The sequence below is a fragment of the Exiguobacterium sp. s16 genome, assembly GCF_018618115.1.
GTDB lineage: Bacteria > Bacillota > Bacilli > Exiguobacteriales > Exiguobacteriaceae > Exiguobacterium > Exiguobacterium mexicanum_A.
On sequence record NZ_JACSLM010000001.1, the window covers coordinates 403,012 to 518,354 of the forward strand.

The 115,343-nt window shown below is 53.8% G+C and carries 120 protein-coding genes, 1 pseudogene and 1 riboswitch (2 of these 122 only partly in view); of the genes and pseudogenes, 118 read left to right on the forward strand and 3 right to left on the reverse strand.

What is annotated here, in order from left to right:
- From murG to KNP86_RS02225, 25 genes are all read left to right on the forward strand, one after another.
- Positions 1-104 carry the end of an undecaprenyldiphospho-muramoylpentapeptide beta-N-acetylglucosaminyltransferase gene (gene murG, locus KNP86_RS02105; protein ID WP_214752658.1) on the forward strand. It extends 973 nt beyond the left edge of the window, so only the last 104 of its 1,077 coding nucleotides appear in the window; the start codon falls outside the window, past its left edge; it ends in the stop codon at positions 102-104.
- Between the two features lie 12 nt (positions 105-116).
- Complete coding sequence (locus KNP86_RS02110; protein WP_214752659.1) at positions 117-887, forward strand: cell division protein FtsQ/DivIB; 771 nt, start codon at positions 117-119, stop codon at positions 885-887.
- 227 nt (positions 888-1,114) lie between these two features.
- A complete protein-coding gene (ftsA, locus tag KNP86_RS02115; protein ID WP_214752661.1) occupies positions 1,115-2,410 on the forward strand; it encodes a cell division protein FtsA in 1,296 nt (431 codons plus the stop codon).
- A gap of 48 nt (positions 2,411-2,458) precedes the next feature.
- Positions 2,459-3,604 (forward strand): cell division protein FtsZ, encoded by a 1,146-nt coding sequence (gene ftsZ / locus KNP86_RS02120; protein ID WP_034777081.1) that lies wholly within the window; start codon positions 2,459-2,461, stop codon positions 3,602-3,604.
- A gap of 55 nt (positions 3,605-3,659) precedes the next feature.
- On the forward strand, positions 3,660-4,421 hold the full coding sequence (pgeF, locus tag KNP86_RS02125) for a peptidoglycan editing factor PgeF (protein ID WP_214752663.1): 762 nt from the start codon (positions 3,660-3,662) through the stop codon (positions 4,419-4,421).
- Positions 4,418-5,071: a YggS family pyridoxal phosphate-dependent enzyme gene (locus KNP86_RS02130; RefSeq protein WP_034777085.1), complete on the forward strand. Its 654-nt coding sequence runs from the start codon at positions 4,418-4,420 to the stop codon at positions 5,069-5,071. Before pgeF ends, KNP86_RS02130 begins: the two co-directional genes overlap by 4 nt.
- A gap of 23 nt (positions 5,072-5,094) precedes the next feature.
- Positions 5,095-5,562 carry a cell division protein SepF gene (locus KNP86_RS02135; protein ID WP_029595732.1) on the forward strand — a complete coding sequence of 156 codons (468 nt, stop codon included), beginning with the start codon at positions 5,095-5,097 and terminating at the stop codon, positions 5,560-5,562.
- Positions 5,563-5,566: 4 nt separating this feature from the next.
- On the forward strand, positions 5,567-5,839 hold the full coding sequence (locus tag KNP86_RS02140) for a YggT family protein (protein WP_021067051.1): 273 nt from the start codon (positions 5,567-5,569) through the stop codon (positions 5,837-5,839).
- A complete protein-coding gene (locus KNP86_RS02145) occupies positions 5,840-6,610 on the forward strand; it encodes a YlmH family RNA-binding protein (RefSeq protein ID WP_034777088.1) in 771 nt (256 codons plus the stop codon).
- An 18-nt stretch (positions 6,611-6,628) separates the two neighbouring features.
- On the forward strand, positions 6,629-7,174 hold the full coding sequence (locus KNP86_RS02150; protein WP_021067053.1) for a DivIVA domain-containing protein: 546 nt from the start codon (positions 6,629-6,631) through the stop codon (positions 7,172-7,174).
- A gap of 270 nt (positions 7,175-7,444) precedes the next feature.
- A complete protein-coding gene (gene ileS, locus KNP86_RS02155; RefSeq protein WP_214752665.1) occupies positions 7,445-10,171 on the forward strand; it encodes an isoleucine--tRNA ligase in 2,727 nt (908 codons plus the stop codon).
- A gap of 58 nt (positions 10,172-10,229) precedes the next feature.
- Positions 10,230-10,703: a signal peptidase II gene (gene lspA, locus KNP86_RS02160; RefSeq protein ID WP_034777092.1), complete on the forward strand. Its 474-nt coding sequence runs from the start codon at positions 10,230-10,232 to the stop codon at positions 10,701-10,703.
- Positions 10,703-11,614, forward strand: a complete 912-nt coding sequence (locus KNP86_RS02165) for an RluA family pseudouridine synthase (RefSeq protein ID WP_034777094.1) — start codon at positions 10,703-10,705, stop codon at positions 11,612-11,614. Before lspA ends, KNP86_RS02165 begins: the two co-directional genes overlap by 1 nt.
- A gap of 200 nt (positions 11,615-11,814) precedes the next feature.
- Entirely contained in the window at positions 11,815-12,348 is a 534-nt protein-coding gene (gene pyrR / locus KNP86_RS02170; protein ID WP_034777096.1) for a bifunctional pyr operon transcriptional regulator/uracil phosphoribosyltransferase PyrR, read from the forward strand.
- 48 nt (positions 12,349-12,396) lie between these two features.
- Positions 12,397-13,698: a uracil-xanthine permease family protein gene (locus tag KNP86_RS02175; protein ID WP_214752666.1), complete on the forward strand. Its 1,302-nt coding sequence runs from the start codon at positions 12,397-12,399 to the stop codon at positions 13,696-13,698.
- A gap of 130 nt (positions 13,699-13,828) precedes the next feature.
- Positions 13,829-14,734, forward strand: coding sequence for an aspartate carbamoyltransferase catalytic subunit (locus KNP86_RS02180; protein ID WP_214710570.1), 906 nt, complete (start codon positions 13,829-13,831; stop codon positions 14,732-14,734).
- Positions 14,731-16,011 carry a dihydroorotase gene (locus KNP86_RS02185; RefSeq protein WP_034777102.1) on the forward strand — a complete coding sequence of 427 codons (1,281 nt, stop codon included), beginning with the start codon at positions 14,731-14,733 and terminating at the stop codon, positions 16,009-16,011. Before KNP86_RS02180 ends, KNP86_RS02185 begins: the two co-directional genes overlap by 4 nt.
- On the forward strand, positions 15,989-17,071 hold the full coding sequence (locus KNP86_RS02190; RefSeq protein WP_214752668.1) for a carbamoyl phosphate synthase small subunit: 1,083 nt from the start codon (positions 15,989-15,991) through the stop codon (positions 17,069-17,071). The genes KNP86_RS02185 and KNP86_RS02190 overlap by 23 nt, the downstream gene beginning before the upstream one ends.
- 1 nt (position 17,072) lies before the next feature.
- Positions 17,073-20,276, forward strand: coding sequence for a carbamoyl-phosphate synthase large subunit (gene carB, locus KNP86_RS02195; protein ID WP_214752670.1), 3,204 nt, complete (start codon positions 17,073-17,075; stop codon positions 20,274-20,276).
- Entirely contained in the window at positions 20,273-20,992 is a 720-nt protein-coding gene (locus KNP86_RS02200) for a dihydroorotate dehydrogenase electron transfer subunit (RefSeq protein WP_034777108.1), read from the forward strand. Before carB ends, KNP86_RS02200 begins: the two co-directional genes overlap by 4 nt.
- A complete protein-coding gene (locus tag KNP86_RS02205; RefSeq protein ID WP_214752672.1) occupies positions 20,989-21,915 on the forward strand; it encodes a dihydroorotate dehydrogenase in 927 nt (308 codons plus the stop codon). Before KNP86_RS02200 ends, KNP86_RS02205 begins: the two co-directional genes overlap by 4 nt.
- Positions 21,890-22,594 carry an orotidine-5'-phosphate decarboxylase gene (gene pyrF / locus KNP86_RS02210; protein ID WP_214752674.1) on the forward strand — a complete coding sequence of 235 codons (705 nt, stop codon included), beginning with the start codon at positions 21,890-21,892 and terminating at the stop codon, positions 22,592-22,594. Before KNP86_RS02205 ends, pyrF begins: the two co-directional genes overlap by 26 nt.
- A complete protein-coding gene (pyrE, locus tag KNP86_RS02215; protein WP_034777114.1) occupies positions 22,578-23,204 on the forward strand; it encodes an orotate phosphoribosyltransferase in 627 nt (208 codons plus the stop codon). The genes pyrF and pyrE overlap by 17 nt, the downstream gene beginning before the upstream one ends.
- A 134-nt stretch (positions 23,205-23,338) precedes the next feature.
- Positions 23,339-24,139 carry a hypothetical protein gene (locus KNP86_RS02220; RefSeq protein ID WP_251128221.1) on the forward strand — a complete coding sequence of 267 codons (801 nt, stop codon included), beginning with the start codon at positions 23,339-23,341 and terminating at the stop codon, positions 24,137-24,139.
- A complete protein-coding gene (locus KNP86_RS02225) occupies positions 24,136-25,071 on the forward strand; it encodes an FUSC family protein (protein WP_034777117.1) in 936 nt (311 codons plus the stop codon). Before KNP86_RS02220 ends, KNP86_RS02225 begins: the two co-directional genes overlap by 4 nt.
- A gap of 397 nt (positions 25,072-25,468) precedes the next feature.
- Here the strand turns inward: KNP86_RS02225 and KNP86_RS02230 are convergent, their stop codons facing one another.
- A complete protein-coding gene (locus tag KNP86_RS02230; protein WP_138859638.1) occupies positions 25,469-27,157 on the reverse strand; it encodes an Rqc2 family fibronectin-binding protein in 1,689 nt (562 codons plus the stop codon).
- A 131-nt stretch (positions 27,158-27,288) separates the two neighbouring features.
- On the opposite strand from KNP86_RS02230, the gene gmk reads away from it, so the two are divergent.
- From gmk to KNP86_RS02295, 14 genes and pseudogenes are all read left to right on the forward strand, one after another.
- Positions 27,289-27,936, forward strand: coding sequence for a guanylate kinase (gene gmk / locus KNP86_RS02235; RefSeq protein ID WP_052090097.1), 648 nt, complete (start codon positions 27,289-27,291; stop codon positions 27,934-27,936).
- Positions 27,936-28,145 carry a DNA-directed RNA polymerase subunit omega gene (gene rpoZ / locus KNP86_RS02240; protein WP_034777123.1) on the forward strand — a complete coding sequence of 70 codons (210 nt, stop codon included), beginning with the start codon at positions 27,936-27,938 and terminating at the stop codon, positions 28,143-28,145. Before gmk ends, rpoZ begins: the two co-directional genes overlap by 1 nt.
- 59 nt (positions 28,146-28,204) lie before the next feature.
- A complete protein-coding gene (gene coaBC, locus KNP86_RS02245) occupies positions 28,205-29,395 on the forward strand; it encodes a bifunctional phosphopantothenoylcysteine decarboxylase/phosphopantothenate--cysteine ligase CoaBC (protein ID WP_214752678.1) in 1,191 nt (396 codons plus the stop codon).
- A complete protein-coding gene (priA, locus tag KNP86_RS02250; protein WP_214752680.1) occupies positions 29,392-31,716 on the forward strand; it encodes a primosomal protein N' in 2,325 nt (774 codons plus the stop codon). Before coaBC ends, priA begins: the two co-directional genes overlap by 4 nt.
- Positions 31,717-31,727: 11 nt before the next feature.
- Positions 31,728-32,159, forward strand: a pseudogene (def, locus tag KNP86_RS15750) (peptide deformylase); the annotation flags it as partial.
- Between the two features lie 39 nt (positions 32,160-32,198).
- Positions 32,199-33,113, forward strand: a complete 915-nt coding sequence (gene fmt, locus KNP86_RS02255) for a methionyl-tRNA formyltransferase (RefSeq protein ID WP_308162237.1) — start codon at positions 32,199-32,201, stop codon at positions 33,111-33,113.
- A gap of 1 nt (position 33,114) precedes the next feature.
- Entirely contained in the window at positions 33,115-34,443 is a 1,329-nt protein-coding gene (gene rsmB / locus KNP86_RS02260) for a 16S rRNA (cytosine(967)-C(5))-methyltransferase RsmB (RefSeq protein WP_034777128.1), read from the forward strand.
- 2 nt (positions 34,444-34,445) lie between these two features.
- Positions 34,446-35,531 (forward strand): dual-specificity RNA methyltransferase RlmN, encoded by a 1,086-nt coding sequence (gene rlmN, locus KNP86_RS02265; RefSeq protein ID WP_034777130.1) that lies wholly within the window; start codon positions 34,446-34,448, stop codon positions 35,529-35,531.
- A gap of 8 nt (positions 35,532-35,539) precedes the next feature.
- The gene (locus KNP86_RS02270) at positions 35,540-36,274 is read left to right on the forward strand and encodes a Stp1/IreP family PP2C-type Ser/Thr phosphatase (RefSeq protein ID WP_034777132.1); all 735 of its coding nucleotides are present in this window, start codon (positions 35,540-35,542) and stop codon (positions 36,272-36,274) included.
- Between the two features lie 5 nt (positions 36,275-36,279).
- On the forward strand, positions 36,280-38,217 hold the full coding sequence (pknB, locus tag KNP86_RS02275; RefSeq protein WP_214752682.1) for a Stk1 family PASTA domain-containing Ser/Thr kinase: 1,938 nt from the start codon (positions 36,280-36,282) through the stop codon (positions 38,215-38,217).
- A 44-nt stretch (positions 38,218-38,261) separates the two neighbouring features.
- Complete coding sequence (gene rsgA / locus KNP86_RS02280; RefSeq protein ID WP_214752684.1) at positions 38,262-39,146, forward strand: ribosome small subunit-dependent GTPase A; 885 nt, start codon at positions 38,262-38,264, stop codon at positions 39,144-39,146.
- A 1-nt stretch (position 39,147) separates the two neighbouring features.
- Positions 39,148-39,804 (forward strand): ribulose-phosphate 3-epimerase, encoded by a 657-nt coding sequence (gene rpe, locus KNP86_RS02285; protein WP_214752686.1) that lies wholly within the window; start codon positions 39,148-39,150, stop codon positions 39,802-39,804.
- Between the two features lie 19 nt (positions 39,805-39,823).
- Positions 39,824-39,924, forward strand: a riboswitch (TPP riboswitch).
- A 76-nt stretch (positions 39,925-40,000) separates the two neighbouring features.
- Positions 40,001-40,573: an energy-coupled thiamine transporter ThiT gene (gene thiT / locus KNP86_RS02290; RefSeq protein ID WP_034777141.1), complete on the forward strand. Its 573-nt coding sequence runs from the start codon at positions 40,001-40,003 to the stop codon at positions 40,571-40,573.
- On the forward strand, positions 40,573-41,160 hold the full coding sequence (locus KNP86_RS02295; protein WP_214752688.1) for a thiamine diphosphokinase: 588 nt from the start codon (positions 40,573-40,575) through the stop codon (positions 41,158-41,160). Before thiT ends, KNP86_RS02295 begins: the two co-directional genes overlap by 1 nt.
- 58 nt (positions 41,161-41,218) lie before the next feature.
- Here KNP86_RS02295 and rpmB read toward each other — a convergent pair whose 3' ends face one another.
- Positions 41,219-41,407: a 50S ribosomal protein L28 gene (gene rpmB / locus KNP86_RS02300; protein WP_015881349.1), complete on the reverse strand. Its 189-nt coding sequence runs from the start codon at positions 41,405-41,407 to the stop codon at positions 41,219-41,221.
- Between the two features lie 253 nt (positions 41,408-41,660).
- On the opposite strand from rpmB, the gene KNP86_RS02305 reads away from it, so the two are divergent.
- The 11 genes from KNP86_RS02305 to rnc all read left to right on the forward strand — a co-directional run bounded on the left by KNP86_RS02305 (position 41,661) and on the right by rnc (position 51,828).
- Positions 41,661-42,023: an Asp23/Gls24 family envelope stress response protein gene (locus KNP86_RS02305; RefSeq protein WP_016509701.1), complete on the forward strand. Its 363-nt coding sequence runs from the start codon at positions 41,661-41,663 to the stop codon at positions 42,021-42,023.
- 22 nt (positions 42,024-42,045) lie between these two features.
- Positions 42,046-43,728 (forward strand): DAK2 domain-containing protein, encoded by a 1,683-nt coding sequence (locus KNP86_RS02310; protein WP_034777143.1) that lies wholly within the window; start codon positions 42,046-42,048, stop codon positions 43,726-43,728.
- 63 nt (positions 43,729-43,791) lie between these two features.
- A complete protein-coding gene (sdaAB, locus tag KNP86_RS02315; protein WP_034777144.1) occupies positions 43,792-44,454 on the forward strand; it encodes an L-serine ammonia-lyase, iron-sulfur-dependent subunit beta in 663 nt (220 codons plus the stop codon).
- Positions 44,455-44,466: 12 nt separating this feature from the next.
- Positions 44,467-45,354 (forward strand): L-serine ammonia-lyase, iron-sulfur-dependent, subunit alpha, encoded by an 888-nt coding sequence (gene sdaAA, locus KNP86_RS02320; RefSeq protein WP_214752690.1) that lies wholly within the window; start codon positions 44,467-44,469, stop codon positions 45,352-45,354.
- The gene (gene recG, locus KNP86_RS02325) at positions 45,341-47,371 is read left to right on the forward strand and encodes an ATP-dependent DNA helicase RecG (RefSeq protein ID WP_214752692.1); all 2,031 of its coding nucleotides are present in this window, start codon (positions 45,341-45,343) and stop codon (positions 47,369-47,371) included. Before sdaAA ends, recG begins: the two co-directional genes overlap by 14 nt.
- A gap of 92 nt (positions 47,372-47,463) precedes the next feature.
- Positions 47,464-48,033, forward strand: a complete 570-nt coding sequence (gene fapR, locus KNP86_RS02330; protein ID WP_021067087.1) for a transcription factor FapR — start codon at positions 47,464-47,466, stop codon at positions 48,031-48,033.
- On the forward strand, positions 48,030-49,019 hold the full coding sequence (plsX, locus tag KNP86_RS02335; RefSeq protein WP_034777147.1) for a phosphate acyltransferase PlsX: 990 nt from the start codon (positions 48,030-48,032) through the stop codon (positions 49,017-49,019). The genes fapR and plsX overlap by 4 nt, the downstream gene beginning before the upstream one ends.
- An 18-nt stretch (positions 49,020-49,037) precedes the next feature.
- Positions 49,038-49,958, forward strand: a complete 921-nt coding sequence (fabD, locus tag KNP86_RS02340) for an ACP S-malonyltransferase (RefSeq protein ID WP_214752694.1) — start codon at positions 49,038-49,040, stop codon at positions 49,956-49,958.
- Positions 49,951-50,691 carry a 3-oxoacyl-[acyl-carrier-protein] reductase gene (gene fabG, locus KNP86_RS02345; RefSeq protein ID WP_214752696.1) on the forward strand — a complete coding sequence of 247 codons (741 nt, stop codon included), beginning with the start codon at positions 49,951-49,953 and terminating at the stop codon, positions 50,689-50,691. The genes fabD and fabG overlap by 8 nt, the downstream gene beginning before the upstream one ends.
- A 59-nt stretch (positions 50,692-50,750) precedes the next feature.
- Positions 50,751-50,990, forward strand: coding sequence for an acyl carrier protein (gene acpP, locus KNP86_RS02350; protein ID WP_021067091.1), 240 nt, complete (start codon positions 50,751-50,753; stop codon positions 50,988-50,990).
- A 58-nt stretch (positions 50,991-51,048) separates the two neighbouring features.
- Positions 51,049-51,828 carry a ribonuclease III gene (rnc, locus tag KNP86_RS02355; protein WP_214752698.1) on the forward strand — a complete coding sequence of 260 codons (780 nt, stop codon included), beginning with the start codon at positions 51,049-51,051 and terminating at the stop codon, positions 51,826-51,828.
- Between the two features lie 46 nt (positions 51,829-51,874).
- Here rnc and KNP86_RS02360 read toward each other — a convergent pair whose 3' ends face one another.
- Positions 51,875-52,069, reverse strand: coding sequence for a DUF1128 family protein (locus KNP86_RS02360; RefSeq protein ID WP_021067093.1), 195 nt, complete (start codon positions 52,067-52,069; stop codon positions 51,875-51,877).
- A gap of 115 nt (positions 52,070-52,184) precedes the next feature.
- Between KNP86_RS02360 and smc the strand changes: the two genes are divergently transcribed.
- From smc to infB, 68 genes are all read left to right on the forward strand, one after another.
- The gene (smc, locus tag KNP86_RS02365) at positions 52,185-55,742 is read left to right on the forward strand and encodes a chromosome segregation protein SMC (RefSeq protein ID WP_214752699.1); all 3,558 of its coding nucleotides are present in this window, start codon (positions 52,185-52,187) and stop codon (positions 55,740-55,742) included.
- A complete protein-coding gene (gene ftsY / locus KNP86_RS02370; RefSeq protein ID WP_034777152.1) occupies positions 55,739-56,740 on the forward strand; it encodes a signal recognition particle-docking protein FtsY in 1,002 nt (333 codons plus the stop codon). The genes smc and ftsY overlap by 4 nt, the downstream gene beginning before the upstream one ends.
- 96 nt (positions 56,741-56,836) lie before the next feature.
- The gene (locus KNP86_RS02375) at positions 56,837-57,160 is read left to right on the forward strand and encodes a putative DNA-binding protein (protein WP_034777154.1); all 324 of its coding nucleotides are present in this window, start codon (positions 56,837-56,839) and stop codon (positions 57,158-57,160) included.
- A gap of 11 nt (positions 57,161-57,171) precedes the next feature.
- Positions 57,172-58,512 carry a signal recognition particle protein gene (gene ffh / locus KNP86_RS02380; protein WP_034777156.1) on the forward strand — a complete coding sequence of 447 codons (1,341 nt, stop codon included), beginning with the start codon at positions 57,172-57,174 and terminating at the stop codon, positions 58,510-58,512.
- Between the two features lie 81 nt (positions 58,513-58,593).
- Entirely contained in the window at positions 58,594-58,869 is a 276-nt protein-coding gene (gene rpsP, locus KNP86_RS02385) for a 30S ribosomal protein S16 (protein ID WP_021067098.1), read from the forward strand.
- A gap of 53 nt (positions 58,870-58,922) precedes the next feature.
- Positions 58,923-59,438: a ribosome maturation factor RimM gene (rimM, locus tag KNP86_RS02390; RefSeq protein WP_214752701.1), complete on the forward strand. Its 516-nt coding sequence runs from the start codon at positions 58,923-58,925 to the stop codon at positions 59,436-59,438.
- On the forward strand, positions 59,428-60,144 hold the full coding sequence (trmD, locus tag KNP86_RS02395) for a tRNA (guanosine(37)-N1)-methyltransferase TrmD (RefSeq protein WP_214707443.1): 717 nt from the start codon (positions 59,428-59,430) through the stop codon (positions 60,142-60,144). Before rimM ends, trmD begins: the two co-directional genes overlap by 11 nt.
- A gap of 114 nt (positions 60,145-60,258) precedes the next feature.
- Positions 60,259-60,612, forward strand: coding sequence for a 50S ribosomal protein L19 (gene rplS / locus KNP86_RS02400; protein ID WP_015881369.1), 354 nt, complete (start codon positions 60,259-60,261; stop codon positions 60,610-60,612).
- Positions 60,613-60,694: 82 nt separating this feature from the next.
- Positions 60,695-61,237, forward strand: coding sequence for a signal peptidase I (gene lepB / locus KNP86_RS02405; RefSeq protein ID WP_034777162.1), 543 nt, complete (start codon positions 60,695-60,697; stop codon positions 61,235-61,237).
- 12 nt (positions 61,238-61,249) lie between these two features.
- Entirely contained in the window at positions 61,250-62,110 is an 861-nt protein-coding gene (ylqF, locus tag KNP86_RS02410) for a ribosome biogenesis GTPase YlqF (RefSeq protein ID WP_138859614.1), read from the forward strand.
- 41 nt (positions 62,111-62,151) lie between these two features.
- Entirely contained in the window at positions 62,152-62,904 is a 753-nt protein-coding gene (locus KNP86_RS02415) for a ribonuclease HII (RefSeq protein ID WP_214752702.1), read from the forward strand.
- A gap of 11 nt (positions 62,905-62,915) precedes the next feature.
- Entirely contained in the window at positions 62,916-63,764 is an 849-nt protein-coding gene (locus KNP86_RS02420) for a hypothetical protein (protein WP_214752704.1), read from the forward strand.
- Entirely contained in the window at positions 63,761-64,030 is a 270-nt protein-coding gene (locus KNP86_RS02425; RefSeq protein WP_034777170.1) for an EscU/YscU/HrcU family type III secretion system export apparatus switch protein, read from the forward strand. Before KNP86_RS02420 ends, KNP86_RS02425 begins: the two co-directional genes overlap by 4 nt.
- A gap of 111 nt (positions 64,031-64,141) precedes the next feature.
- Positions 64,142-65,302: an ADP-forming succinate--CoA ligase subunit beta gene (gene sucC, locus KNP86_RS02430; RefSeq protein ID WP_034777171.1), complete on the forward strand. Its 1,161-nt coding sequence runs from the start codon at positions 64,142-64,144 to the stop codon at positions 65,300-65,302.
- 12 nt (positions 65,303-65,314) lie between these two features.
- Entirely contained in the window at positions 65,315-66,232 is a 918-nt protein-coding gene (sucD, locus tag KNP86_RS02435; protein ID WP_034777173.1) for a succinate--CoA ligase subunit alpha, read from the forward strand.
- 55 nt (positions 66,233-66,287) lie between these two features.
- Positions 66,288-67,079: a DNA-processing protein DprA gene (gene dprA / locus KNP86_RS02440; protein ID WP_214707451.1), complete on the forward strand. Its 792-nt coding sequence runs from the start codon at positions 66,288-66,290 to the stop codon at positions 67,077-67,079.
- A gap of 66 nt (positions 67,080-67,145) precedes the next feature.
- Positions 67,146-69,242: a type I DNA topoisomerase gene (gene topA, locus KNP86_RS02445; RefSeq protein WP_214752706.1), complete on the forward strand. Its 2,097-nt coding sequence runs from the start codon at positions 67,146-67,148 to the stop codon at positions 69,240-69,242.
- Positions 69,194-70,552: an FADH(2)-oxidizing methylenetetrahydrofolate--tRNA-(uracil(54)-C(5))-methyltransferase TrmFO gene (trmFO, locus tag KNP86_RS02450; protein ID WP_214752708.1), complete on the forward strand. Its 1,359-nt coding sequence runs from the start codon at positions 69,194-69,196 to the stop codon at positions 70,550-70,552. The genes topA and trmFO overlap by 49 nt, the downstream gene beginning before the upstream one ends.
- A 186-nt stretch (positions 70,553-70,738) precedes the next feature.
- Positions 70,739-71,620, forward strand: coding sequence for a tyrosine-type recombinase/integrase (locus tag KNP86_RS02455; RefSeq protein ID WP_214752710.1), 882 nt, complete (start codon positions 70,739-70,741; stop codon positions 71,618-71,620).
- Positions 71,621-71,631: 11 nt separating this feature from the next.
- Positions 71,632-72,180: an ATP-dependent protease subunit HslV gene (hslV, locus tag KNP86_RS02460; RefSeq protein ID WP_214752711.1), complete on the forward strand. Its 549-nt coding sequence runs from the start codon at positions 71,632-71,634 to the stop codon at positions 72,178-72,180.
- Complete coding sequence (hslU, locus tag KNP86_RS02465; protein ID WP_214752713.1) at positions 72,177-73,547, forward strand: ATP-dependent protease ATPase subunit HslU; 1,371 nt, start codon at positions 72,177-72,179, stop codon at positions 73,545-73,547. Before hslV ends, hslU begins: the two co-directional genes overlap by 4 nt.
- A gap of 37 nt (positions 73,548-73,584) precedes the next feature.
- Entirely contained in the window at positions 73,585-74,364 is a 780-nt protein-coding gene (codY, locus tag KNP86_RS02470) for a GTP-sensing pleiotropic transcriptional regulator CodY (protein WP_016508279.1), read from the forward strand.
- 274 nt (positions 74,365-74,638) lie between these two features.
- Positions 74,639-75,007 carry a flagellar basal body rod protein FlgB gene (gene flgB, locus KNP86_RS02475; protein ID WP_034777185.1) on the forward strand — a complete coding sequence of 123 codons (369 nt, stop codon included), beginning with the start codon at positions 74,639-74,641 and terminating at the stop codon, positions 75,005-75,007.
- A 2-nt stretch (positions 75,008-75,009) separates the two neighbouring features.
- Positions 75,010-75,438, forward strand: coding sequence for a flagellar basal body rod protein FlgC (gene flgC, locus KNP86_RS02480; RefSeq protein ID WP_034777187.1), 429 nt, complete (start codon positions 75,010-75,012; stop codon positions 75,436-75,438).
- Positions 75,439-75,451: 13 nt separating this feature from the next.
- Positions 75,452-75,736, forward strand: a complete 285-nt coding sequence (gene fliE / locus KNP86_RS02485) for a flagellar hook-basal body complex protein FliE (protein ID WP_034777189.1) — start codon at positions 75,452-75,454, stop codon at positions 75,734-75,736.
- 21 nt (positions 75,737-75,757) lie between these two features.
- A complete protein-coding gene (gene fliF, locus KNP86_RS02490) occupies positions 75,758-77,326 on the forward strand; it encodes a flagellar basal-body MS-ring/collar protein FliF (protein WP_214752715.1) in 1,569 nt (522 codons plus the stop codon).
- Positions 77,327-77,331: 5 nt separating this feature from the next.
- A complete protein-coding gene (gene fliG / locus KNP86_RS02495; RefSeq protein ID WP_034777193.1) occupies positions 77,332-78,339 on the forward strand; it encodes a flagellar motor switch protein FliG in 1,008 nt (335 codons plus the stop codon).
- Positions 78,323-79,045 carry a FliH/SctL family protein gene (locus tag KNP86_RS02500; protein WP_214752717.1) on the forward strand — a complete coding sequence of 241 codons (723 nt, stop codon included), beginning with the start codon at positions 78,323-78,325 and terminating at the stop codon, positions 79,043-79,045. Before fliG ends, KNP86_RS02500 begins: the two co-directional genes overlap by 17 nt.
- Positions 79,032-80,351, forward strand: a complete 1,320-nt coding sequence (fliI, locus tag KNP86_RS02505) for a flagellar protein export ATPase FliI (protein ID WP_214752718.1) — start codon at positions 79,032-79,034, stop codon at positions 80,349-80,351. The genes KNP86_RS02500 and fliI overlap by 14 nt, the downstream gene beginning before the upstream one ends.
- On the forward strand, positions 80,348-80,782 hold the full coding sequence (locus KNP86_RS02510) for a flagellar FliJ family protein (RefSeq protein ID WP_034777199.1): 435 nt from the start codon (positions 80,348-80,350) through the stop codon (positions 80,780-80,782). Before fliI ends, KNP86_RS02510 begins: the two co-directional genes overlap by 4 nt.
- Before the next feature lie 4 nt (positions 80,783-80,786).
- Entirely contained in the window at positions 80,787-81,347 is a 561-nt protein-coding gene (locus KNP86_RS02515; protein ID WP_138859603.1) for a MotE family protein, read from the forward strand.
- A 20-nt stretch (positions 81,348-81,367) separates the two neighbouring features.
- On the forward strand, positions 81,368-82,420 hold the full coding sequence (locus KNP86_RS02520) for a flagellar hook-length control protein FliK (RefSeq protein WP_251130399.1): 1,053 nt from the start codon (positions 81,368-81,370) through the stop codon (positions 82,418-82,420).
- Positions 82,392-82,823 carry a flagellar hook capping FlgD N-terminal domain-containing protein gene (locus tag KNP86_RS02525; protein WP_034777205.1) on the forward strand — a complete coding sequence of 144 codons (432 nt, stop codon included), beginning with the start codon at positions 82,392-82,394 and terminating at the stop codon, positions 82,821-82,823. The genes KNP86_RS02520 and KNP86_RS02525 overlap by 29 nt, the downstream gene beginning before the upstream one ends.
- Positions 82,824-82,834: 11 nt before the next feature.
- Positions 82,835-83,626 (forward strand): flagellar basal body rod protein FlgG, encoded by a 792-nt coding sequence (gene flgG, locus KNP86_RS02530; protein WP_138859600.1) that lies wholly within the window; start codon positions 82,835-82,837, stop codon positions 83,624-83,626.
- Positions 83,626-83,844: a flagellar FlbD family protein gene (locus KNP86_RS02535; RefSeq protein ID WP_034777209.1), complete on the forward strand. Its 219-nt coding sequence runs from the start codon at positions 83,626-83,628 to the stop codon at positions 83,842-83,844. Before flgG ends, KNP86_RS02535 begins: the two co-directional genes overlap by 1 nt.
- Positions 83,837-84,286 carry a flagellar basal body-associated FliL family protein gene (locus KNP86_RS02540; protein WP_034777211.1) on the forward strand — a complete coding sequence of 150 codons (450 nt, stop codon included), beginning with the start codon at positions 83,837-83,839 and terminating at the stop codon, positions 84,284-84,286. Before KNP86_RS02535 ends, KNP86_RS02540 begins: the two co-directional genes overlap by 8 nt.
- A 9-nt stretch (positions 84,287-84,295) precedes the next feature.
- Positions 84,296-85,285 (forward strand): flagellar motor switch protein FliM, encoded by a 990-nt coding sequence (gene fliM / locus KNP86_RS02545; protein WP_034777213.1) that lies wholly within the window; start codon positions 84,296-84,298, stop codon positions 85,283-85,285.
- Positions 85,282-86,388, forward strand: a complete 1,107-nt coding sequence (gene fliY / locus KNP86_RS02550; RefSeq protein WP_214752722.1) for a flagellar motor switch phosphatase FliY — start codon at positions 85,282-85,284, stop codon at positions 86,386-86,388. Before fliM ends, fliY begins: the two co-directional genes overlap by 4 nt.
- 12 nt (positions 86,389-86,400) lie before the next feature.
- A complete protein-coding gene (locus tag KNP86_RS02555) occupies positions 86,401-86,766 on the forward strand; it encodes a response regulator (protein ID WP_021067131.1) in 366 nt (121 codons plus the stop codon).
- A complete protein-coding gene (locus KNP86_RS02560) occupies positions 86,763-87,257 on the forward strand; it encodes a flagellar biosynthetic protein FliO (protein ID WP_214752723.1) in 495 nt (164 codons plus the stop codon). Before KNP86_RS02555 ends, KNP86_RS02560 begins: the two co-directional genes overlap by 4 nt.
- Positions 87,254-87,919: a flagellar type III secretion system pore protein FliP gene (fliP, locus tag KNP86_RS02565; protein ID WP_034777218.1), complete on the forward strand. Its 666-nt coding sequence runs from the start codon at positions 87,254-87,256 to the stop codon at positions 87,917-87,919. Before KNP86_RS02560 ends, fliP begins: the two co-directional genes overlap by 4 nt.
- A gap of 11 nt (positions 87,920-87,930) precedes the next feature.
- On the forward strand, positions 87,931-88,203 hold the full coding sequence (fliQ, locus tag KNP86_RS02570; protein WP_034777219.1) for a flagellar biosynthesis protein FliQ: 273 nt from the start codon (positions 87,931-87,933) through the stop codon (positions 88,201-88,203).
- On the forward strand, positions 88,200-88,970 hold the full coding sequence (gene fliR / locus KNP86_RS02575; protein WP_214752725.1) for a flagellar biosynthetic protein FliR: 771 nt from the start codon (positions 88,200-88,202) through the stop codon (positions 88,968-88,970). The genes fliQ and fliR overlap by 4 nt, the downstream gene beginning before the upstream one ends.
- A complete protein-coding gene (flhB, locus tag KNP86_RS02580) occupies positions 88,967-90,058 on the forward strand; it encodes a flagellar biosynthesis protein FlhB (protein ID WP_034777221.1) in 1,092 nt (363 codons plus the stop codon). Before fliR ends, flhB begins: the two co-directional genes overlap by 4 nt.
- A 58-nt stretch (positions 90,059-90,116) precedes the next feature.
- Complete coding sequence (flhA, locus tag KNP86_RS02585) at positions 90,117-92,090, forward strand: flagellar biosynthesis protein FlhA (RefSeq protein WP_251126271.1); 1,974 nt, start codon at positions 90,117-90,119, stop codon at positions 92,088-92,090.
- Positions 92,091-93,170, forward strand: coding sequence for a flagellar biosynthesis protein FlhF (locus tag KNP86_RS02590; protein ID WP_034777225.1), 1,080 nt, complete (start codon positions 92,091-92,093; stop codon positions 93,168-93,170).
- Positions 93,149-93,988, forward strand: a complete 840-nt coding sequence (locus KNP86_RS02595) for a MinD/ParA family protein (protein ID WP_034777227.1) — start codon at positions 93,149-93,151, stop codon at positions 93,986-93,988. Before KNP86_RS02590 ends, KNP86_RS02595 begins: the two co-directional genes overlap by 22 nt.
- Positions 93,989-94,007: 19 nt before the next feature.
- The gene (locus tag KNP86_RS02600; RefSeq protein WP_214752726.1) at positions 94,008-95,981 is read left to right on the forward strand and encodes a chemotaxis protein CheA; all 1,974 of its coding nucleotides are present in this window, start codon (positions 94,008-94,010) and stop codon (positions 95,979-95,981) included.
- Positions 95,982-95,993: 12 nt separating this feature from the next.
- On the forward strand, positions 95,994-96,425 hold the full coding sequence (locus KNP86_RS02605; RefSeq protein ID WP_034777232.1) for a chemotaxis protein CheW: 432 nt from the start codon (positions 95,994-95,996) through the stop codon (positions 96,423-96,425).
- On the forward strand, positions 96,415-97,014 hold the full coding sequence (locus KNP86_RS02610) for a chemotaxis protein CheC (protein ID WP_138859595.1): 600 nt from the start codon (positions 96,415-96,417) through the stop codon (positions 97,012-97,014). Before KNP86_RS02605 ends, KNP86_RS02610 begins: the two co-directional genes overlap by 11 nt.
- Entirely contained in the window at positions 97,007-97,492 is a 486-nt protein-coding gene (locus KNP86_RS02615; RefSeq protein ID WP_034777237.1) for a chemotaxis protein CheD, read from the forward strand. The genes KNP86_RS02610 and KNP86_RS02615 overlap by 8 nt, the downstream gene beginning before the upstream one ends.
- 11 nt (positions 97,493-97,503) lie before the next feature.
- Positions 97,504-98,274 carry a FliA/WhiG family RNA polymerase sigma factor gene (locus KNP86_RS02620; RefSeq protein WP_034777239.1) on the forward strand — a complete coding sequence of 257 codons (771 nt, stop codon included), beginning with the start codon at positions 97,504-97,506 and terminating at the stop codon, positions 98,272-98,274.
- Between the two features lie 13 nt (positions 98,275-98,287).
- Positions 98,288-98,656, forward strand: a complete 369-nt coding sequence (locus KNP86_RS02625) for a hypothetical protein (protein ID WP_034777242.1) — start codon at positions 98,288-98,290, stop codon at positions 98,654-98,656.
- Positions 98,657-98,808: 152 nt separating this feature from the next.
- Positions 98,809-99,549 carry a 30S ribosomal protein S2 gene (rpsB, locus tag KNP86_RS02630; RefSeq protein ID WP_021067146.1) on the forward strand — a complete coding sequence of 247 codons (741 nt, stop codon included), beginning with the start codon at positions 98,809-98,811 and terminating at the stop codon, positions 99,547-99,549.
- Between the two features lie 117 nt (positions 99,550-99,666).
- The gene (gene tsf, locus KNP86_RS02635; protein WP_034777244.1) at positions 99,667-100,548 is read left to right on the forward strand and encodes a translation elongation factor Ts; all 882 of its coding nucleotides are present in this window, start codon (positions 99,667-99,669) and stop codon (positions 100,546-100,548) included.
- Between the two features lie 108 nt (positions 100,549-100,656).
- Positions 100,657-101,382 (forward strand): UMP kinase, encoded by a 726-nt coding sequence (gene pyrH, locus KNP86_RS02640; RefSeq protein ID WP_034777246.1) that lies wholly within the window; start codon positions 100,657-100,659, stop codon positions 101,380-101,382.
- Complete coding sequence (gene frr / locus KNP86_RS02645; protein WP_034777248.1) at positions 101,379-101,939, forward strand: ribosome recycling factor; 561 nt, start codon at positions 101,379-101,381, stop codon at positions 101,937-101,939. Before pyrH ends, frr begins: the two co-directional genes overlap by 4 nt.
- Positions 101,940-102,022: 83 nt before the next feature.
- Positions 102,023-102,760 carry an undecaprenyl pyrophosphate synthase gene (locus KNP86_RS02650; RefSeq protein WP_034777251.1) on the forward strand — a complete coding sequence of 246 codons (738 nt, stop codon included), beginning with the start codon at positions 102,023-102,025 and terminating at the stop codon, positions 102,758-102,760.
- A 1-nt stretch (position 102,761) separates the two neighbouring features.
- Entirely contained in the window at positions 102,762-103,559 is a 798-nt protein-coding gene (locus KNP86_RS02655) for a phosphatidate cytidylyltransferase (protein ID WP_034777254.1), read from the forward strand.
- A gap of 12 nt (positions 103,560-103,571) precedes the next feature.
- Complete coding sequence (dxr, locus tag KNP86_RS02660; RefSeq protein ID WP_214752728.1) at positions 103,572-104,717, forward strand: 1-deoxy-D-xylulose-5-phosphate reductoisomerase; 1,146 nt, start codon at positions 103,572-103,574, stop codon at positions 104,715-104,717.
- Between the two features lie 16 nt (positions 104,718-104,733).
- Positions 104,734-105,984: an RIP metalloprotease RseP gene (gene rseP / locus KNP86_RS02665; RefSeq protein WP_214752730.1), complete on the forward strand. Its 1,251-nt coding sequence runs from the start codon at positions 104,734-104,736 to the stop codon at positions 105,982-105,984.
- A 46-nt stretch (positions 105,985-106,030) separates the two neighbouring features.
- Positions 106,031-107,731: a proline--tRNA ligase gene (locus KNP86_RS02670; RefSeq protein WP_214752732.1), complete on the forward strand. Its 1,701-nt coding sequence runs from the start codon at positions 106,031-106,033 to the stop codon at positions 107,729-107,731.
- Between the two features lie 75 nt (positions 107,732-107,806).
- Positions 107,807-112,099: a PolC-type DNA polymerase III gene (locus KNP86_RS02675; RefSeq protein ID WP_214707473.1), complete on the forward strand. Its 4,293-nt coding sequence runs from the start codon at positions 107,807-107,809 to the stop codon at positions 112,097-112,099.
- Positions 112,100-112,218: 119 nt separating this feature from the next.
- Entirely contained in the window at positions 112,219-112,689 is a 471-nt protein-coding gene (rimP, locus tag KNP86_RS02680; protein ID WP_034777274.1) for a ribosome maturation factor RimP, read from the forward strand.
- Positions 112,690-112,701: 12 nt separating this feature from the next.
- Positions 112,702-113,868: a transcription termination factor NusA gene (gene nusA, locus KNP86_RS02685; RefSeq protein ID WP_034777276.1), complete on the forward strand. Its 1,167-nt coding sequence runs from the start codon at positions 112,702-112,704 to the stop codon at positions 113,866-113,868.
- A complete protein-coding gene (gene rnpM / locus KNP86_RS02690; protein ID WP_214752734.1) occupies positions 113,865-114,143 on the forward strand; it encodes an RNase P modulator RnpM in 279 nt (92 codons plus the stop codon). The genes nusA and rnpM overlap by 4 nt, the downstream gene beginning before the upstream one ends.
- Positions 114,140-114,436: a YlxQ family RNA-binding protein gene (locus tag KNP86_RS02695; RefSeq protein ID WP_021067159.1), complete on the forward strand. Its 297-nt coding sequence runs from the start codon at positions 114,140-114,142 to the stop codon at positions 114,434-114,436. Before rnpM ends, KNP86_RS02695 begins: the two co-directional genes overlap by 4 nt.
- A 21-nt stretch (positions 114,437-114,457) precedes the next feature.
- On the forward strand, positions 114,458-115,343 hold the beginning of the coding sequence (gene infB / locus KNP86_RS02700) for a translation initiation factor IF-2 (RefSeq protein ID WP_214710613.1). The gene runs 1,349 nt beyond the window's last position; 886 of the gene's 2,235 nt are visible here — the first part of the coding sequence; its start codon is at positions 114,458-114,460; its stop codon lies beyond the right edge, outside the window.

Below are 115,343 nucleotides of genomic sequence, written 5' to 3' on the forward strand. Positions count from 1 at the left end.
ACGTATTGGCACATCATACTGAGATGGCAGAAGCATCGAAACGGCTAGGATTCCCGCAAGCTGCGGAATCACTCGCCGACCTCGTCGAAGAAGTCCGCCGATAAAGGAGAATAGACATGGAGACACGTCAGAACACCGTTCGTAGTTTAGAAGACCGTATCCCGTATATGAAAGATCAGCGTCGTAAAAAAGCGAACCGACGCTTGTCGACCATCTTGATCTTATTCGCGGTGCTGATCGCACTCGTCGTATATATGCAGACGTCGGTCTCTGACGTGAAGGCGGTGAACGTGAACGGTCTGTCCTGGCTGACAGAAGAGTACGTGCTCGCCGGGACGGACATCGATACGTCCACAAAAATCGTTCAAGTGTCACCGAAGGAGATTGAACGAGAACTCCGCGCCGTGCCTGGCGTGAAAGATGTCGACGTCGACCGCTCATGGTATAACATCGTGACAATCGATGTCGAAGAAGAAAAGATGATCGCGTACTCGCGGACGGATCAAGAAGAAGTCGCGGTACTTGCCGATGGCTCGCTTCATCCGACTGGCGGCATCACCGACCCTGAGAAGTTAAAGGACGGTCCACTCTTGCGTGAATTCACGGACAAAACGGAACTCGAGAAAATCGCGACTGAGCTTGAACAAGTTGATGACGCGATGCGGGCCCGGATGTCGGAAATCGTGTTCTCGAAACAAGACGGGGAATCGACCCGATATGAGATTTATATGAACGACGGCAACACGATTCAAACGCCGACGTTCAAGCTCAGTCAAACCGTGTCCAAATACGGTGAAATCTATGAAAACATTCCAAAAGGACAACGAGGAACTGTCGTCATGGATGGCGGATATTATTTCGTCCCGTATGAAAAACCGAAAGAATAATCTGATATTTTACAGTCCTTAGACACATAAGGGCTGTTTTTTTATCGATTGTAATCGAATTGACACCCCAAAACCGCTTAATTTGTAGGATTCTACCTTTTCTCACTATCTTATTTGTTGTAAACTTAGACGTGAGATATCTTGCCGGACCTAACAATATTTTTGGATATCTGTAACAATGTAACGGAATTCAAGTATAGAAATTAAAGCGCGGAGGTGTTTCCCTTTTGGAAGCGAATGGTTATGTGGCCGCATTGGATATAGGAACGTCAGAAATTAAGCTCGTCGTGGGTGAATTACTCGGGGGAACGCTTAACATTTTGGCGGAGGGGTGTGCCCCGTCTGCAGGAGTAAAACGTGGCGCCGTCGTCGACATCGATAAGACGGTTCAAGCCATCAAACAAGCCGTCGAACATGCCGAAGCGGCACTCGGTGATCAAATTCGGTCGGTATATGTTGCCATCGAAGGGGAACATATCCAAATCGCCCCATGTCACGGAATCGCGTCGGTCAAACGAGAAGACCAAGAAATCACGGATACAGATGTCATCGAAGTCATCAACTCGGCGCAAGTCATGCGCTTGCCGGACGAGATGAGCGTCATCGATGTGATCCCGTCGTCATTCACGGTCGATCAACAGACAGGTGTCGTCGATCCTCGGGGAATGCTCGGCTATCGTTTAGAGATGCACGGGAAGATGGTAACTGGTTCGAAGACGATTTTACATAGCATTCGTCGCTCCATCGAACGAGCGGGTCTGAAACTCGAAGGATTCGTCCTCGGCAACTTGGCACTCGGTATGAGCGCGGCATCTGTCGACGAAATCGATCTTGGTATCGGATTGATCGATATCGGACATGAAAAGACAACCGTCTCTGTCTTCTATCGGGGCGACCTTGTCTACTCATATATCCTTCCTGTCGGAGGCGATCATATGACACGCGACTTGGTTTACAAGCTCAACTGTAAATACCAGGACGCCAAAGTGGCGAAAGAAGAATACGGACTCGCCCTTGAAGAAATGGCCGACGCATCCGAGGGCTTCTCGTTCACGAACATTAACGGAGAAGTCACGTTCGAACCGCAAGCAGAAATTAGTTATGTTTTAGAGGCAAGAATAGAGGAAATGTTTACGCTTGTGTTGAATAGAGTGCAAAAGGTAGGCGTCCCGACGCTCAGTGGAGGATATCTCCTCTGCGGTGGGGCCGCTGCTTTACCTGGCATCCAAGAATTGGCGACTCGTGTTATGGGTCAAACGACGAGACTGTATCAGCCTTCGTCGATTGGCGTCAGACACCCGAAATACGCGACCGCGGTCGGCGTCCTCAAGTACGTGCTTATGAGCGATCATCACGTCTCGAAGTCACGACTTGAAAAGCCGGAAGAGCGCGTGACCGTCACGAAACCGGACGGCACGATGCCAAACGACCACGACCACGACCACGACGTGGATGTGGAGCGGGACGATCGCGAAACGAAAAATGGATTCGGCCGCTTAATGGAAAAACTATTTGGCGTGTAAACTTGACGTTGTGTTAACAATTGGAAATTACGTAGGGGGATACCTGAAATGATGTACTTTGATGAGGCGATTGACGCCGTAGCAAAAATTAAAGTAATTGGAGTCGGTGGTGGCGGTTCAAACGCCGTCAACCGCATGATCGAGCACGGAGTGCAAGGTGTCGAGTTCATCGCCGTCAACACAGACGCGCAAGCACTCAACATGTCAAAAGCAGACGTGAAGCTTCAACTTGGCGCGAAATTGACGCGTGGCCTCGGTGCCGGCGCAAATCCTGATATCGGGAAAAAAGCGGCAGAAGAGAGCCGTGAACAGTTGATTGAAGCGCTTGATGGCGCCGACATGGTCTTCGTCACAGCAGGTATGGGCGGAGGAACCGGGACTGGGGCTGCACCTGTCATCGCTGAGATTTCGAAAGAAATCGGAGCGCTCACGGTCGGTGTCGTCACGAAACCGTTCATGTTCGAAGGACGCAAACGGATGCAACACGCCCAACACGGGATTCAAGCGTTCAAAGAAAAAGTCGATACACTCATCGTTATTCCGAACGATAAGTTGCTTGAAATCGTCGAGCGCAATACGCCGATGATTGAAGCGTTCCGTGAAGCGGATAATGTCCTTCGTCAAGGTGTCCAAGGGATCACAGACTTGATTGCCATCCCTGGACTCATCAACCTCGACTTCGCTGACGTGAAGACGATCATGACAGAAAAAGGCTCAGCCCTCATGGGTGTCGGTGTCGCGACAGGCGAGAACCGTGCCGTCGAGGCAGCGAAGAAAGCCATCTCATCTCCACTTCTCGAGTCTTCAATCGAAGGCGCGAAAGGTGTCTTGATGAACATCACAGGCGGACTTAGCCTCAGCTTGTTCGAAGTCACGGAAGCTGCTCAAATCGTACAAAGTGCCGCTGATGAAGAAGTGAACTTGATTTTCGGTTCGGTCATCAACGAAAACTTGAACGACGAGATCATCGTAACCGTGATCGCAACTGAATTCGCAGAAGAAGCGCAAGGGACGAACCCGTTCCTCCAGCAACCGAAGAAAAAACCGGAAGCTGAAGTGAACCGTGAGGCTCAACCGAAAACGCAAGAAGCTGCGCCACAAGATGAAGGGAACTTCCATAGACCGGTCTATGGCGGGGACGTCCCAGACGAGACGATCAACATCCCAGCGTTCGTAAGACAACGCCGTAACTAAACAACAGGGGGGTGCCGGTTCTCGGCATCCCCTTTTTCTAAAAAAGGAGAATCATATGCGACTGTTACATACATGGGAAACCGAGACTTATCGCTTCCGCGCTTATGTGACGACCCGGACCGATGGGCATAACGAAGGCAACGTCGGACTCCACGTCGGAGATGACCCGGATCGAGTCGTCGCCAATCGGAAGCAATTTTTCGAAGCGGCCGGTCTCGACCTCGCTGATTCGGTATGGGCCGACCAAGTGCATCAAACAAACGTCGAAGTCGTCGGAGACGCTGACCGCGGCAGAGGAGCGTACCGTTACGATGAGACGATTCCGGCGACGGACGGTCTCGTCACGACGGTTGACTCGTTACCGCTCGCCCTCGTGTTCGCTGATTGTGTCCCCCTGTTCTTTTGCGCCAAAGACCATGGCGTCATTGGTGTCGCACACGCAGGCTGGAAAGGGACGGTCGGTAACATCGTGGCCTCGATGACCGATGCATTTGCAACATTGGGCGTACCGGAACAAGATATTGATATGTTTGTCGGACCAGCCATCACGACCGACCATTACGAGGTCGACCGCCGTGTCCTTGATGCGGTCGAAGCTGTCTCGCCGGCAGCTTATGAAGCATCAGTCTCGGACGAACAGGCAGGCCATGCCCATCTATCCCTGCAACGAGTGAACGAGACGCTCGCCGCTGAACGAAATATCGAGGTGACCCAATCGAACTTGTCGACCGTAGCCGATCGAAGCTTTTTCTCGTATCGGAACGGAGATGCCAAACGTCGATTTGCGGCTGTCCTCGTCAAGGAGAAGAAATCGTGAGTATAGCGAATAATGTGAATCAAGTCAGACAGACGATCGACGCGCATCGGACCGATCAAGCGGTGACGCTCATCGCGGTCACGAAATCGGTCGGTCCCGACGTGGCGAACGCCCTCTATGCGGAAGGCATCCGTGACTTCGGCGAAAATCGTCCCGAAGGATTGCTTGAAAAAGTCGAGCAGTTGCCGCCTGATGCCAAGTTTCATTTCATCGGCAGTCTGCAGACACGTAAAGTGAGACAAATTATTGACCATGTGGCAGCAATCCATTCGCTCGACCGCCTCTCGCTCGCCGAAGAAATCAATAAGCGCGCCCAAGGCGTGATCGATTGTTTCGTGCAAGTGAACATATCGGGCGAAGCATCAAAACATGGTCTCGAAAAAGAGGAAGTCATCCCGTTCATCGAGAACTGTAAACAGTATCCTCACGTGCGGATCATCGGATTGATGACGATGGCACCGTTCACAGAGGACGAGACGGTGATTCGGGAGACGTTCCGAAACTTGAGACAATTGCGCGATGACGTCGCAGGTCTTGCCTATCCGCATGCACCGTGTACCGAACTGTCAATGGGGATGTCGAACGACTACACGTTGGCGATCGAAGAAGGCGCATCGTTTGTTCGTATTGGAACCGTACTTGTGCAATAATATATTTTAAGGAGGAATCCGTTATGTCAATCAAAAACAAAATGAAGGACTTCTTTGGACTCGAGGAAGATCCGAACAACCAGTTCGAAGGAGACGAGTATGCTGTCGCCGAAACGAAGACACAACCGATGACGGAGGCAATCGTCAAAACTGAGGACCGTCCGAAAACATCGAACAATATCGTCGCGTTGAACACGAAGAAGAAAGAACGTTCAAAAGTCGTCTTGGCCGAACCGCGTGTATTCGCCGAAGCCCAAGACATCAGCGACCAATTGAAAGAAAACCGGGCCGTCATCGTCAACCTCCAACGGATGTCGAAAGAGCAGTCTCGTCAAGTCGTCAACTTCTTGTCAGGTGTCGTCTATGCGTTAGAAGGGACGATGACGTCGATTGGACATAACACGATTCTATGTACTCCAAACAACATCGAGTTGACGGGATCGATCTCGAATTTGATTTCGGAGGACGAACTCAACAGTAAAGGGTGGTAACTGAATGGAAAATGCTATACCTGCGTTAGGCAACACGATCGTTACATTACTTGGGTATTATAGTTGGGTCTTGATTGCCTATATTTTATTATCGTGGTTCCCAAATGCGCGCGAATCTAAATTTGGTCAAATTTTATCGTATCTATGCGAGCCGTTTTTAAACCCGTTTCGTCGAATCATCCCACCAATCGGCGGGATGCTCGATATCTCCCCAATCGTCGCTTTATTTGTGCTACGGATGGCACAATTTGGAGTGCGAGCGATTTTCGGTATTTAAATGAGCGTCTTCGATCATTATCGTCCGAATGAGCGCCCGTTTGTCGAGCAAGTGCTCGATTGGGTTCAACAAGTCGAGGACAACTATGTGTTTAAAGTGACGGACTTTTTAGATCCACGCGAGCAACAAATCGTCCGGCAACTCGTCGGGAAGCAGCTCGCGATTTATGAGGACGGCGGATTTGAAGGCGCGGAACGGCGTCGACTCATCCTCGCTCCGGACTATTACGAGCTCGACCCGAACGATTTTGATATCGCGATTCGTCAAATCGACTATCCAACCAAATTTGTCGAATTGACGCATCGTCAAGTGACGGGTACGCTCTTGAACGCTGGTTTGAAGCGTCAAAAATTCGGAGATGTCGTCCTTGACGACGGCGTCGCCCAATTCGCGACGACGCGTGAGGCGGTCGGGTTCATCGAGATGAACGTCGACCGGGTCGGCAAGGCCCGGATTCGCATCTCAGAGGTACCGCCCGAGTCCGTGCTCGTCGTGCCCGAAGTCAAATGGAGCGACGAGTTCGGAATCGTCTCATCGCTCCGGTTTGACACGGTCGTCAGCGAAGTGCTCGGATTATCAAGGCAAAAAGCGCAGGCGCTCGTCAAACATGGAGACTGCAAAGTGAATCATAAACCGATTGACGATGCGAGCTTCATCCTTGAACCAGACGATTTGGTCTCGATCCGAGGGTATGGCCGTGTCAAATTGACGGCGATTCTCGGCTCGACGAAACGTGAGAAAATAAAAATCCAGTATGGCATCATACGTTGAACTTAGGAGGAAAGTCGAATGGCGTTGACACCGATTGATATTCATAATAAAGAGTTCTCGACTCGTTTTCGCGGGTACGATATCGATGAGGTCAATGAATTTCTAGATCAAATCATCAAAGAGTTTGAGCTATTGATTCGTGAGAATAGAAGGTACGAAGAACTCGTCAACGATATGCAAGCCCGTATCGACTACTTCTCCTCGATGGAAGACACGTTGAACAAATCGATTATCGTCGCCCAAGAGGCAGCTGAAGAAGTGAAGACGAACGCGGCGAAAGAAGCGAGTCTCATTTTGAAGCAGGCTGAACGCGAGGCGCTCGCCCGTGAGGAAGAAGCGTCACGTAAAGAACAGCTCGCTGAGCGCGAAGTCATTCAAATGCTCAAAAAAGTCGAGTTGTACCGGACCCGCTTCCGCGTCCTCGTCGATGCTCAGATGGAGCTGTTGAACAGCACGGAATGGGACACGATTGTCGGGGAGCCGCCGGTCCAGACGGTTCTTGACGATACGACCGAACTTGCGTATAATGACGACGAAGTCATACCAACCAAACATCACGGATAATACACAATACGTCGATTAGGACACGTCGATAAAGTCATACCTACGAAGCGACTTAGGGAAGGTGCAAGCCTAAGAGAAAGACTTTATCGGTATCCCCTATGAGTGTCGGGCTGAAGTTAGTAAGCGCGACCGCCTGACCTCGTTATCGGTTACCAAGAGCGGTCTCGGGGCTTTTCCTGAGATTAGTAGGGTGGTACCGCGAGTCGACTAACTCGTCCCTATTAGGGGCGGGTTTTTTTGTTGTCAAAAAAAGATGCAGGAGGAGTTTCAATGAACTACAAAGACACACTATTGATGCCTGAGACAGAATTCGCGATGCGCGGAAACTTGCCGAAACGCGAGCCAGCGATGCACGAGGCTTGGGAACAGATGGACCTATATAACCGCGTCCAAGAAAAAAATGCCGGAAAGCCACAATACATCCTGCACGACGGACCTCCGTATGCGAACGGCGACATCCATATGGGCCATGCGCTCAACAAAGTATTGAAAGACATCATCGTCCGTTTCAAATCATTGAACGGCTACCAGTCGCCGATGATCCCGGGCTGGGACACACACGGTCTCCCGATCGAGAACGCGCTTCAAAAAGCAGGCGTCAATCGTAAAGAGATGACCGTCGCCGAATTCCGCGAGAAGTGTGCGGCGTACGCGATGGAACAAGTGAACTCGCAACGCGAGCAGTTCAAGCGTCTCGGACTGATGGCTGATTTTGACAACCCGTATATCACGCTATTGCCGGAATATGAGGCGGCTCAAATCCGCTTGTTCGGGACGATGGCCGAGAAGGGTTACATCTATAAAGGGAAGAAACCGGTCTACTGGTCACCGTCTTCTGAATCGGCCCTCGCCGAGGCAGAAATCGAATACTATGACAAGAAGTCACCGGCGATCTACGTGGCGTTCCAAGTCGTCGACGGCAAAGACGTGTTAGCGACAACGGACCACTTCGTCATCTGGACGACGACACCATGGACGATCCCGGCCAACCTTGGGGTCGCGGTCAGCGACGAGTTGACGTACACGCGCATCGAGCACGACGGCAAAGGGTACATCGTTGCCGAAGCGCTCGTCGAAGACGTGACGACGGCACTCGGCTGGACGGATTACACGGTGAGCGGTTCTTGGAACGGGCGCGAGTTCGAACACATGACGGCTCAGCATCCGCTTTATGACCGGACATCGCTCGTCATGATCGGCGATCACGTCACGGCTGACGCGACAGGTCTCGTCCATACAGCACCAGGTCACGGGGAAGACGATTACCGTGTCGGACAAGCTTACGGACTCGACGTCCTCTGCCCGGTCGACGACCGTGGTTATATGACAGAGGAGGCGCCAGGTTTCGAAGGTTTGTTCTATGAAGACGCGAACAAACAAATCGGCATGAAGCTTGAAGAGAACGGCTACCTCCTCAACTTGAAATTCATCAAGCACTCGTACCCGCACGACTGGCGTACGAAAAAACCGGTCATCTTCCGCGCCACACCGCAATGGTTCGCGTCAATCAAAGATTTCCGTGCCGACATGCTTCGTGAAATCGAAGAAGTGAACTGGGTACCGGAGTGGGGCATGACGCGCCTTTACAACATGGTCCGTGACCGTGGGGACTGGGTCATCAGCCGTCAACGGGCATGGGGCGTCCCGATTCCGATCTTCTACGCCGAGGACGGCACGGAGATCATCACGAACGAGACAATCGACCACATCGCCAACTTGTTCCATGAGCACGGCTCGAACGTCTGGTATGAGCGTGAAGCGAAAGACTTGTTGCCAGAAGGCTTCACACACCCGAACAGCCCGAACGGCGAGTTCCGGAAAGAACTCGACATCATGGACGTCTGGTTTGACTCAGGTTCGTCTCATGCGGGCGTACTCGAACAGCGCGATAACTTGCGCCGTCCGGCCGACTTGTACCTTGAAGGCTCGGACCAATACCGCGGCTGGTTCAACTCGTCACTCTCGACGGCAGTCGCGACGACGGGTAAAGCGCCGTATCGCAACGTGCTCAGCCACGGCTTCGTCCTCGACGGCGACGGCCGCAAGATGTCGAAGTCACTCGGCAACACGATCGCACCGAACGATCTCGTCAAACAATACGGAGCGGAAATCGTCCGTCTTTGGGTATCGTCGGTCGACTATCAGTCGGATGTCCGCGCATCGCACGACAACTTCAAACAAGTGTCGGAAGTCTACCGGAAGATCCGCAACACGTTGCGCTTCTTGCTCGGTAACTTGAACGGGTTCGACCCATCGATGCGTGTCGCCTTCGAAGACATGCCGGAAGCGGACTGCTTCATGGCGACAAAACTCAAGCAACTTCAGACGAAAGTCGTCAAAGCGTACGACACGTTCGATTTCATGGCTGTCTATCACTTGAGCCATAACTTCTGTGTCAACGAATTGTCGTCGTTCTATCTCGACTTCACGAAAGATATTCTGTATATCGAACGTGAAGACGACGCACGTCGTCGTGCCGTTCAAACGGTCATGTATGACACGGTCGTCACGCTCACGAAATTGCTCGCACCAATCCTCCCGCACACAGCGGACGAAGTGTGGCAAGAAGTGCCGGCGAAGACAGCTGATAGCGTCTTCTTGACAGACCTTGAGGCAGTGGCACCGCTCACAGAAGATGAGACGGCATTGCTTGCTAAATGGTCGAAGTTCCTCACGTTCCGTGACGACGTCTTGAAAGCAATCGAGATCGCCCGTGGCGAGAAGTTGATCGGTAAACCGCTCGAAGCGAAACTACAAGTCGCGCCAAAAGGTGAGACGAAACAATTGCTCGAGACGATCGATAACGTTCGTCAGTTGCTTCAAGTGTCGCAACTCGATTACGTCGAATCGGCCGATGTCGATTATGCGACGGCCGAAATCAGCGTCATGAAGGCTGACGGTGCCGCTTGTGCCCGTTGCTGGACATACTCGACCGAGCTCGGTCAAAATGCTGAACATCCAGAGCTTTGCCCGCGTTGTACTGAAGTCATCGCATAAGCCGGACCGGAGTGGCGATCGTCCACTCCGGTTTCTTATGACTTGAAAGGAGAATCTGATGAAACGTTATTACGGATTAGCACTTTTCCTCATCTTGCTCGACCAAGTAACGAAATGGATTGTCGTCCAGACGATGACGATCGGGCAGTCAATCGAGCTCATCCCAGAATTGCTCTACTTGACGTCTTACCGCAATAAAGGCGCGGCCTGGGGCATGCTCGAAGGGCAGATGGTGTTCTTCTTCATCGTCACCGCGGTCGTCGTCGTCGGATTGATTTATTTCTTGCATAAAGAAGTGAACGGGTTCGATCTGCTCGGTTATAGCGTCGGGTTATTGCTCGCCGGTGCGATCGGGAACTTCATCGACCGTCTGTTTCGTGGTGAAGTCGTCGATTTCGTCGACACGTATCCGTTCGGCTACAACTTCCCAATCTTTAACGTCGCCGATATGGCGCTCACGTTCGGGGTCATCTTCATGATCATCGGCGTCTTGTTCGAAGAAAAATTAAACAAAGAAAGGGGACAATCGTAATGGAAACTTACACATTTGTCGCCGAAGAAAAGGCACGTATCGACAAATGGATGAGCGAACAAAGTGACTGGTCACGTTCGCAAATCCAAGACTGGATCAAGGCGGGGGACCTCCTCGTCAACGGCCAGGTCGTCAAGCCGAACTATAAACTGCAAGAAGGTGACGAAATCGTCGTGACGGTCCCGGAGGCCGTTGAACTCGAAGTGTTGCCAGAGAATATCAAGCTCGACGTCGTTTATGAGGACGAGGATGTCATCGTCGTCAACAAGGCACGCGGCATGGTCGTCCATCCGGCGGCCGGTCATACGTCAGGCACGCTCGTCAACGCACTCCTCTATCACTGTGACGATTTGTCAGGTATTAACGGTGTCAAACGACCAGGCATCGTCCACCGCATCGATAAAGACACGACCGGTCTCCTCATGGTCGCGAAAAACGATGTGGCCCACGAATCGCTTGCGAGCCAGTTGAAGGATCGTAAAATCAAGCGTGAATATATCGCTCTCGTCCACGGCGAAGTTGCCCATGAGCTCGGGACGATCGAGGCGCCAATCGGGCGTGACACGAACGACCGTCAGCGGATGACAGTGACGGACAAGAACGCGAAAGAAGCGATCACGCACTTCCGTCTGCTCGAGCGGTATAAAGACTTCACACTCGTCGAGTGTAAGCTCGAGACGGGACGGACGCACCAAATCCGTGTTCATATGCGTTATATCGGCCATCCGCTCGCTGGTGACCCGAAATATGGTCCGCGCCGCACGATTCAATTGAACGGACAAGCGCTCCATGCGGCGACGCTCGGTTTCTTCCATCCACGAACGGACGAATGGCTCGAATTCGAGGCGCCGCTCCCGGCCGACTTCGAAGCGGAACTTGCAAAATTGGACAAAATCGAGAAAACGCGTTGACTTTCAACCGATTCCGATTTATAGTCTAGGAAGCATAACACCTTTAAACCCAGTCCAGAGAGGCTGTGAAAGGATTGTGGCCGCGGCCACGACACGTCGATTATTTGAGGCAGAGGTCTGCCCTCACATATGAAGACTTCCTTTTCCAGCCGGATGAGGAAGTCTTCTTTTTTGTATAATTTGAGAGAGGGGGGGAACGTTTGAAACGTTCTACCATATTGGATGAAGCGGCCATCCGCCGTGCACTTACCCGAATCGCTCACGAGATCATCGAGCGCAACAAAGGAACGGACAACGTCGTGCTCGTCGGGATTAAAACCCGAGGCGAGACGCTCGCCGACCGACTCGCCCGCCGCATCGAAGAAATCGAAGGCAAACCGATCGCGCTCGGTAACTTAGACATCACGCTGTACCGGGATGACCTGTCTAAGAAGTCACTCGACCCGGAAGTAAAAGCGACTGAACTGCCACACGACATCAACGGCAAGACGGTCGTCTTGATTGATGATGTCCTCTACACGGGCCGGACGGTGCGAGCCGCCATGGACGCACTCGTCGACCACGGTCGCCCGGATTACATCCAGCTCGCTGTCTTGATCGACCGGGGACACCGCGAGCTACCGATTCGCCCAGACTTCGTCGGCAAGAACGTCCCGACCTCGAAGTCAGAACAAGTCGTCGTCCGACTCAGTGAAGTCGACACGACCGACGAAGTGTTTATCAAACAGCAATAATCCAAAACCTTTAAGGTGGTCCAGAGAGGCCAGGAAGGAGAACCACATATGAAACCCATCCTCAACATCCACGAGCGTCCCGCTCACTTACCGCAATGGCTGCTCTTCAGCCTGCAGCACGTCTTCGCCATGTTCGGAGCGACGATTTTAGTCCCGATTTTGACGGGCCTAAGCACGTCCGTCGCCCTCGTTGCTTCCGGTGTGGCCACGCTCTCATTCCTAGCGATTACCCGCTTCAAAGTCCCGACCTATCTCGGGTCAAGTTTCGCCTACATCGCCCCGATCATCGCCGTCAGCCAGCAATGGGGTGTCGAAGCCGCCTTGTTCGGTGGCATCATCGCCGGATCGGTTTACGGTGTCGTCTCGCTCATCATCTATAAGACAGGTGTGAACTGGTTGCTGCGCCTCTTGCCGCCAGTCGTCGTCGGTCCGGTCATCATGGTCATCGGCTTATCGCTCGCGCCGGTCGCCATTGACATGTCGATGAACAAAGACGGTGCCTACAATGGAACGTTCATCACCGTCGCGCTTCTCACGCTCGGCATCACGATGTTCGCTATGACGACGCTCAAAGGAGTATGGGGCGCCGTACCGATCTTGTTCGGTATCATCGGTGGTTACATCATCGCTGCCCTGTTCGGCATCATCGACTACTCGGCGCTCGGTCAAGCGAGCTTGTTCCAACTGCCTGACTTCACGATGGTGTTCGTCGACTACATGCCGATGTGGCAAGTCGGAGCACTGCTCGCCATCGTCCCGGTCGCGCTCGTCACGATGACGGAACATATCGGCGACCAAATGGTCACGTCAAAAATCATCGGACGCGAAACGATGAAAGATCCAGGTCTCCATCGGACACTCCTCGGCGACGGGGTCGGGAAAGCGGTCGCCTCGGCGCTCGGTGGTCCACCATGTACGACTTACGGTGAGAACAACGGGGTCATGGCCATCACGAAAGTGTACAGTGTCTACGTCATCGCCGGAGCAGCGCTCATGGCTATCAGCTTTGGTTTCCTTGGTCACGTCGAAGCGTTCATCTCGACGATCCCGAACCCGGTCAAAGGCGGCATCTCGATCCTCTTGTTCGGAGTCATCGCTTCGAACGGTCTGCGGACGATGGTCGAAAGCAACGTCGACCTCGCTGAGAAACGCAATCTCATCATCGCCTCAGTCATCCTCGTCATCGGACTTGGTGGGGCCATGGTCCAACTTGGAAGCTTCCCGGTTCAAGGGATGGCACTCGCCACAGTCGTCGGGATCCTCTTGAACGCCTTCTTGCCAAAAGAAGAAGCGGTCGACGAAGCTGCTGCCGAAACAACTGAAGATACACGACAAGCAAGTAACTTTTAATTCGATCCCGTGAGGTCGGCAAAGTGAAGGCTCGTTTATTTGGGTGTAGTCTACCCAAATGAAGGCGTCCCTTCACGTAGGTGAAGAGACGCCTTTTCTCTTTGCCTTCACACAAAAGGAGGAGACGAACATGAACTTAATCAAACAACAACCGAAGCATTTTGTCAGTCTGGATACGCTCTCGCTCGACGAAATCATGGGATTGATCGAGGAGTCGCTACGCTACAAACAAGGGGACATGCCACCCTTGTTCGACGGCAAGACGGTCGCGAACTTGTTCTTTGAAAACTCGACGCGAACGAAAAATTCGTTTCAAATGGCCGAACGGCACTTGAAAGTACAAGAGATTCCGTTCGACGTGGCGACGTCATCGGTGACGAAAGGCGAGACGCTGTACGACACGTGCAAGACGCTCGAGGCAATCGGGGTCGATGCCCTCGTCATCCGCCATCCGGAGTCGGGTTATTACCATGAACTCGTTGAAAAGTTGAACATCCCGGTGTTGAACGGCGGTGACGGGAGCGGGGAGCACCCCTCGCAGTCACTGTTAGACCTCGTCACGATCTTTGAAGAGTTCAAGACGTTCGAAGGGTTGAACATCGCCATCTGCGGCGACCTCGTCCATAGCCGCGTCGCACGTTCGAACGCAAGCGTATTGAAACGCCTGGGAGCGAACGTCGTCGGCTGCAGCCCCGCCTCTTGGTGGGACGAGTCGATGGGGCTCGAGCATCGGGACCTCGACGATGTGTTAGCGGACTGTGACGTCGTCATGCTGCTCCGCGTCCAGCACGAACGCCACATCATGGGCGACATCTTCTCGAAGGAAGATTATCATGCGCGCTACGGGTTGACCCCCGAACGCGTCGACCGAATGAAAGGACGAGCGATCATCATGCATCCGGCACCGGTCAACCGTGACGTCGAGATCGCCGGCAGTTTGATTGAACATCCGAAGTCGAGGATTTTTCCACAGATGACGAACGGCGTTTACGCCCGGATGGCCATTTTAAATCGAGCATTAGGGGGACAATTATGATACTTCAACACGCAACTTGGTATGACGGGAACACGAAACGGACGACGAATCTATTGATCGAGGACGGCGAAATCCGCTCAATCGACTATGACGGCACGACCGAAGGACATGAAGTGATCGATGCGACAGGGAAGCTCCTCATTCCGGGGCTCGTCGATGTCCACGTTCATTTGCGCGAGCCGGGCGGGGAGAAGAAAGAGACGATCAAAACGGGGACCGAGGCGGCTGCGGCCGGCGGGTTCACCACAATCTGCGCCATGCCGAACACACGTCCCGTACCGGACGACCGGGCGACGATGGACCAGCTCCTGGCTAAAATCGAGCAAGACGCAAGCGTACGCGTCCTTCCATACGCCGCCATCACGAAACGACAGCTCGGCACCGAACAAGTCGACATGGCTTCGCTCGCAGATGCGTTCGCGTTCACCGACGACGGAGTTGGCGTCCAATCGGCGGCGATGATGCGTGAGGCGATGCGGGAAGCGAAACGTCTCGATAAGGCGGTCGTCGCCCACTGCGAGGACAATACGCTCAAGGCCGGTTCGGTCCATGAAGGCCGGTTCAGTGAAGAACACGGCATCCAAGGCATCCCGAGCCTCGCCGAAAGCATCCATATCGCCCGTGACGTCTTGATCGCCGAAGAGACGGGCTGTCACTATCACGTCTGCCACGTCTCGTCACGACAGTCGGTACGTGTCATCCGCGACGCCAAACGAGCCGGCATCCGGGTGACGGCCGAAGTGACACCGCATCACCTCGTCCTCTGTGAAGACGATATCCCGGGCCTCGACCCGAACTTTAAAATGAATCCGCCGCTCCGGAGCCGTGACGACCGTGAGGCGCTCCTTGAAGGCTTGTTCGACGGGACGATCGATATGATCGCGACGGACCACGCCCCGCACACGGCCGAAGAAAAAGCGGCCGGCATGGAACGGGCCCCGTTCGGCATCACCGGATTCGAGACAGCGTTCCCGCTCTTGTACACGACGTTCGTCAAGACGGGTCAGATGGAAGAAGCGGCGCTCATCGACTGGATGACGAAACGTCCGAGCGACGTGTTCGGGTTACCGTACGGTGTGATTGAAGTCGGACGGGCGGCAGACTTTGCCCTCATCGATACGGAGACGGAGCAAGTGGTCGATCCGACGACATTCCGCTCGAAAGGAAAAAACACACCGTTCGCGGGGATGAAACTGGTAGGCTGGCCGGTGATGACGATCGCGGCTGGAAAAATCGTATATAAGGGGAGATTCGATGAAACGAACATTATGGCTTGAGGACGGCACTTCATTTGTAGGAACAGCATTCGGCGCAGACGTCGAGACGATCGGGGAAGTCGTCTTTCAGACCGGGATGACCGGGTATCAGGAGATGTTGTCGGACCCATCGTACTGCGACCAGCTCATCGTGCTGACGAACCCGTTGATCGGCAACTACGGCGTCAACCGGGAAGATTTTGAGACGACCGTACCGATGGCGAAAGGACTCATCGTGAAAGAAGTGTGCGATTTGCCTTCGAACTTCCGCTCGACCGCAACGCTCAGTGATACGCTTCTCCGCTTCAATATCCCAGGTCTAGCAGGGGTCGACACGCGGATGTTGACGCGTCATCTCCGCTCACGTGGCGTTATGCGCGGCGTCATGGTCGATGGGGAATCGACGTGGGCATCGGTCCAGGATCGCTTTGACGTCCTTCTTCCGACCGATCAAGTCGAGCGCGTCTCGACAAAGCGGGCGTATGTCAGCACGGGCCGCGGGCCGCGTATCGCCCTCATCGACTTCGGTGCGAAACTCGGCATCATGCGTGAACTCGTGAAGCGCGACTGTGAAGTCGTCGTCTTGCCGCACGACGTGACGGCCGACGAAGTGATGCGCTATGAACCGGACGGCGTCATGCTGTCGAACGGACCGGGGGACCCGAAAGACGTCCCGACGGCGTTGCCGCTCATCGAGCGCCTCATGCCGGTGTTGCCGATTTTCGGAATTTGTCTCGGCCATCAGTTGATCGCACTCGCGAGCGGGGCCAATACGTTCAAACTCCCGTTCGGCCATCGCGGCGCCAACCATCCGGTGCTCGAACTTGAGACCGGCGCGGTGACAATCACATCCCAAAACCATGGCTACGCGGTCGATGAGGCATCACTCGCGACGACCGGACTCATCGTCACGCATCGCGCCGTCAACGATGGCACGGTCGAAGGGGTGAAGCACTTGCATCATCCGACGTTCTCGGTCCAATACCATCCGGAAGCGGCACCGGGTCCATATGACGCCAACGACTTATTTGACCGCTTCATGCAGATCGTCCAAGAAAACAAACAGAAAGTAGGAATGTGACATGCCAAAACGACCAGATATTCAGAAAATCCTTGTAATCGGATCCGGCCCGATCGTCATCGGACAGGCGGCAGAATTTGACTATGCTGGTACCCAGGCGTGTCTTGCCTTGAAAGAAGAAGGATACGAGGTCATCCTCGTCAACTCGAACCCGGCCACGATCATGACCGACCCGACGACGGCGGACCGCGTCTACATCGAACCGCTCGAACCGGAGTTCGTCGAGCGGATCATCCGTCAAGAACGTCCGGACGCGCTCCTCGCCACACTCGGCGGCCAGACCGGCCTGAACTTGGCGATGGAACTCGATCGCCGCGGCGTGCTTGAAGATTGCGGCGTCGAATTGCTCGGGACGAAATTATCGGCCATCGAACAGGCTGAGGACCGGGAACAGTTCCGCGACCTCATGTATAAACTCGGGCACGGGGTCCCGGAAAGCGAGATCGTGCAGTCACTCGAGTCGGCTTGGGGCTTTGCGGACCGGATCGGCTACCCGATCATCATCCGTCCGGCGTACACACTCGGAGGAACCGGTGGCGGGATCGCCCATGACCGGAATGAATTTGAGCAGTTCGTCGAATCGGGACTGAAAGCGAGCCCGGTGACACAAGTGTTGCTCGAAAAATCGATCGCTGGCATGAAAGAAGTCGAGTATGAAGTGATGCGCGATTCGAGCGACCAGGCAATCATCGTATGTGCGATGGAAAACTTTGATCCGGTCGGGGTCCATACGGGCGACTCGATCGTCTTCGCACCGACACAAACACTGTCTGACCGCGACTATCAGATGCTTCGCAGCGTCTCACTCGACATCATCCGCGCCCTCGGCATCGAAGGCGGATGCAACATCCAATTCGCCCTCGACCCGGACAGCTTCACGTATTACGTCATCGAGGTCAATCCGCGTGTCTCGCGCAGTTCGGCGCTCGCCTCGAAAGCGACGGGGTACCCGATCGCCAAGCTGGCTGCGAAAGTGGCGGTCGGATACAAGTTGTCAGAGCTGAAGAACCCGGTGACGGAGACGAGTTACGCCTCGTTCGAACCGGCTCTCGACTATGTCGTCGCTAAAATCCCGCGCTTCGCCTTCGATAAGTTCGAGACGGCTGATCGTCGCCTCGGCACGCAGATGAAAGCGACCGGGGAAGTGATGGCGATTGGCCGTAATTTGGAAGAAGCACTCTTGAAGGCCGTCCGTTCGCTCGAACTCGGGACAGAAGACTTGGCCGTGCCACGCCTCGCGCAACTAAGCACCGCGGAGCTCGACCGCGAACTGACTACACCGACGGATGAGCGGCTGTGGATGCTCTATGAGGCGCTCCGCCGCGGCTACTCGACAGAACAGTTGCATGAGCTGACAAAAATCGATCGTTTCTTCTTATCGAAACTCGCTCGGATTTGGCAACAAGAAGAGACGCTTCAGCATGAGCCGCTTTCGAAAGAACGCCTCATCGAGACGAAACGTCTCGGCTTCAGCGATAAGATGATCGCCCGAATCACGAATGAGACTGTGGAGACGGTGACATCGCTTCGGAACGACTGGGGCATCCGCCCGGTGTATAAGATGGTCGACACGTGTGCGGCCGAGTTCGCTTCGGAGACACCATACTTTTACGGGACGTACGAAGTCGAGAACGAGGCCGTGAAGACGGACAAACCATCGATTCTCGTCCTCGGTTCGGGACCGATCCGGATCGGGCAAGGTGTCGAATTCGACTACGCGACCGTCCACTCGATTCAGACGATCCGTGACGCAGGCTACGAAGCGATCATCATCAACAATAACCCGGAGACGGTGTCGACCGACTTCTCGATCTCGGACCGGCTCTACTTCGAACCGCTCACGACCGAAGACGTGCTCGAGGTCATCCGCAACGAACAGCCGCTCGGCGTCATCGTCCAGTTCGGCGGCCAGACGGCGATCAACTTGGCGGCCTCGCTCGAAGCGGAAGGGGTCCAAATTTTAGGGACGTCGCTGGAAGATATCGACCGCGCCGAAGACCGGAAAGCGTTCGAAGCGACGCTCTCGGCCGAACGACTCGCCCAACCGCCGGGCAAGACGGCGGTCACGGTCGAAGAGGCCGTCGCTTGCGCCGATATGCTCGGTTATCCGGTACTCGTCCGTCCGTCATATGTGCTCGGAGGCCGGGCAATGGAAATCGTCTATGAGCGCTCGGAGCTCGAACGGTATATGCGCCACGCCGTCGTCGCCTCGAAAGACCGTCCCGTCCTCATCGACCGCTACTTGACGGGCATCGAGATTGAAGTCGATGCCATCTGTGACGGGACCGACGTCTATATCCCGGGCATCATGGAACATATCGAACGGGCCGGGGTCCACTCGGGTGACTCGATCGCCGTGTATCCGCCGCAACGATTGAGTGAGGCATTGAAAGAAAAAGTCGTCGATTACACGATCAAACTCGCCAAGGCGTTCCGAATCAAAGGGTTGCTCAATATCCAGTTCGTCTACGCGGACGACTTATACGTCATCGAGGTCAACCCGCGGGCGAGCCGGACCGTCCCATTCATCTCGAAAGTGACGGGCCTGCCGATCGCGCGCATCGCCACGCAGACGATTCTCGGGACGAGTCTGAAAGATTTAGGGTTAGGGACCGGCCTGCATCCAGAAGCGGACGCGATTTCGGTCAAAGTGCCAGTGTTCAGTTTCGCGAAATTAAAAGAAGTCGATCCGTCGCTCGGGCCGGAAATGAAATCGACCGGTGAAGTCATGGCGACAGACCGTACGCTCGAAAAAGCACTGTATAAAGGGCTCGTCGCCGCCGGCATGACGATCGCCTTGAAAGGGAACGTCCTATTGACGGTCGCCGACCAAGACAAGGAAGAGGCGCTCGACATCGCCCGCCGTTTCAATCGACTCGGATTCCGCCTGATGGCCACGTCCGGTACGGCGCAGGCGCTCTCAGCAGACGGCCTACCGGTCCATCCGGTCGGGAAAATCAATGAGTCTGGTGAGACGATGCTGAGCGTCATCGAACGAGGAGAAGTCGACATCGTCTTGAACACGACGACGCGTGACGCCCTCGCGACGAAAGACGGGTTCATCATCCGTCGGGCCGCGGCCGAGCAAGGCGTGCTCTGCCTGACGTCGCTCGATACGGTCAAGGCGCTGCTCCAAGTCATCGAAAGCCTGTCGTTCCAAACAACGAGTTTGCCGGCGTTCACGACATTCGGGGTGACCGTATGAGACAACTCGCGACCATTTTATCGAACCGATTGATCGCGACAGCGACGATGGAGATGAAAGTCGAAATCGCACCGCAAGAAGTCGCGCCGGGCACGTTCTTCCACGTGAAGACGTCAGAGCTGTTGCGCCGGCCGCTCTCGGTCGCGAACGTCGAAGGCAACGTCGTCACGTTCCTGTATAAAGTGATCGGCAGCGGGACGGCAGATTTGGCCGCTCGTCGGACGGGAGACGTCTTGGACGTCCTCGGACCGCTCGGCAACGGTTTCCCGCTCGAGCAAACAGGCAAGCGTGTCGTCCTCGTCGGTGGGGGCATCGGGGTGCCGCCGCTCTACTACACGCGGCGTCTGCTCGCCGCACGCGGGATTGAGACGGTGGCGATTCTCGGGTTTGATACGAAAACGAGCATTTTTTATGAAGACGCGTTCCGTGAACTGGGGGAGACGATCATCACGACGGTCGACGGAACGTATGGGGAAATGGGATTTGTGACCGGCCCGCTCGCGCGGGTCGAGGCCGATGTGTTGTTCAGCTGTGGACCGGAACCGATGTTGAAGGCAGTCGCCGCGTCACATATCGAAGAGCGATATATCTCGATCGAGAATCGGATGGGGTGTGGCATTGGAGCTTGTTTCGCTTGCGTGTGCGAAGCGCCAGGCGGTTACGTCAAAGTGTGCAGTGACGGACCGGTATTTCGTGCGGAAGAGGTGACGCTATGAGATTACACGTCGACTTGCCAGGCTTACAGTTGAAAAACCCGATCATGCCGGCGTCAGGCTGTTTCGGATTCGGTGAAGAGTTCGCCAAACTCTATGACTTATCGATATTAGGCGGTATTATGATTAAGGCGGCGACAGGCGAGTCGCGATTCGGCAACGGCACGCCCCGTGTCGCTGAGACGGCGCAAGGGATGCTGAACGCCATCGGCCTTCAAAACCCAGGTGTCGACGCCATCATCGAAAACAAGCTTCCGTTCCTGTCGGGATTTGATACCGAGATCATCGCCAACGTGGCCGGATCGACGCCAGAAGAGTATATTCACGTCGCCCGCCAGATGAGTGCCGACCCGACCATTAAAGCGCTCGAGCTGAACATTTCATGTCCGAACGTGAAGTGCGGCGGGATGCAGTTCGGGACCGATCCCGAGATGGCGGCCGAATTGACCCGGCTTGTCAAAGCGGCGTCAACGAAACCGGTTTACGTCAAACTGTCACCGAACGTCACATCGATCACGGCGATGGCCAAGGCGGTCGAAGCGGCCGGTGCCGACGGGATCACGATGATCAACACGCTCGTCGGGATGCGCATCGACGTCACGACCGGGCAACCGATTCTCGCCAATCGAATCGGGGGCTTGTCCGGCCCTGCCGTCAAACCGGTCGCCATTCGGATGGTGTATGAAGTCGCTCAGGCCGTCGATATCCCGATTATCGGGATGGGCGGCGTGCGGACGGTGGACGACGTATTAGAGTTTATCTACGCAGGTGCCTCAGCGGTCGCGGTCGGAACGGCCAATTTTGAGAACCCGTACGTCTGTCAAGAAATCATCGAAGCGTTGCCGGGACGACTTGACGAACTTGGCATCGATCACATTTTAGACATCAGGGGGAAAGCTTATGAACAGACTGTATCTCGCGCTTGATGTCGAGACGGGCGCCGACGCGTTCCGTCTATTGGAACGAATTAATCAGAAACCAGCCGTTAAAGTCGGGATGGAGCTGTTCTATCGGGAAGGAGGGCGTTTTGTCGAGCAACTCGTCGACAATGGATACCCCGTCTTTTTAGACATCAAAGTCCACGACATCCCGGAGACGGCACGGCGGACGCTCCGTCAAATCGGCCGCCTCGGCGTCGAATTGACGAACGTCCATACACTCGGCGGCGAAACGATGATGCGCTACGCCTTGGACGGCTTACGTGATGTGACCGATACGACGAAATTGATTGGGGTCACCCAGTTGACGTCGACCGATGAACGGATGCTTTCTGAAGAATTAAACATCAAAGGCGGTCTGGAGCAGGCTGTCCTTCGCCAGGCAACCATGGCCGGTCGGGCCGGACTCGACGGGGTCGTCGCGTCCGTGCATGAGGCCCGCGCGATTCACCAAGCACTCGGCTCTTCATTTTTGACCGTGACGCCGGGTATCCGAATGAACGAGACAGTAGACGATCAAGTCCGGACCGCCACACCAAAAGCGGCGCGTGAGGCCGGCGTGTCGGCCATCGTCGTCGGCCGGCCGATCACCCGGGCCGAAGACCCGAACGCCGCATATGAATACTACTTACAGGAATGGAGTCGAACTTATGAGACAAATCGCTGAAGCTTTATTACAGATCGAGGCCGTGACCCTTTCTCCCGAGAACCCGTATACATGGTCGAGCGGGATGAAGAGTCCGATTTATTGTGACAACCGTTTGACGCTCAGCTATCCTGACGTCCGCAATCTCATCATCGATGCGCTCGTCGAAGCGATCCGTCCGCTCAACGCCGATGTCATCGCCGGGACAGCGACAGCGGGAATTCCTCATGCGACGCTTGTCGCCGACCGGCTCGGCTTGCCGCTCGTCTACGTCCGTTCGAGTGCGAAAGGACATGGGAAAGGGAATCAAATCGAAGGTCGGTTCGAGCCTGGCGCTCGTGTCGTCGTGATTGAAGATTTGTTGTCGACCGGATCATCGAGCATCGAGGCCGCCAAAGCGATCCAGAAAGCCGGCGGGGAAGTGATCAAGATTCAAGCGATCTTTTCCTACAGTCTGAGCCGTCTTCACATCAATTTGTTGGACTCCGGCTTCACAGCGCACGCGCTGATTACACTGTTGGATGTGCTCGACGTCGCCGTCAAGAAGCGCATCATCAGTAAAGAAGAGGCTGCTACTTTACGTGACTGGCGGAATGATCCGACAGGTTGGAGCGCTCGTGTCACATCGTAATCTACCTTTCTAAGAATCCACCTCCGGGCGGATTCTTTTTCAATTGGTAACATGGCATACTGAACGTGTTAGAATAGGGAAAGCAGTTAATAAAGGAGATGTGTATGGCGTATTCTAGAATGAAGGGAAAGTCCTTGAAAGCTCGCTTTCAAGCGATCCCGAAACATCGTAAAATCGCGTTCGGACTCGTCCTCACCGTCTTGCCCCTCATTTTTTTCTTGAATTTATTCATATTCAGCCATGTGTTGGCACTCGGGGACACGTACGAGGACCGATACCAGATGAAGAGGCTTCGGCTCGAGACGGCGCATGGCAACGTCGAATTTGTTCGGAGCACGAATGAGAAGGTTCAGATTGACGTGTTGCAGACGAACTCGAAAGAGCGTCGCATCAAAGTCAAGTCGGTCGGCGACACAATCTCGGTCGTCGAGCGGTATGGCCAACTGAGTCAATTCGGCAGCCGGGCGAGCGATGAGCCGTCCCGCTATAAAATTCGCGTCGCCTTGCCGAGCTCGATGACGTCAATCGATGTCGAGGCCGAGCAAGTGACGGGACAAGGATTGATTGCCAAGACGATTGTCTTGGAGGCGAACGCAGTCAATGTAAAGAAACTCGAAAGTGATCGACTTCGTGTCGAGACGCGGAGTGATGCGACACTAGAGACCGTCCGGGTCGTCACGGGAAATATCCGCTCCTATCGGAATGCGGCCGTGGGTGACATCGTCGTCAATCAAAGCTTGACGGTTCAGACCGAGGCTGGGACGCTCGCCTACGAGCCGCGCAATGCGACCGGACAAGTGAACGTCACCACGTCCGGCAACGTGACAGCATCCGAGCGGTTCAAGGAAATCGGGGGCGGCGTGTATCATCTGTCGAACTCGAACCGACCGAATATCGAACTCATTTCCGAGACAGGAAAGGTCGAACTTAAATGATCAACAAACGTTACATCCCTAAAGTCGGACTCCGGACATTAAAGACGGGGATTGCCGTCGCCATCACGATCGCCTTGTCGTGGTACGTGTTTGGCATCTATTCAGGCATGGGGGCCATCGCGGCCGTCGTCGCGATGCAACCGACCGTGAAACGGTCATCAAATATCGTCTTCAGTCGAATCTTCGGGACGATTGTCGGGCTCATGTGCGGTCTCTTGATCGTCTACGCGTTCGGAGTCAACCCGATCTCGATCGGGCTCGCCGTCATCGTGGCGCTCACGCTCAACACGACGTTCGATAAGACACACATGTCGACGTACGCGGCGTTCGCAATCGTGCTCATGCTCGAGAACCCGACGACCGACTTCTTCCATTATGCGTGGACCCGTTCGCTTTTGACGGCCGTCGGTGTTTTCGTCTCGCTCGGAGTGAACTATGCGTTCCTGCCGCCTCGTTATGAAGATCGGTTGCTCAGTGAGATTCGAAAGACATCGGCCTACATGTTCCACCATTGGCGCGAACTTGTCGGATCCCCATCAGAATTGCTCGAGACGCGGGCCCGCATCCTCGGGCATCAGGAGCTGCACATGATGCTCCAAGAAGACATGAAAGTGACGAACGTGACATTGAAGCATTTGACGATCAAACAGTATCGTCTATTGATTCACCTTGAGGATAAGCTCGTCTTGCTGCTCGAGAGTCTCGCCGAACACCGCGAGGCACTATTATTGATGGGTGAGGAAGAACGCCGGGCGTTCGAATCCGAGTTTTTATATCTCCTTGCGCATCATCACGACATCCTCTACACGTGTGACAAACCGTATTCGCTGTTCACGTTGCCGCACGAGGATCTATCCGTTTCTGAAATTTTACATGGGCACTTGCTCGACTATCATGAACAGCTCGAAGCGTTCAAACATAATCCGAAATGAAGCAAGGCCCCGTTTTAGCGACGGGGCCTTGCTTTATGATTGATTGAGAGCTCGTCCTTTAGGCGCCTTCGCTTTCCACAGGCAATCCCGGAGCCGCATCGCGACTAGCGTCGCTGCTGGGTCTCCGTCGGATTGCTATCCTGTAGGAGTCTCCGGCGCCACGGACAAGCAATCTTTCATCTTTACGTATTAGAGGAAAACCAAAAAGAAGCAGGACCAACCGATGCCCGGGCCGGCACCCGAACTCCTAGGGGAGAGCGATGCAAGGATGACCCCGTAAAGTGCGGTACGCACTGCGGAGGCATCCGCATCGCCCCAGGAACGGAGGGTGCCGGCGGTAAGCATCGATTTCTATGCAAGTCACAAACAAGACCACGTCATGTGACGTGGCCTGAACTCATTGCTGGAGTGATTTGACGAGTCGCTCATCCGGCGTAACGTACACCGTCTGCTGATCCGTATAGATGACGAATCCAGGTTTGGCGCCGCTCGGCTTTTTCACGTAGCGCGCTTTCGTGTAATCGACCGGCACACCGCTCGAGGCACGGGCCTTCGAGAAGTAGGCGGCGACTGTCGCGGCTTCGAGCAGCGTCGTCTCGTCAGGCTCGCTCGAACGGATGATGACATGGGATCCAGGAATGTCTTTCACGTGGAGCCAAATCTCATCGCGGCGGGCGAATTTAAACGTCAAATGATCGTTTTGCGTATTGTTCTTCCCGACGAAGAACTCTGTCCCCGTCGACGACGTATACGCTTCGAGCGTGACTTTTTTCGTCTGCTTTTTCTTTTGGCTTCGTTGTTTCATATAGCCGCCTTCGGCCAACTCTTCCCGAATCTCGACGATATCGGCCGGCGAGGCGACATCGAGTTGGGCGACGAGCGTCTCTAAATAGTGAATCTCGGCGTCGTTCAATTCGATTTGCTTTTGCACTTCGATTTTGGCGACTTTCAACTTGTTGTATTTCTTATAGTAGGCTTGTGCGTTTTCGTTTGGCGTCTTGAGCGGATTGAGCGGAATGTCGATCATACCGCCTTCTTCGTCGTAGTAGTCGACGACGTGAGCGACGGTCATGCCTTTCTCAAGTTGGAACAAGTACGTCGTCAACAGTTCACCGTATTTTTGGAGCTCATCGGACCGTTCCGTCGCCTTCAAGTCGTCGAGCAGACGCTTCCGCTTCAAGATGTTCTTCTCGAGCTCGGACTTGAGCAAACGTTCGACATCATGCGCCTGTTGTTTGACGCGGTCCCGGTTCGCTTTTTCATAGAAGAAGCGGTCGAGGACGTCTTTGCTCGTCTCGTAGCGTTCTTCGGCGGTAATCTCTCCTGACGTGAGCACGATCGGACTGAAACGTTCTTTTCCGGAAGCGAGCTGTTGGAAAACGAACGGTCCTTCGAGGTCGGCCATCACACCGATGAACGCCTCTTCGATGCTTGCCCGGTTCGGGAGTTTGGCCCGATGGACGATTTCTTGTGCAATCTGCGGGCTCAGACCTGCGAAACTGGCGACAAGTTGTTTATCAAGTTTTCCGGCATTCCAATCGATTCGCTTCAAGCCGGCCTCACGTTCTGTCAACGGGTCGCACTTGTCTTGGGCCGGCGGCAATAAGTAATCGCTGCCCGGCATGATCGTCCGGTACGTGTTCTGTGACGGTGGCAAGTGCTTGATCGCGTCCAAAATTTTGCCGTCCTCGTTCGTCAACACGACGTTCGAGTGCCGTCCCATCAATTCGATATACACTTTCTTGTTCTCTTCGTCGCCGAGCTCGTTTCGTGAACGAATCGACAAGACGATGACACGGTCACGTCCGATTTGTTCGACCGCCGTGATGAAGCCACCTTCGATATGTTTGCGGAGCATCATGCAAAACATCGGGGGTTCTTGCGGGTTCTTGGTCGGATTATCCGTTAATTGGAGCCGCGCGTACATCGCGTTCGCCGAAACGAGCAATTGGACGCTTTGGCGGTTCGATCGGACTTGAATCATCAAGTCGAGGGAATACGGTTGGTGCACGCGATTGATTCGCCCTCCGACAAGAGCTTGTAATTCTGTTACAACACGATATGTCATTAATCCATCATATGCCACTAGTCTCATCACCTTTGTTCTTTTTCTGTCTCTACGTTATCAGATTCATGGAAAATATGGTACGATGAAGTAGGAAATCCGAACTTCTTCTTGCCGGAACAATTGATTGACTGCTATTATAATTAAATGTGATGTTAGAAGATGGAGGTCTTGCAGTGAATTTTAAAGAACGAGGATTATTAATCGTCTTGTCTGGCCCGAGTGGCGTCGGTAAAGGGACAGTGTGCCGCGTGCTCCGTGAGGAAGAGGACAACAACCTTCAATATTCGGTCTCGGCGACGACCCGGAAACCGCGTGAAGGGGAAGTGGAAGGCGTGCATTACTTCTTTAAGACGAGAGAACAATTTGAAGACATGATCGAGCACGATCAATTGCTCGAACACGCTGAATTTGTCGGCAACTATTATGGGACACCGGTCGAATGGGTTCGTGAGACACTCGAGAGCGGAAGAGACGTCATCCTTGAGATTGAAGTCCAAGGTGCTTTCCAAGTGAAAGAGCGTTTCCCGGAAGCGGTCTTTTTATTCTTGGCTCCGCCAAGCTTGCAAGAACTACGCAACCGCTTAGTCGGTCGAGGTACGGAATCGGAAGATGTGATCAAGCAACGCTTGCTCGTCGCCCGGGAAGAAATTGAATTGATGGATGCATACGATTACGTCGTTACGAATGATGAAGTGGACAAAGCGATTGATCGTATCAAAGCGATCGTGACGGCCGAACATTGTAAACGTGAACGTGTCGCATCTCTCTATAAAAAAGCCATGATGGAGGTCATTTAATGTTATACCCTTCGATTGATGCCTTACAACGTATCATCCCGTCGAAATACACGATCGTGACGGTGGCCGCGAAGCGGGCCCGCCAAATCCAGGACGGAAAAGCAGCGAAAATCGCCGTGCCAAAATCGTATAAGCCGGTCGGTCAAGCGCTAGAAGAAATATTCTCGGGTGACACGACAATCATCACGAACGAAAAAAACAACGGATGAATTGTGACCCAAGTCGGATGCGACTTGGGTCTCATTGTCTATAAGGGGGAGAAATGTGAATGTTGAACGATCGGAATATCTTGCTTTGTGTGAGCGGCGGGATCGCGGCGTATAAGGCGTGCGCGCTCACTTCGAAACTCGTCCAGGCCGGTGCGAACGTGCGCGTGGCGATGACCGCCTCAGCCGAGGAGTTCGTCGGGAAAGCGACGTTTCAGGCGCTCAGCCGCAATCCGGTATACACCGACGTGTTCGAGGAACACGACCCGACCAAAATCGCCCACATCGACGTCGTCGACACGAGTGATTTGATCGTCGTCGCACCTGCCACGGCGAACATGATCGCGAAACTCGCGGCCGGTATTGCCGATGACTTCATCACGACCTCGATTTTAGCGGCCAAATGCCCGATCATCGTCTCACCGGCGATGAACGTCAATATGCTCGAACACCCGGCCACACGCCGCAATATCGAAACGCTCAAAACGTTCGGTTATCAAATCATCGAGCCCGGTGTCGGCAACCTTGCCTGCGGCTGGGTCGGCGGGGGACGTCTGCCGGAACCGGAAGACCTCATCCGGATTATCGAGAGCCAGTTCGTCCCGAAACATCTGCTCGGGAAGCAAGTATTGATCACGGCGGGGCCGACGGTCGAACGCATCGACCCGGTCCGTTTCTTATCGAACGACTCGTCAGGCAAGATGGGCGTCGCGCTCGCCGAGGCGGCCCGCGATATGGGTGCCTTCGTCACGCTCGTCCATGGTCCGCTGCAAGTACCGATTCCGGACGGTGTGACCGCCATCGCCGTCGAATCGGGGAAAGATATGCTCGAGACGGTGCTCGCACGTTTCGATGACCAAGATCTCGTCATCAAATCGGCAGCCGTCGCCGACTATCGTCCGAAGACGGTCCACACCGAGAAACACAAAAAAGTACACGGGCCGTTGACGATCGAGCTTGAAGAGACGACCGATATCTTGAAGACACTCGGTGAGAAGAAGACGCATCAGCTCCTCGTCGGTTTTGCGGCCGAGACGGAGAACCTCGAGCAACATGCACGCGATAAAATCGCCCGTAAGCGGGTCGACTACCTCGTCGCGAATGATGTGTCGCAGCCGGATATCGGTTTCCGCTCTGACGACAACGAGGTCATGTTGTTCCGGGCGGATGGGGCGCATGTCCGCTTGCCTCGTCAAAGCAAACGCGAGCTCGCCGTCGAGTTGCTCACCCACTTTAAGGAAGATTTACGATGATCGCCCACGTCCATGTCGACGCCCCGGTCATCACGATCGATCGTCCGTTCGATTATGAGGTCCCATCCCAGTTCGAGACATTGATCGAGCCGGGCATGCGCGTCTCGGTCCCGTTCGGCTCACGACGCCTGCTCGGGATCGTGACGGGTGTCTCGGAAGGGACACGTGAAGGCTTGAAGCCACTTGAAGCCCTATTAGATGAAGAATCTTCTCTGACGGACGAGTTGCTCGACTTATCGACACACGTGAAAGAGACGACGCTCTGCTTCCGGTCGTCGGCGCTTCTCGCGATGCTGCCGGCGGCGCTGAAAGTGAGCTACGACAAAGAGATTAAAGGCGAGACGCTACCGGACGGCGTCCGGGCCGGTACCCATCTTTCGGAGTACCCGAAAGAGACGCAGTCCATCATCTTGGCGCTCGCCAAAAAAGGGGACATCTTGCTTGCGCCGGTGTTAAAAGAGAAACGGACGGTCAAGACGGACCTCGTCATCGAACTGATTGATGCAACTCTCATCCCGGCCCGTGCGAAGAAACAACAAGAAGCGATTGAGTTGCTAAAGGACGTACCGCGCATGTATTGGTCGTCGTTACGTCAAATCGGGCTATCGCGCGCCCAACTGCAAAAAATGGAGTCGCTCGGTGCCGTCAAAGTGACCGAGGTCGAACTGAATCGCGACCCGTATGCCACGATCGAACAGGTCGTTGAGACGGTCCAATTGAACGAGAGTCAAGCGACGGCCGTTCATGCCATCCGTGACGCGGAAGCCGGGGAGACGTTGCTCCTGCATGGGGTCACCGGCAGTGGGAAGACAGAAGTCTACCTCGAAGCGATCGGTCAAGTCGTTGATGAAGGCAAACAGGCGATTTTGCTCGTGCCGGAGATTTCGCTCACGCCGATGATGGTGAAACGGTTCAAGCGCCGTTTCGGCGACCGGGTCGCTGTGCTTCATAGCGCTTTGTCGCAAGGGGAAAAATATGATGAATGGCGGAAGATCAAGCGGCGTGAAGTCGATGTCGTCGTCGGGGCACGCTCGGCCATCTTCGCCCCGCTCGAGAACATCGGCCTGCTCATCTTAGATGAAGAGCATGAGACGACGTACAAGCAAGAAGAGAACCCGCGCTATCATGCGCGTGACGTTGCGATTTGGCGGGCCCGTTACCATGGTTGCCCGGTCGTCCTGGGTAGTGCGACCCCGTCACTCGAGTCTTACGCCCGCGCTCAAAAAGGCGTCTATCGCTATCTGCAATTGAGTGAGCGGTACGGGGGCGAGATGCCGCCGGTCCATATTATCGATATGCGACGTGAACTCGCCAAAGGCAACACGACGATGTTCTCAGAAGATTTATTTGTCGCCATTAACGACCGCATCGCCAAAAAAGAACAGTGTGTCATCTTGCTCAACCGTCGTGGCTTCACGACGTTCGTCATGTGCCGCGACTGCGGGGAAGGACTCACTTGTCCGCACTGCGCCGTCAACTTGACGTATCACCAACACGGTGACCGGCTCAAATGCCACTACTGCGGCTATGAGATTGGGATGCCATCAAAATGTCCGACATGTGACAGCAAGAAAATCAAACAGTTCGGCACCGGCACGCAAAAGATCGAGACCGAGCTGTTGAACCGCATTCCCGAGGCGCGGATCATCCGGATGGACCAAGACACGACGTCCCGAAAAGGGTCGCACGAGCAACTGTTGAAACGCTTTGAGGATGGAGAAGCCGACATTTTGCTCGGCACCCAAATGATCGCCAAAGGACTCGACTTCCCGAACGTCACGCTCGTCGGGGTGCTCGCGGCGGATGCGACACTCGGCATGCCCGATTTCCGGGCGACCGAGCGCACGTTCCAGCTCGTCACCCAAGTCGCGGGCCGGGCCGGTCGAGGAAGTCTACCAGGTGAGGCATACGTGCAGACATACAATCCCGACCATTACGTCATCGAGACGGCGAGCGAGCACGACTATGAATCCTTTTTCGCTCGTGAGATGCAGTTGCGCCAAGTCGGCAACCATCCACCGTATTGGTACGTCACGCTCGTCACGTTCGCGGCCGAAAGTCCGCTCGTCGCCCAAGCCGAGGCCGAGCTGTTCGCCTCTGATTTCGTCGAGGCGCATGTGGCCCAGTCACGGCTGAACGGACCGATGCCGGCACCGTTGTCTAAACTAAAGAACTTGTTCCGCTATCAGTTGTTCATCAAAACGAAACATCCTGAGGCGCTATATCCGGTCCTCGCCGCGTTGCAACAGGCACGCGCGAAGGCGATCAGTAAAAAAGAGTATCAATTGAGTATCGACGTAAACCCATACGTATTCATGTGAGGTGGAACCAGATGTATAAAGTAGTAGAAATTCCAAATGAAATTTTACGGGTCACGTGTGATCCGGTGACGAAATTTGATAAAAAGTTGCGTCAGACGGTCGACCGACTGTTCGACACGATGTACGAATATGACGGCGTCGGCGTGGCCGCCCCGCAGGTCAACTTGAATCAACGGCTCGCCGTCGTCCATACGGATGATGAGACGGGACCGCTCGTGTTGATCAATCCAGAGATCATCGAGACGTCGGGAAGCGAGGTCGGCCTTGAAGGGTGCTTGAGCATCCCGGGAGAGTTCGGATTCGTCGAACGGCATGAGACGATCGTCGTCAAGACGCAGGATTTGAAGGGCCGCACCCAACAAGTGAAGGCGAGCGGCTTCTTCGCCCGGGCGATTCAACATGAGATCGATCATCTCGACGGGGTGTTGTTCACGGACAAACTCGCCGTGCCGGAAAAAGGGACGGATCAACGCATCGTCTTCATGGGCACTCCGACGTTTGCCGTATCCGTACTTGAGCGCTTGCTCGAAGAAGGATACAATGTCGTAGGTGTCGTCTCGCAACCGGACAAGCCGGTCGGACGAAAACGCGAACTGAAACCGACGCCGGTGAAAGAGTGTGCCCTGCGCCACAACATCCCGGTGTTACAGCCTGAAAAGGTGCGCACCGATTATGCGGACATCTTGGCACTTGAACCGGATTTGATCGTGACGGCGGCGTACGGTCAAATTGTTCCGACCGAACTGTTAGAAGCGCCGAAACATGGAGCCATCAACGTCCATGCCTCGCTCTTGCCGAAACATCGGGGTGGTGCTCCAATCCATCAAGCCATCCTCGACGGAGACAAAGAGACGGGCGTCACGATCATGTACATGGTCGATAAGCTCGATGCCGGCGATATGATTGCCAACACGGTCGTACCAATCGAAGAATTGGACACGGTCGGTACGTTGTTCGACAAGCTCGCGGTCGCAGGGTCTGACTTGTTAATCAAGACGCTTCCTGCTTTCCTTGCTGGTTGGATTGAAGCCGTGCCGCAGGACGAGCGTGACGTCACGTTCGCACCGAACATCAGCCGGGAGCGGGAACAGATTGACTGGACCCGTTCCGGCACAGACATTTATAACCATATCAGAGGGATGAATCCGTTCCCGACGGCGTATACGACGATTGCGGGTGAACGGGTCAAACTGTTCTTCGGGTCGAAGACGTCAGGGACGGGTGAACCGGGAACGATTGTACGGCTTGAAGAGGATGGGTTTGTCGTCGCGACAGGCGACGCGGTCGCTATCAAAGTGATCGATTTGCAACCATCTGGTAAAAAACGAATGGACGGGGCCACATTTATGCGTGGGGCCGGCCAAAAGTTACAAGTCGGCGATCGACTAGGAGGATAATATGAACGTACGAGTTGCAGCGCTTGATACGCTAATCAAAATCGAACAAGGCGGCGCCTATTCGACGATTGCGGTCAACGACCTATTGAAACAAAAAAAATTAGCGACGAAAGACGTCGGCCTCTACACGGAGCTCGTCTACGGGACGCTCGGTCGGAAACGGACGCTCGATTATATTTTAGAGAAGCGGGTCCAAAACCCGAAAAAATTGGACAAATTTGTCTTGCCGCTCTTGCGGATGAGCGTCTATCAACTGTTTTATCTCGACAAGATCCCGGATCGGGCCGTGTTGCATGAAGCGGTTGAAATCGCGAAAAAACGGGGTCATTCGGGAACCGGCAAGTTCGTCAATGGCGTCTTGCGCAACGTCGTCCGGGATGGGTTCCCGGATTTGAGCACGCTGCCAGACGCTGAACGGATTGCCATCGAACATAGCCATCCTGATTGGCTCGTCGCCGAATGGGTGGAGACGTATGGTGTCGAAGCGACCGAGGCGATGTGTAAATTGAACAACGAACCGGCGCCGGTCACAGTCCGGGTCAACCGCCAACGTGTCACCGTTGACGAGATGATTGAACGGCTCGCTGAAGTCGATGTCGTCGCCACGCGGTCGGAACTGTCAGCGGACGGGCTCGTCATCGAGTCCGGAAACGTTCACGCGACGGCGTTCATCGACATGGGCTTGTTGTCGATTCAAGATGAGAGCTCGATGATCGTCGCCGATGCGCTTCAAGCCGCGAAGACAGAACGCGTGCTCGACGCTTGTGCCGCCCCGGGCGGGAAAGCGATGCATACGGCCGAACGCATGGACGGCGGAACGCTCGTCGCGCTCGACTTGCATCCGCATAAAGCGAAGTTGATTGAACGACAAGCGAAGCGTCTGCATATCGATGGAGTGACCGCACTTGCCCTCGATGCCCGTCAGGCCGGTGACAAGTTTGAACCGGAGAGCTTCGATCGGATTTTGCTTGATGTCCCATGTTCAGGACTCGGCGTCATCCGCCGCAAGCCCGATATCAAATGGACAAAAGACAAATCTGCTCTCGCCGGACTGCCGAAAGTCCAGCGTGAAATCATCGACGCCGTCTTGCCACTCCTCAAACGAGGTGGTACGCTAGTGTACTCGACATGTACGATCGACCCGTCTGAGAATGAGCAGCAGGCCGATTACATTTTGTCGAACGGATTGACGTGGGATGAGACACTCCAAGACCGTCTTCCCCAAGTATTGCGCCCGATGGTGTCATCGGACCGCGCTGAACTCAAATTACTCCCGACGACGTTCGGGACGGACGGTTTCTATATCGCCGCATTCAAGAAAGAGGTATAAACATGAATCCAAAAGCAGTTGAAAAAAATCCATTGGTCGGTGCCAAGCCGTCACTCTATTCCCTCACGTATTCAGAACTCGAACAGTGGCTCATCGAAGCAGGAGAAAAATCGTTCCGCGCGAAACAGTTATATGACTGGATGTACGTCAAACGTGTGACATCGTTCGACGATATGACGAACGTCTCTAAACCGCTCCGCGAGAAATTAGACGCGGCGTTCCAATTGACGACGTTGAAAGAACTCGTCCGTCAAGAATCACAGGACGGCACAATCAAGTTCTTGTTCGAGCTTCAAGACGGTTATTCGATCGAGACGGTGCTCATGCGTCACGAGTACGGCAACTCGGTCTGTGTCACGACACAAGTCGGCTGCCGGATTGGTTGCACATTCTGTGCCTCGACACTCGGCGGTTTAAAACGTAACTTAGAAGCCGGTGAAATCACGGCGCAAGTCCTCGACGTCCAACGCGCGCTCGACGCGAGCGGAGAGCGAGTCGACTCGATCGTCGTCATGGGTATCGGCGAACCGTTCGATAACTACGACGAATTGATGCGCTTCTTGCGCACGGTCAACCACGATGACGGCTTGAACATCGGTTCACGCCATATTACGGTGTCGACGAGTGGAATCGTACCGAAGATTTACAAGTTCGCCGATGAAGGGATGCGCATCAACTTCGCCATTTCGCTTCACGCGCCGACGACAGAGATTCGGACTCGTCTCATGCCGATCAACCGTGCCTACAACTTGGATAAGTTGATGGAAGCCGTCAACTACTATACAGAGAAGAGTGGTCGCCGCATCACGTTCGAATACGGTTTATTCGGTGGTGTCAACGACACGGAAGAACACGCCCATCAGTTGGCGGACTTGTTGAAAGGCGTCAAATGTCACGTCAACTTGATTCCAGTCAACCACGTGCTCGAGCGCGACTACGTCCGCACACCACGTAAACAAATTTTTGCCTTTGAAAAAGTGCTCAAAGACCGAAAAGTGAACGTGACGATTCGTCGCGAACAAGGTTCGGATATCGATGCGGCTTGTGGGCAGCTTCGAGCGAAGGAGCGCGAACAAGAAACGAGGTAATCAGGAAGATGGAATTAGCATACCGAACCGACCGGGGGCAAGTGAGAGCGCAAAACGAGGATGCCGTCTTGATTTTAGGGGACGAGCACGCCGGGATCGCACTCGTGGCCGACGGTATGGGAGGGCATGAAGCCGGGGAGGTCGCGAGTCAGCTCGTCATCGAGCAGTTTCGTCGTGCCTTCCCGACGCTTCCGGCCTCACCGATGGAGATGGAGAATTGGTTTCGCCACAATGTGGAACTGGCCAATGAGCAAGTGCTCGATTTCTCGAAACAAGCGAACCTGCTCATGATGGGGACGACGATCGCCGGTGTCTGCTGGCACGACGAGACGATCGTCATCGTCCACGTCGGGGATAGTCGTGTGTATGCCTTGCGTGACGATAAACTTCAGCAGTTGACAGAAGACCATTCCTACGTGAACGTGTTGAAGCAGCTCGGGGAGTTGACCGAGGAAGAGATGCGCGTCCACCCGAAACGTAATATCATCACCCGTGCGATCGGCTCGAAAGAGCATGTCGAACCTGATCTGCAAGTGTTTGCCGAACCCGAGTTTGACACGATTTTAATCTGTACGGACGGCTTGACGACGCATTTGACCGATGACGAGATCAAGCAAGTCTTGGAACGCCCCGTCTCGGCGGACGTCAAGGCGGATCAATTGATCGATCGAGCCAACCGTTTGGGTGGGAGTGACAACATCACTGTTGCCCTCGTCCAGTTCACAGATAGAAAGAGAGGATGAATCCGATGCGAAGTGGAGAACGAATCAACGATCGTTATCGGATCGAACAGCAAATCGGCAGCGGCGGCATGGCAAATGTCTACCGGGCTCACGATGAGATTTTAAACCGAACCGTCGCCATCAAGGTGTTGCGATCTGAATTCTCGCATAATGAACAATTTATACGCCGGTTTGAACGAGAAGCCCATGCGGCGACGAGTCTGAACCATCCGAATATCGTCGCCATTTACGACGTCGGAGACGAACGCGACATCTATTACATCGTCATGGAACATGTCGACGGGATGACGCTGAAACAATATTTGCAAGAAGAGTACATATCTGTCGACGAGGCGCTTCGCATCATGGGACAGATTTGTGATGCGATCGACCATGCCCATGCGAATCGAATCATTCATCGGGACATCAAACCGCAAAACATGATGATTGATCAGAGCGGCAACGTCAAAGTGACGGACTTTGGGATTGCGGTGGCCATGTCGAACGCGACGCTGACCCATACGATGTCGGTCCTCGGGTCGGTCCACTACTTTTCCCCGGAGCAAGCGCGCGGAAAGTTCGCCGATGAGAAGTCAGATATTTATTCGCTCGGCGCCGTGCTCTATGAACTCGTGACCGGCCGGGTGCCGTTCATCGGCGAGACGCCGGTCGCCGTCGCGTTGCAGCATCTGCAAGACGACCCGATTCGACCGATGGATTTGAACCCGAACATCCCGCAAGCGCTCGAGAACTGTATTATGCAGGCGCTCGCGAAGTCACCGGGCGCACGTCATGCCTCGGTCGCCGCGTTTAAAAAGGATTGCATGACGTCACTTGATTCGGAACGTGCGAATGAACCGAAGCGGTCGAATGCTGAGCAAGATGCGTTTGATCAGACGCTCGTCATGGCGCCGGTCGTACCGGATGAGCCAAACGTCAAAGAGGCGCCGGAGCAACCGGTCGCAGCAAGTGAACCCGTGAAAGACAAACCGAAACGGAAGAAGAAGTGGTGGCTTTGGCTCTTGCTTGCGCTCCTGTTGATCGGTGGCGGGATTGGGGCTTACGTCATCGCTGACGAGATGTCCCGTGCCGTCGTGCCGGACGTCGTCGGCATGACGAGCGACGAGGCGACGACCGAGCTCGAAACGGCCGGTTTTGTCGTCGAGGCAACTGAACGGGCAAGTGACAACATCGCCGCTGGCGACGTCATCTCGCAGACACCGCAAGCCGGACGGAAGCCGAAACGTGGGACGACCGTGACGATTGTCGTCTCGGCCGGAAAAGAGACGGTCGAGATGCCGGATGTTGAAGGACTGTCCCAGTCGTCGGCCGAGCGGACGCTCAAAGATCTTGAGTTCACGGACATCGAGATTCAGTCGGAGGCATCCGAGACGGTCGATAGCGGGGATGTCATCTCCCAATCGATCGCCCCAGGCAACGAGGTCGTCCCATCTGAAGAGACGGTGACGCTCGTCGTCTCGACCGGCAGCAATAAAATCGAACTCGCCAACTTGGCGGGCTATACGTTCGAGGAAGCGACAACGTATGCCGAACAGAATAGCTTGAAAATCGTCAAACGTGATGAGTATTCAACGAGCGTTCCTGCGAATCAAATCATCCGTCAACTCCCGACGGCCGGTACGGCAGTCGACCCGGGGACGGAACTGACCGTCATCGTGTCACAAGGGGTAGAACCGACGGACGTCTCGATTGAACGGGAAGTCAACGTCGAAATCGAGCCGCCCGCTGAAGGCGAAGAAGCCGAGGCACTCGAAGTCGTCATTCGGACGGTCGACGCCCGTGGCGAAGTCGAGGTGTTGCGTGATAAGATAACGGAGACAACGACTTACTCGTATACGCTCGTCATCGCACCGGACGAAGTCGGAACCGCGACGATTGAAGTCGACGGCGAAGTCGTTCGCACGGATACGGTGACTTACGCACAAGCAAAAGATTCACAATGAAGAGGTGGCGTGCGCGTCGCCTCTTTTTCTAAGGAGGGAATGGAATGAAAGGTACGATTATTCGATTACAAGGCGGATTTTATGACGTCATGACGGAAGAAAAACAAGAGATCCGTTGTCGCGCCCGCGGCAATTTCCGCAACCGGAACATCTCGCCGGTCGTCGGTGACGATGTCGACATCCAAGACCAAGGGGATGGTACCGGTTATATATTGGCTGTTGACGAGCGGTCGAACCATCTCGTCCGCCCGCCGATTGCCAACATCGATCAAGCGTTCTTGTTATTCTCGGTAAAAGAGCCGGCGTTCTCGTTCCATCTGCTCGACCGTTTCCTCGTCTTGATCGAGTCGAAGCAAGTCCATCCGATTATCGTTTTGACGAAAATGGATTTGTTGACGGAGGCGGAACGGGAGAAGATTCACGAAGCAGCGGCTTTATATCGTTCCATCGGCTATGAGGTCATCGAGACGTCGACCGAGGACGGGTCGGGGATCGAAAAAATCCGCGGGTCGTTTAAGGAGAAGACGAGTGTGTTCGCCGGACAGACCGGGGTCGGTAAGAGTTCGCTCTTGAACGCGGTCGCACCTGAGCTTGAACTTGCAACCGGGAAGATCTCGAAATCACTTGGGCGCGGTAAGCACACGACGCGTCACGTCACGCTGATCACGCTCGCTGACGGGCTCGTGGCCGATACGCCTGGTTTCTCGAGCCTCGAGTTCCCAGAAGAACTCGAAGTCGAAGAGATGCGCTGGTGTTTCCCTGAGTTCGTCGAGCGGCATGATGACTGTAAATTCCGCGGTTGTGCCCATTTGAACGAACCAGGTTGTGCCGTCAAAGCGGCCGTCGAGGCGGGAGAAATCGCTTCCACCCGCTATGAGAATTATGTTACGTTTATGGCAGAGTTAAACGATAGACAACGGAGGTACTAACATGATTAAAATTGCACCATCGATTTTAGCGGCGGACTTCGCCAATTTAGAGGCAGAAGTGAAGGCGGTCCAAGAGGCCGGAGCGGATTACATCCATTTTGACGTCATGGACGGTCAATTCGTCCCGAACATCTCAATCGGCCTACCGGTGTTAGCGAGCTTACGGAAGAAGTCGGACATGGTACTCGACGTCCATTTGATGATCGACCAGCCCGAACGGTTCGTCGAAGATTTCATCAAGGCCGGGGCGGATATCGTCACGGTTCACGTTGAAGCGACGAATCATTTGCATCGCGTGTTGCAACAAATCAAAGCGGCCGGCGCCAAGTGTGGTGTCGTCTTGAATCCGCATACGCCGCTGTCATCGATTGAACACGTGCTCGGTGACGTCGACATGGTGCTCCTCATGACGGTGAACCCTGGCTTTGGGGGCCAGGCATTCATCGAATCGGTCGTCCCGAAAATCTCGGCGCTGAGCGAGATGCGCCAAGCGCGTCGTCTCGACTTTGAAATCGAGATTGACGGCGGTGTCAACGCAGAGACGGCGAAATTATGCATCGACGCTGGCGCTGATGTGCTCGTGGCTGGTTCAGCCATCTATAACGAGCCGAGCTATAAAGACGCAATCGATAGCATTCGTCACGCTTCTCGTGTATAATCGTCGATAGAACAACAAATATTGTCGCAAGGGGTGTCACATTCTGTGGCTGAGAGGCATTTGCTAACCCTTTGAACCTGTTCCGTTCACACGGACGTAGGGATGTGGCGAAAATGCACGTTGCTACTCGATAGCAGCATGGCGTTTACGTCATGCTGCTTTTTGTCGTTCGCTCATATAATAAGGAGGGAATAAGATGAAACAACGTTTAAAACTACAGGCGCTCATTGAAATCTCATTGTTCGCCGCACTCGGCTTGATCTTTGATTTGCTCATCCCGTTCCGGATGCCGCAGGGCGGATCGATCAGCCTGGCGATGTTGCCGATCTTTGTGATGGCGTACCGCCATGGATTAAAAGGCGGACTGGCGACAGGAGCGCTCGTCGGAACGCTGCAACTGCTGTTCGGGGCTTACATCTTCACACCGGTCCAGTTCCTGCTCGACTACACGTTCGCTTACGGTGTCGTCGGGATGGCCGGACTGTTCGCTGGTCAAGTGAAACGGGCCGCCAAGGACGAGGCGAAAAAGACGCTCGTCGTCTACTTGGTGCTCGGGGCGCTCCTCGGTTCTTTGCTTCGCTACGGCGCCCACGTCTTATCAGGGATCGTCTTCTTCGCCGAGTACGCGGAAGGGCCGGTCGTCGCCTATTCGTTCGCTTATAACATGACGTATATGTTGCCGTCCTTCCTCGTGTCGGCCGTCGTCCTCGTTCTCTTGTTCGTCTCGGCACCACGTTTCGCCACGCTCGCGACCCGGGGTCTCCGCTAATGCGGGTGTTGATTGTGGCGGCCAGCCCGGAACCAATCTCGGGACTCCCGCGTGACGTCGATTACATCATCGGCGTCGACGGGGGATACGAGACACTGTTGAACCACGGGCTGAACCCGGATCTCGTCGTCGGCGATTTCGATTCCTTCACGGGCGAAGTGCCGATTGACGCCGTCCGTTACCCATCTGAAAAAGACGTGACCGACCTCGAGATTGCGCTCGAGGCGGCCCGTGGACACGGGGCGACGGAGATGCTCGTGTACGGCGCTCTCGGTGGACGCCTCGACATGACGCTCGGCAATATCGGACTGCTCGAGGCATATCCAGAGATGCGTTTGTTCACGGCCGGGCAAACCATTCGTCTTGTTGGAGCTGGGCGTCACGAGCTCCCACGTCAAGCTGATCATTATTTGTCGCTCATCCCGTGGAAGCGGGCGAACGTGTCAATCCGCGGCGTCAAATATCCGCTCGACCGTCACGATGTCGTCAGCCATGAGGCGCTCACGATCTCGAACGAGTGGGCCGGCGAATCAGCGGATTTGATCGTGCACGAAGGTATGGTCCTCGTGCTGTATATCAAAAAATGAACACAAAAAAATCCCATCGGCGAATGCCGCTGGGATTTATTTCGTTCGTGTATAAAAATTATACGCGTTCAACGAGACCTGATTTAAGAGCGCGAGCTGAAACCCAAACTCGTTTAGGTTTACCGTCAACGAGAATACGAACTTTTTGTACGTTTACACCCCAAGTGCGTTTTGTCTTGTTGAGTGCGTGCGAACGGTTGTTACCTGATTTAGGTGATTTACCTGTTACGTAGCATTTACGTGCCATGCGTTTCCCCTCCTTTTTTATGTGGGTTCGTCCTAATAGACACTCGTTTATATTAGCACGGGTTTTTTCACGATGCAACTAGAAAATCATAGGATGACAAGAAAAAAACTTGACATTACTGGAAAGGATTTTAATAATGAATGAGGGTTACGGCTACAATTGACCGAGTTTATGGAGCAGGTTCTTTTAATAACTAGGTACTTATTGTAGAATGTAGTGAAGGAATCATTCCGAATGAAGGAGGCTACTCCATATGGCAATTGAAATGAAGACAACATATGGCAATATTGACATCACGAACGACGTGGTCGCAACACTCGCAGGCGGTGCGGCGATGGAATGTTTCGGCGTTGTGGGAATGGCGTCTCAAGCTCAATTGAAAGACGGGATTGCAGAACTATTGAAGCGTGAAAACTACGCCCGAGGCGTGGTCGTACGTCAAGATGGAGAAGACGTACATATCGACATGCACATCATTGTGAGTTACGGGACGAAAGTGTCGGAAGTCGCATATAACGTGCAAAGCCGTGTAAAATACACGCTCGGTGAAACTTTAGGATTAAACGTTTCGTCGGTAAACATATTCGTACAAGGCGTTCGTCTGACGAATGACTGACGAGAACGAAGGAGGATTTGGTGTGGGTTTAAAACGTTTAGATGGATTGGTGTTCGCGAACATGGTCGCGAACGGTGCAGCCAACTTGAGCCAGAATGCGGATTATGTAGATTCGCTTAACGTCTTCCCGGTGCCGGATGGCGACACGGGGACGAACATGAATTTGACGATGACATCGGGTGCGAAGGAAGTGGCCGCACTCAACACGGCAAATATCGCTGACGTCTCATCGAAGTTTGCACGTGGTCTCTTGATGGGGGCACGCGGGAACTCCGGTGTTATTTTAAGCCAATTGTTCCGTGGCTTCGGTAAAGCGATCGAAGGAAAGACCGAAGTGTCGACAGTCGATTTCGCTGAGGCATTGAAACGTGGTGTCGACACGGCATACAAGGCGGTTATGAAACCGGTTGAAGGAACGATTTTGACGGTTGCTCGTGAAGCGGCCGACGAAGCGCTCCGTGCTTCAGAGTCGACGAGCGACTTCAACGAGTTCATGGAACGTGTGATCGTGGAAGCGAAAGCTTCACTCGAGCGGACGCCGGACTTATTGCCGGTCTTAAAAGAAGTCGGCGTCGTCGATTCGGGCGGCCAAGGCTTGCTCGTTATTTATGAAGGGTTCCTTGCGAGCCTCGAAGGAAAAGAGCTCGAGAAGCCACATGCACCGGTCATGGATGCGCTCATCGAAGCCGAACATCATGCCCACGCCGCGCAAGGATTCATGTCGACCGAAGACATCGAGTTCGGTTATTGCACGGAAATCATGGTTCGTTTCCAAGATGCGAAGTTGAAGGATGCCCCGTTCAACGAGGACGCGTTCCGCAACGAACTGTCTGAACTCGGGGACTCACTCCTCGTCGTCGCAGATGAAGAGTTGCTTAAAGTTCACGTTCACGTCGAGACGCCAGGCGACGTCATCACGAAAGGACAGCGTTACGGTGAACTCGTCGCTGTCAAAATCGAGAATATGCGTCAACAGCACTCGACCATCTTAGAAGAAGAGCACGGCGCGAACCAACATGGCGTCCAACCGACGGCTCCGAAGGCGAAAGCACCGTATGCGATCGTCACGGTCGCCATGGGTGAAGGCGTCAGCGACTTGTTCCGTTCACTCGGTGCGGCTCACGTCATCGAAGGCGGTCAGACGATGAACCCGTCGACGGAAGATATCGTCAAGGCGATCGAAGCGGCCAACGCGGACCATGTCTTCATCTTCCCGAACAACTCGAACATCATCATGGCTGCCGAACAAGCGGCATCGGTCGCACCTTGCGGCGTCTCGGTCATTCCGACGAAGACGGTGCCACAAGGACTTGCGGCAGCGATCGCGTTCAACCCGGAAGCCGATGTGGAGACGAACGAAAGCGTCATGAAGACGGCGGCTAGTACCGTCAAGTCTGGTCAAGTGACGTATGCGGTTCGTGATACGAGCATCGACGGTGTCGAGATTCGTAAAGACGACCACATGGCGATCGCCGAGAAGAAAATCGTCGCCTCATCGGCCTCGAGCCTCGAAGCGGCGAAGAAATTAGTCGACGCCCTCGTCGATGCCGACGATGAGATCATCACGATCCTGACGGGCGAAGGTTCGTCAGCAGAAGACGTGGAGGCACTCTCGGCGTACATCGAGTCGAAGAACGACGAGATCGAAATCGAGGTTCATGACGGGAAGCAACCGCTCTACTCCTACATTTTTAGTGTGGAATAAGCTGTAACTCAGCCCTACCTTCTGTATAATGAAGGTAGGGTTTTTTTGAAAGGGGGAAATGCGATGAAATATCGCAGTGTGTTTGATATCATCGGACCGGTCATGGTCGGTCCATCGAGTTCGCATACGGCGGGCGCCGCCCGCATCGGTCTCATGGCCGGAAAACTGTTCGGGCGGACGCCACGGCTCGCGCACATCACGTTTTATGGGTCGTTCGCCGATACGTATCGGGGACACGGGACCGATGTGGCCATCGTCGGTGGCATCATGGGCTTCGATACGTTCGACTTACGGATCCCGCAAGCGCTCGATCTCGCGAAAGAACGTGGCATCGAGGTCGTCTTTGAGACGAGCGATGCGCTGACGGATCATCCGAACACGGCCCGCGTCCGCCTAGAAGACGAGGACGGCACGTTTGAGATCGTCGGGATTTCAATCGGCGGCGGGACGATCGAGATCACCGAGTTGAACGGATTCCCGCTCAAATTGTCGGGCGGCGGGCCGGCACTCGTCGTCTTGCACCACGATCGCTTCGGGGCGATCGCGGCCGTGACGGGGATTTTGGCCAGACACGAGCTGAACATCGGCCATATGGAAGTGAGCCGTCATGAGAAAGGCAAGCAAGCGCTCATGGCGATCGAGATTGATGATCATTTGTCAAAAGACGTGTTAGCGGAAATCGAGCGGTTACCTCAAATCGAGCGGGTAGCCATCTTTGGGGAATAAGGAGACACCAATATGTTTAAATCAGTAGAAGAATTAGTCAGAACGGCAACAGAGCGGGGCATCCCGATCTCAGAAGTGATGATTGAGCAAGAAGTACACGTCAGACGCTCGACGCGTGAAGACGTCGTCGGCATGATGGAACGCAACCTCGAGGTGATGGAAGAGGCGGTTGCGCGGGCACTCGAAGGCGTGACGTCCGTGACGGGGTTGACGGGGAATGACGCCGTGCTCATGACCGACTATATCCGCTCGGGCAAGTCGCTCGCTGGGAATTTGATTTTAGACGCGGTCGCCAAAGCGATCGGGACGAATGAAGTCAACGCGGCGATGGGACGCATCTGTGCAACCCCGACGGCCGGTAGCGCCGGTGTCGTACCGGGTACGTTGTTTGCGGTCAAAGAACGTCTGGAGATGGACCGCGAGGCAATGGTCCGGTACTTGTTCACGTCTGGTGCGTTCGGGTTCGTCGTGGCCAACAACGCCTCGATTTCAGGGGCGGCCGGTGGTTGTCAGGCGGAAGTCGGTTCGGCGACCGGAATGGCCGCGGCGGCCATCGTCGAAGCAGCCGGTGGGACGCCGGAACAATCGGCGACGGCGTTTGCGATCGCCTTGAAAAACATGCTTGGTCTCGTCTGTGACCCGGTGGCGGGTCTCGTCGAAGTGCCGTGTGTCAAACGGAACGCCATGGGTGGAGCGAACGCGATTGTCGCGGCCGATATGGCCCTCGCTGGTATCACGTCTCGCATCCCTTGTGACGAGGTCATCTCGGCGATGCATGAGATCGGCCAGATGATGCCGACCGCGTTGAAAGAGACAGCCCGCGGCGGACTTGCCAATACGCCGACGGCCCGCCGTCTCGAACGAAACATCTTTGGAGAGAAAGAAAATGTCGAGAAGTGAGGCGCTGACGACGCTCAAAGGGGTCGGGCCAGAGATGGCCAAAAAATTAGAGACGATGGGTCTCGAACGAATCGAGGACGTGCTGGAGCACGTCCCGTTTCGTTATGAAAATTATAATAGCGGCACGGTGACGACGGCCATCCACGGCGATCTCGTCAAATGGAGCGGAACCGTCCAAGCGGAACCGCTCGTCCGTTATTACAGTAAAGGCAAGAACCGGCTCCAATTTCGGCTATTGCTCGAGGAACGCTACGTCGTCCACGTGACGATGTTCAACCGGGCGTTCTATAAAGACAAGCTCACGCTCGGCGCCACCGTGACGGTCAAAGGGAAATGGGACATGAACCGGATGACAATCAGCGCGACCGACCTCGAGTTCGGTGAACTGTCGGACGGGCTGCAACCGATTTATTCGCTTCGGGCCGGGTTGACCCAGAAGAACTTCAGCCGGATCGTCAAGCTTGCGTTTGAACAGACGACCTCGTTCGAGGACCGCCTGCCGGAATTGATTCGGCAACGCTATCGTCTCGAGGACCGGGAGACGATGTTAAAAGGGATGCATTTCCCTGATTCGGTCGAGACGTACAAACAGGCACGCCGCAGTTACGTCTATGAAGAATGTCTGCTCTATCAATTGAAGCTTCAGGCGTTCCGGAAGATGGAACGGTCGGGTAAAGGCCGTGCCCTCACGCTCGATAAGCCTCAATTGAACGAATTCGTCAAACAACTTGCGTTTCCGTTGACCGGGGCGCAGACGCGTGTCATCCGGGAAATCGTCGGGGATTTAGAAGTGCCAGAACGAATGAATCGGTTGCTACAAGGGGATGTCGGGAGCGGAAAGACAGTCGTTGCCGCGATCGCCTTGTATGCGACGGTGAGCGCCGGCTATCAAGGGGCGCTCATGGTCCCGACCGAAATTTTGGCTGAACAGCATCTCGCCTCGCTTCAAGCGCTGTTTGAGCCGTACGGGATTCGAGTCGGTTTATTGACGAGTTCGGTCAAAGGCAAGGCCCGTACTGAGTTGCTTCAGGCCATCAAAGCGGGGGACGTCGATATCATCGTCGGGACGCACGCCTTGATCCAAGGGCCGGTCGAGTTCTCGCGCCTACATTTAGCCATCACCGACGAGCAACACCGGTTCGGAGTCGAACAGCGCAAGATGCTCCGTGACAAGGCGGAGCTCGCCGACGTGCTCTATATGACGGCGACACCGATTCCACGGACGCTCGCTATCAGTGCTTTCGGCGAGATGGACGTTTCGACGATCGATGAGATGCCGGCCGGCCGGAAACCGATCGAGACGTATTGGGCCAAGACCGACCAAATCGATCGGGTCCACGCGATGGTCGACCGTGAACTGACGCTTGGACGCCAAGCTTACGTGATTGCCCCGCTCATCGAGGAATCGGACACGCTCGAGGTCGAGAGTGCGACTGCGCTCTACGAAGTGTTGCGGGAACGTTTCCCAAACTACGCGGTCGGTCTCATGCACGGAAAACTGTCGAGCACCGAGAAAGATGACGTGATGAAGGCGTTCGCCAGCAATGCCCTCCAAATCCTCGTCTCGACGACGGTTGTCGAGGTCGGCGTGAACGTCCCGAACGCCTCGCTGATCATCATCCATGATGCGGAGCGGTTCGGCTTGGCGCAACTACACCAGTTGCGCGGACGCGTCGGTCGAGGCGCCGACCAATCTTATTGTATATTGGTAGGGGACCCGAAGTCCGATGTCGGCAAACTTCGTTTGAAGACGATGACGGAGACGAACGATGGATTCGTCTTGGCCGAGAAAGACTTGGAATTGCGCGGGGCCGGTGATTTCTTTGGGACGGCCCAAAGCGGTCTTCCGAGCTTCCGCGTCGCCGATCCCGTACTTGATTTAAAAGTGATGGAGGTAGCGATGCAAGACGCGGTTCGTCTGCTCGGCAGCGAGGCGTTTTGGAATGAAGCGACGTATGCGCCGCTCCGTCAATACTTGAAGCGACTCGACTTACTCGTCGGGAGCCGCTTGGAATGAGAAACAACACTTGAAAATACAATCTAAAGAATATATACTGCTATTAGTACCAGGTATTAAGTTCTTTAGCATAGAGTTTAGGAGGGAACTGAATGCGGGTACCTAAGAAAGAGCGGCAACGCTTATTGCAAGAAACGATTGATCGTAACCCGTTCATCAAAGACGAAGAGCTGTCGAAGCAGTTCGCCGTCAGTATTCAAACGATTCGTCTCGATCGGATGGAGTTGAAAATTCCGGAAGTGAGAGAACGGATTAAGCATGTAGCCTCTGAACACCTCGATGAAGTGAAGTCGCTCGCCATGAGCGAGGTCATCGGTGATATGATTGACTTGAAGCTCGATGAATCGGCCATCTCGGTTCTCGACATTGAGAGAGAACACGTCTTTAGCCGCAACGAGATCGCCCGGGGACATGTATTGTTCGCCCAGGCCAACTCGTTAGCGGTGGCGCTCATCAATGATGAATTGGCGTTGACCACTAAAGCGGACATCCGCTTCAGTCGCCAAGTCCATCTTGGAGAGCGAGTCGTTGCCAAGGCTCGTGTGATCAAACTGCGTCGGGACGGAAGAACGGACGTCACAGTGGATAGTTATGTCGGCGAAGAGTGTGTCTTTAGCGGAGACTTCACGATTTATCGTCGCGGTGAGGAGGAACAGGCATGAAATTAGCAATTGATGCAATGGGCGGGGATCACGCCCCGAAAGCGATCGTGGAAGGCGTCAAGCAGTTTGCCGACGCATTCCCGAACGAATCGATGGAACTGTTTTTAGTCGGAGATGAGGTCAAACTCGCTTCGTACGGGTTGACCGACCCGCGAATCAAAATCGTTCCAGCGAGCGAAGTCATCACCGGGGACGACGAACCGGTCCGAGCCGTCCGTCGCAAAAAGGACAGCTCACTCGTCGTGGCGGCCAAACTCGTCAAAGACGGAGAGGCCGACGCACTCGTCTCGGCTGGGAATACCGGTGCTCTCATGGCGGCGTCACTGTTCGTCATCGGACGGATCCCAGGAATCGAGCGCCCCGCGTTGTCACCTACGTTCCCTACATATACGGGTAGCGGTGTCGTCATTTTAGACGTCGGGGCCAACCCGGACGCGAAGGCCGAGCACTTGGTCGACTATGCGATCATGGGCTCGCTCTATGCCGAGCACGTTCGCGGCGTCAAACGTCCGCGGGTCGCGCTACTGAACATCGGGACCGAGGCTGGGAAAGGAAACGCCCTCACGAAAGAGGCGTACCCCCTCCTTGAACAAGCCCCGGTCCACTTTGTCGGCAACGTGGAAGCGCGCGAGGCGATGTCCGGTGATGTCGATGTCATCGTCACGGAAGGGTTCGCCGGAAACATCTTGCTCAAAGGTGTCGAAGGTTCGTCGTCGATGCTCATGAAGATGATGAAAGAGCAGTTCACGAGCGATCTCGTCTCGAAGCTCGCCGCTCTCGTCTTAAAACCGAAGTTGAAGCGATTGAAACAAACATTAGATTATCGGGAACACGGTGGGGCCGGCTTGTTCGGAATCAACGCCCCGGTCATTAAAGCACACGGTTCGAGCGACGCGCTCGCCATCATGAGCGCGCTTAAACAGGCGAAAATCATGGTCGATCACGACGTCGTCGCGAAAATCAAACAAGCAAAAGCCACAAACTAATTCAAAGAAGGTGAGTACATGGGGAAAACAGCATGGGTATTTCCGGGACAAGGGTCACAAGCCGTCGGCATGGGCCAAACGTTCCTCGACAATCCTGAACAACTGCAAGCGATCAACCGTCGCCTCGGATTTGATTTACTCGACGCCATGGCGGCAGGATCAAAAGAAGAGCTTCAACGGACAGAAGTGGCCCAACCGGCCATCGTGGCGCATGCGGCATCACTCGCACAAGCTCACGCCAAAACGGGGGCCACTCCAGACTTGGTGATCGGTCACAGCGTCGGAGAATATGCGGCACTCGTCGTCGCCGGCGTCATCGACTTGGAAGAAGCGAGCGTGCTCGTCCACGAACGCGGCAAGCTCATGTCAGAAGTGAAGGATGGGACGATGGCAGCCGTCATCGGTATGACCGATGTCGACGAAGCGTTCCATGTGACGGAGAAAATCAGTGCTAGCGGGAACCTTGTACAAATCGCCAACTACAACTGTCCGGGTCAGTTCGTCATCTCGGGGCATGTCGATGCGGTCAAACAGGCCGAAACAGACTTGAAAGAAGCAGGCGCGAAACGCGTCTTGCCGCTGAACGTCTCAGGGGCGTTCCACAGCTCCTACATGATGCCGGCCGCGACGCGGTTCAAAGATGTGCTCGCTTCTTCGCCGTTCAAACCGGCGGCGATTGGGATCATTTCCAACGTCGATGCGGATATCCATACCGACCCGGAAAAATTGAAAGCACTTCTCACCGAGCAATTGTACGCCTCGGTCCGATTCGAAGCGTGTGTTCGCAAAGCGATCGACGCTGGCGTCGACACGTTCATCGAATTCGGTCCGACGTCACCACTGTCAGGTCTTATCAAACGGATCGATTCGAAAGTGACGATCAAACAGGCGACGACGCTCGAAGAGGTGGCCGCGTTAGGAGGAGAAGTACGTGCATGACCAAGTAGCAATCGTGACAGGCGCATCTCGAGGAATCGGGGCCGCCATCGCGAAGCGTTTAGGGGAGGACGGCTTTCGGGTCGTCGTGAATTACTCGGGTAGTGTTGAGAAAGCGAACGCTGTCGTCAGCGAGATCGAAGCGAACGGTGGCGAGGCCATCGCCGTCAAAGCCGACGTCTCGAACAGTGATGATGTGAAAGCACTCATCAAGACGGCGGTCGACACGTACGGCCGCATCGATTGTCTCGTCAACAATGCAGGCATCACGCGGGATGGTCTGCTTATGCGCATGAAAGAAGCTGACTTTGACGATGTCCTGTCGACAAACTTGAAAGGTGCGTTCTTGACGTCGCAAGCCGCGACGCGGACGCTCTTGAAATCGAAGACGGGACGCATCATCAATATCGCTTCGGTCGTCGGGATCACGGGGAATGCCGGTCAGGCGAACTACGCGGCGGCGAAAGCGGGGCTCATCGGGCTGACGAAGTCGGTCGCGCGTGAACTCGCCGGACGTCACGTGACGGTGAACGCCGTCTGCCCTGGTTTCATCCAGACGGACATGACCGACGCGTTGACAGATGCGCAACGCGAGGCGACGCTCGGTCAAATCCCGTTCAATCGCTTCGGTCAGGTCGAAGATGTGGCGAACCTCGTCTCATTCCTCGCCTCTCACCAAGCGGCTTACGTGACGGGTCAGACGATTGCCGTTGACGGCGGCATGACGATGGCTTAAAATCAGAACTTTACCAATCGAAACACATTTTATATACTTTAATTTGGAGGGATTTTATCATGACAACAGAACAAATCTTAGTAGACGTACAAGCAGCAGTGGCAGAGAAACTCGGGAAAGATGTATCTGAGATCACAGCCGACAAATCATTCAAGGATGACCTCGGTGCGGATTCGCTCGAAGTAATGGAAATGGTCATGGACCTTGAAGACAAGTTCGATATCACAATCGAAGACGAAGATGCTGAGAAGCTCGCGACTGTTGGCGACGTCGTCGCTTACATCGAAACTAAATTGTAATCAAGCCTCCCACCGCTCGTCATGAGCGGTGGGCTTGTGCTTATACACGGAGGGAATTATGACAAAGGACAAGCGACGGTTTGACCGTCAAGGGTCGGCGCAACGGCGTCGGCGAAATGAGCTCGAGCGGTCACGGATTCTCGAGCAGTTTAAAGTACTTGAAGAACGGCTGTCGGTTCGATTCGCGAACCAAGACCTATTGATGCAAGCGTTCACCCACTCCTCATACGTCAACGAACAACGCGGTCTGAAAAAAGACAATGAGCGCTTAGAGTTTTTAGGCGACGCGGTGCTCGAGTTGACGGTGTCTCGATTTTTGTATGAGACGTATCCGGAGCGCTCCGAGGGGGAATTAACGAAGTTGCGGGCGGCCATCGTCTGTGAGCCGTCACTCGTCAACTTTGCGGAAGCCTATGCTTTCTCTGATTTTATCTTGCTTGGGAAAGGCGAAGAGTTGACCGGCGGACGCAAGCGTCCGGCGCTACTCGCGGATGTGTTCGAGTCATACATCGGCGCGCTCTATCTGGACCAAGGGATTGAACCAGTCGAACAGTTCCTCGCCGAAGCGGTTTTTCCGAAAGTCTTGGCCGGTGTGTTTGAAGAACAGACCGATTATAAGAGTCAGCTCCAAGAAAGCGTCCAGCGAGAAGGTCTCGGGCCTGTCTCGTACACGATTATCGAAGAGCGTGGTCCGGCCCATAGCCGGGAGTTCGTCGCCCATGCCCGTCTGTCAGACGATATCGTCGGCGAAGGCATCGGCCGATCGAAGAAAGAAGCCGAGCAACTCGCGGCGAAAGAAGCGTTGATCGAATTCAACCGGCAGTACGCCGGCCTATAAGAAAAGGAGTGGACCTCAATGGGTCCACTCCTTTTCTGTCATCTCATCACGTCAATTGTCCGAGTTCTTCGACAATCCCATCCACTTCAGAGATCGACAGCGATGAGCGGTTCATCACGTAGTCGTAAATCTCTTTGACGGCCGAGGCGTCGGCACGGTTATATTCTTCCGCTTTGATGGCGCCGCGGTTGATGATGTTCATTTTGTCGAGAATTTCCTCAATCATTTGTTCGTTAGTCATCGGTCGTACCCCTTTCTACAGTTCTTTTTAGAATAGCATGATTCTAGCATTTTGACGAACTGGCAACTGTGGTAAAATAAACAAATGAATGCTTACTGAGGATAGGATGGTCACGATGCACTTAAAACGAATCGAACTCGCTGGCTTTAAATCGTTTGCCAAGCGGATTGAACTGGATTTTCGTCCCGGCGTCACAGCCGTGGTTGGGCCGAACGGGAGCGGAAAATCAAATATATCGGACGCTGTTCGCTGGGTACTCGGTGAGCAGTCGGCCAAATCGCTCCGCGGAGCGAAAATGGAAGACGTCATCTTTGCCGGCAGTGAAGGTGAGAACCATCGCAACGTCGCCGAAGTGACGCTCGTCCTAGACAACACGGACGCCCATTTGCGGTTGCCATATGAAGAAGTCAGTGTGACGCGCCGCGTCACGCGGAGCGGCGACAGCGACTACTTCATGAACAAGAAGCCGTGCCGGCTTAAAGATGTGATCGACCTGTTCATGGATACGGGCCTATCACGCGATGCGTTCGCCATCATCGGGCAAGGACGGGTCGAGCAAGTCATCTCCGGGAAACCGGAAGATCGTCGGGCTGTCATCGAAGAAGCGGCCGGGGTGTTGAAGTACCGGCAGCGTAAAAAACAAGCCGAACGGAAGCTCCAAGACACCGAGTTGAACTTGTCTCGGGTCGATGACATTTTGTATGAACTCGCCGATCGGGTCGAACCGCTCCGAGAGCAGGCCGCGCTCGCACGCGAGTATCAAGTCGCCAAAGCGCGCCACGATGAGCTCGAGACGGGTATTCTCGGCGCCGAGATCACAGAACTTGGTACGGGCATCGCTCGTGTGTCCGAGCAACTGCGGACGGCCGAGACGAATCTCGCCGAGCAAGACGGCGCGTTGACCGCGATTTCAGAAGAGCGGACGACGCTTGAGGCGGCACTCGCCAAAGATCGAGAAACGCTCGACACGCTCCATCAAGAAGAACGGTCTCAAGCGACCGAGCTGGAACGGTTGACAGGTGAGATCAAGCTCGCGAAAGCCCGTGAAGAGCACGGGGCGGAGACGAAAGAACGCCTCGAGCGCCAACGTGTCGAATTGGCCGAAGAGACCGAACAGTTGACGCAGAAGTTGAACGTGGCAAACGCGGATATGGCGTCAAAAGCTGAGGCGTTACATACCGTGGAAGCGGCACGGGCCGAACTTGACGCGCAATTGACGGCGGCGACGCGTGACTTTAACGCAGAAATCGAACAGCTTCAAGGCGAAGCGTTCGAGTTGGCGACGACACGGGCCACGCTGAGCAACCAACAGAAGCGAGAACGGCGCGATATCGAACAAGCGGAAGAAGCGAAAGCTCGTCTGCTTCGTGAAAACAAGGATCGCCTTGACGTGCGGACCGAACAGACGGCATCACTCGAGGCCGAACAAGCTCGTCTCGACGAGGCTCGGGACACGTGGGAGACGCTCATGGCGGAAGAAGCTGATTTGACCGAACGGGAAGCGACGCTTCGAGACAAATTGTCGCGGGCCGAGCAGTCGTACCACGACCTTGACCGCCGGCGTCAGAAGACCGAGGACCGGATCGACTTGCTCGAACGGATGAAGCAGTCGTACGAAGGCTATTTCCATGCGGTCAAATTTGTCTTGAAAGAACGGGGACCGGGCGTGCTCGGTGCCGTCGCAGAATTGATTCGCGTTCTCCCGTCCTATGAGGCCGCCATCGAGACGGCGCTCGGTCAGACGCAACAACATATCGTCGTCGAGACGGAAGAGGTCGGACGCCGAGAGATTGAACGATTACGGAAAGCAAGTGCCGGACGAGCCACGTTCGTACCGATGACGAGCGTAAAGGAACGTTACGTCCCGAGTGAAGTCGCACACCGTCTCGAATCAGTCGACGGATTCGTCGGCATCGCCGCCGACCTCGTCGAGACGGACCCGGCCTACGAGAAATTGAAACGGTCGCTCCTCGGCGCCGTGATTGTGGCCAATTCCCTCGAGGTGGCCAACCGGATCGCCAAGACGACGGGGTATCGCTATCGCATCGTCACGCTCGAAGGGGATATCGTCAACGTTGGCGGTTCGATGACCGGGGGTAGCCGGAAGCAAGGTGTCGCCTTGTTCACCCAGTCCCGTGAACTCGATGATTTGAAGCAAGGATTGACGCAAGGGTTGGCCATGCTTCACGAGCAACAGTTGCGGGTGTCGACGTACACCGATGAGATGTCCCGACTGCGTGCGTCGCTCCAGACGCTCAGGCTCAAGAAGCGCGAGGCCGAAGAGACGCTCCGTTCGACGGAACAGGCGTTTAGAAACTTGGAACGGGTGTCGCAAGACGCCAAAGCGCAACTCGAACTGTTCGACCATGAGATGGCGCGTTACGCCCAAACAATCGCATCCGCCACAAATGAGTTGACAAGGCTCGCCGAAGAACTCGAGGCGACTGATGCATTGCAAGCCTCGATTCGGACCGAACTCGAGGCGCTCCGCGGCGAGCAAGCCAAAGGCGCCGAGACGACGGGGCAACTTCAGACAGCCATTCGTCAAAATGAACTCGATCGTCAACGCAATATGCTCGACCTCGACCGCGTCCGCGCAGAAGTCGAGCGGCTCGAGGCCGAGGTCGCTAAACAGACGTCCCGTCTCGGACAGATCGAGCGTGAGCTCGAACATGTGGCAAGCGGCCGGGTCGTCTCGTCTGCCGAGCTCGAGCTCGAGCACGTCGAGGCGGTCAAACAGATGGACGGATTGAAAGAGCGGATGGCGTTGCATACGAAACAGCTCCACGCCGAAGAAGAGTCGTATCGCATCCTCAGACAGCGTGAACAACAGGCGTCGGACGTGCGTCGTCGGGTCGAGGCGGATGTCCGCAAGCTCGAGACCGAGGCGAACGAGCTCGAGTTGAAGCGGAAGTGGAAACTCGACGCGCTCGAGGAACGAGGGCTCGTCCTCGATTTGCTTCCGACCCTCACGATACCGCTCGATGAGGCGAAAGAAGAGTTCAAACTGCTCGTTCGTCAAATCGAAGAAATCGGACCGGTCAACTTGAACGCGATCGAGGAGTTCGACCTCGTCAATGAACGCTTCATGTTCTTGTCCGAGCAACGGGACGACCTCGTCAGCGCCAAAGAGGATTTATACGACATCATCACCGAGATGGACCGTGAAGTGACGCGCTTGTTCAAAGAGACGTACACGCTCGTTCGTGGTCACTTTAAACAGACGTTCAACGAGCTGTTCGGCGGGGGGGAGGCAGATTTGAAACTAGTCGACGAGTCCGACCTGCTCAACACGGGCATCGAGATCGTCGCCAAACCGCCCGGGAAGAAGTTGCAGACGCTCAGTCTGTTATCCGGCGGAGAGCGGGCCTTGACGGCGATCGCGCTTCTGTTCGCCATCCTGAAAACGAGACCCGTCCCGTTCTGTGTGCTCGATGAAGTCGAGGCGGCTCTCGACGAGGCGAACGTCCATCGGTTCGGGGAATATATCCGGACGCTCTCAATCGATACACAATTCGTCATCATCACCCACCGTAAAGGGACGATGGAGGCGGCGGACACGCTCTACGGCGTGACGATGCAACAAAACGGTGTCTCCGAGGTGCTTTCGGTCGAACTATCCGAAGCGAAGCGCGTCGTCGAGACGGAACAAGAGATGGAGGAATTAAGTTGAGTTTTTTTAAGAAGTTAAAAGATAAATTGACGACCTCGACACAAGAGGTGTCGCAAAAGTTTACCGACGGATTGACGAAGACACGAGACGGATTTGCCAGTGCCGTCAACGACCTCGTCTATCGGTTCCGCGAAGTCGATGAGGATTTCTTCGATGAACTCGAGGATTTGCTCATCCAAGCGGATGTCGGCGTGACGACGACGATGGACCTCGTCGAAGATTTGAAAGAAGAAGTGAAACGTCGCAATTTGAAAGACCCGGTCGCTGTCCGTGACGCCCTCGTCGAAGTCGTGGCGAACCGTCTCCAAGAAGACGAGGCGGATCGTGAGTTGAACATGCAGGACGGATTGACGGTCATCTTGTTCGTCGGCGTCAATGGTGTCGGCAAAACGACGACGATCGGCAAACTCGCCCATCAATTGAAGTCGGAAGGGCGTTCGGTCATGCTCGCGGCAGGCGACACGTTCCGGGCCGGTGCCATCGATCAGCTCCAAGTCTGGGGCGAACGCGTCGGAGTCCCGGTCATCCGTCAAGCCGAAGGATCGGACCCGGCCGCGGTCGTGTTCGACGCTGTGCAGGCAGCGAAATCACGCGGCGTCGACGTCTTGATTTGTGACACGGCCGGACGTTTGCAAAACAAGGTCAACTTGATGAAAGAGCTCGAGAAAGTGAAGCGCGTCATCGAACGTGAAGTACCGAACGGGCCGCACGAGGTATTGCTCGCGTTAGATGCCACAACGGGACAAAACGCGATGGTTCAAGCGAAAGCGTTCAAAGAAGCGACGAACGTGAGCGGGATCGTCCTCACGAAGCTCGACGGGACGGCTAAAGGTGGGATCGTGCTTGCGATTCGAAACGAGCTCGATATCCCGGTCAAATATGTCGGTCTCGGTGAGAAAGTTGATGATTTACAGGCGTTCGACCCGGAACAGTTCGTGTACGGATTATTCGGGGACATCTTCGAAGAAAAACAACAGACAAACGATGACCTCGCCTAACTTTCACTGTTAAGAAAAAAACTTGACAAGAGGTGGGGACGGCTGTACTATTGGTAGTTGTAAAGGGATTTCACTTAACATGTGGAGGTGGAGGTCATGTCGCTCGAAAAGACGAATCGAATGAACTATCTGTTCGATTTTTATCAAGCGCTTCTCACACCGAAACAGCGCAACTATATGTCTCTTTATTACCTAGATGACTACTCGCTCGGAGAGATTGCGGAAGAGTTTGAAGTCAGCCGTCAAGCGGTCTACGATAACATAAAGCGTACCGAAGCGATGCTTGAGCAGTATGAGGAGAAGTTGGCCTTGTTCGAGAAATTCGAACAGCGGCAACAACTGCTTCAAACGCTCAAACGTCAAGTCGAGCACTCGCCCGATTTGACGGAAACGATTTCGGCGCTTGAGAATTTAGAGTAGGGGGCTGAAGCATGGCATTTGAAGGATTATCCGAACGGTTGCAATCGACACTGGCGAAAATGCGGGGGAAAGGTAAAATTTCCGAAGCAGATGTCAAAGAGATGATGAGAGAAGTTCGTCTCGCTCTCCTTGAAGCCGATGTCAACTTCAAAGTGGTCAAACAGTTCGTCAACGACGTGAAAGAACGGGCCATCGGCCAAGACGTCATGAAATCGTTGACACCTGGCCAACAAGTTGTCAAAATCGTTCATGAAGAGCTAACGAACTTGATGGGAAGCGACGTCGTCCCAATCACATTTAACCCAAAACCACCGACAGTCGTCATGATGGTCGGGTTACAAGGTGCGGGGAAAACGACGACGACCGGTAAGCTCGCGAATTTGATTCGCAAAAAGCATAACCGGAGTCCACTTCTCGTCGCGGCAGATATTTATCGGCCTGCGGCCATCAAACAGCTCGAGACACTCGGCAAGCAGCTCGATTTACCGGTGTTCTCACTTGGCGACCAAGTGAAGCCGGAAGAAATCGTCACAAAAGCGCTCGAGTACGCCAAAACCAATCATCACGATTTCGTGTTGATCGATACGGCCGGTCGACTTCATATTGACGAGACGCTCATGGGCGAGCTCGAAAACGTGAAGACGATTGCCAAACCAAATGAAATCTTCCTCGTCGTCGATGCGATGACGGGTCAAGATGCGGTCAACGTGGCCGATAGCTTCAATGAGAAACTCGGAATCACCGGCGTCGTGCTCACGAAGCTCGACGGTGACACACGTGGTGGGGCAGCCCTTTCAATCAAGGCAGTCACGGGAGCGCCGATTAAGTTCGTCGGTCTCGGTGAAAAGTTGGATGCCCTCGAACCTTTCCACCCGGAACGCATGGCGTCACGGATTCTTGGAATGGGTGACGTGCTCACGCTCATTGAAAAAGCCGAGTCACAGATGGACCAAGATGCCGCGAAAGAGCTTGAAAGCAAAATTCGCGACGCATCGTTCACGTTCGATGATTTTATCGAGCAATTGGGTCAAGTGAAAAACATGGGCCCGATTGATGAATTGCTCTCGATGTTACCTGGTGCAGGTAAGATGAAAGGGTTGAAGAACGTCCAAATCGACGAGAAGCAACTTGATCATGTCGAGGCGATCATTCGCTCGATGACGAAGCATGAGCGCTCCAATCCTGAAGTGCTCAACGCGAGTCGTCGCAAGCGGATCGCAAAAGGGAGCGGTCGCTCCATCCAGGAAGTGAACCGTCTCATCAAACAGTTCGATGACATGAAGAAGCTCATGAAGCAGATGTCAGGACAAATGAAAGGGAAGAAAAAAGGTCTTGGCCTTCCATTCTTCTAAGAAAACTTTTGTCAGTCGGACAAAAAAGCAGTATACTATTGAAGTTGTCAATTCTTAAACACATGATGGAGGTATATTACCATGGCAGTTAAAATTCGTCTCAAGCGCATGGGCGCAAACAAATCACCTTTCTACCGGATCGTTGTAGCTGATTCACGTTCACCACGTGATGGCCGCTTCATCGAGCAACTCGGTCACTACAACCCGGTTGCAAAACCAGAAGCAGAAGTTCGCATCAACGAAGAACTCGCTCTCAAATGGTTGGCAGACGGCGCGAAGCCATCTGACACAGTACGTAACTTGTTCTCTAAAGCAGGGATCATGGAGAAATTCCACAACGCGAAAAACGCGAAGTAAGGATGTGGCCGACCTTTTATGAGGTCGGCCCATTTTTGTGAGGAGGCATAACAATGGAATGGTTATACGTAGGTAAGATCGCCAACACCCATGGCTTAAAAGGAGAATTGAAGTTGCTCGCCGCGACCGATTTTCCGGCGGAGCGCTTCAAGAAGGGCGAGACGCTCTATTTAGACATCGACCGCAAGAAAGTGCCGTTCGAAGTGACGACGTATCGTCCACACAAGCAGTTCCATCTCGTCACGTTCAAAGGGCTCGAGAATATCAATCTCGTCGAGAAATATAAAGGGATGAAGCTGTATGTCCACGTCGAGCACGTCCACGAGTTGCCGGAACATGAGTTTTATTACCATGAGATTATCGGCTGTGAGGCTGTCGTCGATGGTGAGGTCATCGGAGTCGTCGATGACATCTTCGAGACCGGCGCGAACGACGTCTGGGTCATCAAACGTCCTGGCAAGTCGGATGCGCTCATCCCGTACATCGAATCGGTCGTGAGCGACATCGATGTCGAGGCGAAACGTGTCGTCATCACCCCGATTCCGGGAATGATCGACGATGAAGATTGATGTCTTAACCTTATTCCCTGAGATGTTCGCCCCGCTCGATCATTCGATCGTCGGACGGGCGCGCACGCTCGGTCACGTCGAGATGGCGTTCACGAACTTCCGTGACTTCTCGACGAACAAGCACCACAAAGTCGACGATTATCCGTACGGGGGCGGGGCGGGCATGCTACTCACCCCGCAACCGATTTTTGACGCCTTTGACGCGATCGCGAAGACGCGTCCCCGTGTCATCGTCACGACACCGACCGGACGCCGTTTTGATCAACGAATGGCAGAAGAGTGGGCGTCCGAGGAACACCTCATCTTTTTGTGCGGTCATTATGAAGGGTTCGACCAACGGATCCATGACGAGCTCGCGACGGACGAAGTGTCAATCGGCGATTTCGTCATGACCGGCGGTGAGCTCGCGGCGATGGTTATGATCGATGCCACGGTGCGCCTCATCCCGGAAGTGCTCGGCGACCAGGCGAGCCACGAGGACGACTCGTTTTCGACGGGACTCCTCGAATATCCGCACTATACGCGTCCAGCCGACTTCCGGGGTCTCAAGGTACCGGACGTCCTCTTGTCGGGCAATCATGCCAACATCGAGACGTGGCGTCGTGAACGGTCACTTGAACGCACGTATCGACGGCGGCCGGAACTGCTCGAGCAAATCGACCTGTCGAAGGCGGATAAAAAATTCATTGAATCGTTGCGCGATTGACCAAATTATGCTATGTTTGAGCATGTGGGTTAACCCCCACCGATTACCGATGTTCCGCTGTTGGATGCTTGGGCAGATGAAGATATGAACATTGAAGAAAAAGGAGAACAATTCATGAACACACAAAAACTGTTCCGTGAAATCACAGAAGAACAATTCAAATCGGACGTACCTGCTTTCCGTCCTGGTGACACAGTACGTGTCCACGTTAAAGTCGTAGAGGGAACGCGTGAGCGTATCCAGATCTTCGAAGGCGTTGTCATTAAGCGTAAAGGTGGCGGCATCAGCGAAACATTCACAGTCCGTAAGATTTCTTACGGCGTAGGTGTTGAGCGTGCATTCCCGCTTCACTCACCGCGTGTCGCGCAAATCGAAGTCGTTCGTTACGGTAAAGTCCGTCGTGCGAAACTCTACTACCTCCGCAACCTTCGCGGTAAAGCAGCACGTATTAAAGAAATCCGTCGTTAAGATGGGGATTAAGCTTGTCGCTTGCGACAAGCTTCTTTTTTTCTAGTACAATAAGTTCAAACGGACAGAGGAGTGAGGCAAGTTGAAAGAAGTGTTCAGTTGGCTTAAGGCGATCGTCGTGGCGCTCGTCATCGCGTTCGTGATCCGGACGTTCATCTTTGTACCTGTCATCGTCGAGGGAGAGTCAATGATGCCGACGCTCCAAAATGCCGATCGCATGATCGTCAGCAAAATTTCGAACTACGTCGGTGAGCTCGATCGGGGCGATATTATCGTCTTCCACGCGACGGAATCAAAAGACTATATTAAACGCGTCATCGCCATTCCTGGCGACACGCTCGAATATCGGGACGATACGCTTTACTTGAACGGCGAAGCGGTCGAAGAACCGTATTTAGAGGATTTCCAGGCCCAGATGAACGGCTTTCCTCTTACCGAAAACTTCACGCTCGAACAAGTGACGGGCGAAACAGTCGTCCCGGAAGGTTCGTACTTCGTGATGGGTGACAATCGACAAAACTCGAAAGACAGCCGTGAAATCGGCTTTGTCCCGAAAGAGGACGTCGTCGGCAAAACGAACTTCGTGTTCTGGCCGCTCGGCGATTTCGGGACCGTACAAGAATAAGGTGGTGTTTTTTTGGCAATTCAATGGTTCCCTGGCCACATGGCCAAGGCACGAAGACAAGTAACAGAAAAGTTAAAGCTCATCGATGTCGTCATCGAACTCGTCGATGCACGCGTCCCACAATCGAGCCGTAACCCGATGGTCGATGAGATCACAGAAGGCAAACCGCGTCTCATCGTCTTGAATAAAGCCGATATGGCCGATCCCGTCGTCACCGACGCCTGGCTCCGCGCCTTGAAGCGTGACGACGTCGAGGTCGTCGCCGTCGACGCGAAACATAGCAAAGGCTTGAAGCAGCTCATGTCGGGCGCCGAGAAGCTCATGCAAGAAAAGCATGACCGCATGCGTGAGAAAGGCCGGAATCCCGGTCCGATCCGCGCCCTCATCATCGGCATCCCGAACGTCGGGAAATCGACGCTCATCAACCGCCTCGCTGGACGCAATATCGCTGTCACTGGCGACCGTCCGGGTGTCACTAAGCGTCAGCAATGGATCAAGATGAAGGGCGGCGAGATGGAATTGCTCGATACGCCGGGGATTCTGTGGCCGAAGTTCGAGGACCAGATGGTCGGTTATCGCTTGGCGGCGACCGGTGCCATCAAGGACGATATTTTGAACCTTGATGATATCGCGCTCTATGCGGCCCGTGAGCTATCGGCCCGCTATCCAGAACAGGTGAAAGAGCGATTCAAAATCGATCAACTGCCGGAAGACGCCGTCGAACTGCTCGAATTGATCGGGAAGAAACGTGGACTCGTCAGCGGCGGCTACGTCGATTTCGAGAAGGCGAGCGAATTACTATTGAACGAACTACGTCATGAGAAAATCGGACGGGTCTCTCTTGAGACACCGGCCGACCATGACATGGCGTGAAGTCCTGTGCAAACAGGGCTTTTTTGAATAGGAGGAACAGCATGACGATTCAAGCGATTAAACAACGGCTACAGACGGTCCGATATGAAGAGTGGGAAGCAGTCCGGGCCGAACTGAAGGATGACCCGCGCGCAGGCGTCCAGACGTTGCTCAGGCAGCGTGAGCGCCAGTTCAAGGTCGAACGTGAGCGCCAGGACGATTATGCGGCCCGGAGCGTGTTCGAGGACGAGTTGAAGGCAAACGGCTACGTCCGCATCGGTGGCGTCGATGAGGTCGGTCGAGGACCGCTCGCCGGTCCGGTCGTCGCCGCGGCCGTCATCTTGCCGGAAGGATTTTATCATCCGGGCTTGAACGACTCGAAACTGATGTCGCCATCAGCACGTGAAGTCGCGTATCGGGCCCTCATGGACGAGGCCATGGTCGGCGTCGGCATCGTCGACGCCGACGTGATTGACCGCGTCAACATTTACGAGGCGACGAAACTCGCGATGATGGAGGCGGTCCGGCAACTCGGTGAAGTCGATGCGCTCTTGATTGACGCGATGACGCTCGAGCTCGACGTCCCGCAACAATCGCTCATCAAAGGCGACGCCCGGAGCGTATCGATCGCGGCGGCGAGCGTCGTCGCCAAAGTCGTCCGTGACAACATGATGGAAGACTACGCCGTCCTCTATCCCGGCTACGGTTTCGAACAGAACGCCGGTTACGGGACGAAAGCGCACTTGGCCGGACTAGCGGAACATGGGATCACGCCAATCCACCGAAAATCGTTCGCGCCGATTAAACATATGTAGGAGGGGTCATCATGCGGATCGATCATCAAGGCGTCATGCCGTTCAAAGTCACGGAACAGAATTCGCGGCAATTGCTCATCGGCAATACGGTCGTCGGTCGGGTGCTCCAGCTGCTGCCGGGCGGCGAGGCGGTCATGCAACTGCCGCAAGGCTTGTTCCGGGTCGGGGTGAACGCTGACGTCAAAGAGAATGTCACGTACAAGATGGTCGTCACCGAGCTCGAACCGAAGCTCGTCTTGAAAGTCGTGCCGCAACAAGCAGAAGCCCTTGCGCAAGCAGCACGGTCCCCGCTCGCCCTTTTAAGTTCGGAACTCGGACGGCTCGCCCGTCAGCCGCTCGACACGCCTGAATCGCTTCAGGCGCAAGGGCGTCAACTGCTCGAGAGCGGAGCCGGGTCGGATGTGAAGCAACTCATCGGCGAATTGTTCAAAGCGAAAGGGGACCCGAAGTTCGAGCAGTTCGTCCGGGCACAGGAGACGTTCAATGCCCTTCAGACGCCGCCATACGTCGCTCAAGCATTTCACATACCGCAATTAGGACCGTTTGAACAAGTCCGATTCCGCCTCGAGGCGCCGAAGGGCGAGATGATTGACGCCGACCACGCACGCATCGTCCTATTTTTGGAGACACCGAAGTTTGGAGAGACGGGTATCGATCTGCTCGTCCAAAAGCGACACGTCACGATCAAAGTGTTCAATGAACGGCACAATTTGAGCCCGTTCGTCAACGCTTATGAGCCGTCGCTCAGCAAGGCGCTTGAAGCGAGCGGCTATGAACTGTCACGCTTCTCTTTCGAAGAAAAGCGGGAATCCGTGCCAGACACGTTCGCCCCGCTCGGAAAGGTGGACCAACGCATATGACGGACCGTAAGCAAGCGATCGCCTTGTCCTACGAGCAATCGATGGATTCCCCGCGTGTCGTCGCCAAAGGGGGCGGACTCGTCGCCGAGCGCATGCTCGCGCTCGCGCAGGAGAACGGGGTCCCGATCCATGAGGACCCGGCGCTATTGTCACTATTGTCCGCTTTACAGATTGAGGAGCATATCCCGGACGACCTTTATCAGGTCATCGCCGAGCTTTTCGTGTTTCTTTATCAGATGGAACAAGGAAAAATCGAAGATGTCTAGGGGTAGATGTGAAAAAAAGATGAAAACTTAAAGCAAGAACGATAGACAGCGCTTTCAGTTTTTCGTTACAATAGACGTGCCGATATTAAAGGGGACTAAGGGGGAAACGAAATGAATATCCATGAGTATCAGGCGAAAGAATTGCTTCGTGCGTTCGGAGTGGCCGTACCTACGGGCTATCCGGCGTTTAGTGTTGAAGAAGCAGTTACAGCCGCTGCCAAGCTAGACGGTGAACTAAAAGTTGTCAAAGCCCAGATTCACGCAGGGGGCCGCGGGAAAGCCGGCGGTGTCAAACTTGCGAAGACGGATGAGGAAGTCAAACAGTATGCGTCAGAGATTCTCGGCAAGACGCTCGTCACGCACCAGACTGGACCTGAAGGGAAAGTCGTGCAACGCCTTTACATCGAAGAAGGATCTGCGATTGATCAAGAATTTTACTTAGGACTTGTGCTTGACCGTTCGATCGGCCGAATTGTCATCATGGGTTCATCAGAAGGCGGTATGGACATCGAAGAAGTCGCTGAACATACGCCAGAAAAAATTCATAAAGAAGTCGTCGACCCGGTCGTCGGACTCCGTCCGTTCCAAGCGCGTCGTCTTGCCTTCAAGATGGAAGTGCCGACCAAGCTCGTCAACAAGTTCAGTGACATGGTCATGAAACTGTACAAAGTGTATGTCGAGACGGATTGTACGATCGCAGAGATCAACCCGCTCGTCACGACGAAAGACGGAAACGTCATCGCCCTCGATGCGAAGCTCAACTTCGACAGCAACGCGCTCTATCGTCATACAGACATCGTCGATCTTCGTGACACGACGGAAGAAGACCCGCGTGAAGTCGAGGCGTCGAAACACGACCTCAGCTATATCGCGCTCGATGGAAATATTGGTTGCCTCGTCAACGGAGCCGGTCTCGCTATGGCGACGATGGATATCATCAAGCACTACGGCGCCGAACCCGCTAACTTCCTCGATGTAGGCGGCGGTGCGACGAAAGAAAAAGTAACGGAAGCGTTCAAATTGATTTTGTCAGACGACCAAGTCAAAGGCATTTTCGTCAACATCTTCGGTGGCATCATGAAATGTGACATCATCGCTGAAGGTATCGTCGCGGCGACGAAAGAAATCGGTCTCGATTTACCACTCGTCGTCCGTTTAGAAGGCACGAACGTGGATGCGGGACGACGCATTCTCGATGAATCTGGACTTGCGATCACTTCGGCGAGCTCGATGGCTGACGGTGCAGAAAAAATCGCGGCACTCGTTCGATAAGGGGGAAACGACATGAGTATTTGGGCGAATCAAGATACAAAAGTGATCATTCAAGGGATCACGGGGAAACAAGGTCTGTTCCACGGCGAACAGATGCTGGCTTATAACACAAAATTGGTCGGAGGCGTGACACCTGGAAAAGGTGGCACGACCGTACTTGACGGCGTACCAGTCTTCAACACGGTGTCAGAGGCCGTTGAAGCAACGGGCGCGAACGCATCGATCATCTACGTACCACCGGCTTTCGCAGCCGATTCAATCATGGAAGCGGCCGATAGCGGGATTGAACTGATCATCTGTATCACAGAAGGCATCCCGGTCATCGACATGATTCAAGTGAAACGTTACCTCGAGGACAAACCGGCCCGTCTCATCGGACCGAACTGCCCGGGAATCATCACGCCAGGGGAAGCAAAACTTGGCATCATGCCAGGCTATATCCATACGAAAGGCCACGTCGGTATCGTCTCGCGTTCAGGGACGCTCACGTACGAGGCGGTCCATCAGTTGACGACGGCCGGGATTGGACAATCGACAGCGGTCGGAATCGGTGGAGACCCGGTCAACGGGACGAACTTCATCGATACGCTCCAAGCGTTCAACGAAGATGAGGACACGAAAGCGGTCATCATGATCGGTGAAATCGGTGGAACGGCCGAAGAAGAAGCCGCCGAATGGGTGAAGGCGAACATGACGAAGCCAGTCATCGGCTTCATCGGTGGTCAAACCGCTCCTGAAGGGAAACGGATGGGCCATGCGGGCGCCATCATCTCAGGCGGAAAAGGAACGGCCGCCGAGAAAATCAAGACGTTGAACGCCAACGGGATCGAAGTCGCCGAGACGCCTGCCGTCATCGGAGAGACGCTCATCCGGGTGTTGAAGCAAGAAGGATTGTATGAAGCTTGCGTGACGGGTCAACCGACCACGTAAACCATTCGGAAATGAGGGATGCGCGCCATCCCTCATTTTTTTAGAGGTGATTGTGATGAATCAAACAATCGCTCGATTCGCGGCTGAACGGCTGCCGGTCGAGTTCGTCCATCATTACTTATCGCATCCGGGTTCGAGCACTCGTCCCTTCCATCCGAACGTCTGGAACAAAGCAAAACGGGCGCTTCGTTCAACGGTCACGTACGACCGTTTTTTGACGTGGGAAGACGACGCGTTCCCGCGCGCGTTGCTCGACATTCCGAACCCTCCGTATTGTTTGTTTTACCGAGGCGATTTAGAGGTACTACAACAACAAACGACCGCTTTGGTCGGAAGCCGTGAATTGAATCGCATCAGCCATCGTCTCGTCGAGCATTTCTACCCTTTAATAGAAGAAACTGTCTCGGTATCGGGCGGTGCGCTCGGCATCGATGGTCTCGTCCATGAGTTGGCACTCCAGCATAACCGTCCGACAATCGCTGTCCTCGGAGCGGGCTTTTCACACATGTATCCTCAAGCGCATGCGCCACTGTTCGAACGAATTTCGAGACACGGGTTACTCCTCACCGAATACCCACCGGAAACACCTGTCAAAAAATTTCAATTTTTAGAACGTAATCGTCTCGTCAGCGGACTCGGCGATCAGCTCGTCGTCATTCAGGCCCGTCAGAAGAGCGGGACGATGAATACGGTCGGACATGCGCTCGAGCAAGGAAAGACGGTGTTTGCGGTACCTGGAAGCCCGCTTGATCCGCTCGCGGCAGGTCCGAATCGATTGATTGAGGACGGGGCGATTCCATTGACGACTTCCGACCAAATTCTAATGCGTTCAAGGATTGGACGTTGACAAACTAGCGACAACATGAATATTATGGTAGGGATTTAAAACGACCTCTAAAAGGGGAGCAGATGTATGGCAAAATATTTGGTGATCGTCGAATCACCGGCGAAAGCAAAGACAATTAAACGTTATTTAGGATCGAATTACACGGTCAAAGCGTCAATGGGTCACGTTATCGATTTACCGAAAAGTCAACTCGGTGTCGACGTGGAACATGACTTTGAACCGAAGTACATTACGATTCGTGGAAAAGGCCCAGTTTTGAAAGAATTGAAGACGGCAGCCAAAAAAGCGACGAAAATCTTTCTCGCGGCTGACCCGGATCGCGAAGGGGAAGCGATCGCCTGGCATCTAGCGCGTGCCCTCGGTGTCGACGAAACGACAGAATGTCGGGTCGTCTTTAACGAGATCACGAAAGATGCGATCAAGGAGTCATTCAAGCACCCACGTAAAATCAATCACGATCTCGTCGACGCCCAACAAGCGCGGCGAATTTTGGATCGTCTCGTCGGATACGGGATGAGCCCATTATTATGGAAGAAAGTCAAAAAAGGCTTATCGGCCGGACGTGTCCAATCAGTGGCCGTCAAAATGATCATCGACCGGGAGCGGGAGATCAACGCCTTCGACCCAGAAGAGTATTGGACGATCAAACTCATGCTCAACCATGAAGGCGAATTGTTCGAGACTTCGTTTTATGGGAAAGACGGGAAGAAACTGGAGCTCAAGAGCGAGGCAGACGCCGACGCGGTGCTCAACGCGATCGACGACTCGTTCAAAGTCATCGATGTCACGAAGAAAGAGCGGAAGCGGAACGCCTCGCTCCCGTTTACGACAAGTTCGCTCCAACAGGATGCGGCCCGTAAGCTCAACTTCCGTGCCAAGAAAACGATGATGCTCGCGCAACAGCTTTACGAAGGGATTGACCTCGGTAAGAAAGAAGGTACCGTCGGTTTGATCACGTATATGCGTACCGATTCGACACGGATCTCAGATTTGGCGAAAGAAGAAGCGAAATCGTATATCGAATCCACATTCGGAGAAGAGTACGTCGCATTGCAGAAACAAAAAGAGAAGAAGGCGGCAAACGCCCAGGATGCCCACGAAGCGATTCGTCCGACATCGGCGTTACGTGACCCGGCCTCGGTCAAAGCATACCTGTCACGCGACCAGCTCCGACTGTACAAGTTGATTTGGGAACGTCTCGTGGCGAGCCAAATGGCGCCGGCCATCCTCGACACGGTAAAAATCGACGTCGAATCGAACGGCATGATTTTCCGTGCCAACGGGTCGACCGTCAAATTCCCAGGTTTCATGAAAGTGTATATCGAATCGAAAGATGATGATATCGAAGATACGAATCCAGAAAAAGAAGGATTGCTCCCACCGCTCGAAGTCGACGACCTCGTCAAGTTCGACACGATCGAGCCGAAACAGCACTTCACCCAACCGCCGCCGCGTTATAGCGAGGCACGGCTCGTCCGGGCGATGGAAGAGCTCGGGATCGGTCGTCCGTCGACATATGCACCGACGCTCGACACGATTCAAAAACGCGGCTACGTCGTCCTCGAAGAGAAGAAGTTCGTCCCGACGGAGCTCGGTGAACTTGTTATCGAGATGATTGACGAGTATTTCAACGATTTCATCACCGTACAGTTCACGGCCGACATGGAGACGCTCCTCGACTCGATCGAGAACGAGGAAGTCCAATGGACCGACGTCGTTGCCCCAATCTATCGCAGTTTCGAGAAACGCTTGAAACGGGCCGAGGCCGAGATCGAGAAGATTGAAGTGAAAGATGAACCGGCTGGCATCGACTGTGAAGTATGCGGTGCGCCGATGGTCATCAAAATGGGCCGCTACGGTAAATTTATGGCGTGCTCGAACTTCCCGAACTGTACGAACACGAAACCGGTACAAGTCGAGATCGGCGTCCCATGTCCGAGCTGCAAAGACGGACAAGTCGTCGAACGACGCAGTAAAAAAGGTCGTCTATTCTACGGCTGCTCGAACTATCCAGACTGCGACTTCGTCTCATGGGACAAACCGGTCGCGAAACCGTGTCCGGAATGTGGTAAGATGATGGTCGAGAAAAAAATCAAAGACGGCGTGAAATATCAATGTACGAACTGTACCCATGCCGAGGTACATCAGTTAGAGGAGGATTAACTTTGCAGCAACGTGTAACTGTGATCGGAGCGGGCCTCGCCGGCTCCGAGGCGGCTTGGCAACTCGCGAAGCGCGGGATTCAAGTCGATTTGTATGAAATGAGACCGGTGCGAAAGACGCCGGCACACCATACGGACCAATTCGCGGAATTGGTCTGCTCGAACTCGCTCCGGGCGAACGGGCTCCAAAATGCGGTCGGTGTCTTGAAGGAAGAGATGCGTACGCTCGACTCGCTCATCTTGAAAGCGGCGGATACGGCGAGCGTACCGGCCGGCGGCGCTCTCGCCGTCGACCGTCACGACTTCGCAGGATTCGTGACCGACACGTTGAAAAACCATCCGAACGTGACCGTGCACAACGAAGAGATCACGGCGATTCCGGACGGGATCGTCATCATGGCGACCGGGCCGCTCACATCGCCTGACCTTTCGGCTTCGCTCAAAGCGTTCACTGGTGAAGACTATTTGTACTTCTACGACGCAGCCGCTCCAATCTTGGACGGCGAGACGATCGACCGGGACAAGGTTTACTTGAAGTCACGTTACGATAAGGGCGAAGCGGCCTACCTCAACTGTCCGATGACAGAAGAGGAGTTCGACTTGTTCTATGACGAACTCGTCAAAGCCGAAGTCGTCCCGCTCAAAGAGTTCGAGAAAGAGATTTACTTCGAAGGCTGCATGCCGTTTGAAGTACTCGCCCAACGCGGCAAGAAGACGCTCTTGTTCGGACCGATGAAGCCGGTCGGCCTTGAAGATCCAAAGACGGGCAAACGTCCGCATGCGGTCGTGCAATTGCGGCAAGATAACTCGGCCGGGACGCTCTTCAACTTGGTTGGTTTCCAGACGCACCTGAAATGGGGCGAACAGAAACGAATCATTCAATTGATTCCAGGTCTTGAGAACGCCGAGATCGTGCGTTACGGTGTCATGCACCGGAACACGTTCATCAACTCACCGAGCCTCTTGAAACCGACGTATCAGGCCCGCACACGCGACACGTTGTTCTTTGCCGGCCAGATGACCGGTGTCGAAGGGTATGTCGAGTCGGCGGCCTCCGGTCTCCTCGCCGGGATCAACGCGGCGAAGCTGATCGCTGGGGAAGAGCTCGTCGTTCTCCCGCGTGAGACGATGCTCGGTTCGATGGCGCACTACATCACGACAACGGACGGGAAACACTTCCAACCGATGAACGCGAACTTCGGTCTCGTGCCGTCGCTTGAAGACGCTCCGAAGAAGATGAAGAAACAAGAACGTTACGAGCGCTACGCGAACCGTGCCCTCGAAACGATTGAACAGTATAAAGAGATTTAAGGGAAAGGAGCCATTTTTTGGCTCCTTTTTGATGAATCTAAATTTCAATTGTGTAATTTGTACAACACTTTGAAAATTTTCAGATTATTGAAGAGGTATCTATTGTCACCTCTGACTGTGTATGCTATGCTAATTTCGATTTGACGGGAACATGCGTTTTTAAGCTGAAAACGAGGAGGCGAGAGGATGAGATTCGTTGACGATCAACAATCGTTTTTGCGCTATTGCCAAGTCGAACGCCGACTGTCTCCTCATACAAAACGCTCTTACGAGCAGACGCTCGACCAGTACGCCGTTTATTGCCAATCGACACATCAAGATCCTTATGATGTGCAGTCGGCGCGGCGTTATTTATATGCTCTTTATGAGGCAGACACCGCCACGACGACGGTCGCCCAAAAAGTATCGTGTCTCAAACAATTCGGGAAATTTGTGGCACGTGAAACGGGCGGTGAACCGTTGTTTCATGGTTTGACGTCACCGAAACGGCGAAAGACGCTACCGACGTTCGCCGTGCCGAGCGAGGTCGAACAGCTTTTGAAGGCAGCCGAAGGGCAAGACGACCCATTCCTACGGGCACGTGATGTCGCGATCGTCGAGATGTTGTACGGGACAGGCATGCGTGTCGCCGAGTTGTGCGGCATGGACGTGTCGTCCTACGATGCGGGCCTCGCGTTCGTCCATGTCGTCGGGAAAGGGAAGAAAGAACGTTACATCCCAATCGGGCAGTTCGCCATCACGGCGCTCGACCGTTACGTAGACATGCGGCAAACGTGCGCGACGACTCAGGAAACGGCATTATTTCTCAGTCAAAAAGGGAATCGGGTGACAACGGACCAAATTCGCTACGTCATGAAGCGACTCCGGAAGCTGGGAGGCCTTCACAAGCCGTTGACGCCACACTCACTCCGTCACAGTTTTGCGACGGACCTGCTCGAGCGCGGGGCGGACCTTCGCGCCGTCCAGGAACTGCTCGGACACGAGTCGCTCTCCACGACCGGACGTTATACCCACGTCTCGACCGAGCGTCTGCGAGCGGTCTATCAAGCTACACATCCGAGAAAGTAGGAGGTCATCAGATGTTTCATGCAACCACGATTTTCGCGGTCCGCCATAACGGACACGGCGCGATGAGCGGAGACGGACAAGTCACGTTCGGGAACGCCGTCATCATGAAAAACAAGGCCAAAAAAGTACGACGTCTTTATGGCGGCAAAGTCGTCGCCGGATTCGCCGGCAGCGTCGCCGACGCGTTCACCCTTTTCGAAAAGTTTGAATCGAAGCTTGAGATGTACAACGGAAACTTGCCGCGTGCGGCCGTCGAGCTGGCCAAGGAGTGGCGTGGGGATAAGATGCTCCGCCAACTTGAGGCGTTGTTGATCGTCATGGACAGCGATCACTTATTGCTCGTGTCTGGGAACGGGGAAGTGATTGAACCGGACGACGGCATCTTGGCCATCGGTTCGGGCGGGAACTACGCCCTCGCCGCCGGACGTGCCCTCGTGCGGCATTCGCCGGAGAAAACAGCAGAAGACATAGCCCGTGCCGCTCTCGAGATTGCCGGGGAACTGTGCGTCTACACGAACGACCAAGTCATCGTAGAAACGATCGGAGGCGATTCTGAATGAAACGTGAACTGACACCCCGCCAAATCGTAGCGGAGTTAGACCGCTTCGTCATCGGACAGAAAGATGCGAAGCGCGCGGTCGCGATCGCGCTCCGCAATCGCTATCGGCGTCAAAAACTGAGCGCCGACTTGCGCGATGAAGTGACACCGAAGAATATCTTGATGATCGGACCGACCGGTGTCGGGAAAACGGAGATTGCGCGACGGTTGGCCAAACTCGTCGGCGCACCGTTCGTCAAAGTCGAAGCGACGAAGTTCACGGAAGTCGGTTATGTCGGCCGTGACGTCGAGTCGATGGTCCGGGACCTCGTCGAAGATTCGGTCCGTCTCGTGAAGGAAGAGAAGAAAGAGGGCGTGAAAGAACAAGCCGAGGTCGCAGCGACCGAACGCATCCTCGACGCCCTGCAAGGGAAAGCCAAGGTCGAGCCGACCGCATCCAATCCGTTTGAGGCGCTGTTCGGGGGTCAAGGTCAAAAGACCGAGGAACCGACGAGCACACAGTCGTCCGATCGCGCGCAACTGCGCCGCTTGCTTGAACTTGGTGAGCTCGAAGAACGGTTGATTGAGGTCAACCTCGAAGAAAAACAGACCGTCGACTTGTTCCAAGGACAAGGCATGGAAGGGTTATCGAATCTCCAAGACATGCTCGGTCAAATCGTGCCGAAAAAACGGAAAAAGCGCAAACTGCCAGTCCGTGAAGCACGACCGCTCATCGTCGCTGAAGAAGCGGAGAACTTGCTCGACATGAACGAGGTTCATGACGAGGCCGTCCGCCGCAGTGAACAGATGGGCATCATCTTCGTCGATGAGATCGACAAGATTGCGACGAAGTCGCAAGATCACGCCGGTGTCTCGCGGGAAGGGGTCCAACGTGACATCCTCCCAATCGTCGAAGGGTCGACCGTCGTGACGAAGTATGGCCCGGTCAAGACGGACCACGTGCTGTTTATCGCCGCCGGCGCGTTCCATATGGCCAAACCGTCCGATTTGATTCCTGAACTTCAAGGTCGGTTCCCGATTCGCGTCGAATTGGGCAGCTTGACCGAAGAAGACTTCGTCAAGATCTTGACCGAGCCGTCCCAAGCACTCATCAAGCAGTACACCGCTCTTCTCGAGTCTGAGGAGATCAGTGTCGAGTTCACGCATTCGGCCATCGAAGAGATCGCTCGTATCGCCACGCACGTCAACCGAGAGACGGACGACATCGGGGCCCGCCGCTTGTACACGATCATGGAGCGCGTGCTTGAGGACTTGTCGTTCGAGGCGGCCGATATGCCGCAGACACACGTTCAAATCACACCGGCTTATGTGAAAGAAAAAGTCGGATCGATCGCGGAAGATCGAGACTTGAGCCAATTTATACTATAAGATTCTGTATGCACATACAGGGAGGAAAATAAGAATTATGAACTTACTAGACAAAACACGCCAATTGAACACGATGCTTCAACAAGAGGCAAGCGCACACGTTGATTTTAAAGAAATGGCGGACAAAATGCGCGAAGTACTCGAAGCGAATACGTTCATCGTGAGCCGTCGCGGCCGCTTGCTCGGTTTCGCGATCAAACAACAGATCGAGAACGAACGGATGAAGGCGTTTTTAGTCGACCGCCAATTCCCGGAGCCTTATGCCTCGAACTTGTTCAACGTGAAAGAGACGACAGAAAACATCGGCATCGACAGTGAATATACAGCCTTCCCGGTTGAGAACCGTGAACTGTTCCTCGACTCGATGACGACGATCGTCCCAATCATCGGAGGCGGCGAACGTCTCGGGACACTCGTACTCGGTCGTCTCAACAATGAGTTCACGGAAGACGACCTCGTCTTGGCAGAATATAGCGCGACGGTCGTCGGAATGGAAATCCTGCGTGAGAAAGCGGCTGAAGCCGAGGCGTCGGCCCGTAAGAAGGCGGTCGTTCAAATGGCGATCAACTCGCTCTCTTATTCAGAGCTCGAAGCAATCGAACATATCTTCGAGGAGCTCGGTGGAAACGAAGGGCTGTTAGTTGCTTCCAAAATTGCCGATAGAGTGGGAATCACACGTTCGGTCATCGTCAATGCGCTCCGCAAATTGGAAAGCGCAGGCGTCATCGAATCACGTTCGCTTGGTATGAAAGGAACGTATATTAAGATACTAAATGACAACTTCTTGTTCGAATTACAAAAGTTGAAATCGAATTGAAATATAGACAATTCAGTATATGAATTATAGGAAAGTCTATTGAATTAGGACTTTCGACTTACAAAGTCGCTTCCGATACGTCGGGGGCGACTTTTTTTAGTGCAAAAGTAATTATTTTCAGAATTCGTCGTAAATTCGACAAAAACAGAAGATAGCATTTACCTGTTTTAACAAAAATATCTTTCAACACTGTTACAGATTTGTTTCAATGTAATAGTAGATTTTCCAAATAAGGTATATACATGCATTCTTTTGGTGAAAGTGAGTGAAACGCATGAATTGGATCGGCACCGACTATCAATTAATGAAGCAAGCGATCAATCATTCGGTCGTAAATCAGAAGGTCATCAGCCATAACCTGTCAAATATCGATACCCCGAACTTCCGGGCGAAACAAGCCGTGTTCGAACAGACGTTGAACAACGAGATGCGTCTCAAATTGGCGGGTGGACGTCCGAGCGAGCGAGCGGCAACGACGATCACGGACCGGGCCGGAGGAGCGATGCGAAGTGACGGGAACAACGTCGACCTCGACTATGAAATGAGCGAGTTGGCCCGGAACCAACTTCAATACGAAGCGATGATGGAACAATTGAACCGCCGGCTCGGCGGACTCAAGACCGTCATTAGAGGAGGACGTTAACGATGGGGATGTTTGATAGTTTTCATATCTCGGCGACGGCATTGACGTCACAGCGGCTTCGGATGGACACGGTATCCGCAAACATCGCGAACGCCCAGACGACACGAGGCAAACTCGTCGACGGAGAGTGGCAACCGTATACGCGGAAAATGACCGTCTTGCAGGAAGCACCGTTTCGACAACAGTTGTCCGCCGTCAGCGGCGGCGTCGAAGTATCACAAATCGTGGAAGATGAAAGCCCGTACAAGCTCGTCTATGACCCGAGCCATCCAGATTCGGATGACCGCGGCTACGTTCAAATGCCGAACGTCGACTTGTTGAAAGAAATGGTCGATTTGATGGGGGCCACCCGGTCATACGAGGCAAACATCGCAGCAATGAACGCCACGAAAGCGATGCTCGTCAAAGCGATGGAAATCGGTAAAGGATAAGGAGTGACAAACGATGCAAATTAACCCGATACAGTTGATCGGTACACAACCGACCGTCACGCCGACGGTAAAAGAGACACCGTCTCAGTTCGGTACGTATTTGAACGAGGCGATGCGCTCGTTGAACGATGTCCAACAAGCGACGAGTTCAGCCCGGGCCGACCTTGCTGTCGGCAAAGCAGATTTACATCAAGTCATGATTCAAAGTGAAGAGTCGTCGATTGCGATGCAACTCGCCATTGAGGTGCGAAACAAAGCGGTCGAGGCCTATCAAGAAATGATGCGAATGCAAGTTTAATGTAGAGGATGACGAGTTGCGATGAATGAAAAGTTAAAAGAACGATTCGGTTCACTGACCGGTTCCCTTCAAGTGATGAAGACGAACCGTAAAATCTTTTGGGGCCTCGTCATCGCCGGCGTACTTCTCGTCGCGGTGGTCTTGACCGTCTGGCTGTCGCGCCCGAACATGGCTCCGCTTTATACGAACCTGTCCGCCCAAGAAGCGGGCGAGGTGACGGAGAAGCTGACGGCTGACGGTGTGAAAGCCGAAATTAAAGCGACATCGAACGGCGTGAGTGTATACGTACCGAGCGAACAGGTCGATCAATTGAAAGTCAGCCTCGCGGCAGCGGGCATCCCGAAGTCAGGCGCAATCGACTACAGTTTCTTCAGTGAAAATGCCGGTTTCGGAACGACCGACCGCGAGATGGCCGTCATCGAACGGAGTGCGATGCAGACCGAGCTCGAACGGTTGATCACACAGATCGAAGGGATCAACCAAGCGAAAGTCATCATCTCGATTCCTGAGAAATCGGTCTTCTTGGCGGAAGACCAGGGCGAGCCGACGGCGTCGATTGTCTTAAATTTAGGAGCAGGTACGAATCTTGAACCGGCGACGGTCAAAGGGCTCTACCATTTGATTAGTAAGAGCGTACCGAACTTGAAACCAGAAAACATCTCGGTCATGGACCAATATTTTACGTATTACGATTTGGACCAAACGACGACGGCAGGAGGATCATCCACCGATCCGCTCGTCTTGAAGCGTCAAGTTGAGAAAGATGTCCGTCAACAGATTCAACAGATGCTTTCCGTCCTCTTAGGAGAGCGGAGCGTCCTCGTCTCGGTTACGGCCGATATCGACACGACGCAAGCGGCAGAAGAGCAGAACCTCGTGACACCTGTCAACGAGGACAGCATGGAAGGGATCGTCACATCGGCCGAACGAATCGCCGAAGCGTACACCGGCGGTACCGGCGCGGCGACCGCGGCGGGCACGGCCGAGAATGACACGGTCAATTTCCCGGCCGCCACCGGCACCGGGGAAGAAGAGAGCGAAAAGAATCATGAAATCATCAATTATGAAGTCAACCGCATCACGAAACAGATTCAAAACGCACCGTACTCGATCCGTGATCTCGGTGTTCAATTGATCGTCGAACCGCCGAACGGGGCGACGACGATTGACCCACAACTCGAAGGTGACCTCGAGACGATGATGTACTCGATTATCCGGACGTCACTCGCCAAGACCGGCGAGGCGCTCACAGAGGCGGAACTTGAACAGAAAGTCGTCGTCGTATCGCGTCCGTTCGCTGAGACGGAAGAAGCGGCTGCGGTCGAACAACCTACCCAGTGGTGGATGTATGCGGCAGCAGCAGGGGCCGTCGTCTTGCTCGCGCTCTTGTTCTTCGCGATGCGTAAACGCAAACGTGAACCGATTGCCGAGTCGAACGAATGGGAAGTCCCATATGAAGACGAAGTACCGGACCTCGACCTTGAAGAACGAGGCGAAGGGGCCGTCAAGAAGAAACAGTTGGAGAAATTGGCAGAGAGCAATCCTGAAGAGTTCGCCAAACTTCTCCGTACTTGGATGTCTGAGGAGTGAGTACTGTGAATTACGCAAAACAAGCGAACCGGGAAAAAGCGGCCATGCTCATGATCTCGCTTGGACCTGAGGTGGCTGCGAACGTCTACAAACATCTGTCGGAAGAAGAGATGGAACAGTTGACGTTACAAATCTCGGCCTTGAAGAAAGTATCGTCCGAACAAAAAGAAGCGATCATGGGCGAGTTCCACGAACTCGCCATGGCACAAAGTTATATCACGCAAGGCGGGATCGGGTTTGCGAAAACGGTGCTCGAGAAAGCGGTCGGAGAAGAGAAAGCGATGGCCCTCATCCATAGGCTCACATCGACGCTCCAAGTTCGACCGTTCGAGTTTGCCCGTAAGGCCGACCCGAAGCAGTTGCTCAACTTTATCCAGAACGAGCATCCGCAGACGATCGCCTTGATCTTGGCGCATCTCGAACCGGTCAAGTCGGGACAAATCCTATCGGAACTCCCGCCTGAGATTCAATCGGAAGTCGCCAAGCGGATCGCGACGATGGATCGACTCAATCCGGACGTCATTCACGAGATTGAACAGATTCTCGAGAAAAACTTGTCCCAGACCGATATGCAAGACTACGCCCAGTCTGGCGGCATCGAAGCGGTCGTCGAAGTGCTCAACGGGGTCGATCGTACAACCGAGCGCACCATCCTCGATGCGCTTGAAATTGAAGACCCGGAACTGGCCGAGGAAATCAAAAAACGGATGTTCGTCTTCGAAGATATCGTCACCCTCGATTCACGTGCGATTCAACGAATCATCCGCGAAGTGGCAAACGACGACCTACTGCTTGCCCTCAAAGTGTCGTCCGAAGAAGTCAAACAGATCATCTTCAAAAACATGTCACAGCGAATGGTCGAAACGTTCAAAGAAGACATGGAATTCATGGGGCCTGTCCGGTTGCGTGACGTCGAAGAAGCGCAAAGCCGTATCGTCGGCATCATCCGTCGCTTAGAAGACGTCGGAGAGATCGTGATCAGCCGCGGCGGAGGAGATGACATCGTTGTCTAACGTGATTAAACGCTATTACGCGACACCGCTCGAACCGCAACGGATCGACTCGAAACCGTTTCTTGAGCCGGTATCGGTGGAGCATGACGACCAAGAAAATGAGCAGTTGGAACAAAAGCGTGAACAACTCCGTTTAGACGAAGAAGCGCTTCAGAGTCGCCGTGCCTCGATGGAACAGGAACTCGCGGTGCTGAGAGAGGAAGTGTTGACGTCAGCCCGACAAGAAGGGTTTGACGCAGGATTTGACCACGGTAGACGGGAAGGCAAGGCGGAGTACGACGAGTTGACGACGCGGCTGAACACCGTCGCCGTCGAACTTGAACAACTGTTCGATACGAAGTGGCGGGACGCGGAGCGACAACTCGTCGCCCTCGCCCTCGAGGTCAGCGCCCGCGTCACAACAGAGCTTGTCCGGAAAGATGAGGCGCTGTTCGCCGACCGGATTCGAGAACAGTTGCTCCGTCAGCTCGATGCCGAGTCGTTGACGGTGTACGTCCATCCGACCCGTCTCGCTTCGATTCAACGTTTCGATTCGGAGTGGGCGACACCAGACGGTCCGCCTTTGAAATATCGGGCGGATGCCGGTTTGAGTGAGACGAGCGTCCGGATCGAGACACCGCACCACGGTGACGAACTCGATTTGACTTACAGCTTTGAACGCATCCAATCCAAAATCGAGGAGGTTTTGGCCGATGGTGCTTATTGACCACGTCCTTCAGTCGATCACGGCATCCGCCGAGGACGAATACGTCCGGAAAGTCGGCCGGGTCTGCCGAGTCGTCGGATTGATGATTGAATCGACGGGGCCGAGCGCTTTTATCGGAGAGCGCTGTCTGATCGAACTCCCGTCCGGCCAACATGTCGAGGCGGAAGTCGTGGGATTCAATGAGGCCCGCGTGCTCCTCATGCCTTACGGGGAGACGACCCAGATCGCTCCGGGCTGTATGGTCAAAGGGACGGGTCGGATGCTCCAAGTCCCGGTCGGTGACGAACTGATCGGACAAGTGCTCGATGGTCTCGGCCGTCCCTTGTCCGGTGAAGCAGTCACACCGGGAAAACGCTACGATGTCCTTCGGAAGCCACCGAACCCGCTCGAGCGACCGCGGATTTTAGATGTCTTGTCGACCGGCGTCCGCGTCATCGACGGTCTGTTAACAGTCGGTAAAGGGCAACGGGTCGGGTTGTTCGCGGGTTCAGGAGTCGGGAAGTCGACTCTGCTCGGGATGATCGCCAAACGCTCATCGGCCGACATAAACGTCATCGCTTTAATCGGTGAACGTGGCCGTGAAGTGAAAGAGTTCATCGAGAAAGAGCTCGGACCAGAAGGGATGGCCCGCTCGGTCGTCATCGTGGCGACGAGCGACCAACCGCCTCTCGTTCGATTGAAAGGGGCTTATACGGCGACAGCCATCGCTGAATACTTCCGGGACCAAGGCAAGGAAGTCGTCCTCATGATGGACTCGGTGACCCGCTTTGCCATGGCGCAACGGGAAATCGGTCTTGCGACCGGTGAACCTCCGACGTCAAAAGGGTATACCCCATCCGTGTTCGCGATGTTGCCGCAACTGTTGGAACGAAGCGGTACCGCTGTGACGGGCTCGATCACCGCTTTTTACACCGTCCTTGTCGACGGGGATGATATGAATGAACCAATCGCAGACGCGGTGCGAGGCATACTGGACGGACACTTCGTCATGGACCGTTCGCTCGCGAACCGTGGCCAGTTCCCGGCGATCCACGTCTTAAAGTCGATTAGCCGTGTCATGAACCAAATTGCGGGGCCGATGCACCGTGAGGCCGCCCAAACGTTCCGCGGCTGGTTGGCGACGTACTTGGACGCCGAGGACTTGATCAATATCGGGGCCTATAAAAAAGGGACGAACCCGGCAATCGATACGGCGATCGAGCAATACCCAGAGTTATTGACTTTTTTAAAGCAATCCATCGAAGAAGAGGCCCCGCTCGAGCAATCGCTCGAACGTTTGGCCAAGATCGTGCGAGGTGAACCATGAACAGACTATTGTTAGAACGCATCATGCCGATCGCGGAACATGAGAAAGAAGAGTCCGCGACGGAGATGAGACAACAGAAAGCACGGTTCGAGACGGAGATGGAGGCGCTCTATCGGCTCGTGTTGACGTACGAGTCGCTCATGAAGAGTCAAGATGAACAGGATGGCGTCATCGACCTGCTCATGTCGCAATATCGTGAGCAGACACGCGAACGGCTGAAACGTCAAATCGAGACGCAACAGCTCGTCGTCCAGCAGGCGCGCAATCGGTACCATCTGTCACAGGAGCGCCTGCTCGGAAAAGTCGTTGAGGAAAAGAAATATGTAACGTTGCATGAAAAAGTCAGTCAACATGAAGTGGCTGCGACGAAGCTCATCGAGCAACATTTCATCGATGAGCTGGCAGTGATTCATCACGGGAAAGGGAAGTAAACCGATGGAAAAAGACAACTCGAAGCGGGGAAGACAGCTACTGGTCGCGCTCGTTCTCGTCCCGGCCATCTTTCTACTCGTTGGAGGGATCGTCGTCATGAACTATGCGATGGACCGTCCGTTGTTATCGGTCCCGTTTCTAGAGATCGGTGCGAAACAAGAGCCGGAAGAAAAAGTGAAGACGGACGTGAACGTGACCGGGATCGACGCGGATACCGCGAATCGTTTGAAAGTGGCGAACGCCGAGATTGAGAAGCTTCGGGCGGACAATGTCGAGTTGACGAACGAAGTGAAGGCGCGCCAAGAGGAAGTATCGAAGTTGATTAAAGAGCGTGACCGGCTCGTCGCCGAACTGGCGACGGCAAGTGCGGCGGAAGAAGAAACATCGGACGTCTCTCGCGTCTATGAAGAGATGTCCGCGAAACAAGCCGCGGCCATCATGAATGAACTCGAGAGCCCGCAAGTGGCCAACTTATTGAAAGAATTGTCACCGAAGCAACAAGCCGACATTTTAGGACGGATGGATGCCCAACAGGCCGCCGTCGTGACCCAGTTGCTCCAATGACAGGAAAGGAGGACGTGATGATGAATATCGCCTTACTCGCCCAATCGCTACAAGGGACGACCCAAAAAGGCGGGGAAGCGGCTGCGACCCCGACCGGACAGTTTTTGGAGTTACTCTCGGCGATGCTCGGGACATCGACGCCATCTCCAGAGGTGGCGGTCGCCACGGAAGACGAGGAATCGCTTCCGCTCGAGAATGTATCGAACCGATTGGAGCAATGGCTTCAACAGCCCGACAGCCTGCAATGGTTGAAATCACTGCCAGCAGATGCTTACCGAAAATTTATGGATGCTTATATTGGAATTTTAAATCAAGTCGCCCCGGATCAGTCAGCGGCAGCTCTTGAGACGACATCGGCCGTGACGCCCGCACTCCTCGCTGGACAAATGACGGCACCGACAATCTCGTTCACACTGACGAAAAAGGAAACGGAAGCACTCGTTACACCCGTGCCGACCGATCAAGTGGAAGAGAACGTGCGCATCATCCAACAAGTCGTTGCGCAGTTTAAAGGGACGCTCGGACAGACCCCTAAATCTATACCCGGACTTACTCAAACCGAAACACAAGTTGCGCAATTGCAACCCTCGGTAAAAGAGACCGAATGGATGCCAAAAGGGATGACCTGGTCGAAACCGCAAATTGATTCGGAAATGGTGATGTATGCCTCAAAAGGTTCACTGCCGGAGAATTTGCAGGCCCGAATCGAAGCCGCTTTGCAACGTGCACCGTTCAAGAGCGGAGCCGACGGATCCAAAGTGTTCACGGTCCGCCTCTATCCTGAACAGTTAGGCGAGCTCGTCGTCAAACTCGAACGTCAAAATGGGGAACTCGTCGTCAAACTGTTTGCGAGCAACCAAGAAGCGAAGCAGTTGCTTCAGTCACAGGTCCAACAGTTGCAACAGACGCTTCAACCGTTGACGCAAAACGTCCGTGTCGAGATCAACTTGACCCAACAGGCGCTCGAGACGAAAGGATCCGGATTCAACGAGTTCGACCAACCGGAACCGGAGCAGCAGGAACAACCGAAAGGAGAACCAGAAGATGACGACCATCCAGCCGAAGACGAGTGACTATACGTTACCGGATCAATCGATGCCGAAAGCAACGAACCAATATGATCAAAGCATGTTCTTGAAGCTGTTGCTCGCGCAACTCGCCAACCAAGACCCGATGTCACCGATGGAAGACCGTGAGTTCATCTCCCAGATGGCCCAGTTCTCTTCTCTCGAACAGATGCAGACGATTTCGAAACAACTCGATTCGGCCCTTGTCGATCGGCAAATGGCTTCGATTTCGGAGTTCAGCAATATGATCGGTCAAACGGTCGACTATATGACGGAGACGGAAACCGAGACGATTGAAGGCTCGGGTCGTGTCCTCTCGATTTCGAAGACCGAAGCCGGCTATGTCGCCGACCTTGAGGACGGGACGTCCATCAACGTGTATAACATCACTTCCATCAAACAAGCATAGGAGGATTCATCATGTTAAGAGCAATGTACTCAGGAATCAGTGGTTTAAAGAACTTCCAATCCAAGCTTGACGTCGTCGGGAACAACATCGCCAACGTCAACACGTTCGGCTATAAAAAAGGTCGGGTCACGTTCAAGGACCTCGTCAGTCAGCAAGTCGGTAGTGCGACCGCGGCGAACGGAGTCAGCGGCGGGGTCAACCCGAAAGAAGTCGGTCTCGGGGGCACGATGGCGACCGTCGACAACGTCTATAACCAAGGAGCCATGCAAAACTCAGGGCGAGCACTTGACGTCGGGATCTCAGGAGAAGGATTCTTCGCCTTGGATGTGAACGGTCAAACGCAATACACACGGGCCGGTAACTTCTATACAGATAACACGGGCGACCTCGTCAATGGAGATGGAGCCTACGTCCTCAGTACGACGGGTGACCGCCTCAACATCCCAGCCGGTGCGAAGTCACTCTCGATTGGTAAAGACGGACAAGTCAGCTATGTGAACAATGCCGGGGAATCGACGGTCGTCGGTCAAATCCAAGTTGTCACGTTCGCCAACAATGCCGGACTCTCGAAAGTCGGAGCAAACAACTTCATTCAATCGCAAAACTCAGGTGAACCGAACATCGGCATCCCTGGACAAGATGGACGTGGAGAACTCGTCTCGGGCGCGCTCGAGATGTCGAACGTCGACTTGTCGGAAGAGTTCACAGAAATGATTGTCGCTCAACGTGGTTTCCAAGCGAACACTCGTATCATCACAACATCGGACGAGATCCTCCAAGAACTCGTCAACTTGAAACGCTGATGATTCGCGTCACGACACTCCGGGGTGAAGAACTCGTATTGAACGCCTTGTTCATCGAGACGGTCAAGGCCGAACCGGATACGATCATTCACTTGTATAACGGAAAAACGTATATCGTCAGCGAGACGAAACAACAAATCATCGACCGGACGACGGCATTTTATGCCTCGATCGGTCTGATTGGAACGACAGGCATACGAGGTGAAGAAGATGAGTGAAGAAAAACAAAAAGGTGGCGCCATGAAGATGGTGCTCATCTTGCTAGTCGTCCTGCTCGTCATGGGCGGGGCCGGATTCATGACTTATAAATATTTGTTCGGAGACAACGTGACGGCGAAAACGAAACCGGTCACCGCCGAAGAGTTGGCCGAACGTAGCTTCACGACAGACGACATGACAACGAACATTCAAGATGAGCGTTTCATCAACGTCCAGTTCACGATCGTGACCGATGCCGCTGAAACGAAAGAAGATCTCGAACTTCGCAAGTTTCAAGTGCATAACGTCATCCTTGGTGATTTGGCCGGCATGACGAAAGCCCAGTTGACGACGAAGGAAGACATGCAGAAATTTGAGCAGTCGCTCCGTAAACAATTAAACGGACTGTTGGAGTCAGGTGAGGTCCAACGAGTCTATATGACGAAGAAAATCATACAGTGAGGTGGCATCATGGGAGAAGTCTTATCTCAACAAGAAATTGATGCCTTGCTATCGGCGTTAAGCAGTGGCGACGTCGAAGCCGACTCCTTTTTAAATCAAGAAGAAGAGCGGAAGGTTCGGCAATATGACTTTAAACGGGCGGTCCGCTTCTCGAAAGACCAAATCCGAAGTCTGACCCGAATCCATGAACATTTCACGCGCATGTTGACGACGTTCTTTTCGGCTCAGCTCCGGACGTACGTGCAGTTCACGGTCAATTCGGTCGAGCAGCTCCCGTACGATGAATTCATTCATTCCATCCCAAGTATGACGATGATCAACTTGATTGAGGCTCCGCCGCTCAACGGCCGCTTCATCATCGAGGTCAACCCGAACATCTCATATGCGATGCTCGACCGTCTGCTTGGTGGTCCGGGGGTCGAAATCGAAAAAGTCGAGAGCTTCACAGAAATCGAGATGCGCATCTTGACCCAGTTATATAAACGAGCGTTTGCCGGATACGGGGAGGCGTGGGAGTCGATTGCCGAGATTAAGTCAGAGATGACCGCGGTCGAGGTCAATCCGCAGTTTCTTCAACTCGTCTCGCCAAACGAGACGGTCGTCCTTATCTCGATCGGTGTCACCATCGGCGAGGTGAGCGGCACGATCAACGTCTGCTTGCCGTTCGTGACGATCGAGCCGGTGTTATCCAAACTGTCGAGCCATTACTGGATGCAGGAGGCCAACCGCCGCAATGCGAGCGGCAACAGCAAGGAACCGCTCAAAGCCCAATTGATGAACTCGACGGTTGAGGTCGTTTCTCTGCTCGGAGAGACGACGATCACGTTCGGTGACTTGTTACATTTAGAGGTCGGGGATTGTTTGACGCTCGACCAATTGGTGAAAGACCCATTATCCATCATGGTAGGGGAAAATAAAGTGTTCAAAGGGCAAGTCGGTGTGAGCGGGAAGCGGATGGCCGTCCAAGTGCTCCACCGGGTGAAGGAGGAAGAGCAATGAGTGAGATGTTGTCACAAGATGAGATAGACGCGTTATTACGAGGGACGAGCGACTCGTCAAAACCAGAGGCGAAGCCCGAAGAGCATCTTGACTCGATGGAGAGCGACGCCTTAGGAGAAATCGGGAATATCTCGTTCGGTAACTCGGCGACGGCACTATCGACGTTACTGCAACAAAAAGTAGAAATCACGACCCCAATCGTCAGTGAAGTCACAATCGATGCGCTCCGTGAGCGTTATCCAACACCGCACGTGGCGCTTCGCGTCGGTTACACAGAAGGTTTGAAAGGCGAAAACGTCCTCGTGTTGACACGTGAGGATGCGGCTATCATCTCGGATTTGATGCTCGGCGGGAACGGGATCGATGTCGATCCGGAAGGGTTGGACGAAATTCGACTCTCGGCCGTGCAAGAAGCGATGAACCAAATGATGGGGGCAGCGGCGACATCTTTATCGACGGTGTTCTCAAAAAAAATTGACATTTCACCGCCGCTCGTCGAAGTGTTCGATGCGACGAAGACCCAAACGATCATTGATCGTCTCGAACTTTGGGAGACGATGGTGTTGATCGAGTTCAATTTGAAGGTCGGTACGTTGATCGACTCAAAAATCGTTCAAATCGCACCGATTCAATTCGGGAAACAGCTCGTCAATGAATTGATGACGGCCACATCCCCTCAGCCGGTCGTACCTGCTGCGGCCGCCCCGAAGCAAGAAGCGCCAAAAGAACCGGCCGCACCGGCTCCCCAACAACCTGTACGTCAGGAAGTGAAGTCGGCGCCGGAAGTCGCTGTCAGTCAAGCGGAATTCATGCCGCTGCATGCGCCTGCGACGAACGATTCGATTCCAGCGAACCTCGGTCTGCTGTATGACGTGCCGCTCAGCGTGACGGTCGAGCTCGGGCGGACGAAACGTTCGGTCCGCGAAGTGCTTGAGTTGTCGCAAGGCTCGATCATCGAACTCGATAAACTTGCCGGTGAGCCGGTCGATATTTATGTGAACCAACAACGGATTGCCCGCGGCGAAGTCGTCGTCATCGAAGAGAACTTCGGGGTCCGTGTAACAGAAATTATCCAACCGCACGAGCGGATTGGCATCGTTTAAGGAGGAAGAACAATGAGTGCAAAAATTTTGGTGGTAGATGATGCGGCGTTCATGCGCATGATGATTAAGGATATCTTGACAAAGAATGGATTTGAAGTCGTAGGGGAAGCGGAGAACGGTGTGGATGCGGTCGCAAAATATCGTGAACTCATGCCGGACCTCGTCACGCTCGACATCACGATGCCAGAGATGGACGGTTTGGCCGCTTTGAAAGAAATTCGTGGCTTTGATTCAAACGCGAAAGTAATCATGTGTTCTGCGATGGGACAACAAGCGATGGTTATCGACGCAATTCAAGCTGGGGCGAAAGACTTCATCGTCAAGCCGTTCAATGCGGAACGGGTCGTCGAAGCGGTTTCGAAAACGGTCGCACAATGAACAAGTGGTGGTTGATTATCCTTCTCGTGGTCGGGCTAAGCGTCCCGGCCACGGTCGAGGCCGCCACCGTCGATCAACAGTTCGAGCAACAACAGCCAGACGCTGAAGACCAGCCGGTGAAATCGGCCGTCTCATCGGTCGGGACAGCGATCAAGCTCATCTTGAGCATGGTCGTTGTCATCGGCGGTTTTCTCGTCCTCGTGCGTTGGTTGAACGCACGCACGCAAGGCGTCAAAACGGCACAGCATTTGACACATCTCGGTGGGGTACCGCTCGGCAAAGACCGATCGGTGCAACTCGTCAAGCTCGGCGAACAAGTTTACGTGCTCGGAGTCGGTGACTCGATTCAACTGCTTGATCGGGTCGATGCCGAAGCGATGGATGAAGCGGTCCACGACGCGCCAGCCTTGAACACCTCGAACACATCGGCTTTTCTCGACACGTTTAAACAGCAATTGGCCCAGATTGAAGAAGTGAGGAAGAAACGATGACGACGATTGAACAACTGATCAACTTAGAGACGCCAGACAGCACATCAACTTCGATCAAATTGTTAGTCGTGTTGACACTGCTCACGCTCGCGCCATCTTTCTTAATCTTGATGACTTGTTTCACGCGCGTCGTCGTCGTACTTTCCTTTATCCGTCCGGCGCTCGGTACGCAGCAAACACCGCCGAACCAACTGATTATCGGGCTCGCCCTGTTCATCACGTTGTTCGTCATGTCACCGGTGCTATCGGAGTTGAATGACAAGGCACTCTCGCCATACATGGACGACCGAATCAGTCAAGACGAGGCGTTCGAAGAAGCGGGGAATACGATGAAACGGTTTATGGCCCAATACACGCGCCAAGAAGATTTGCAATTATTCATTAAATATGGGAACTATGAGCAACCTGAGTCGGTCGAAGACGTCCCACTCCTCGCGATGGTCCCGGCCTATGCGATTAGTGAACTGAAAACGGCATTTCAAATCGGATTCATGATCTTCTTGCCGTTCTTAATTATCGATATGGTTGTGGCGAGTGTCCTCATGTCGATGGGGATGATGATGCTTCCACCGGTCATGATCGCCTTGCCGTTCAAACTGTTATTGTTTGTGTTGGTGGATGGATGGCACTTGATTGTGGAGTCCTTGCTTAGAAGTATGTAGGAGGAACGAATATGACGCAGGAAATGGTCATCTATTTGGCGACGGAGAGTGTGTGGACGTTATTAAAAATCTCGATGCCGCTCTTGTTGATTTCACTCGTCGTCGGTCTCGTCATTTCGATTTTACAGGCGACGACACAGATTCAAGAGCAGACGTTATCGTTCGTCCCAAAAATCGTCTCGGTGTTTATCGGGCTCGTCATCTTTGGGCCTTGGATGCTGCAACAGATCGAAGGGTTCACCCGATTGATTTTTGAACTGATGGTCGAGGTCGCCTCGAAATGAACGCGGTCGATTTTATCAGTCTATACGGTTTGACGTTCGCACGTCTGTCCGGTTTCTTCGTGAGCGTCCCGTTGTTTTCATCCCGACAGCTACCTGTCATGCATCGCGTCGCCTTCAGTGCTTTTTTAGCCTACTATGCGATGTTCACGGTGACGGAGCCGCTCGAGCTCGGGCAAGCCTATATCTTGCAAGTGTTATACGAAGTGCTGATCGGCTTGGTGCTCGGCATATTGATCAATATTTTGTTCTTTGCGCCCCAGATTGCGGGAGGGGTCATCGATTTGCAGCTCGGACTCGCGATGGCATCGGCCTATGACCCGATGTTCGGAGGCCAGTCGCCATTGATCGGACGTTTTTATTACATCTTCACATTGTTTATCATGCTGTCGAGCAATTTACATTTACTGCTGATCGATGGCATCTATTATAGCTTTCAAATATATCCACCGGGCCAGCCGATCATCAACTTTAGTGAAGCGTCGCTCATGATGGCCGTGAAGGTCGTCACGATGACGATGATGGTCGCTTTACAGCTCGCCTTTCCGCTCATGGCATCGCTCTTGCTTGTCGACATGGCGCTTGGGTTCTTGGCGAAATCGGCCCCGCAGTTCAATATTTTTGCGATCGGATTCTCATTCAAACTGATTGCAGGTTTCTCGGTCATGGTCGTCATGATGGGGTTGACCTTGAACGGCATCAGCCAGTTCATCCCGATTTTACAAGAAGTGTTGCGTGATTTTATGAAATTGCTAGGAGACGCCTCATGAAGCCTCTATATACCTTATCGGTCGATCTTCAATTTTTTGCAGGAGAAAAAACCGAAAAAGCGACCCCGCGTAAGCGGGAGGACTCGCGCAAGAAAGGACAAGTCGCCAAGTCGGCCGATTTGACCGGCGCGTTCGCCTTGTTCGCGATGTTTCTCATGTTATCGTTTTTAGGTCCGTATCTCGGCAAGCAACTGTTCGGGTTGACGAAAGATTTGCTCGGTACGAGTTACTTGTTGTTCGACTTATCGAATGGATTGTCCGGGATGCTTACCGACTTGTTGCTTCGTGTCGGTTTGATTGTGGGACCGTTCTTCGTCGTCGCGGTCGTGTTCGGGATTTTGATCAACTATCTTCAAATCGGGACGTTGTTCTCGGCAGAGGCGATCCAACCGAAACTCGAACGCATCGACCCGATCAAAGGGGTCAAGCGGATTATCAGTATGAAAGCGGTCGTCGAATTTTTAAAGTCCTTATTCAAATTATTGATTATCCTGACGACTGCTGTTGCCGTGCTCTGGCAAAACCAAAAAGAGCTGTCCCGGATGGCTGTCGAACATGTCCGTGAATCGGTTATCGCGCTCGCGAGCATCACGATCGAACTTGGACTATGGGTGAGCGTCGCCTTGCTCGCACTCGCGTTGCTCGACTTTTTCTATCAACGATTCGATTTTGAAAAATCGATTCGCATGTCGAAACAAGATGTGAAGGACGAGTATAAAAACAGTGAAGGTGACCCGCTCATCAAGTCTAAAATCAAACAACAACAACGGGAGATGGCGATGCGCCGCATGATGCAAGAGATTCCGAACGCGGACGTCGTCATCACGAACCCGACCCATTATGCCGTCGTCATTCGCTATGACGACACGAAAGACTTTGCGCCGCTCGTCGTCGCCAAAGGCGTCGACCAAGTCGCCTTCAACATCCGCGACGTGGCCAAAGAACATGACATCCCGATTGTGGAAAATAAACCGTTGGCCCGCGCACTTTACGCCCAAATGGATATCGGGGAAGTCGTTGACGAGTCGTTTTATCAGGCGATCGCTGAAGTGCTCGCGTTCGTCTATCAATTGAAACAACCGTCTTGAGGAGGAGTATGTGTTGGCTGTAAAAGCGAAAGATTTCGCGGTATTGATCGGCGTTCTTATGATCGTCGTCATGCTCGTCATCCCGTTACCGGGGTTCATATTAGATTTTTTAATCATTGTTAATATACTGATCGCCTTGCTGATTTTGCTCGTCGCGATGAACGCCCGCGAAGCGCTCGACTTCTCAGTCTTTCCTTCGCTCTTGTTGATCGTGACGCTGTTCCGGCTCGGATTGAACGTGTCGACGACGCGGTCGATTCTTTCGACCGGGTACGGGGGAGAAGTTATTGCGACGTTCGGGAACTTCGTCGTCGGAGGAAACGTGCTCGTCGGGTTCGTCGTCTTCCTCATCCTCGTCATCATCCAGTTCGTCGTCATCACGAAAGGGGCGGAACGCGTGTCGGAAGTATCGGCTCGCTTCACGCTCGACGCCATGCCTGGTAAACAGATGGCGATTGATGCCGACTTGAACTCAGGATTGATTGACGACAAGGACGCTCAAATCCGTCGGAAAAAAATTCAAAGTGAAGCCGACTTTTACGGATCGATGGACGGGGCCTCGAAGTTCGTCAAAGGGGACGCCATCGCCGGGATCATTATCGTCGTCATCAACTTGATTTTTGGAATCATCATCGGGACCGTCCAAATGGGCCTCCCGGTCGGTGAAGCGTTCCAGACGTTCTCACTCATGACAATCGGGGACGGGCTTGTCGGTCAAATCCCGGCGCTCCTCATCTCGACGGCGACCGGCATCATCGTCACCCGTGCCGTGTCGGATGGGAATTTAGGAGAAGACGTCGTCGACCAGCTCGGTCAAAATCCGACGCTCCTCTATATCGCCGGCTCGATTGTGATCATGCTCGGGTTTATCTCACCGAGTCTGCTCCCGGTGACGGTCATCATCGCCGGTGTCGCTTTCTATGGGGCGTATGCGATGCGCCGCAACATGAAACGAGTCATCGATACACCGCTACCGGAAGAAGAACCAATGGCACCGACCGAGACCGTCGTGTCGCTGTTACAAATCGATGCCATCGAGTTCGAGTTCGGTTACGGACTCATCCCGCTCGCCGATGAGTCGCAGGGCGGCGACCTGCTTGACCGGGTCGTCATGATTCGTCGTCAGCTCGCGCTCGAACTCGGCTTCATCTTGCCGACGGTCCGAATTCGAGATCATTTGCAACTGTCTCCGAATGCGTACCGCATCAAAGTGAAAGGCAACGTCGTCGCTGAAGGGGAGCTGTTGCTCGATCATTACTTGGCGATGAGCCCTGGCATCGAAGACCCGGAAGTATACGGCATCGAAACGACGGAACCGGCGTTCGGCCTCCCGGCTCTCTGGATTGACGAAGAGACGCGGACTCGCGCTGAAATGAGCGGGTACACCGTCGTCGATCCGCCATCGGTCGTCGCGACGCATTTGACGGAGACGCTCAAGAAACATTCGGCAGACCTTCTCGGCCGTGAAGAGACGAAACAACTCGTCGAACACTTGAAAGAGACGCACCCGGTGCTCGTCGAAGACGTGACACCATCCGTCCTATCGATTGGCGACATTCAAAAAGTGCTCCGTCATCTATTGAAAGAACACGTCTCGATTCGCAATTTACCGCTCTTGTTCGAGACGATGGCCGACTATGGAAAAGTGACGAAAGATGCCGATATCCTCGGCGAATATTGCCGTCAAGGCCTGTCCCGTCAATTGACGGACCAAGTCAGCCCGCCGGACGGACCGCTCTACGTCGTCACACTCGGTGGCCAGACCGAACAGCTTATTCAAGACGCCGTTCAAAAAACCGAGTTCGGGAACTATTTGGCGCTCGACCCGGAACAGGCGCGCGAGATTATCGAACGCTCGGGTGAGCAACTGTCGATGTTCGAACGCTACGGGGCTTCGGCCGTCATTTTATGCTCGCCGACGATCCGTTTGTTCGTGAGACAACTGCTCGAACGATATTATCCGGACGTGCCGGTTCTCGCCTACAACGAGCTGCTCAGCTCGATTGAAGTGAAAAGTATTGGGGTGATTTAAATGCAAATCAAAAAATATACCGGCAAGACGATGGCGGAAGCGATGGCGAAAGTCAAACAGGAGTTTGGTGACGACGCCGTGATTTTGAACTCCCGTCAAGTGAAGAAAGGCTGGCTCGGCCTGTTCGCATCGCAACACGTCGAGGTCATCGCCGCGCTCGAGAAAGCACCGCTCGCTGTCAAACCGCGTGCCGCGACGAAACCCGTCGCACCATCGAAGCCCGTGAAGGCTCCGACGCGTCCACCGCAACAAACGAACGAATCAAGTCAGGCGGCGACCGTGTCGACGTCGAGACGGTTGCCCGCAGCGCTGGCGCATGTCGAATCACTGCTCGCCTCCGAGTCGTTCCGTGGTGAGACGTGGGACGAAGCGATCAACGAGCTGTATTACACGACAAAATCGGTGGAAGTCGTCGAACGCTACGTGCGTGATCAAATCCGGAGTTCCTTCTTGGCTGTCCCTGAACCGAAACGGTATATGATGCTCGTTGGTCCGACCGGGGTTGGCAAGACGACGACGCTCGCCAAACTTGCCGCTCACTACAAACTCGAGCATGGGCTCTCGGTCGGTCTCATCACGACGGACACGTACCGGATTGCGGCAATCGAACAATTGAAAACGTACGCCGAGATTTTAGACATCCCGGTCGAGGTCGCCTACGACTTCAATGACTTCAAACGAGCGAAACAACTGTTCGCACGGAAAGACATCATCTTGATTGATACGGCCGGTCGCAACTTCCGCGACGAGGCGTACGTCGAACAGTTCGAGCGACATCACGATTTCTCGGAAACGAGCTTGTCGCTCGTCCTCAGCTTGACGTCGAAGATGCGGGATATGGACATGATCTATCGCCAATTCGAACCGTTGCCGCTCCAGTCGCTCATCTTCACGAAAGCCGATGAGACGAGTGACATTCACGCGATGTATCGGATGGTTCGCGAGAGCGGACTGCCGGTCGCTTGGCTGACGGATGGACAAGAAGTGCCGGACGACCTTGTCGCCGGAGAGCCGGACCGATTGACGGATCGTTTACTTGAGAAAGAAGGGTGGACCCAATGGACCAAGCAAGACGTCTGAGGGCGAAAACGGAGACCGCACCGACGACAATCGCTTTTGCGAGCGGGAAAGGCGGGGTCGGTAAAACGAACGTCTGCGTCAATACGGCCATCGGTCTCGTCGAGCTCGGGAAACGTGTTTTGATCGTCGACCTCGACATCGGGATGGCAAACGTGCACATCTTATTGAACGCGTCGCGGTCACGAACGATGATGGATTCGGTAAAAGCGCGAATTCCGCTCGCCGCCTCGGTTCAGAAAGACGTGCATGGTGTCGATATATTACATGGGGGAAGTGGGCTCGACGAACTAGTCCAATTCTCACATGCAGATATGCAATTTTTTATGCGTGAACTCGAAGTGCTGACCGAATACGATTATGTGTTATTCGACATGGGGGCCGGTGCGACCGACACGTCGCTCCAGTTCATCGAGGGATGCGATGAGATGTTCCTTATCTTGACGCCTGAACCGACCTCGCTCATGGATGGATATGCCTATACGAAGCTCGTTCATCGTCAAAGTCCGGACTTACCGCTCGGTGTGATCGTCAATCGGGCCCAATCGGGTGAAGAAGCGCTGCAATGTTTTGAACGAATGGAAGTTGCATGTGAGCAGTTTTTAAAGAAATCGATTCGATTCCTCGGGTATTTACCAGATGACGCCACGGTCAGACGAGCGGTCATCGCCCAAGTCCCGTTTTACCATCTGGACCGGAAGAGTGACATCAGTTGGCGGCTTGAACGGATTTTAACAACATTGACCGGGACGCCACCGAAGCCGCGTCATTTTATGGAACGCTTGATGGGGAACTTGAAACGTCAGTGGAACCGAGTCTAACGACAGGGAGGCATTATAGATGGACGTGAACGAATACTTAGGATTGTTTTTAGACGAATCTCAAGAACATATCCAATCGGTTAACACCCAGCTGTTGAAACTAGAACAGACGGGCAGTCAGGAAGCGATTCAAGAGATTTTCCGCTCGGCACACACGCTCAAAGGGATGTCGGCGACGATGGGATACGAGAGTGTCGCCAACTTGACGCATGAGATGGAGAGCGCGCTCGATTTGGTTCGAGCCGGAAAGAAAGAGAGCAACCAGTTGTTGCTCGATACGATGTTCTCGGCAATGGAACAAATCGAAGAGATGATCGCTGATATCGAGACGGGAGGCAGAGGCGCAAACATCGATGTGACGGCGACAGTGTCCGCGTTCCAGTCATTTATCGGTAGCACTCCGAAAGCAGTCGAGGTGGTCGATGAGACGGTCTTCACGGCCGACCTATATACCGATTCGGTCATCACGCAAGCGAAAGAGACCGGCTTCGAAGCGTTCCAACTTCATGTGAAGCTATCGGATGCCGTCGTGTTGAAAGCGGCGCGCGCCTACATGGTGTTCGATCGCCTCCAAGAACTCGGCGAAGTCGTGCGGACGGTTCCTGAGACCGAGGCGATCGAGCAAGAACAGTTCGATCTCTCATTTGACGTCTTGTTCGTATCTCAGGAGTCAGCGGACGTGATTGAGCATGCCGTGTCCCAAGTGTCGGAAGTCGAGCACGTCCAAGTGACACCTTACACGAGTGCGGCAGCCGGTGCGCCGGAAGTCGCCGTCAGTGCCGAGAGCGTCGCCGTGGCCGAAGTGAAACCGAAAGCGATGGAGACGGACGAACCGAAAGAACAGGCCGTCGCACAAGCGAAGACGATTCGTGTCAACTTAGAGCGGATCGATCGTCTGATGAACTTGTTCGAAGAATTCATCATCGATCGCGGTCGTCTTGAGCGGCTCGCCGACGAAGTCGGTCAACCTGAACTGAACGAAACGGTCGAGAAAATCAAACGCGGTACGAACGAACTTCAATCGCTCGTCTTGACGCTCCGCATGATGCCGATCGAGCAAGTGTTCAATCGCTTCCCGCGCATGGTGCGTTCGGTCGCGAAAGATATCCATAAAAAAGTCCAACTCGAGATCACCGGTGCTGAGACCGAGCTCGATCGGACAGTCATCGATGAGATCGGTGACCCGCTCGTCCATTTGATTCGTAACGCCATCGACCACGGCATCGAGTTGCCGGAAGTCCGCCTCGAAGCCGGGAAGCCGGAGCAAGGTCGACTCGCGCTTCGCGCTTACCATGGCGGTAACCGTGTCTTCATTGAAATCGAGGATGACGGGGCAGGGATCAATGTCGATAAAGTCCGCTCAAAAGCACTCGAACGAGGCGTCATCACGTCGGAAGAAGCGACGGCGATGACGGACAATGAAGTAGCCATGCTCATCTTCGCACCTGGATTCTCGACGGCAGACGTCGTCACCGATCTTTCAGGTCGCGGCGTCGGACTAGACGTCGTCAAAAACAAAATTGAATCGCTCGGCGGGGTCGTCACGCTCGAGACGGTCGTCGGACAAGGGACGAAATTCCAAGTCAGCTTGCCACTCACGCTCTCGATCATCTCGGCGATGCTCGTACAAGTCGGTGATGAGACGTACGCCGTTCCGCTGTCATCGATTCTCGAGACGACGCTCCTCGACGAGGCCGACATATTGACGGCCCATCGCGAACGCGTCTTCGACTTCAGAGGTCAGCTCGTCCCGCTCGTTTACTTGAAAGAAATGTTCGCAATCGAAACGGAAACGAAGACGCAATTCCCGGTCGTCGTCGTCCGCAAAGGAAACAAGCTCGTCGGTGTGGTCGTCAATGACTTGATTGGCCAACAAGAGATCGTCATGAAGCCGCTCGGAACTTATCTCGAGGGCATTCCGGCCATCTCTGGTGCGACGATACTCGGAGACGGGCGTGTCGCCTTGATTGTCGACAGCAACGATCTGTTCTAAGGAGGAAGAAGGATGGAACAAAAATGGGTAGTCTTTTCATTGGGATCGAACACATACGGAATCGATGTCCAGTCAGTTCGCTCGATTGAACGGGTACAACCGGTCACACGCGTCCCGAACGCACCGGCTCACGTCAAAGGTGTCATCAATCTGCGCGGGGTCGTCACACCGGTCATCGACCTTCGGCTCCGTCTCGGTTACGAGGCAGTCGAACCGACCGAAGAAACACGGATTTTGATCGCTTCACTCAATCAAGGCGATGCCGGCTTTATCGTCGACCGGGCCAACGAGGTCGTGGAAAGTGAAGACGTTCGCATCGAGCCGATTCCGGAATCGAGCCGAGACATGTTGTCGGCTCACTTGACGGCGATCGCCAAGGGCGAGGACAAATTGTTCTCGCTCCTCGATGCCAACGCATTATTCGAGGAACAGCATGCTGAGTGAGTTCGAGCAAGATTTATTGAAAGAACTCGGCAATATCGGTTCTGGTCATGCCGCGACGGCATTGTCGACGCTCTTGGGCAAGCCGGTCACGATCACCGTCTCCTCGGCGGAGATGGAACCGATCACGTATTTGCCGGAACGCGTCGGCGGGCCGGAACGTCACGTGGCGTCCGTCTTGTTGGAGCTCGGTGGTGACATTAGTGGCATGATTCTCATCTTGTTTCCGGTCGATGATGCCGAAACAATGGTCGCTTCCCTCATCGGAAGCACGTTCTCGTTCCAAACGGCGGATGAGCTCGGCCAGTCGGCATGGGAAGAAATCGGAAACATCATGAGCGGGGCTTACGCCCGGGCACTCGGGGATTGGCTCGATACTCCAATCTCCATCCAAGTCCCGGCGACAGCGGTCGACATGGCGGGTTCGATCGTCGAATTCGTCGTCACGTCGGTCCAACCTGAGGAAGATGCGGCACTCTACATCGATACGACGTTCCGCATCGATGAGAAAGTAAGTGCTGGGCATGTGTTGTTCCTACCGACGCATGGCTCGCTCGAACGGATACAACAGCGGTTGATTGGCCATGGCTGAAGTCATCAAAATCGGCATCGCGGAATGGAAGCAGACGACCGCGCCGAACAAATTGCGAACGGCAGGACTCGGTTCGTGCGTCGGCGTCATCTTGTATGACGTCCGGCTCCAAATCGCGGCGATGGCCCATGTCATGTTGCCGGATTCGGCGATTGCCCGGAAACACCAAACGGTTGAAGTAGGAAAATATGCGGATACGGCCATCGATGCGCTCGTCGCTTCGTTGAAACGGGCCGGAGCGGGTCGGCTGCAAGCGAAGATGGCCGGCGGCGCCCAAATGTTTCAATTCAAGTATGAGAACGAGGCGATGCGGATCGGTGAACGAAACGCCGAAGCCGTGCGCAACGCACTGAAAGCGCACCGTATCCCGCTCATCGCAGAAGACTGTGGCGGGCATAACGGACGGACGATCGAATTTGATGTGGCGACTTGCGTCCTATCGATTCGAACGGTCAGCGTAGGAACTAAGGAAATCTAGGGGGGATCGACATGACGACTCAGCTTACCGAGTTGTGGGATCGTTGGAACACTGACCGCGATATGGATACAGCGAATGAACTATTGGCGCACTACGAGTTCCTCATCCATTATCACGTGCAACGAATGATCGTGACGCTCCCGAAGAGCGTCGAACGCGACGAATTGAAAAGTTTGGGTTACATGGGATTGTACGATGCCCTCATGAAATATGATCCAGAACACAACAACAAGTTTGACACGTACGCGGCGTTTCGGATCCGTGGCGCCATCATCGATGGGCTGCGGAAAATCGATTGGTTACCGCGTTCGGTGCGCGAACGCGTGAAAAAAATTGATCACATCGCCGAACAACTCGAGCAGAAGTTGCACCGGGCCCCGACGAAAGAAGAACTCGCGAGCGCCTGCGAACTGCCGGTGTCGGAAATCGAGAAGGCGATGGCGGAAGGGTACTTCGCGAACATGTTGTCGATCGATGAAGCGGTGACGCTTCAAGAAGAAGGCAAGGTCATGTCCGTCACGTATTTCGACCCTGACTCTGAGAAACCGGAGGATACGCTATTGCAGCGCGAGCTGCTCGACGTGCTGACGACCGAAATCGAGCACTTGTCCGAGAAAGAACGTCTCGTCGTCTCGTTGTTCTACTTCGACGAGTTGACGTTGACCGAGATTGGCGAAGTGTTGGAACTGTCGACGTCACGTATCTCCCAAATCCATTCCAAGGCGTTAAAGACGTTAAAGCTTGCACTTGGACGTTCGTATTTAGAAGAAAAGACATCGTGAAGGAGGGGTGGAGATGACCATCGTATATATCGCAATCGCCTGTATCGTCGCTTACGGACTGCTGATCTTATTTCGTCAAGTCCAAGCGTTGACCGCTCGCGTCACGCAACTCGAGCACGAGAAACGTGAGACCGAGGCCCTCCTGTTGTCGTTCATGGAATCGATGAACGATGTCGTGAAACAACCAGCGTCCTCAAACGAAGAGGTTACAGGTGCTCAGTCGATCCATGCGGAGCCAAAGCGAGAGACATCGGACGACGATACGCAATCAGCCCCGCACGTGGAGGATGTGTTATTGCACCATTCGGTCCGGGAGACGGCCCGACTCCTCGGAAAAGGCGAAGGAGAAGTCGCCTTATATGCCAAACTTCGTAAAAAGTGAGAGTTGCCGGATTGGCGGACATATGCTATAGTATTTTTTGGTGTTAAACACATCACACACGTCTCGGGATGGTATTCCTCGGTGCCGAAAGGTCGGAATACAACGATGAACGAGGCGGAGGACTTTTTTAAACCACAAGGAGGAAATTTATCATGGCAGTAATTTCAATGAAGCAATTGCTCGAAGCTGGTGTACACTTCGGTCACCAGACACGCCGTTGGAACCCAAAAATGGCGAAATACATCTTCACGGAGCGTAACGGCATCTACATCATCGACCTTCAAAAAACGGTCAAAAAAGTAGACGAGGCGTACAACTTCGTTCGTGAACTCGCGGCAGAAGGCGGAAACGTCCTCTTCGTAGGTACGAAAAAACAAGCTCAAGACACAATCAAAGAAGAAGCACTCCGTTCAGGTATGTACTTCATCAATGAGCGTTGGTTGGGTGGAACACTCACAAACTTCTCAACAATCAAAAAACGTATCAACCGTTTGAAGCAGCTTGAGAAAATGGAAGCTGACGGTACGTTCGAAGTACTTCCTAAGAAAGAAGTCATCATCTTGAAAAAAGAAATGACACGTCTTGAGAAGTTCCTCGGCGGAATCAAGGACATGCCAGGTGTTCCTGATGCCCTCTTCATCGTTGACCCACGTAAAGAGCGGATCGCGATTGCAGAAGCTCACAAATTGAACATCCCAATCGTTGCGATTGTCGACACAAACTGTGACCCAGACGAAATCGACTACGTCATCCCAGCGAACGACGATGCGATTCGTGCGGTTAAATTGCTCACTTCGAAGATGGCAGATGCAATCATCGAAGCGAAACAAGGCGAAGAAGAAGTAGCTGAAGAAGCGGTAGCTCCAGAAGCTGAAGCGACAGAAGCTGAGTAATCAGTCAGACAACAGGTGATAAAGGGAAAGCCTTTTATCACCTTTTTTTAGGACACGTATATAAAGCCTTAGTGCTTTTTCTTAAAAATTCGTAAGTTTTACAAGGAGGAATTTCCGATGGCAGTTACAGCAGCAATGGTAAAAGAACTTCGTGAAAAAACAGGCGCAGGTATGCTCGATTGCAAAAAAGCACTCACTGAAACAAACGGTGACATGCAAGCAGCAATCGACTTCCTTCGTGAAAAAGGGATCGCGAAAGCAGCAGCTAAAGGCGACCGTATCGCAGCAGAAGGTTTGACGGCAGTAGCGGTTGACGGCAACAAAGCTACGCTCGTCGAAGTTAACTCAGAAACAGACTTCGTTGCAAAAAACGAGAAGTTCCAAACACTCGTTTCAGACGTAGCAAAAGCTGTTCTCACTTCAGGCGCAACGACAGTTGAAGCGGCACTCGCTTCTGAATTCGTAGCTGGTAAAACGCTTGAAACACACATTCAAGAAGAAGCTTCGACAATCGGAGAGAAAATCTCACTCCGTCGCATCGCTGTCCTTGAAAAAGCGGACGATGCAGTCTTCGGCACGTACCTCCACATGGGCGGCCGCATCGGTTCAGTCGTTGTCCTCGACGGTACAACAGACGAAACAGTTGCAAAAGACGTAGCCATGCACGTAGCAGCAGCACGCCCACTTTACGCGACACGCGACGAAGTATCGGCTGAAGAAGCAGATCGTGAGAAGAAAGTCTTGACTGAGCAAGCCCTCAACGAAGGAAAGCCTGCCAACATTGTCGAGAAGATGATTGCGGGACGTATGAACAAGTACTTCGAGGAAATCTGCCTCGTCGACCAAACATTCGTTAAAGACGCTGACTTCAAAGTTGGGAAATACGTAGAGTCTAAAGGCGGCCGTATCAACTCATTCGTACGTTACGAAGTTGGAGAAGGTATGGAAAAACGCGAAGAAAACTTTGCTGAAGAAGTAATGAACCAACTTAAAAAATAATCTGCATCATTCACATGGTGCTATCAAAATTGGGAACACGTCTGTATAACCTTGAGTTAGTTCGTTAAGGGAGCGTGTTCCCTTTTTTCAAGCAAGAGGAGGCAAAGTATGGAACCGAAATATAAGCGAATTGTGTTAAAATTGAGTGGGGAAGCGCTCGCTGGAGATCAAGGGTACGGGATTGACCCGGCCATCGTCAATTCGATCTCTGGGCAAATTAAAGAATTGGTCGCCATGGGCGTCGAAGTTGCCGTCGTCGTAGGCGCCGGGAACATCTGGCGCGGCAAGACCGGTAGCGAGCTCGGCATGGACCGAGCGAATGCGGATTACATGGGCATGCTCGCCACGGTATTGAACTCGCTCGCGCTACAAGATAGCCTTGAAACGAACGGTGTCCAAACACGCGTCCAAACCTCAATCGAAATGCGCCAAGTGGCTGAACCGTACATTCGTCGCCGGGCGATGCGTCACCTTGAAAAAGGTCGCGTTGTCATCTTCGCGGCAGGGACGGGGAACCCGTACTTCTCGACAGACACGACAGCGGCACTCCGCGCAGCGGAGATCGAAGCTGACGTCATCTTGATGGGAAAAAACAACGTCGACGGCGTCTATTCGGCCGATCCGAAACTCGTTCCGGATGCAGTCAAATACGACACGCTCACGTACTTGGACGTCTTAAAGGACGGTCTCCAAGTGATGGATTCGACAGCCACGTCACTATGTATGGACAACCATATCCCACTGATTGTATTCTCATTGCTTGAAGAAGGAAACATCAAACGTGTCGTACTCGGGGAACATATCGGGACGGTAGTAGGAGGAATCAATTCATGAGTGTAAATGACGTATTGAAAACTGCTGAAGAGAAAATGGAGAAAGCCGTTTCCGCGCTGAAGCGTGACTTCGGGACACTTCGGACGGGCCGCGCGAGCGCGTCGATCTTGGACCCGGTTCAAGTCGATTACTACGGCGTACCGACACCGCTCAATCAAGTAGCGAACATCAATACACCGGAAGCACGCCTTCTCTTGATTCAACCATGGGACAAGTCGATGGTGTCTGACGTTGAGAAAGCGATCCAAAAAGCCGACCTTGGTCTCTCGCCGTCGTCGGACGGGACCGTCATTCGTCTCGCCATCCCAGCTTTGACGGAAGAGCGTCGCAAAGAGCTCGTGAAAGTGACGAAGAAATATGCGGAAGAAGCGAAAGTCGCTGTCCGTAACGTTCGTCGTGACGCCAACGAAAACTTGAAGAAGCTTGAAAAAGATGGGGACTTGACTGAGGACGACCTTCGCGGTTACGCGGATGACGTTCAATCGTTAACGGATTCGTATATCAAAAAGATTGATGAATCTGCAGCGACGAAAGAAAAAGAAATCATGGAAGTGTAATCACGGAAGTGGTATACCAAAAAGCTGTGTGGGGACCCTTTTACTGAGAGGGTCCCTCTTTCATACAATCAGGAGGATAGAGTATGTTTAAATGGGTGAATCCTAAAACGAAGACCGAGGCGGAACTGAGCATCCCCGAACACGTCGCCATCATTATGGACGGCAACGGCCGTTGGGCGAAAAAGCGTGGACTCCCTCGCATCATGGGTCACCGGGAAGGGATGAAATCGGTCCGGGAAGCGGTTCGCACCGCCCAAGAACTCGGGATCCGTTCGTTGACGCTTTATGCGTTCTCGACGGAGAACTGGACGCGTCCGGAAGAAGAAGTCAACTTCTTGATGAAATTGCCGAAACAATTTTTAGAGACGGACTTAAAAGAACTGGACGAACAAAACGTTCGCGTCCTCGTCGCAGGTGATGTGTCAAAATTACCGCGCGGCACGCGGGATGCAGTCGATGAGGCTCGTACGCGCACGGCGACGAACACAGGTCTGGATCTCGTCTTTGCCTTAAACTATGGTGGCCGCGACGAGCTCGTACAAGCGATGCGCCATATCGCCAGCGATGTAGCGGCAGGGAAGATCCAACCGGACGACATCGATGACGCCATGATCGGACAGCGTCTCATGACAAATATGCAAGACGTCGATTTGATTATCCGGACGAGTGGGGAACAGCGTCTCTCGAACTTCTTGCTCTGGCAAGGGGCGTACGCTGAACTCCATTTCACAGACGTGTTATGGCCTGAGTTCAAACGAGACCACTTCGTCGAGGCGATCGAAGCGTATAACGCGCGGACGCGCCGGTTTGGTGGGGTGTGACATGAAGACTCGAATTATTACCGGTCTTTGGGCCGGTGCCATTTTTGTCAGCTTGATCGCCCTCGGGGGCAGTCCGTTCGTCATCTTGATGGGTGTGCTCGCCTTGATTGGACTGAGCGAGTTCACGATGATGCGCAATCACAAGTTGACGGCGTTTCCGTTCCTTGTGACGTCGCTCCTTGTAGCCTTCCCGTTCGTATTGATGTTGCTCGAGCGACAGCTTGTCATGGGCGAGATGCCGATGTCGACGAATCAATGGATGGTGCTCGGTTTAATGCTCCTCCTGTTTTGGACGGTCGTCACAAAAAACCGTTTCACGTATGAAGACGCGAGTTTTTATTTTGTATCTGCTGTCTATCTCGTCATCGGTTTCTCTAGTTTTGCGCTCGTCCGTCTTTCGGAGGATGGGCTCGTCAAAGTACTTCTCGTCTTGTTCATGATTTGGGCGACCGACTCGGGTGCTTACTTCACGGGCAAAGCAATCGGTAAGACAAAACTGTGGCCCTCAATCAGTCCGAACAAGACGATTGAAGGGGCGGTCGGTGGGATCATCTCGTCTATCGTCGTCGGTCTCGTCTACGTCCTCGTCGAACCGGTGTTGCCGATTCTCGAAGTATTGGTGCTCGCGGTCGTCGTATCCGTCGTCGGGCAACTCGGGGACTTGGTGCAGTCGGCGTATAAACGTCAATTCAACGTAAAAGATTCGGGTCATCTGTTACCGGGACACGGTGGCATTTTGGACCGCTTTGATAGTATGATCGCGGTATTCACCGTCATCTGGGTATTTAATTTGTTATAAAGGAGTGTCAAGATGAAGCGAATCAGCTTAATCGGGGCGACTGGTTCGATTGGCGTACAGACATGTGACGTCATCGAACAGCACCCCGACTTGTTTGAACTTGAGGCCTATGCCTTCGGAACGAATGTAGATGTGGCCGAGGAATGGATCAACCGCCTGCGGCCGAAATACGTGTCCGCCAAAGACATCGAAGTGCTCGAACAACTCAAACCACGACTTACATACGAACCACTCTTTTTTATCGGACTTGAAGGGTTGATCGAATGTGCGACCGCAGAGCGGGCTGACATCGTCGTCACAGCCGTCGTCGGGGCTGTCGGTCTTGAGCCGACGCTCGCTGCCATCGAGGCAGGTAAAGACATCGCTTTGGCGAACAAGGAGACGCTCGTCACGGCGGGCCATCTCGTCACGGCAGCCGTCAAGAAGCATGGGGTCAGCCTGATTCCAGTCGATAGTGAACATTCAGCCATCTATCAATGTTTGAACGGTGAACGCCGAGAGGACGTCTCGAAAATCATCTTAACGGCATCAGGCGGGAGTTTCCGTGACAAGTCGCGGGATGAATTAGACGGCGTGACCGTCGCAGAGGCGCTCGCACATCCAAACTGGTCGATGGGGGCGAAAATCACGATCGATTCGGCGACGATGTTCAATAAAGGACTCGAAGTCATCGAAGCGCACTGGTTGTTCGATATCGATTATAATGATATTGAAGTGGTGCTACATCGTGAGTCCATCATCCACTCGATGGTCGAATTCAAAGACGCCGCCGTCATGGCGCAGCTTGGAAATCCGGATATGCGGGGACCGATTCTCTATGCGCTCTCAGGCCCGAAACGTCTTGAAATCGACGGGAACAAGCGGTTAAACTTGAGAGAAATCGGAACGCTTCACTTCGCAGAAGCCGACTTGACGCGTTATCCGGCCTTACGCCTCGCGTATGAGGCCGGGCGCGCCGGTGGTTCGATGCCGACGGTGCTTAATGCGGCCAACGAGGCGGCTGTCGAGCTGTTCTTGAACGGGGAGATCGCTTTCCTCGATATCGAACGGATCGTTGAACAAGCGATGGAGACACATACGGTAATTGCAGAACCGACGCTCGAACAGATCCTTCAAGTCGACCGAGCGGTTCGAGAACAAATTCAGCAAGGAAAGTGAAGGTGGGGAATAGACAATGACGACTTTTATCGCCATCGTTTTGATGTTTGGGGTACTCATATCGGTTCATGAATGGGGACACCTCGTCATGGCGAAACGGGCAGGGATTCTCTGTCATGAATTTGCAATCGGGTTTGGACCGAAAATCCTCTCGTTCAGAAAGAATGAGACGCTGTATACGATTCGCTTATTGCCAATCGGTGGGTATGTCAAAATGGCAGGAGAAGATTTTGAGCCGATCGAAGTGAAAGCCGGTCAACACGTCGGGTTACGCCTGACGAACGCTGGCACGGTCGATCGTGTCTACTTCCAGCCGGACCAGGCAAAAGACGTGCACATCGTCGGGACGGTCGACAAGTTCGATTCGATTCGCGAATTGAAGATCCAGTTACTCGTCGATGATGAGGTCCGTGTCTATTCACTTGAACGGGACACGCTTCTCGTCGACCAAGGCATGGAAATTCAAATTGCCCCATACGACCGCACGTTCGGAGCTCAATCGGTATGGAAACGTGTGCTCGCGATTGCAGCCGGCCCAGCGATGAACTTCGTCCTTGCCTTCATCTTGCTTGTCATCGTCGGTCTCGTCCAAGGGACGCCAACGGACGATGGACGAATCGGTACGGTGCAGCCAGATTCGGCTGCAGATCAAGCAGGTCTCATGGCGGGAGATGAAATTGTCTCCATCGAAGGCGAGACGATTGATGACTGGCTCGACCTTCGGACTGTGCTTGCCGACCGGGCTGACACGCCAACCGAAGTGACGTATATTCGGGATGATGCAGAACAAACGGTGACGCTCACGCCGCAAGCGGTCGAACAAAACGGCGAGACGGTCGGGATATTGGGCGTGACGAACGCGCTCGAGCGTTCACCGACGAAAGCCTTCACGACTGGGGCTGAGACGACGTGGACGATGTCGACGCTCATCTTTTCCGCGGTCGGTGATTTGGTTACCGGTCAAGTCGGCGTCGACCAATTGGCCGGACCGGTCGGGATTGTCCGCATGACCGATGAAGTGGCGGCGAGCGGGCTCATCATGCTCCTCAACTGGACGGCACTTTTATCAGTCAACTTGGCCATCTTTAACTTGTTGCCGCTCCCGGCACTCGATGGAGGACGACTCATCTTCCTCTTGTTCGAAGCGGTGCGCGGACGGCCGATCGATCCGAAAAAGGAAGGATTCGTCCACTTTATCGGGTTCGCTTTGCTCATGCTCCTCATGTTGATCGTCACGTGGAATGATATTCAATCATTCTTTAAATAATAAAAGTAAGATCTAATCGGGTTATAGAAGGGAAACGTTGATACCTATGAAACAATCGAGACTGTTCATGCCTACGCTTCGAGAAGTGCCGGCCGACGCAGAAGCCGTCAGCCATCAACTCCTCGTCCGCGGGGGCTTCATGCGCCAAAACGCCGCTGGAATTTATTCGTATCTTCCACTCGGCCACCGCGTGTTACAAAAGATTCAAACGATCATCCGCGAAGAGATGAACCGAGCCGGTGCCCAAGAATTGCTCATGCCAGCGATTCAACCGGCGGAACTGTGGGAAGAGACGGGTCGCTGGGGTATTTATGGTCCTGAACTTATGCGATTGACCGATCGTCACGATCGTCGCTTCGCCCTCGGTGCGACGCACGAGGAACTCATCACGTCGATCGTGCGCGATGAACTCAACTCCTACAAAAAATTACCGGTCAACTTGTATCAGATTCAAACGAAATATCGCGACGAGCGTCGTCCACGTTTCGGACTGCTCCGGGGTCGTGAGTTCTTGATGAAAGATTCGTATTCGTTCCACGCGACACAAGATGACTTGGACGACGAATACAAGAACATGTATAACGCCTATTCCAACATCTTTGACCGCATCGGTTTAAAATATCGCCCGGTCGTAGCTGACTCGGGTGCCATCGGCGGGAAAGACACGCACGAATTCCAAGCGCTTGCCGATATCGGGGAAGACACGATCGTCTATACGGACACGTCGAACTACGCCGCCAATATCGAGATGGCAGAAACGCTCGACCGCTATGACATGCAAGCGGCCGAAGTGCTTGCCCTCGACAAGGTCGACACGAAAGACAATAAGACGATTGAAGATGTGGCGCGCTTCTTGAACGTCGACACGAAGACGACGATCAAGTCGGTCCTCTTCAACGTCGATGGCGAGACGGTCATGGCCATCGTTCGAGGTGATCACGAGGCGAACGACGTCAAAGTGAAGAACGCCCTCGGCGGACTCGACATCCAAATGGAAGAAGAAGCGACGATCATCGACTTGTTCGGCTGTGAGCCGGGCACGCTCGGACCGATTCATGCACCGGTCAAAGTCGTGGCCGATTACGCCGTCAAATATTTGGTCGACGCGGTATGTGGCGCCAACGAGGCGAACACCCATTATACGCACGTCAACGCCGAACGCGACTTGTCGCATTTGACGTATCATGACCTCCGTTTCGTCGTCGAAGGCGACATGGCACCTGACGAGTCGGGTCCGGTCCGCTTCGCTCGCGGGATTGAAGTCGGACAAGTGTTCAAGCTCGGCACGCGCTATTCAGAAGCGATGGGCGCGACGTTCTTGAACGAAGAAGGTCGGGCCGAACCGCTCATTATGGGTTGCTACGGCATCGGCGTCTCACGCACATTGTCGGCCGTCATCGAGCAACATCATGACGATCGCGGTATCGTCTGGCCGAAGAGCCTCGCTCCGTTCGATGTGCACTTGATTGCCATCAACACGAAAGACGAAGCGCAAGTCGAACTCGCGAACCGTTTATATGATGAGCTGTCATCGACGTACGATGTGTTGTATGATGACCGTAAAGAACGGGCTGGCGTCAAGTTCGCCGATGCTGATTTGATCGGTCTTCCGATTCGTATCAACGTCGGGAAAAAAGCGAGCGAAGGTATCGTCGAAGTGAAAGTACGTGCCACTGGCGAAGTCCTTGAGACGACGGTAGATGAGTTGCCACGTGTGATCACGGCGCAACTGAACGAGGCAAAATGATCGATGAAGGTGACGGTTTCTTGCCGTCACCTTCATTTTTCGACATCGAATGATAAAAGGGGGGACTTCTTACCCGTGGAAGCTAATCAAAAAATGCAATTGCTCTTGACCGATCTCGGCATCACGACCGAGACGGAACAATTCGACGATGCGGAATTGACGCGACTTGTCGTCAACAAGCAGCGCCGGACGTGGACGTTTTATTTCCAGTTGCAGCGCGTGTTGCCGTACGAGGTGTATCAACTGTTCATGAGCCGAATCGAGAGCCGGTACGCGACGTTCGCTGACGAGGTGTACGCGCGTTTCACGACGACCTCAGGCGGTGCCGAACAGGATTATATCGACTATTGGCCGCGTATCGTCAGTGAACTCAGCCAAGTGTCGGGTGCGATGCGCAGTTATTTCGCATCGGTCTCACCACGCTTTGAGCAGAACAAATTGCTCATCCCGGTGCGCTCGGCCCCTGAGGCGAACTATGTCGATAAAGAGTTATGCCAAGAAGTCCAAGCGCTCTATAGCGCCTATGGCTTTATGAAGAAACCTTGCCAAGCGCTGTTCTCGGAGAATGAAGAAGCAAACCAAGCGCTCCGTGAACAAGTCGTGCAAGAAGATTTGGAACAAGCGAAGCTCGCGCTCGCAGCGCAATTCGCGAAGGCGACCGAGACGAACGATGAACCGGTCACCGAGGTACGGATGGGCGCCTTGATCAAAGACGAGATTGTCCCGATCAAGACGATCATCGAAGAAGAACGACGCGTCGCCATCCGAGGTCTCGTCTTCTCGGCCGAACGGAAAGAACTGAAGAGCGGGAAGAAACTGTTCACGTTCAAGATGACAGACTATACCGATTCACTCATCGTCAAAGTGTTCGCACGCGATGACGATGATGACCGGATGCTAAGCGCCGTCAAAAAAGGCATGTGGATCCAAGCGGCCGGCCGGGTCGAGGATGACAGCTTCATGCGCGAACTGTGCATGATGGCATCGCAACTGCAAGAAGTGAAAGTCGAACCGGCCCGTGACGAGTGGGCCGGTGAGAAACGCGTCGAATTACACGCGCATACGCAAATGAGCCAGATGGACGCGGTCACGAACGTGTCGGCGCTCGTCGCCCGGGCGGCCAAATGGGGCCATCGCGCCATCGCCATCACCGATCACGCCGGCGTCCAGTCGTTCCCGGAAGCCTATTACGCCGGGAAAAAGAATGACATCAAAGTGCTGTTCGGGGTCGAGGCGAACGTCGTCAATGACGGCGTGCCGGTCGCGTATCACCCGACCGATGTCCCGCTCGATGATGCGACGTATGTCGTCTTCGACGTCGAGACGACCGGACTTTCGGCCGTCTACAACAAAATCATCGAACTCGCCGGGGTCAAAATCAAAGACGGTGAAATCATCGACCGGTTCGAGGCGTTCGCCGATCCGAAACATCCGCTCTCGGCTACGACGATCGAGCTGACGGGCATCACGGACGACATGGTCCATGGCCAGCCCGATCCCGAAGTCATCGCCAAACAGTTCGTCGATTGGTGCGGGGATGGCATCCTCGTCGCCCATAACGCATCGTTCGATATGGGCTTCTTAGAAGCGACGCTTCGGAGCGGGGGGCACGAGCCGGATGACTATCCCGTCATCGACACGCTCGAACTCGCCCGGACGATTTTACCGACGCTCAAAAACCACCGCCTCAACACGCTCGCGAAGCGATTCGATATCGAGTTGACCCAGCATCACCGGGCCATCTATGATGCGGAGGCGACGGCGTATTTGCTCATGAAACTGCTCGAACTCGCCAAACAGATGTTTGAGATGCAGACGCATCGCTCACTGAACGCGAAAGTCGGAAGCGACGTCTCGAAAATCCGTCCGTTCCATGCGACGATTTATGCGAAAACGAAAAAACCGGGACTTCGTCACTTATACGAACTGATCTCGTTGTCCCACATCGATTACTTGTTCCGGATGGCACGCATGCCGCGCTCGGAAATCGTGAAGCGCCGTGAAGGACTTCTCATCGGTTCGGCGTGTGACAACGGTGAAATTTTTGACGCCGCCCTGAACAAGTCAGACGAAGAGCTTGAGAAGATGATGGCGTTCTACGACTTCATCGAGATTCATCCCCCGGCGCTCTATATGCATTTGATCGATAAAGAAATCGTCGCCAACGAGCTCGAGTTACGGGAAATCATCAAGCGGATCATTCGCGTCGCCGGACAGGCCGGCCTGCCGGTATGTGCGACCGGAAACGTTCATTACCTTGACCGGACAGACCGCTCGTACCGAGAGATCTTGATTCGGACGCAAGGTGGTGCCAACTTCATCAACACGCGGAAAGAACTGCCGCACGCCCATTTCCGGACGACGAAAGAGATGATGGAAGAGTTCAAGTTCCTCGGGGACGAACTCGCCCGCGAAATCGTCATCACGAACCCGAATGCGATCGCCGATCAAATCGAGTCGATTCAAATCATTCCGGACGATTTGTACACGCCGAAGATTGAAGGCGCAGACGATGAGGTCCGGAACATGAGTTACGACATGGCCCGTTCGATTTACGGAGAACAACTGCCGGAAATCGTCGAGGCCCGGCTCGAGAAAGAGCTGAAATCGATTATCGGACACGGCTTTGCGGTCATCTATTTGATTTCGCATAAGCTCGTCAAGAAATCGCTCGACGACGGCTATCTCGTCGGTTCACGTGGTTCGGTCGGCTCGAGTTTCGTTGCGACGATGACCGAAATCACCGAGGTCAACCCGTTGCCGCCGCATTACGTCTGTCCGAAGTGTCAACATTCCCACTTCTTCGACGACGGATCGGTCGGGTCCGGGTATGACTTGCCGGACAAACAATGTCCGGAGTGCGGGACCTGGTATACGAAAGACGGCCACGATATCCCGTTCGAGACGTTCCTTGGTTTCAAAGGGGACAAGGTCCCTGATATCGATTTGAACTTCTCGGGTGAATATCAACCACACGCCCACGCCTACACGAAAGTGTTGTTCGGTGAAGAGTATGTGTATCGTGCCGGTACAATCGGGACGATTGCCGATAAGACGGCGTATGGATATGTGAAAGGTTATGCGACCGAGAACGATAAGATTTATCGGAACGCCGAAGTCGATCGGCTCGTCTCGGGCGTCACCGGCGTCAAACGGACGTCGGGACAACACCCGGGGGGGATCATCGTCGTCCCGGATTATATGGACATCGCCGAAATTTCGCCGATCCAATATCCGGCCGATGATAAGTCATCCGAGTGGAAAACGACCCACTTTGACTTCCACTCGATTCATGACAACTTGCTCAAACTCGATATTCTCGGTCACGATGACCCGACCGCGATTCGCATGCTGCAAGATTTATCGGGCATTGATCCGAAGACGATTCCGACAGACGATCCGACGGTCATGAAAATCTTTTCATCGCCGGAAGTACTCGGGGTCACGCCGGAGCAAATCGAATCGAAGACGGGTACGCTCGGCATTCCGGAATTCGGGACGAAGTTCGTCCGGCAGATGCTCGAAGAGACGAAACCGTCGACGTTCTCCGAACTCGTTCAAATTTCGGGACTGTCTCACGGGACAGATGTCTGGATTGGGAACGCGAACGAACTCATCTATAACGGGACGTGTGAATTGAAAGACGTCATCGGGTGTCGTGATGACATCATGGTCTACTTGATTTATGCCGGTTTGGAACCGTCGTTCGCCTTCAAAATCATGGAGTCGGTCCGAAAAGGGAAAGGTCTATCCGAAGACATGGAGACGGAGATGCGGGCCAATGACGTCCCGGAATGGTACATCTCGTCTTGTAAGAAGATCAAGTACATGTTCCCGAAAGCCCACGCCACGGCGTATGTACTCATGGCCGTCCGGATCGCCTACTTCAAAGTGCATCATCCGATTTTGTATTACGCGACGTACTTCACGGTCCGTGCCGGAGACTTCGACTTGTCGGCCATGATCAAAGGGTCACAGGCCGTGCGCAAGGCGATGTCGGATATCCGTGAAAAAGGGTTCGAAGCCACGGCGAAAGACAAAGGGCTTCACACCGTGCTCGAACTTGCGCTCGAGATGTTAGAGCGCGGCATGAAGTTCCAAAACATCGATTTGTATCGCTCGAGCGCGACCGAGTTCTTGATCGAAGGCAACACGCTCATCCCACCGTTCAATGCGGTCGATGGCCTCGGAACGAACGCGGCGAAAGCGATTGTCGAGGCGCGCGCCGAAGGACAGTTTTTATCGAAAGAAGACTTGCGCAAACGGGCCAAGTTGTCGAAGACGATCGTCGAGACGCTCGATACGATGAAATGTCTCGAAGGCCTCCCGGATGAGAACCAACTCTCGTTCTTTGATTTTGGGGTGTAAGTTGCGAAAAACCGGGAAAATATGATATATTGGTATCGAACAATGTTGGATACTACGACGGAAAGGAGTAGGGAACCCTACTCCTTTCTTGTATGTAAAAGCCAGAAGGAGGGATGAGAGTGTCCAAAATAACAGAAGTCGTCGAAGCGATCGCGTTGCCGATCGTGGAGCGTGAGAACATGGAATTGGTCGATGTCGAATTCGTGAAAGAAGGGCCAGATTGGTTCTTGCGCGTCTATATCGACAAGCCGGGGGGCGTCGATTTAGATGATTGCGTCAACATCAACGAACAACTCTCGGAAAAACTAAACGATAGCGATCCGATCGAACAAGCCTATTATCTTGACGTCTCGAGTCCCGGTGCCGAGCGACCACTGAAAAAGCCGACCGACTTTGAACGTGCGATTGGGAAGAACGTCTATATCAAGACGTTTGCCCCGATTGAAGGTGCCAAAGAGTTCGAAGGCATTTTGACGGAATATGACGGCGAGACCGCCGTCGTCGAGACGCGCATCAAGACAAGAAAAAAAGCGATATCGCTACCGGTAGACAAAATTGCACAAGCCCGCCTAGCGGTCACGTTTAGTTAAGGAGAGGTAAAGATGGGGCCACAATTACTCACAACAATCGAACAGATTGCTAACGAAAAAGGAATCGAGAAAGAGATTATCATCGATGCGCTCGAGCAGGCGCTCATTTCGGCATATCGTCGAAACGTCGCCAATCCGAATGAAAACGTAAAAGTTGAATTCGATCAAGTGACTGGTGATATTCGTGTCTTCGCACTTCTCGAAGTCGTTGAACGTCTCTCGCATCCGGAGCAACAATTGTCGCTCGAAGAAGCGCATGAGATTGACCCGAACTACGAGTTAGGGGACTTCCATAAAGAAGAAGTCACACCGAGCGACTTCGGTCGCGTCGCGGCGATGACAGCCAAACAAGTCGTCACGCAAAAGATGCGGGAAGCCGAGCGCGAGCGCATTTATAACCACTTCGTCGATAAAGAAGACGAGATCATGACGGGGATTGTGGAACGGTTCGACCCACGCAACTTGTATATCGGTCTTGAAAACAATATCGAAGCGGTGCTCACACCGAACGAACAGATGCCGAATGAATCGTACCAGATTCATGACCGTATCAAAGTTTACGTGACGAAAGTCGATTCGACGACGAAAGGTTCTGGCGCAGCCATTCAAGTCTCGCGGACGCATCCAGGTCTATTGCGTCGTCTGTTCGAGCTCGAAGTGCCAGAAATCGCGAGCGGTACGGTCGATGTCATGTCGGTCTCACGTGAAGCGGGTGATCGTTCGAAGATTGCCGTCCATTCAGACATCGTCGATCCAGTCGGCGCTTGTGTCGGTCCGAAAGGGCAACGTGTCCAAACGATCGTCGATGAGCTCAACGGCGAAAAAATCGATATCGTTCGTTGGTCGAACGACCCGAAAGAGTTCGTGAAAAACGCACTCAGCCCGGCTCAAGTCGTTGACGTGTACGTCAATGAACCGAATAAGTCGACGACGGTCGTCGTGCCAGACTATCAATTGTCACTCGCCATCGGGAAGCGTGGTCAAAACGCCCGTCTTGCCGCTAAATTGACGGGATGGAAAATTGATATCAAGAGCGAGACGGATGCAGAAGGCATGGACTTGTATGATACGTACGCCGAAAAAGTTGAACCGGAGCCAGAAATTGTTCACAATGAAATGGAACAGACTGACTCGGTTGACGTCGCCCTCGAGCCGACAACGGTGAAAGAAGAGGAATGACCATGAAGCAAAAGAAACTTCCTTTGCGCAAATGTGTGGTCACGCAAGAAATGTTACCGAAACAAGCGTTGATTCGTGTCGTTCGGACGCCGGAAGGTGACGTCGTCATCGATAAGTCCGGTAAATTGAACGGACGTGGAGCGTATTTGTCGAAAGATGCGGATGTGATTCGTTTAGCAGAGAAAAAACGGACACTCGATCATCATTTAAAAGTCAAGACGAGTGACGCGCTTTATGAGCAGCTGCTTCAAGCTGTCACAGGAGCGGAATCATGAGTCAGTGGGAATCATTGTTAGGCCTTGCCGCACGGGCGAGGAAAGTAACGATGGGAGAAGAGTTTGTGTTGAAGGATGTGCGAGCTGGCCGAGCCAAACTCGTCATCCTTGCCGGAGACGCTGGAGCGTCTACGAGAAAACGGGTTACCGACAAGTGTACATCGTATGGTGTTCCATTGATTGAAGTGAGCGACCGATATACGATCGGGGCTGCTTTAGGTAAAGACATGCGAGTCGTCGTGTCTGTGACAGAATCCGGATTTGCGAACAAGCTTAAGCAACTTCTCTCTTAACTATTAACGGAGGTGGATGCTTTGGGAAAACGCGTCTATGAATTTGCAAAAGAACAGAATGTAACAAGTAAACAAGTCATTACTCAGCTCGAGAAAATGAACAAGCCAGTGAAAAACCACATGGCTGTCTTAGATGAGGAGTCGGTCAAGCAACTCGATCGTGTCTTCAATCCTGAGAAATACCGTTCGGCTGACAAGCAAGAAAAGCCAGCTGCAACAAAACCAGCTGAAACGAAGTCTGCCGAGTCAAAACCGGCTGACGCGAAACCTGCTGCCAAGCAAGAAGCACCGAAAGCACGCCCACAAGCGTCTGGCGGTCAAAGCAACCAAGCGGGCAACCGTGGTGGCAACCGCTTCGGCAACAACCGCAACGACAACCGCAACAAAAAACGCGGTGGTAAATTCAAAGGCAAACCTGCGAAAGCAGCCGTGCCATTGGAAGCGGATCCGAATTCGAAAACGAGTCAACGTAAAGCAGCTCGTTTAGCGCAAGAGTCTGAAATGGGCAACGTCATCAAGTACGATGATGTCCTCAGCGTATCGGACCTCGCTGCGAAGATGGATAAAAAGCCAAACGAGATCATCATGAAGTTGATGGGTCTTGGTGTCATGGCGACGATCAACCAAACACTTGATGACGAGACGATTGAGTTGCTTGCAACTGAATTCGGTTACGAAGTTGAGAAAGAAGTACTCATCGATGAGACGGACTTTGAAGAAGTGGAAATCGACTTCTCTGAGTACGAGCTTGTTGAGCGTCCTGCTGTCGTCACAATCATGGGTCACGTCGACCATGGTAAGACAACACTTCTTGACTCGATCCGCAACACGAAAGTCGTTGCTGGTGAAGCCGGCGGAATCACGCAGCACATCGGTGCTTATCAAGTTGAAGTCAACGATAAAAAGA

Excerpts from the sequence above, each read along its gene's own strand:
- KNP86_RS02110 (WP_214752659.1), top strand. The coding sequence starts at position 117 with ATGGAGACACGTCAGAACACCGTTCGTAGTTTAGAAGACCGTATCCCG.
- ftsZ (WP_034777081.1), top strand. The coding sequence starts at position 2,459 with ATGATGTACTTTGATGAGGCGATTGACGCCGTAGCAAAAATTAAAGTA.
- pgeF (WP_214752663.1), top strand. The coding sequence starts at position 3,660 with ATGCGACTGTTACATACATGGGAAACCGAGACTTATCGCTTCCGCGCT.
- KNP86_RS02135 (WP_029595732.1), top strand. The coding sequence starts at position 5,095 with ATGTCAATCAAAAACAAAATGAAGGACTTCTTTGGACTCGAGGAAGAT.
- KNP86_RS02140 (WP_021067051.1), top strand. The coding sequence starts at position 5,567 with ATGGAAAATGCTATACCTGCGTTAGGCAACACGATCGTTACATTACTT.
- KNP86_RS02145 (WP_034777088.1), top strand. The coding sequence starts at position 5,840 with ATGAGCGTCTTCGATCATTATCGTCCGAATGAGCGCCCGTTTGTCGAG.
- KNP86_RS02150 (WP_021067053.1), top strand. The coding sequence starts at position 6,629 with ATGGCGTTGACACCGATTGATATTCATAATAAAGAGTTCTCGACTCGT.
- ileS (WP_214752665.1), top strand. The coding sequence starts at position 7,445 with ATGAACTACAAAGACACACTATTGATGCCTGAGACAGAATTCGCGATG.
- lspA (WP_034777092.1), top strand. The coding sequence starts at position 10,230 with ATGAAACGTTATTACGGATTAGCACTTTTCCTCATCTTGCTCGACCAA.
- KNP86_RS02165 (WP_034777094.1), top strand. The coding sequence starts at position 10,703 with ATGGAAACTTACACATTTGTCGCCGAAGAAAAGGCACGTATCGACAAA.
- KNP86_RS02175 (WP_214752666.1), top strand. The coding sequence starts at position 12,397 with ATGAAACCCATCCTCAACATCCACGAGCGTCCCGCTCACTTACCGCAA.
- KNP86_RS02180 (WP_214710570.1), top strand. The coding sequence starts at position 13,829 with ATGAACTTAATCAAACAACAACCGAAGCATTTTGTCAGTCTGGATACG.
- KNP86_RS02185 (WP_034777102.1), top strand. The coding sequence starts at position 14,731 with ATGATACTTCAACACGCAACTTGGTATGACGGGAACACGAAACGGACG.
- KNP86_RS02190 (WP_214752668.1), top strand. The coding sequence starts at position 15,989 with ATGAAACGAACATTATGGCTTGAGGACGGCACTTCATTTGTAGGAACA.
- carB (WP_214752670.1), top strand. The coding sequence starts at position 17,073 with ATGCCAAAACGACCAGATATTCAGAAAATCCTTGTAATCGGATCCGGC.
- KNP86_RS02200 (WP_034777108.1), top strand. The coding sequence starts at position 20,273 with ATGAGACAACTCGCGACCATTTTATCGAACCGATTGATCGCGACAGCG.
- KNP86_RS02205 (WP_214752672.1), top strand. The coding sequence starts at position 20,989 with ATGAGATTACACGTCGACTTGCCAGGCTTACAGTTGAAAAACCCGATC.
- pyrF (WP_214752674.1), top strand. The coding sequence starts at position 21,890 with ATGAACAGACTGTATCTCGCGCTTGATGTCGAGACGGGCGCCGACGCG.
- pyrE (WP_034777114.1), top strand. The coding sequence starts at position 22,578 with ATGAGACAAATCGCTGAAGCTTTATTACAGATCGAGGCCGTGACCCTT.
- KNP86_RS02225 (WP_034777117.1), top strand. The coding sequence starts at position 24,136 with ATGATCAACAAACGTTACATCCCTAAAGTCGGACTCCGGACATTAAAG.
- gmk (WP_052090097.1), top strand. The coding sequence starts at position 27,289 with ATGTTAGAAGATGGAGGTCTTGCAGTGAATTTTAAAGAACGAGGATTA.
- rpoZ (WP_034777123.1), top strand. The coding sequence starts at position 27,936 with ATGTTATACCCTTCGATTGATGCCTTACAACGTATCATCCCGTCGAAA.
- coaBC (WP_214752678.1), top strand. The coding sequence starts at position 28,205 with ATGTTGAACGATCGGAATATCTTGCTTTGTGTGAGCGGCGGGATCGCG.
- priA (WP_214752680.1), top strand. The coding sequence starts at position 29,392 with ATGATCGCCCACGTCCATGTCGACGCCCCGGTCATCACGATCGATCGT.
- fmt (WP_308162237.1), top strand. The coding sequence starts at position 32,199 with ATGGGCACTCCGACGTTTGCCGTATCCGTACTTGAGCGCTTGCTCGAA.
- rsmB (WP_034777128.1), top strand. The coding sequence starts at position 33,115 with ATGAACGTACGAGTTGCAGCGCTTGATACGCTAATCAAAATCGAACAA.
- rlmN (WP_034777130.1), top strand. The coding sequence starts at position 34,446 with ATGAATCCAAAAGCAGTTGAAAAAAATCCATTGGTCGGTGCCAAGCCG.
- KNP86_RS02270 (WP_034777132.1), top strand. The coding sequence starts at position 35,540 with ATGGAATTAGCATACCGAACCGACCGGGGGCAAGTGAGAGCGCAAAAC.
- pknB (WP_214752682.1), top strand. The coding sequence starts at position 36,280 with ATGCGAAGTGGAGAACGAATCAACGATCGTTATCGGATCGAACAGCAA.
- rsgA (WP_214752684.1), top strand. The coding sequence starts at position 38,262 with ATGAAAGGTACGATTATTCGATTACAAGGCGGATTTTATGACGTCATG.
- rpe (WP_214752686.1), top strand. The coding sequence starts at position 39,148 with ATGATTAAAATTGCACCATCGATTTTAGCGGCGGACTTCGCCAATTTA.
- thiT (WP_034777141.1), top strand. The coding sequence starts at position 40,001 with ATGAAACAACGTTTAAAACTACAGGCGCTCATTGAAATCTCATTGTTC.
- KNP86_RS02295 (WP_214752688.1), top strand. The coding sequence starts at position 40,573 with ATGCGGGTGTTGATTGTGGCGGCCAGCCCGGAACCAATCTCGGGACTC.
- rpmB (WP_015881349.1), bottom strand. The coding sequence starts at position 41,407 with ATGGCACGTAAATGCTACGTAACAGGTAAATCACCTAAATCAGGTAAC.
- KNP86_RS02305 (WP_016509701.1), top strand. The coding sequence starts at position 41,661 with ATGGCAATTGAAATGAAGACAACATATGGCAATATTGACATCACGAAC.
- sdaAB (WP_034777144.1), top strand. The coding sequence starts at position 43,792 with ATGAAATATCGCAGTGTGTTTGATATCATCGGACCGGTCATGGTCGGT.
- sdaAA (WP_214752690.1), top strand. The coding sequence starts at position 44,467 with ATGTTTAAATCAGTAGAAGAATTAGTCAGAACGGCAACAGAGCGGGGC.
- recG (WP_214752692.1), top strand. The coding sequence starts at position 45,341 with ATGTCGAGAAGTGAGGCGCTGACGACGCTCAAAGGGGTCGGGCCAGAG.
- fapR (WP_021067087.1), top strand. The coding sequence starts at position 47,464 with ATGCGGGTACCTAAGAAAGAGCGGCAACGCTTATTGCAAGAAACGATT.
- plsX (WP_034777147.1), top strand. The coding sequence starts at position 48,030 with ATGAAATTAGCAATTGATGCAATGGGCGGGGATCACGCCCCGAAAGCG.
- fabD (WP_214752694.1), top strand. The coding sequence starts at position 49,038 with ATGGGGAAAACAGCATGGGTATTTCCGGGACAAGGGTCACAAGCCGTC.
- acpP (WP_021067091.1), top strand. The coding sequence starts at position 50,751 with ATGACAACAGAACAAATCTTAGTAGACGTACAAGCAGCAGTGGCAGAG.
- rnc (WP_214752698.1), top strand. The coding sequence starts at position 51,049 with ATGACAAAGGACAAGCGACGGTTTGACCGTCAAGGGTCGGCGCAACGG.
- KNP86_RS02360 (WP_021067093.1), bottom strand. The coding sequence starts at position 52,069 with ATGACTAACGAACAAATGATTGAGGAAATTCTCGACAAAATGAACATC.
- smc (WP_214752699.1), top strand. The coding sequence starts at position 52,185 with ATGCACTTAAAACGAATCGAACTCGCTGGCTTTAAATCGTTTGCCAAG.
- KNP86_RS02375 (WP_034777154.1), top strand. The coding sequence starts at position 56,837 with ATGTCGCTCGAAAAGACGAATCGAATGAACTATCTGTTCGATTTTTAT.
- ffh (WP_034777156.1), top strand. The coding sequence starts at position 57,172 with ATGGCATTTGAAGGATTATCCGAACGGTTGCAATCGACACTGGCGAAA.
- rpsP (WP_021067098.1), top strand. The coding sequence starts at position 58,594 with ATGGCAGTTAAAATTCGTCTCAAGCGCATGGGCGCAAACAAATCACCT.
- rimM (WP_214752701.1), top strand. The coding sequence starts at position 58,923 with ATGGAATGGTTATACGTAGGTAAGATCGCCAACACCCATGGCTTAAAA.
- trmD (WP_214707443.1), top strand. The coding sequence starts at position 59,428 with ATGAAGATTGATGTCTTAACCTTATTCCCTGAGATGTTCGCCCCGCTC.
- rplS (WP_015881369.1), top strand. The coding sequence starts at position 60,259 with ATGAACACACAAAAACTGTTCCGTGAAATCACAGAAGAACAATTCAAA.
- KNP86_RS02415 (WP_214752702.1), top strand. The coding sequence starts at position 62,152 with ATGACGATTCAAGCGATTAAACAACGGCTACAGACGGTCCGATATGAA.
- KNP86_RS02420 (WP_214752704.1), top strand. The coding sequence starts at position 62,916 with ATGCGGATCGATCATCAAGGCGTCATGCCGTTCAAAGTCACGGAACAG.
- KNP86_RS02425 (WP_034777170.1), top strand. The coding sequence starts at position 63,761 with ATGACGGACCGTAAGCAAGCGATCGCCTTGTCCTACGAGCAATCGATG.
- sucC (WP_034777171.1), top strand. The coding sequence starts at position 64,142 with ATGAATATCCATGAGTATCAGGCGAAAGAATTGCTTCGTGCGTTCGGA.
- sucD (WP_034777173.1), top strand. The coding sequence starts at position 65,315 with ATGAGTATTTGGGCGAATCAAGATACAAAAGTGATCATTCAAGGGATC.
- dprA (WP_214707451.1), top strand. The coding sequence starts at position 66,288 with ATGAATCAAACAATCGCTCGATTCGCGGCTGAACGGCTGCCGGTCGAG.
- topA (WP_214752706.1), top strand. The coding sequence starts at position 67,146 with ATGGCAAAATATTTGGTGATCGTCGAATCACCGGCGAAAGCAAAGACA.
- trmFO (WP_214752708.1), top strand. The coding sequence starts at position 69,194 with ATGTACGAACTGTACCCATGCCGAGGTACATCAGTTAGAGGAGGATTA.
- KNP86_RS02455 (WP_214752710.1), top strand. The coding sequence starts at position 70,739 with ATGAGATTCGTTGACGATCAACAATCGTTTTTGCGCTATTGCCAAGTC.
- hslV (WP_214752711.1), top strand. The coding sequence starts at position 71,632 with ATGTTTCATGCAACCACGATTTTCGCGGTCCGCCATAACGGACACGGC.
- hslU (WP_214752713.1), top strand. The coding sequence starts at position 72,177 with ATGAAACGTGAACTGACACCCCGCCAAATCGTAGCGGAGTTAGACCGC.
- codY (WP_016508279.1), top strand. The coding sequence starts at position 73,585 with ATGAACTTACTAGACAAAACACGCCAATTGAACACGATGCTTCAACAA.
- flgB (WP_034777185.1), top strand. The coding sequence starts at position 74,639 with ATGAATTGGATCGGCACCGACTATCAATTAATGAAGCAAGCGATCAAT.
- flgC (WP_034777187.1), top strand. The coding sequence starts at position 75,010 with ATGGGGATGTTTGATAGTTTTCATATCTCGGCGACGGCATTGACGTCA.
- fliE (WP_034777189.1), top strand. The coding sequence starts at position 75,452 with ATGCAAATTAACCCGATACAGTTGATCGGTACACAACCGACCGTCACG.
- fliF (WP_214752715.1), top strand. The coding sequence starts at position 75,758 with ATGAATGAAAAGTTAAAAGAACGATTCGGTTCACTGACCGGTTCCCTT.
- KNP86_RS02500 (WP_214752717.1), top strand. The coding sequence starts at position 78,323 with ATGACATCGTTGTCTAACGTGATTAAACGCTATTACGCGACACCGCTC.
- fliI (WP_214752718.1), top strand. The coding sequence starts at position 79,032 with ATGGTGCTTATTGACCACGTCCTTCAGTCGATCACGGCATCCGCCGAG.
- KNP86_RS02510 (WP_034777199.1), top strand. The coding sequence starts at position 80,348 with ATGAACAGACTATTGTTAGAACGCATCATGCCGATCGCGGAACATGAG.
- KNP86_RS02515 (WP_138859603.1), top strand. The coding sequence starts at position 80,787 with ATGGAAAAAGACAACTCGAAGCGGGGAAGACAGCTACTGGTCGCGCTC.
- KNP86_RS02520 (WP_251130399.1), top strand. The coding sequence starts at position 81,368 with ATGAATATCGCCTTACTCGCCCAATCGCTACAAGGGACGACCCAAAAA.
- KNP86_RS02525 (WP_034777205.1), top strand. The coding sequence starts at position 82,392 with ATGACGACCATCCAGCCGAAGACGAGTGACTATACGTTACCGGATCAA.
- flgG (WP_138859600.1), top strand. The coding sequence starts at position 82,835 with ATGTTAAGAGCAATGTACTCAGGAATCAGTGGTTTAAAGAACTTCCAA.
- KNP86_RS02535 (WP_034777209.1), top strand. The coding sequence starts at position 83,626 with ATGATTCGCGTCACGACACTCCGGGGTGAAGAACTCGTATTGAACGCC.
- KNP86_RS02540 (WP_034777211.1), top strand. The coding sequence starts at position 83,837 with ATGAGTGAAGAAAAACAAAAAGGTGGCGCCATGAAGATGGTGCTCATC.
- fliM (WP_034777213.1), top strand. The coding sequence starts at position 84,296 with ATGGGAGAAGTCTTATCTCAACAAGAAATTGATGCCTTGCTATCGGCG.
- fliY (WP_214752722.1), top strand. The coding sequence starts at position 85,282 with ATGAGTGAGATGTTGTCACAAGATGAGATAGACGCGTTATTACGAGGG.
- KNP86_RS02555 (WP_021067131.1), top strand. The coding sequence starts at position 86,401 with ATGAGTGCAAAAATTTTGGTGGTAGATGATGCGGCGTTCATGCGCATG.
- KNP86_RS02560 (WP_214752723.1), top strand. The coding sequence starts at position 86,763 with ATGAACAAGTGGTGGTTGATTATCCTTCTCGTGGTCGGGCTAAGCGTC.
- fliP (WP_034777218.1), top strand. The coding sequence starts at position 87,254 with ATGACGACGATTGAACAACTGATCAACTTAGAGACGCCAGACAGCACA.
- fliQ (WP_034777219.1), top strand. The coding sequence starts at position 87,931 with ATGACGCAGGAAATGGTCATCTATTTGGCGACGGAGAGTGTGTGGACG.
- fliR (WP_214752725.1), top strand. The coding sequence starts at position 88,200 with ATGAACGCGGTCGATTTTATCAGTCTATACGGTTTGACGTTCGCACGT.
- flhB (WP_034777221.1), top strand. The coding sequence starts at position 88,967 with ATGAAGCCTCTATATACCTTATCGGTCGATCTTCAATTTTTTGCAGGA.
- flhA (WP_251126271.1), top strand. The coding sequence starts at position 90,117 with ATGATCGTCGTCATGCTCGTCATCCCGTTACCGGGGTTCATATTAGAT.
- KNP86_RS02590 (WP_034777225.1), top strand. The coding sequence starts at position 92,091 with ATGCAAATCAAAAAATATACCGGCAAGACGATGGCGGAAGCGATGGCG.
- KNP86_RS02595 (WP_034777227.1), top strand. The coding sequence starts at position 93,149 with ATGGACCAAGCAAGACGTCTGAGGGCGAAAACGGAGACCGCACCGACG.
- KNP86_RS02600 (WP_214752726.1), top strand. The coding sequence starts at position 94,008 with ATGGACGTGAACGAATACTTAGGATTGTTTTTAGACGAATCTCAAGAA.
- KNP86_RS02605 (WP_034777232.1), top strand. The coding sequence starts at position 95,994 with ATGGAACAAAAATGGGTAGTCTTTTCATTGGGATCGAACACATACGGA.
- KNP86_RS02610 (WP_138859595.1), top strand. The coding sequence starts at position 96,415 with ATGCTGAGTGAGTTCGAGCAAGATTTATTGAAAGAACTCGGCAATATC.
- KNP86_RS02615 (WP_034777237.1), top strand. The coding sequence starts at position 97,007 with ATGGCTGAAGTCATCAAAATCGGCATCGCGGAATGGAAGCAGACGACC.
- KNP86_RS02620 (WP_034777239.1), top strand. The coding sequence starts at position 97,504 with ATGACGACTCAGCTTACCGAGTTGTGGGATCGTTGGAACACTGACCGC.
- KNP86_RS02625 (WP_034777242.1), top strand. The coding sequence starts at position 98,288 with ATGACCATCGTATATATCGCAATCGCCTGTATCGTCGCTTACGGACTG.
- rpsB (WP_021067146.1), top strand. The coding sequence starts at position 98,809 with ATGGCAGTAATTTCAATGAAGCAATTGCTCGAAGCTGGTGTACACTTC.
- tsf (WP_034777244.1), top strand. The coding sequence starts at position 99,667 with ATGGCAGTTACAGCAGCAATGGTAAAAGAACTTCGTGAAAAAACAGGC.
- pyrH (WP_034777246.1), top strand. The coding sequence starts at position 100,657 with ATGGAACCGAAATATAAGCGAATTGTGTTAAAATTGAGTGGGGAAGCG.
- frr (WP_034777248.1), top strand. The coding sequence starts at position 101,379 with ATGAGTGTAAATGACGTATTGAAAACTGCTGAAGAGAAAATGGAGAAA.
- KNP86_RS02650 (WP_034777251.1), top strand. The coding sequence starts at position 102,023 with ATGTTTAAATGGGTGAATCCTAAAACGAAGACCGAGGCGGAACTGAGC.
- KNP86_RS02655 (WP_034777254.1), top strand. The coding sequence starts at position 102,762 with ATGAAGACTCGAATTATTACCGGTCTTTGGGCCGGTGCCATTTTTGTC.
- dxr (WP_214752728.1), top strand. The coding sequence starts at position 103,572 with ATGAAGCGAATCAGCTTAATCGGGGCGACTGGTTCGATTGGCGTACAG.
- rseP (WP_214752730.1), top strand. The coding sequence starts at position 104,734 with ATGACGACTTTTATCGCCATCGTTTTGATGTTTGGGGTACTCATATCG.
- KNP86_RS02670 (WP_214752732.1), top strand. The coding sequence starts at position 106,031 with ATGAAACAATCGAGACTGTTCATGCCTACGCTTCGAGAAGTGCCGGCC.
- nusA (WP_034777276.1), top strand. The coding sequence starts at position 112,702 with ATGGGGCCACAATTACTCACAACAATCGAACAGATTGCTAACGAAAAA.
- rnpM (WP_214752734.1), top strand. The coding sequence starts at position 113,865 with ATGACCATGAAGCAAAAGAAACTTCCTTTGCGCAAATGTGTGGTCACG.
- KNP86_RS02695 (WP_021067159.1), top strand. The coding sequence starts at position 114,140 with ATGAGTCAGTGGGAATCATTGTTAGGCCTTGCCGCACGGGCGAGGAAA.